Origin of the sequence: Bacillus sp. NMCN1 (assembly GCF_002998085.1) — a bacterium.
Lineage (GTDB): Bacteria > Bacillota > Bacilli > Bacillales > Bacillaceae > Bacillus.
Genome location: NZ_PVQL01000003.1, coordinates 230,685 through 346,027, shown reverse-complemented (window position 1 = coordinate 346,027; position 115,343 = coordinate 230,685). Strand labels below are relative to the sequence as shown.

111 protein-coding genes and 2 riboswitches (2 of these 113 cut by a window edge) are annotated in these 115,343 nt (G+C 42.3%); of the genes, 30 read left to right on the top strand and 81 right to left on the bottom strand.

Annotated features, from left to right (window positions below; translation table 11 throughout):
• The 14 genes from C6W21_RS16255 to acpS all read right to left on the bottom strand — a co-directional run.
• On the bottom strand, positions 1-1,789 hold the 5' portion of the coding sequence (locus C6W21_RS16255; RefSeq protein ID WP_106051358.1) for a Tex family protein. Its footprint begins 371 nt before the window's first position; only the first 1,789 of its 2,160 coding nucleotides appear in the window; its start codon is at positions 1,787-1,789; the stop codon falls past the left edge of the window.
• Between the two features lie 76 nt (positions 1,790-1,865).
• On the bottom strand, positions 1,866-2,465 hold the full coding sequence (locus tag C6W21_RS16250; RefSeq protein WP_106056751.1) for a PP2C family serine/threonine-protein phosphatase: 600 nt from the start codon (positions 2,463-2,465) through the stop codon (positions 1,866-1,868).
• Positions 2,465-3,253, bottom strand: coding sequence for an RNA polymerase sigma factor SigB (gene sigB, locus C6W21_RS16245; RefSeq protein ID WP_099679665.1), 789 nt, complete (start codon positions 3,251-3,253; stop codon positions 2,465-2,467). The genes C6W21_RS16250 and sigB overlap by 1 nt, the downstream gene beginning before the upstream one ends.
• Positions 3,219-3,707 carry an anti-sigma B factor RsbW gene (rsbW, locus tag C6W21_RS16240; RefSeq protein ID WP_106031679.1) on the bottom strand — a complete coding sequence of 163 codons (489 nt, stop codon included), beginning with the start codon at positions 3,705-3,707 and terminating at the stop codon, positions 3,219-3,221. Before rsbW ends, sigB begins: the two co-directional genes overlap by 35 nt.
• The gene (locus C6W21_RS16235; protein WP_106031678.1) at positions 3,704-4,033 is read right to left on the bottom strand and encodes an anti-sigma factor antagonist; all 330 of its coding nucleotides are present in this window, start codon (positions 4,031-4,033) and stop codon (positions 3,704-3,706) included. Before C6W21_RS16235 ends, rsbW begins: the two co-directional genes overlap by 4 nt.
• A gap of 59 nt (positions 4,034-4,092) precedes the next feature.
• Entirely contained in the window at positions 4,093-5,100 is a 1,008-nt protein-coding gene (locus C6W21_RS16230; protein WP_106056749.1) for a PP2C family protein-serine/threonine phosphatase, read from the bottom strand.
• A gap of 10 nt (positions 5,101-5,110) precedes the next feature.
• A complete protein-coding gene (locus C6W21_RS16225) occupies positions 5,111-5,512 on the bottom strand; it encodes an anti-sigma regulatory factor (protein ID WP_034663954.1) in 402 nt (133 codons plus the stop codon).
• A gap of 2 nt (positions 5,513-5,514) precedes the next feature.
• The gene (rsbS, locus tag C6W21_RS16220) at positions 5,515-5,883 is read right to left on the bottom strand and encodes an RsbT antagonist protein RsbS (protein WP_003214235.1); all 369 of its coding nucleotides are present in this window, start codon (positions 5,881-5,883) and stop codon (positions 5,515-5,517) included.
• Positions 5,843-6,718, bottom strand: a complete 876-nt coding sequence (locus C6W21_RS16215; RefSeq protein WP_045210228.1) for an RsbT co-antagonist protein RsbRA — start codon at positions 6,716-6,718, stop codon at positions 5,843-5,845. Before C6W21_RS16215 ends, rsbS begins: the two co-directional genes overlap by 41 nt.
• Positions 6,719-6,835: 117 nt before the next feature.
• The gene (gene ndoA / locus C6W21_RS16210) at positions 6,836-7,186 is read right to left on the bottom strand and encodes a type II toxin-antitoxin system endoribonuclease NdoA (RefSeq protein ID WP_003214169.1); all 351 of its coding nucleotides are present in this window, start codon (positions 7,184-7,186) and stop codon (positions 6,836-6,838) included.
• A 4-nt stretch (positions 7,187-7,190) separates the two neighbouring features.
• Positions 7,191-7,472 carry a hypothetical protein gene (locus tag C6W21_RS16205; protein ID WP_012008995.1) on the bottom strand — a complete coding sequence of 94 codons (282 nt, stop codon included), beginning with the start codon at positions 7,470-7,472 and terminating at the stop codon, positions 7,191-7,193.
• Positions 7,473-7,765: 293 nt separating this feature from the next.
• Complete coding sequence (gene alr / locus C6W21_RS16200; protein ID WP_106056747.1) at positions 7,766-8,947, bottom strand: alanine racemase; 1,182 nt, start codon at positions 8,945-8,947, stop codon at positions 7,766-7,768.
• A 136-nt stretch (positions 8,948-9,083) separates the two neighbouring features.
• Positions 9,084-10,100, bottom strand: coding sequence for a LolA family protein (locus tag C6W21_RS16195; protein ID WP_095286222.1), 1,017 nt, complete (start codon positions 10,098-10,100; stop codon positions 9,084-9,086).
• A 160-nt stretch (positions 10,101-10,260) separates the two neighbouring features.
• Positions 10,261-10,626, bottom strand: a complete 366-nt coding sequence (gene acpS, locus C6W21_RS16190; RefSeq protein ID WP_106056745.1) for a holo-ACP synthase — start codon at positions 10,624-10,626, stop codon at positions 10,261-10,263.
• Positions 10,627-10,720: 94 nt separating this feature from the next.
• Between acpS and C6W21_RS16185 the strand changes: the two genes are divergently transcribed.
• Positions 10,721-11,326 (top strand): rhomboid family intramembrane serine protease, encoded by a 606-nt coding sequence (locus C6W21_RS16185; protein WP_106056743.1) that lies wholly within the window; start codon positions 10,721-10,723, stop codon positions 11,324-11,326.
• A 56-nt stretch (positions 11,327-11,382) separates the two neighbouring features.
• Here C6W21_RS16185 and C6W21_RS16180 read toward each other — a convergent pair whose 3' ends face one another.
• The 7 genes from C6W21_RS16180 to C6W21_RS16150 all read right to left on the bottom strand — a co-directional run bounded on the left by C6W21_RS16180 (position 11,383) and on the right by C6W21_RS16150 (position 18,828).
• On the bottom strand, positions 11,383-12,879 hold the full coding sequence (locus C6W21_RS16180; RefSeq protein WP_106056741.1) for a PH domain-containing protein: 1,497 nt from the start codon (positions 12,877-12,879) through the stop codon (positions 11,383-11,385).
• On the bottom strand, positions 12,869-13,348 hold the full coding sequence (locus C6W21_RS16175) for a PH domain-containing protein (RefSeq protein ID WP_106056739.1): 480 nt from the start codon (positions 13,346-13,348) through the stop codon (positions 12,869-12,871). Before C6W21_RS16175 ends, C6W21_RS16180 begins: the two co-directional genes overlap by 11 nt.
• Positions 13,349-13,460: 112 nt before the next feature.
• Entirely contained in the window at positions 13,461-14,951 is a 1,491-nt protein-coding gene (gene cshA, locus C6W21_RS16170) for a degradosome RNA helicase CshA (RefSeq protein ID WP_142392858.1), read from the bottom strand.
• Positions 14,952-15,113: 162 nt separating this feature from the next.
• Positions 15,114-15,452 (bottom strand): avidin-fold protein, encoded by a 339-nt coding sequence (locus C6W21_RS16165; RefSeq protein WP_106051336.1) that lies wholly within the window; start codon positions 15,450-15,452, stop codon positions 15,114-15,116.
• A gap of 127 nt (positions 15,453-15,579) precedes the next feature.
• Positions 15,580-16,272, bottom strand: a complete 693-nt coding sequence (locus C6W21_RS16160) for an alpha/beta hydrolase (RefSeq protein WP_106056735.1) — start codon at positions 16,270-16,272, stop codon at positions 15,580-15,582.
• Between the two features lie 27 nt (positions 16,273-16,299).
• A complete protein-coding gene (locus C6W21_RS16155) occupies positions 16,300-17,664 on the bottom strand; it encodes a UDP-N-acetylmuramoyl-tripeptide--D-alanyl-D-alanine ligase (protein WP_106056733.1) in 1,365 nt (454 codons plus the stop codon).
• A gap of 81 nt (positions 17,665-17,745) precedes the next feature.
• A complete protein-coding gene (locus C6W21_RS16150; RefSeq protein WP_106056731.1) occupies positions 17,746-18,828 on the bottom strand; it encodes a D-alanine--D-alanine ligase in 1,083 nt (360 codons plus the stop codon).
• Positions 18,829-19,012: 184 nt separating this feature from the next.
• On the opposite strand from C6W21_RS16150, the gene C6W21_RS16145 reads away from it, so the two are divergent.
• A complete protein-coding gene (locus C6W21_RS16145; protein ID WP_034663973.1) occupies positions 19,013-19,333 on the top strand; it encodes a thioredoxin family protein in 321 nt (106 codons plus the stop codon).
• 352 nt (positions 19,334-19,685) lie between these two features.
• Positions 19,686-19,835 carry a Fur-regulated basic protein FbpB gene (gene fbpB, locus C6W21_RS16140; protein ID WP_003214266.1) on the top strand — a complete coding sequence of 50 codons (150 nt, stop codon included), beginning with the start codon at positions 19,686-19,688 and terminating at the stop codon, positions 19,833-19,835.
• 92 nt (positions 19,836-19,927) lie between these two features.
• Here fbpB and C6W21_RS16135 read toward each other — a convergent pair whose 3' ends face one another.
• The 8 genes from C6W21_RS16135 to C6W21_RS16100 all read right to left on the bottom strand — a co-directional run bounded on the left by C6W21_RS16135 (position 19,928) and on the right by C6W21_RS16100 (position 28,620).
• Positions 19,928-20,263: a hypothetical protein gene (locus C6W21_RS16135; protein WP_106051329.1), complete on the bottom strand. Its 336-nt coding sequence runs from the start codon at positions 20,261-20,263 to the stop codon at positions 19,928-19,930.
• Positions 20,264-20,380: 117 nt separating this feature from the next.
• A complete protein-coding gene (locus tag C6W21_RS16130) occupies positions 20,381-21,148 on the bottom strand; it encodes an ABC transporter permease (protein WP_106051327.1) in 768 nt (255 codons plus the stop codon).
• Positions 21,126-22,052: an ABC transporter ATP-binding protein gene (locus C6W21_RS16125; RefSeq protein WP_106051325.1), complete on the bottom strand. Its 927-nt coding sequence runs from the start codon at positions 22,050-22,052 to the stop codon at positions 21,126-21,128. Before C6W21_RS16125 ends, C6W21_RS16130 begins: the two co-directional genes overlap by 23 nt.
• 126 nt (positions 22,053-22,178) lie before the next feature.
• Positions 22,179-23,420: a dicarboxylate/amino acid:cation symporter gene (locus C6W21_RS16120; protein WP_189318213.1), complete on the bottom strand. Its 1,242-nt coding sequence runs from the start codon at positions 23,418-23,420 to the stop codon at positions 22,179-22,181.
• A 77-nt stretch (positions 23,421-23,497) separates the two neighbouring features.
• Positions 23,498-23,631: riboswitch (cyclic di-AMP (ydaO/yuaA leader) on the bottom strand.
• Positions 23,632-23,695: 64 nt separating this feature from the next.
• Positions 23,696-24,718 carry an AI-2E family transporter gene (locus C6W21_RS16115; protein WP_106051321.1) on the bottom strand — a complete coding sequence of 341 codons (1,023 nt, stop codon included), beginning with the start codon at positions 24,716-24,718 and terminating at the stop codon, positions 23,696-23,698.
• A gap of 209 nt (positions 24,719-24,927) precedes the next feature.
• Positions 24,928-26,196, bottom strand: a complete 1,269-nt coding sequence (gene dctP / locus C6W21_RS16110; protein WP_034666695.1) for a C4-dicarboxylate transporter DctP — start codon at positions 26,194-26,196, stop codon at positions 24,928-24,930.
• Between the two features lie 124 nt (positions 26,197-26,320).
• Positions 26,321-27,004 carry a response regulator gene (locus C6W21_RS16105; RefSeq protein WP_106051319.1) on the bottom strand — a complete coding sequence of 228 codons (684 nt, stop codon included), beginning with the start codon at positions 27,002-27,004 and terminating at the stop codon, positions 26,321-26,323.
• Complete coding sequence (locus C6W21_RS16100; protein ID WP_106051317.1) at positions 27,001-28,620, bottom strand: ATP-binding protein; 1,620 nt, start codon at positions 28,618-28,620, stop codon at positions 27,001-27,003. The genes C6W21_RS16105 and C6W21_RS16100 overlap by 4 nt, the downstream gene beginning before the upstream one ends.
• A gap of 68 nt (positions 28,621-28,688) precedes the next feature.
• Between C6W21_RS16100 and C6W21_RS16095 the strand changes: the two genes are divergently transcribed.
• The gene (locus tag C6W21_RS16095) at positions 28,689-29,786 is read left to right on the top strand and encodes a TRAP transporter substrate-binding protein (protein WP_106051315.1); all 1,098 of its coding nucleotides are present in this window, start codon (positions 28,689-28,691) and stop codon (positions 29,784-29,786) included.
• A gap of 25 nt (positions 29,787-29,811) precedes the next feature.
• Here C6W21_RS16095 and C6W21_RS16090 read toward each other — a convergent pair whose 3' ends face one another.
• On the bottom strand, positions 29,812-30,642 hold the full coding sequence (locus tag C6W21_RS16090) for an EcsC family protein (protein WP_106056729.1): 831 nt from the start codon (positions 30,640-30,642) through the stop codon (positions 29,812-29,814).
• A 157-nt stretch (positions 30,643-30,799) separates the two neighbouring features.
• Between C6W21_RS16090 and C6W21_RS16085 the strand changes: the two genes are divergently transcribed.
• From C6W21_RS16085 to C6W21_RS16070, 4 genes are all read left to right on the top strand, one after another.
• Positions 30,800-31,060 (top strand): GlsB/YeaQ/YmgE family stress response membrane protein, encoded by a 261-nt coding sequence (locus C6W21_RS16085; RefSeq protein WP_003214275.1) that lies wholly within the window; start codon positions 30,800-30,802, stop codon positions 31,058-31,060.
• A 220-nt stretch (positions 31,061-31,280) separates the two neighbouring features.
• Entirely contained in the window at positions 31,281-32,558 is a 1,278-nt protein-coding gene (locus C6W21_RS16080) for an Nramp family divalent metal transporter (RefSeq protein ID WP_106051311.1), read from the top strand.
• 70 nt (positions 32,559-32,628) lie between these two features.
• Complete coding sequence (locus C6W21_RS16075) at positions 32,629-33,198, top strand: GNAT family N-acetyltransferase (protein WP_106043486.1); 570 nt, start codon at positions 32,629-32,631, stop codon at positions 33,196-33,198.
• Between the two features lie 98 nt (positions 33,199-33,296).
• Positions 33,297-33,560: a hypothetical protein gene (locus C6W21_RS16070; protein WP_012008971.1), complete on the top strand. Its 264-nt coding sequence runs from the start codon at positions 33,297-33,299 to the stop codon at positions 33,558-33,560.
• Between the two features lie 39 nt (positions 33,561-33,599).
• Here the strand turns inward: C6W21_RS16070 and C6W21_RS16065 are convergent, their stop codons facing one another.
• The 12 genes from C6W21_RS16065 to C6W21_RS16005 all read right to left on the bottom strand — a co-directional run bounded on the left by C6W21_RS16065 (position 33,600) and on the right by C6W21_RS16005 (position 50,304).
• Positions 33,600-33,824, bottom strand: a complete 225-nt coding sequence (locus C6W21_RS16065) for a hypothetical protein (protein ID WP_106051309.1) — start codon at positions 33,822-33,824, stop codon at positions 33,600-33,602.
• Between the two features lie 82 nt (positions 33,825-33,906).
• The gene (locus C6W21_RS16060) at positions 33,907-34,608 is read right to left on the bottom strand and encodes an endonuclease V (RefSeq protein ID WP_106051496.1); all 702 of its coding nucleotides are present in this window, start codon (positions 34,606-34,608) and stop codon (positions 33,907-33,909) included.
• 10 nt (positions 34,609-34,618) lie between these two features.
• Positions 34,619-35,068, bottom strand: a complete 450-nt coding sequence (locus tag C6W21_RS16055) for a toxin-antitoxin system YwqK family antitoxin (protein WP_106037116.1) — start codon at positions 35,066-35,068, stop codon at positions 34,619-34,621.
• The gene (locus tag C6W21_RS16045; protein WP_223249622.1) at positions 35,058-36,803 is read right to left on the bottom strand and encodes a T7SS effector LXG polymorphic toxin; all 1,746 of its coding nucleotides are present in this window, start codon (positions 36,801-36,803) and stop codon (positions 35,058-35,060) included. Before C6W21_RS16045 ends, C6W21_RS16055 begins: the two co-directional genes overlap by 11 nt.
• A 196-nt stretch (positions 36,804-36,999) precedes the next feature.
• Positions 37,000-38,721, bottom strand: coding sequence for a pyruvate oxidase (locus C6W21_RS16040; protein ID WP_106056727.1), 1,722 nt, complete (start codon positions 38,719-38,721; stop codon positions 37,000-37,002).
• A 70-nt stretch (positions 38,722-38,791) separates the two neighbouring features.
• The gene (locus tag C6W21_RS16035; RefSeq protein WP_106056725.1) at positions 38,792-40,618 is read right to left on the bottom strand and encodes an APC family permease; all 1,827 of its coding nucleotides are present in this window, start codon (positions 40,616-40,618) and stop codon (positions 38,792-38,794) included.
• 112 nt (positions 40,619-40,730) lie between these two features.
• A riboswitch (cyclic di-AMP (ydaO/yuaA leader) is annotated at positions 40,731-40,875 on the bottom strand.
• 69 nt (positions 40,876-40,944) lie between these two features.
• A complete protein-coding gene (locus tag C6W21_RS16030) occupies positions 40,945-43,035 on the bottom strand; it encodes a cellulose biosynthesis cyclic di-GMP-binding regulatory protein BcsB (RefSeq protein WP_106056723.1) in 2,091 nt (696 codons plus the stop codon).
• A 4-nt stretch (positions 43,036-43,039) separates the two neighbouring features.
• Positions 43,040-44,263, bottom strand: a complete 1,224-nt coding sequence (locus tag C6W21_RS16025; RefSeq protein ID WP_411266045.1) for a glycosyltransferase family 2 protein — start codon at positions 44,261-44,263, stop codon at positions 43,040-43,042.
• A 37-nt stretch (positions 44,264-44,300) separates the two neighbouring features.
• Entirely contained in the window at positions 44,301-46,016 is a 1,716-nt protein-coding gene (locus C6W21_RS16020; protein WP_106056719.1) for a DUF2334 domain-containing protein, read from the bottom strand.
• Entirely contained in the window at positions 46,006-46,857 is an 852-nt protein-coding gene (locus C6W21_RS16015) for a diguanylate cyclase domain-containing protein (protein ID WP_106051297.1), read from the bottom strand. The genes C6W21_RS16020 and C6W21_RS16015 overlap by 11 nt, the downstream gene beginning before the upstream one ends.
• Entirely contained in the window at positions 46,838-47,920 is a 1,083-nt protein-coding gene (locus C6W21_RS16010) for a glycosyl hydrolase family 8 (protein WP_106056717.1), read from the bottom strand. Before C6W21_RS16010 ends, C6W21_RS16015 begins: the two co-directional genes overlap by 20 nt.
• A gap of 197 nt (positions 47,921-48,117) precedes the next feature.
• The gene (locus C6W21_RS16005) at positions 48,118-50,304 is read right to left on the bottom strand and encodes a DNA topoisomerase III (protein WP_106051294.1); all 2,187 of its coding nucleotides are present in this window, start codon (positions 50,302-50,304) and stop codon (positions 48,118-48,120) included.
• Positions 50,305-51,093: 789 nt separating this feature from the next.
• Here C6W21_RS16005 and C6W21_RS16000 point away from each other — a divergent pair.
• Entirely contained in the window at positions 51,094-51,390 is a 297-nt protein-coding gene (locus C6W21_RS16000; RefSeq protein WP_008347156.1) for a DUF3817 domain-containing protein, read from the top strand.
• 764 nt (positions 51,391-52,154) lie between these two features.
• Here the strand turns inward: C6W21_RS16000 and C6W21_RS19095 are convergent.
• From C6W21_RS19095 to C6W21_RS15975, 3 genes are all read right to left on the bottom strand, one after another.
• On the bottom strand, positions 52,155-52,421 hold the full coding sequence (locus C6W21_RS19095) for a hypothetical protein (protein ID WP_189318212.1): 267 nt from the start codon (positions 52,419-52,421) through the stop codon (positions 52,155-52,157).
• A 399-nt stretch (positions 52,422-52,820) separates the two neighbouring features.
• Positions 52,821-53,243 carry a pyridoxamine 5'-phosphate oxidase family protein gene (locus tag C6W21_RS15980; protein WP_106051287.1) on the bottom strand — a complete coding sequence of 141 codons (423 nt, stop codon included), beginning with the start codon at positions 53,241-53,243 and terminating at the stop codon, positions 52,821-52,823.
• Positions 53,244-53,535: 292 nt separating this feature from the next.
• A complete protein-coding gene (locus C6W21_RS15975; protein ID WP_106051284.1) occupies positions 53,536-54,405 on the bottom strand; it encodes an SDR family oxidoreductase in 870 nt (289 codons plus the stop codon).
• A gap of 156 nt (positions 54,406-54,561) precedes the next feature.
• Here C6W21_RS15975 and C6W21_RS15970 point away from each other — a divergent pair, with 156 nt between their 5' ends.
• Positions 54,562-55,173 (top strand): class I SAM-dependent methyltransferase, encoded by a 612-nt coding sequence (locus C6W21_RS15970; RefSeq protein WP_106051281.1) that lies wholly within the window; start codon positions 54,562-54,564, stop codon positions 55,171-55,173.
• Between the two features lie 219 nt (positions 55,174-55,392).
• Here the strand turns inward: C6W21_RS15970 and C6W21_RS15965 are convergent, their stop codons facing one another.
• The 3 genes from C6W21_RS15965 to C6W21_RS15955 form a co-directional block, all read right to left on the bottom strand.
• Positions 55,393-57,480: a BglG family transcription antiterminator gene (locus tag C6W21_RS15965; protein ID WP_106051278.1), complete on the bottom strand. Its 2,088-nt coding sequence runs from the start codon at positions 57,478-57,480 to the stop codon at positions 55,393-55,395.
• 130 nt (positions 57,481-57,610) lie between these two features.
• Positions 57,611-58,693, bottom strand: coding sequence for a C45 family autoproteolytic acyltransferase/hydrolase (locus C6W21_RS15960; RefSeq protein ID WP_106051275.1), 1,083 nt, complete (start codon positions 58,691-58,693; stop codon positions 57,611-57,613).
• 89 nt (positions 58,694-58,782) lie between these two features.
• Complete coding sequence (locus C6W21_RS15955) at positions 58,783-59,412, bottom strand: GDSL-type esterase/lipase family protein (RefSeq protein WP_106051271.1); 630 nt, start codon at positions 59,410-59,412, stop codon at positions 58,783-58,785.
• 402 nt (positions 59,413-59,814) lie between these two features.
• Between C6W21_RS15955 and C6W21_RS15950 the strand changes: the two genes are divergently transcribed.
• Positions 59,815-60,450, top strand: a complete 636-nt coding sequence (locus tag C6W21_RS15950) for an FMN-dependent NADH-azoreductase (RefSeq protein WP_106051269.1) — start codon at positions 59,815-59,817, stop codon at positions 60,448-60,450.
• Positions 60,451-60,495: 45 nt separating this feature from the next.
• Here C6W21_RS15950 and C6W21_RS15945 read toward each other — a convergent pair whose 3' ends face one another.
• The 8 genes from C6W21_RS15945 to C6W21_RS15910 all read right to left on the bottom strand — a co-directional run bounded on the left by C6W21_RS15945 (position 60,496) and on the right by C6W21_RS15910 (position 67,165).
• Entirely contained in the window at positions 60,496-61,257 is a 762-nt protein-coding gene (locus tag C6W21_RS15945) for an IclR family transcriptional regulator (protein WP_106051266.1), read from the bottom strand.
• Positions 61,258-61,271: 14 nt separating this feature from the next.
• Positions 61,272-62,285, bottom strand: a complete 1,014-nt coding sequence (locus C6W21_RS15940) for a 5-oxoprolinase subunit C family protein (protein ID WP_106051263.1) — start codon at positions 62,283-62,285, stop codon at positions 61,272-61,274.
• Positions 62,282-63,028 carry a 5-oxoprolinase subunit PxpB gene (gene pxpB, locus C6W21_RS15935; protein WP_106051260.1) on the bottom strand — a complete coding sequence of 249 codons (747 nt, stop codon included), beginning with the start codon at positions 63,026-63,028 and terminating at the stop codon, positions 62,282-62,284. Before pxpB ends, C6W21_RS15940 begins: the two co-directional genes overlap by 4 nt.
• Before the next feature lie 18 nt (positions 63,029-63,046).
• Entirely contained in the window at positions 63,047-63,838 is a 792-nt protein-coding gene (locus C6W21_RS15930) for a putative hydro-lyase (RefSeq protein WP_106051256.1), read from the bottom strand.
• A gap of 6 nt (positions 63,839-63,844) precedes the next feature.
• Positions 63,845-65,062, bottom strand: a complete 1,218-nt coding sequence (locus C6W21_RS15925) for an NRAMP family divalent metal transporter (RefSeq protein WP_106051254.1) — start codon at positions 65,060-65,062, stop codon at positions 63,845-63,847.
• 26 nt (positions 65,063-65,088) lie between these two features.
• Complete coding sequence (locus tag C6W21_RS15920) at positions 65,089-65,847, bottom strand: LamB/YcsF family protein (RefSeq protein ID WP_106051252.1); 759 nt, start codon at positions 65,845-65,847, stop codon at positions 65,089-65,091.
• A gap of 165 nt (positions 65,848-66,012) precedes the next feature.
• On the bottom strand, positions 66,013-66,792 hold the full coding sequence (locus C6W21_RS15915) for a Cof-type HAD-IIB family hydrolase (RefSeq protein WP_411266042.1): 780 nt from the start codon (positions 66,790-66,792) through the stop codon (positions 66,013-66,015).
• A gap of 103 nt (positions 66,793-66,895) precedes the next feature.
• Positions 66,896-67,165: an excalibur calcium-binding domain-containing protein gene (locus C6W21_RS15910; RefSeq protein ID WP_106051248.1), complete on the bottom strand. Its 270-nt coding sequence runs from the start codon at positions 67,163-67,165 to the stop codon at positions 66,896-66,898.
• A 184-nt stretch (positions 67,166-67,349) separates the two neighbouring features.
• Here C6W21_RS15910 and C6W21_RS15905 point away from each other — a divergent pair, with 184 nt between their 5' ends.
• From C6W21_RS15905 to C6W21_RS15895, 3 genes are read left to right on the top strand one after another with little or no spacing between them, the layout of a single operon-like run.
• The gene (locus tag C6W21_RS15905; RefSeq protein ID WP_066031314.1) at positions 67,350-67,727 is read left to right on the top strand and encodes a VOC family protein; all 378 of its coding nucleotides are present in this window, start codon (positions 67,350-67,352) and stop codon (positions 67,725-67,727) included.
• A 24-nt stretch (positions 67,728-67,751) separates the two neighbouring features.
• A complete protein-coding gene (locus tag C6W21_RS15900; RefSeq protein WP_106051246.1) occupies positions 67,752-68,045 on the top strand; it encodes a DUF5316 domain-containing protein in 294 nt (97 codons plus the stop codon).
• A 24-nt stretch (positions 68,046-68,069) separates the two neighbouring features.
• Complete coding sequence (locus C6W21_RS15895; protein WP_106051244.1) at positions 68,070-68,309, top strand: DUF2651 family protein; 240 nt, start codon at positions 68,070-68,072, stop codon at positions 68,307-68,309.
• A 31-nt stretch (positions 68,310-68,340) separates the two neighbouring features.
• On the opposite strand, the gene C6W21_RS15890 is transcribed toward C6W21_RS15895, so the two are convergent.
• The 5 genes from C6W21_RS15890 to C6W21_RS15870 all read right to left on the bottom strand — a co-directional run bounded on the left by C6W21_RS15890 (position 68,341) and on the right by C6W21_RS15870 (position 73,902).
• Complete coding sequence (locus C6W21_RS15890) at positions 68,341-68,733, bottom strand: RidA family protein (protein WP_106051242.1); 393 nt, start codon at positions 68,731-68,733, stop codon at positions 68,341-68,343.
• A gap of 225 nt (positions 68,734-68,958) precedes the next feature.
• On the bottom strand, positions 68,959-70,707 hold the full coding sequence (locus C6W21_RS15885; RefSeq protein WP_106051240.1) for a methyl-accepting chemotaxis protein: 1,749 nt from the start codon (positions 70,705-70,707) through the stop codon (positions 68,959-68,961).
• 98 nt (positions 70,708-70,805) lie between these two features.
• Positions 70,806-71,927 carry a mannitol-1-phosphate 5-dehydrogenase gene (locus tag C6W21_RS15880; protein ID WP_106051238.1) on the bottom strand — a complete coding sequence of 374 codons (1,122 nt, stop codon included), beginning with the start codon at positions 71,925-71,927 and terminating at the stop codon, positions 70,806-70,808.
• A 1-nt stretch (position 71,928) separates the two neighbouring features.
• The gene (locus C6W21_RS15875; protein ID WP_034664060.1) at positions 71,929-72,363 is read right to left on the bottom strand and encodes a PTS mannitol transporter subunit IIA; all 435 of its coding nucleotides are present in this window, start codon (positions 72,361-72,363) and stop codon (positions 71,929-71,931) included.
• A 96-nt stretch (positions 72,364-72,459) separates the two neighbouring features.
• The gene (locus C6W21_RS15870) at positions 72,460-73,902 is read right to left on the bottom strand and encodes a PTS mannitol transporter subunit IIBC (RefSeq protein WP_106051236.1); all 1,443 of its coding nucleotides are present in this window, start codon (positions 73,900-73,902) and stop codon (positions 72,460-72,462) included.
• Positions 73,903-74,407: 505 nt separating this feature from the next.
• Between C6W21_RS15870 and C6W21_RS15865 the strand changes: the two genes are divergently transcribed.
• The 3 genes from C6W21_RS15865 (at position 74,408) to C6W21_RS15855 (ending at position 77,465) form a co-directional block, all read left to right on the top strand.
• Entirely contained in the window at positions 74,408-76,042 is a 1,635-nt protein-coding gene (locus C6W21_RS15865; protein WP_106051234.1) for a copper resistance CopC/CopD family protein, read from the top strand.
• A gap of 16 nt (positions 76,043-76,058) precedes the next feature.
• Positions 76,059-76,673, top strand: coding sequence for a YcnI family copper-binding membrane protein (locus tag C6W21_RS15860; RefSeq protein ID WP_034664065.1), 615 nt, complete (start codon positions 76,059-76,061; stop codon positions 76,671-76,673).
• Positions 76,674-76,871: 198 nt separating this feature from the next.
• Positions 76,872-77,465, top strand: a complete 594-nt coding sequence (locus C6W21_RS15855) for an NAD(P)H-dependent oxidoreductase (protein WP_106051232.1) — start codon at positions 76,872-76,874, stop codon at positions 77,463-77,465.
• Between the two features lie 48 nt (positions 77,466-77,513).
• Here the strand turns inward: C6W21_RS15855 and C6W21_RS15850 are convergent, their stop codons facing one another.
• From C6W21_RS15850 to gabT, 3 genes are read right to left on the bottom strand one after another with little or no spacing between them, the layout of a single operon-like run.
• Positions 77,514-78,908 carry an NAD-dependent succinate-semialdehyde dehydrogenase gene (locus tag C6W21_RS15850; RefSeq protein ID WP_106051230.1) on the bottom strand — a complete coding sequence of 465 codons (1,395 nt, stop codon included), beginning with the start codon at positions 78,906-78,908 and terminating at the stop codon, positions 77,514-77,516.
• On the bottom strand, positions 78,883-80,271 hold the full coding sequence (locus tag C6W21_RS15845; RefSeq protein ID WP_106056713.1) for an APC family permease: 1,389 nt from the start codon (positions 80,269-80,271) through the stop codon (positions 78,883-78,885). Before C6W21_RS15845 ends, C6W21_RS15850 begins: the two co-directional genes overlap by 26 nt.
• A 21-nt stretch (positions 80,272-80,292) precedes the next feature.
• Positions 80,293-81,609, bottom strand: a complete 1,317-nt coding sequence (gene gabT / locus C6W21_RS15840; protein WP_106051226.1) for a 4-aminobutyrate--2-oxoglutarate transaminase — start codon at positions 81,607-81,609, stop codon at positions 80,293-80,295.
• A gap of 108 nt (positions 81,610-81,717) precedes the next feature.
• Between gabT and gabR the strand changes: the two genes are divergently transcribed.
• Complete coding sequence (gene gabR, locus C6W21_RS15835) at positions 81,718-83,142, top strand: MocR-like transcriptional regulator GabR (protein WP_106051224.1); 1,425 nt, start codon at positions 81,718-81,720, stop codon at positions 83,140-83,142.
• A 30-nt stretch (positions 83,143-83,172) separates the two neighbouring features.
• On the opposite strand, the gene C6W21_RS15830 is transcribed toward gabR, so the two are convergent.
• The gene (locus tag C6W21_RS15830; RefSeq protein WP_106051222.1) at positions 83,173-83,493 is read right to left on the bottom strand and encodes an ArsR/SmtB family transcription factor; all 321 of its coding nucleotides are present in this window, start codon (positions 83,491-83,493) and stop codon (positions 83,173-83,175) included.
• Between the two features lie 169 nt (positions 83,494-83,662).
• On the opposite strand from C6W21_RS15830, the gene C6W21_RS15825 reads away from it, so the two are divergent.
• From C6W21_RS15825 to C6W21_RS15805, 5 genes are all read left to right on the top strand, one after another.
• Positions 83,663-83,992, top strand: coding sequence for a hypothetical protein (locus tag C6W21_RS15825; protein ID WP_106051220.1), 330 nt, complete (start codon positions 83,663-83,665; stop codon positions 83,990-83,992).
• Positions 83,993-84,130: 138 nt separating this feature from the next.
• The gene (locus C6W21_RS15820; protein WP_223249612.1) at positions 84,131-84,997 is read left to right on the top strand and encodes a TetR/AcrR family transcriptional regulator; all 867 of its coding nucleotides are present in this window, start codon (positions 84,131-84,133) and stop codon (positions 84,995-84,997) included.
• A 16-nt stretch (positions 84,998-85,013) separates the two neighbouring features.
• On the top strand, positions 85,014-86,447 hold the full coding sequence (locus tag C6W21_RS15815) for an MDR family MFS transporter (protein WP_106051216.1): 1,434 nt from the start codon (positions 85,014-85,016) through the stop codon (positions 86,445-86,447).
• 173 nt (positions 86,448-86,620) lie between these two features.
• Positions 86,621-87,997 carry an aspartate kinase gene (locus tag C6W21_RS15810; RefSeq protein ID WP_106051214.1) on the top strand — a complete coding sequence of 459 codons (1,377 nt, stop codon included), beginning with the start codon at positions 86,621-86,623 and terminating at the stop codon, positions 87,995-87,997.
• A 164-nt stretch (positions 87,998-88,161) separates the two neighbouring features.
• Positions 88,162-89,007, top strand: coding sequence for a GAF domain-containing protein (locus C6W21_RS15805; RefSeq protein WP_106051212.1), 846 nt, complete (start codon positions 88,162-88,164; stop codon positions 89,005-89,007).
• Between the two features lie 118 nt (positions 89,008-89,125).
• On the opposite strand, the gene C6W21_RS15800 is transcribed toward C6W21_RS15805, so the two are convergent.
• The 8 genes from C6W21_RS15800 to C6W21_RS15765 form a co-directional block, all read right to left on the bottom strand.
• The gene (locus C6W21_RS15800; RefSeq protein WP_106051210.1) at positions 89,126-90,460 is read right to left on the bottom strand and encodes an MmgE/PrpD family protein; all 1,335 of its coding nucleotides are present in this window, start codon (positions 90,458-90,460) and stop codon (positions 89,126-89,128) included.
• Positions 90,451-91,608: an amidohydrolase gene (locus C6W21_RS15795; RefSeq protein ID WP_106051208.1), complete on the bottom strand. Its 1,158-nt coding sequence runs from the start codon at positions 91,606-91,608 to the stop codon at positions 90,451-90,453. The genes C6W21_RS15800 and C6W21_RS15795 overlap by 10 nt, the downstream gene beginning before the upstream one ends.
• 34 nt (positions 91,609-91,642) lie before the next feature.
• Complete coding sequence (locus C6W21_RS15790) at positions 91,643-92,389, bottom strand: amino acid ABC transporter ATP-binding protein (protein WP_106051206.1); 747 nt, start codon at positions 92,387-92,389, stop codon at positions 91,643-91,645.
• Positions 92,390-92,401: 12 nt separating this feature from the next.
• The gene (locus tag C6W21_RS15785) at positions 92,402-93,076 is read right to left on the bottom strand and encodes an amino acid ABC transporter permease (protein WP_106051204.1); all 675 of its coding nucleotides are present in this window, start codon (positions 93,074-93,076) and stop codon (positions 92,402-92,404) included.
• 24 nt (positions 93,077-93,100) lie between these two features.
• A complete protein-coding gene (locus C6W21_RS15780; RefSeq protein WP_106051202.1) occupies positions 93,101-93,895 on the bottom strand; it encodes an amino acid ABC transporter substrate-binding protein in 795 nt (264 codons plus the stop codon).
• 22 nt (positions 93,896-93,917) lie between these two features.
• Complete coding sequence (locus C6W21_RS15775) at positions 93,918-94,421, bottom strand: GNAT family N-acetyltransferase (RefSeq protein WP_106051200.1); 504 nt, start codon at positions 94,419-94,421, stop codon at positions 93,918-93,920.
• Positions 94,422-94,438: 17 nt separating this feature from the next.
• Positions 94,439-95,764, bottom strand: a complete 1,326-nt coding sequence (locus C6W21_RS15770) for an LLM class flavin-dependent oxidoreductase (protein WP_106051198.1) — start codon at positions 95,762-95,764, stop codon at positions 94,439-94,441.
• A gap of 200 nt (positions 95,765-95,964) precedes the next feature.
• Complete coding sequence (locus C6W21_RS15765) at positions 95,965-97,749, bottom strand: right-handed parallel beta-helix repeat-containing protein (protein ID WP_106051196.1); 1,785 nt, start codon at positions 97,747-97,749, stop codon at positions 95,965-95,967.
• A gap of 262 nt (positions 97,750-98,011) precedes the next feature.
• On the opposite strand from C6W21_RS15765, the gene C6W21_RS15760 reads away from it, so the two are divergent.
• The gene (locus C6W21_RS15760; RefSeq protein ID WP_106051194.1) at positions 98,012-99,505 is read left to right on the top strand and encodes a peptide MFS transporter; all 1,494 of its coding nucleotides are present in this window, start codon (positions 98,012-98,014) and stop codon (positions 99,503-99,505) included.
• Between the two features lie 67 nt (positions 99,506-99,572).
• Here the strand turns inward: C6W21_RS15760 and C6W21_RS19515 are convergent, their stop codons facing one another.
• From C6W21_RS19515 to C6W21_RS15725, 5 genes are all read right to left on the bottom strand, one after another.
• On the bottom strand, positions 99,573-99,890 hold the full coding sequence (locus C6W21_RS19515) for a metalloprotease family protein (protein WP_223249620.1): 318 nt from the start codon (positions 99,888-99,890) through the stop codon (positions 99,573-99,575).
• Between the two features lie 1,628 nt (positions 99,891-101,518).
• Positions 101,519-102,247 (bottom strand): ATP-binding cassette domain-containing protein, encoded by a 729-nt coding sequence (locus C6W21_RS15740; RefSeq protein WP_189318210.1) that lies wholly within the window; start codon positions 102,245-102,247, stop codon positions 101,519-101,521.
• A gap of 56 nt (positions 102,248-102,303) precedes the next feature.
• On the bottom strand, positions 102,304-102,552 hold the full coding sequence (locus tag C6W21_RS15735) for a hypothetical protein (RefSeq protein WP_106051184.1): 249 nt from the start codon (positions 102,550-102,552) through the stop codon (positions 102,304-102,306).
• Positions 102,553-102,830: 278 nt separating this feature from the next.
• Positions 102,831-104,264, bottom strand: coding sequence for an amino acid permease (locus tag C6W21_RS15730; RefSeq protein WP_106051182.1), 1,434 nt, complete (start codon positions 104,262-104,264; stop codon positions 102,831-102,833).
• 350 nt (positions 104,265-104,614) lie between these two features.
• A complete protein-coding gene (locus C6W21_RS15725; protein WP_106051179.1) occupies positions 104,615-105,217 on the bottom strand; it encodes a dienelactone hydrolase family protein in 603 nt (200 codons plus the stop codon).
• A gap of 365 nt (positions 105,218-105,582) precedes the next feature.
• On the opposite strand from C6W21_RS15725, the gene tcyA reads away from it, so the two are divergent.
• From tcyA to C6W21_RS15695, 5 genes are all read left to right on the top strand, one after another.
• Positions 105,583-106,398 carry a cystine ABC transporter substrate-binding lipoprotein TcyA gene (tcyA, locus tag C6W21_RS15720; RefSeq protein ID WP_106051176.1) on the top strand — a complete coding sequence of 272 codons (816 nt, stop codon included), beginning with the start codon at positions 105,583-105,585 and terminating at the stop codon, positions 106,396-106,398.
• Positions 106,385-107,077: an amino acid ABC transporter permease gene (locus tag C6W21_RS15715; protein WP_034325166.1), complete on the top strand. Its 693-nt coding sequence runs from the start codon at positions 106,385-106,387 to the stop codon at positions 107,075-107,077. The genes tcyA and C6W21_RS15715 overlap by 14 nt, the downstream gene beginning before the upstream one ends.
• Positions 107,078-107,089: 12 nt before the next feature.
• A complete protein-coding gene (locus tag C6W21_RS15710; RefSeq protein WP_106051173.1) occupies positions 107,090-107,833 on the top strand; it encodes an amino acid ABC transporter ATP-binding protein in 744 nt (247 codons plus the stop codon).
• A gap of 144 nt (positions 107,834-107,977) precedes the next feature.
• Positions 107,978-108,622 carry a YczE/YyaS/YitT family protein gene (locus C6W21_RS15705; RefSeq protein ID WP_106051171.1) on the top strand — a complete coding sequence of 215 codons (645 nt, stop codon included), beginning with the start codon at positions 107,978-107,980 and terminating at the stop codon, positions 108,620-108,622.
• 393 nt (positions 108,623-109,015) lie between these two features.
• Positions 109,016-109,708: a 4'-phosphopantetheinyl transferase family protein gene (locus C6W21_RS15695; RefSeq protein WP_106051494.1), complete on the top strand. Its 693-nt coding sequence runs from the start codon at positions 109,016-109,018 to the stop codon at positions 109,706-109,708.
• On the opposite strand, the gene C6W21_RS15690 is transcribed toward C6W21_RS15695, so the two are convergent.
• The gene (locus tag C6W21_RS15690) at positions 109,705-111,042 is read right to left on the bottom strand and encodes an aminotransferase-like domain-containing protein (protein WP_106051166.1); all 1,338 of its coding nucleotides are present in this window, start codon (positions 111,040-111,042) and stop codon (positions 109,705-109,707) included. The genes C6W21_RS15695 and C6W21_RS15690 overlap by 4 nt on opposite strands.
• A 103-nt stretch (positions 111,043-111,145) precedes the next feature.
• Here C6W21_RS15690 and C6W21_RS15685 point away from each other — a divergent pair, with 103 nt between their 5' ends.
• Entirely contained in the window at positions 111,146-112,087 is a 942-nt protein-coding gene (locus tag C6W21_RS15685; RefSeq protein WP_223249611.1) for a DMT family transporter, read from the top strand.
• A 35-nt stretch (positions 112,088-112,122) separates the two neighbouring features.
• Here C6W21_RS15685 and C6W21_RS15680 read toward each other — a convergent pair whose 3' ends face one another.
• Entirely contained in the window at positions 112,123-112,863 is a 741-nt protein-coding gene (locus C6W21_RS15680) for a thioesterase II family protein (RefSeq protein ID WP_106051160.1), read from the bottom strand.
• Between the two features lie 6 nt (positions 112,864-112,869).
• Positions 112,870-115,343 carry the end of a non-ribosomal peptide synthetase gene (locus C6W21_RS15675; protein WP_106051157.1) on the bottom strand. Its footprint extends 5,722 nt past the window's final position, so only the last 2,474 of its 8,196 coding nucleotides appear in the window; its start codon lies off the right edge, out of view — the gene reads right to left on this strand; it ends in the stop codon at positions 112,870-112,872.

Below are 115,343 nucleotides of genomic sequence, written 5' to 3'. Positions count from 1 at the left end.
GTTTGACCTCAGCGATTTTCTCTTTTAACTGCTCTGTGCCAAGATCATCTGGCGTCATCTTGATCATGCGTAAGAACTGTTTTGTTTCTTTATAGCTCTCTGGGTGAATGCCTGTACGATCAAGTGGATCTTGCCCGTCTGCGATGCGCAGGAAGCCGATACACTGCTCATACGTCTTAGCACCAAGTCTTGGAATATCCTTTAGCTCTTTTCTACTTGTGAATCTCCCAATCTCTTCGCGGCGCTTGACGATATTCCCTGCAACGGCTTTTGAAAGGCCTGACACATATTGCAGCAGTGCCTGTGAGGCCGTATTGACGTTCACACCGACTTGGTTGACGACTGTCTCCACCCCGAAGGTTAAGGAGCTGTTTAATTGCTTTTGGCTCACGTCATGCTGGTATTGGCCCACCCCGACAGACTTCGGATCAATTTTCACAAGCTCTGCTAAAGGATCTTGTAATCTTCGAGCGATGGAAATGGCGCTTCGTTCTTCGACTTGCAGGTCTGGAAACTCTTCTCGCGCCAGTGCAGACGCGGAGTATACACTTGCTCCTGCTTCATTCACGATCAAATAGGACACCGGCTGATCCAGCTCTTGAATCAGGTCTGCGATGAATTGTTCGGTCTCTCTTGAGGCTGTTCCATTTCCAATCGCAATGACTTCAATGTTTGATGATTGAATGATCTCTTTCACTTTTTGTTTAGCTTCCGCTTTTTTCTGTACAGGCGGATGCGGGTAAATGACACCAATATGATGGACTTTGCCCGTATCATCCACGACGGCTAACTTACAGCCTGTACGAAATGCAGGGTCGACTCCTAGTACACGCTTCCCTTTCATCGGCGGCTGAAGAAGCAGTTTTCTTAAGTTTTCAGCAAAAATATGAATCGCTTGTTCCTCTGCCTTTTCTGTCAGCTCTTTGCGTATTTCTCGTTCGATTGAAGGCTGAATGAGGCGTTTATAGGCATCGTCAATTGCCGCTTCAATAAACGGTCTCGCCGTCGTCTGTTTGCCTTTTATGACTTGCTTGTCGAGATAGAAACGAATATTTTCAGCAGGTGGTTCGATGGCTGCCTTTAAAATGCCTTCCTTCTCCCCACGATTGACTGCTAGTACACGGTGAGGCACTATCTTTTTAATGGGCTCTTGATAATCGTAATACATTTCATAGACATTTTTCTCATCACTCTCGATGTCTTTTCCTGATGTGACCAGACTGCCCTTTTGGTACGTTTCGCTGCGAATCCATTTCCGCATATCAGGATCATCTGCCAGCTGTTCAGCAATGATGTGCTGCGCGCCTTCAAGTGCCTCTTCTACACTTGTTACTTCCTTTTCTTCGTTGATAAAAGAAGCAGCCTTCTTCTCGATCTCATCGCTTGGCAGCGTGAGTACATATTCCGCCAGCGGCTCCAGCCCTTTTGCTTTGGCTACATTCGCCTTTGTTTTACGTTTTTGTTTGAATGGCCGGTATAAATCTTCGACCTCTTGCAGTTTATGAGCTTGTTCAATTTTTTGTTTTAATTCATCCGTCAGTTTGTCTTGTTCAGCGATTAAGCGAATGACTTCTTCTTTTCGGTTCATGACATTTTGGATATATGTATAGCGCTCTGAAATGGTTTGAATTTGTACCTCATCCAGAGAGCCTGTCTGCTCTTTCCGGTAACGGGCAATAAACGGGACGGTGTTACCATCCTCTAAGAGCTTGATGACACTTTCAATTTGTTTTGTTGAAAGCTTTAATTCTGTTGCAATTTGTTTCAATAAAAAGTCAGATGTCTTCATACTTTGCATCCTCTCACTGTGTCTTCTCTTTTAGTGTATCAAAAAAACCGGCAAAACAGAAAAAAGGTCAGCTATTTTACATGAGCTGACCAAGTACATAGGTGAGATCGTCTTTCTTGTCTTGTGTGTATGTTTCAAGCTGTTTGGCAATGTCTGCAACTGAATGACTATGCTTTAAACACATTCTCATGTTTGGCACATTCAGTCCGTCTGAATACATAATGAATGTCGATCCTTTTTCGTAGGAATAGGTGTAAGTTTTATATTTTCTAGGTTTCCCTGATAAGTATCCTGATGTCGGAAGTGGATAAATATAGTCGCCAGAAGGGGCATTCAAGATAAACCGAATATTACCAACCGAACAATAGGTAAATTGCTGCTGGGAAAAATTCACCTTTAAGATCGCAACTGTGGCCCCGCGTTTATTTTTCATAGCCTGATTGCATCTGTCGATGAGGGTCGTCATATCCTCATGTCCATATTCTTTGACAATTTCGCTGACTAAAGAAGATGATTCATTGGCGAACTGACCGCTGCCTAATCCGTCTGCCACAGCACAAATTAGTTCTTCATCATCTGCTTTAATAAAAAAACTGTCCCCGCAGCATGATTTCCCTTCTTTATTCGATTGATAAATAATGGCATTCACATGCTCATGCTGTTCAATCTGCTTCATTACCCTAGCTCCATAGACGCATCTTCTGATAATGCATCTCGTAGCTTTTTAACTGCCTTCCGTTGCAGTCTCGATACATGCATTTGGGATATCCCGAGTAAATCGCCTGTTTCTTTCTGACTCTTATTTTGTAAATAAGTCAGATTGATAATCTCTTTTTCTCGATCTGTCAGAACATGAAGCACACTCTCAAGCATCATTTTTTGGTTCACGCGTTCGTAGCCTTCTTCCTGTGAGCCGACGACGTCTAAAATGGTAACAGTACTTCCTTCAGAATCAGCCTCAACGCCTTGGTCTACAGACAGCGCTTGATAGCTTTTGCCCATCTCCATGGTTTCCAGTACTTCTTCCTCTGTCACATCTAGATATTCTGCAATTTCTTGTACCTTAGGTGACTTTTGCGTCTCCGTTGTCAGATGGTCAACTGCCATCTTGATTCTTGGGCCAAGCTCTTTTATCCGCCTTGGTACATGGACACTCCATGTCTTATCACGTAAAAAGCGTTTGATTTCCCCGATAATGGTTGGAATCGCAAAGGCTTCAAATGATTTACCGACGAGCGGGTCATATCGCTTAATGGCACCGAGTAAACCAATCATTCCAACTTGTCTGAGATCCTCATGAAAACTTTTCCCTTTGGAATATTTTTTCGCCAGCATATCGACCAGATTTGTATAACATTCGACAAGCGTGAGCTGCGCCTGCTCGTCTTGATTGGTTTGATAGCTTTGGATGAGGCGATCCACTTCATCTTTAGTTAGTTTCATAGTTTTGGATGGTTGTGTCATGGTCAACTCGCTCCCTGTTTAAAAACTTTGTCATCGCAACGGTAACTCCGGAGTTTGCTTGCACCTCGACTTCATCCATCAATGTTTGCATCAAATATAAACCAAGACCTCCTTCTGCCAATTGATCCACCGTATGAGCAGATGTGTAAGGCCCTAGTCCTTCCTGCTTTTGCTTAAAGTCAAAGCTACCGCCTTTGTCAGAGACAATGATTTCTAGACGATCCTCATAGACAAGAAAGCGAACAGCTACCTCTCCATCTTCTCCAACAGCACCTTTGTAGGCATGCTGAACCGCATTTGTACAGGCCTCACTGACAGCTATTTTTAGGTCCTCAATCTCTTCGTAGGCATAGCCCATACGGCTTGCTACGCCTGAAAGAGTCAGACGAATGATGCCTACGTATTCTGGTTTCGCCGGGATTTTCATCTCGATTAAATCTACTGATTCGTTCATTGTACCCCACCCTCTGTATTTGCAGAAATGTCAATGATGTCCTTTAGTCCAGTAATTTCAAACAATCTTACAAGCCGATCCGATAAGTTCTCAAGCTTTAATGTTCCGCCTGCTTTTTGAGCTGCTTTAAACAGCCCAACAAATACACCTAATCCTGTACTATCCATATACGTAACATCCTTCAAACAGATTTCAAGATGCTCTCCCGCCTCGGCTTTAGGCATGAGCGTTTCTCTTAGCTCAGGTGCGGAGTACACATCGATTTCTCCGCTGACGCTAATTTTCGTCTTATTATCTATTTGATGCTCTTTCATAGACATATTCATTATGCATTCACCTCGAAATTCTTGTTTCCTAGAATTTTATATACCCGCATATTTACTTTCTAAACCTTTCTTTTCAGAACAAGTAATGTAAAGTCATCATGAAGCTGAAAATCTTGCAGCTTCAGTAAGCTGGCATAGATAGCATCGACCATTTCCTGAGCTGAATAAGATAGGTGCTCTGCTATAAGCGTTTTGATATCCTCCCGCTCTAAAAAACCGTCCTCTGACTTGGATTCTGTCACGCCATCTGAGAATAAGATGACCATATCCCCGACGTCCAAATACTTCTCATACTGCCGATAGTCAAAGTCTGGTGCGATCCCAAGGACAAGTCCCTTAGCGTCTAAATCGTAAAATTGATTCTCTTTTTTGCAATAGAAAAAGCCCGGCTCATGACCAGCCGATGCATATTTAAATTCATGCGTTGCTTTATTATAGCTGCCATAGAACATGGTAATAAACATGCTCGGGTCTACGTTTTGCTCGACAACACGATTAAGGGTTTTTAACACCTTTGTGGGACCGCTTCCTGACTCCGGCAAGGAATCCATCGCATACTTAATCATCGACATACAGAGCGCAGCCGGGATGCCTTTCCCAATGACATCTGCGATCGCGATATTAATCGTATCGTGATCGGTGACAAAATGGTAATAATCTCCACTCATCTGTTTTGCCGGCACACTAATAGCCCCGATATCAAATGTGTCTCCTTCTGGAATTTTCGTTTCCAGAAGGGTTTGCTGAACATTAGCAGCAATTTCGATTTCTGATTTAATTTCTTGCTGGATGCCTCTAAGTGTTAAATGTTCCTGGTAAGCTAGTCCGTACCCAATCATGACTTCAATTAAGAAGTCTAGTGAATGAAAGACATCTTTCGGCAAATCAGGGTATAGCTCCTGAATCACTTTTCGGTGAACACTCACTATTTCTTCAGGAGGTATTTGATGCTCAATGGTTTTTCGGCTAAATTTTTGAGCTTGATAAAGCGATGTTTCAGTTAAATCACTGATATAACGACTGAGCAGCTGATGATACCGCTGCTCCATTACCTCCTTAAAATCCATGGTTTCCCTCCTAGCGAAGCCACTTAACAGCTTTTATCTCCGTTCCTTGTTCTTGTGTAGAATCTAATTCAAAATCATCCATCAGTCTTCTGACTCCCGGAAGACCTGCTCCGAGTCCGCCTGATGTAGAAAAACCGTCTTCCATCACTTTACGTATATCCATGATGCCAGGCCCTTCATCGGCTGCAATGATTTTGAGTCCACGCTTTCCGCGCTCCATCACTTCTTCTATACAAATCTGACCTTTACCAGCGTATAAATAGATGTTTCGAGCTAGTTCAGAAATGGCCGTCGTAATTCTTGCTTGGTCAACTGTTCCAAATCCTAATTCTTTAGCAACATTTCGCCCCAGTTGTCTTGCCGCAACTATGTCCCATTCCGTCAAAATTTTCACACAGGATTGGTCTTTCATATCTATTCCCCCAATTCCCGCTTCAATGTCTCAAGCCCTTGTTCAAGATCTAATGCTGTCTGAATTTCTTCCAGTGATATACCAAGTTCAATCAGTGTTACAGCGACTGCCGGCTGTATTCCTGTTAATACAACTTTTGCCCCCATGAGCTTTGACATCGTGATGACATCGCCTAATACTTTTGCAATAAATGAATCGATCATATCAACAGATGTTAGGTCAATGACAACGCCGTTCGCTCCTGTTTCATGAATTTTATTCAGCAAGTCTTCTTGAAAGTGAAGGGCTGTTTGGTCATCAAGCTCCCACTGTATCGAAATTAGAAGACAATTATATAATTTTAAGATTGGAATCTTCGGGTGATTTCTCACTGGGTTTCCCCTCCAATGAAACAATTTTTCGATTTGTCATTTCTAAAGCAGTTTGAATTCCTTTTTGAAGGGTATTCTTTGTTGTAACTTGAGATAAATCAATTCCAAGGGTGACGATGGTTTGGGCGATTTCTGGGCGAATACCGACCAATAAGCATTTTGCACCTACTAATCTCACAGCCTCTGACGCTTGAATGATATGGTGTGCCACCATTGTATCGACGACAGGTACACCGGTGATGTCGATTAAGACCACCTGTGACCGATGCTTCACAACGCCATTTAACAGATTCTCCATGATCTTCTTCGCACGGTCTGTATCAATTGTTCCGACAAGAGGCATGACAGTGATGTGCTCAAACACCGGAATCAGCGGAGCAGAAAGTTCCTGTAACGCAATTTTTTGAAGGTTGACGGTTTTCTCCCATGAGATGGAGTAGTGATTCAATATTTCGTTATGAACTGGTGAGATGAACCGATCAATTTCCCATATGAGCTCATTACTTCCTTGTTCAGTATTTTTGTCACTGTTCATTTTGTGATATAAGTGTGAACGGATTTCCGTTAGCCCTTTTGCCAGTAACTTAAGTGATATACCCATTTGTACAATTTTTAAAGCAAAAGATTGCACTTTTTCTTCAAAATCCTCAGCATTCGCCTCTGAAAGGGATGCTAGAATAAGCTGGACATATTCGGAACAAATGGTTTCATACATTTTATCGTTTAGCATCATGTCCGTTTCTTCTTCTCCGAGTCGTTTGAAGATGTCAGTCCATTCTTTTTCTAATTCCTTTTGGTGCGCTCTCGCAAAAGCTAACACGATATGATTCGACATAATTTACCCCCTACATACATAAAAAACAATAACTTTCATTCTCTCTCCATTATAGCCTTAATAAAAAATGAACACAAAAAAAAGTTGCTCACAGGAGAGCAACCAAATATCACCATATTAAAAATCAATAAGAGCCAAACTAACTTGTAAGGCTTCATCAACCTTCTCCATCATCTCATCATCAAGATGTGTAATTTTATCTGTCAATCTTTGTTTATCGATCGTACGAATCTGTTCCAAAAGAATGACAGAATCCCGTTCAAAGCCGTAGCGCTTTGCATTGATTTCGACGTGAGTCGGTAATTTCGCTTTTTGTATTTGGGCTGTTATGGCTGCAACGATAGCAGTCGGGCTGAAGCGATTTCCAATGTCATTTTGAATCACCAATACTGGGCGAACCCCGCCCTGCTCGGAGCCAACAACAGGAGATAAATCAGCAAAGTAAACATCACCGCGTTTAACAATCAAATGTTTAACCCCCGCTGACTAATCGCTCAACTGTATTCTCAGCCTCAAACTCTGCGTATTGTGCCTCTGAAGAGATATTCAGATTAATTTTCGCCATCTCCATGTAGCCGCGTCTCATCGATTCACGATTTTGTCGAATATTACGTTCACGAATATACGTTTTTGTCGCTCGGTAGATCAATTCATTTCTTGTTACCTTATCCTGCTCTGCTACTCGTTCGATCTCAGACATTAAAGTCTCCGGCAGTCGAATCTTCATTTCGTTTGTTGCGCTGGATTCAGACAAAAAACATACACCTCCACAAAACTTACGGATACCGTATCGATCCATTCCAAGACTAATCATACCATTATTCAATGCACAAGCAAAGCTGTTTTTTCATGATTTCTTATTAGAACATGAAGCGGCTCGCCACCCGTAAATCAAGATGATAATGGAGTTCCTCTTTCCCATTATACGCTTTTTTCCGAAAATCATACGGTATTTCCAAAATCTCTAAAAAAGGGAGAATGTTTACCCTACTTTTGTCGAATAAAAAAGAACGAAGTCAGTTTGACCATCGTTCTTTTGAACACTGTTTATAAAAAGCTTGGCCCGCTTTGAAGCAGCGGATTCCGTACATGCACTCTTTTGCCGTCCTCCATATATACTCTTGGGATGCGGTGGCCAATCGAGCAAGTGACTTCATAGTTAATGGTTTCAAGCCTTTTTGCGATTTCATCGACTGATACCATGTCTTCCCCTTGCTTACCAATTAAAACGACCGGCTCCCCTACTGGAAGATTGTCTTTCAGTTCAATCATGAATTGATCCATGCAAACCCTTCCTGCGATCTTCCGGCGCTTTCCGCCAACGAGCACTTCCGTTCCTGCCAGCTTCCTGATCCACCCATCTGCATAGCCGACTGGAACCGTGCCGATCCACGTATCTTGATTGGCTGTATACGTCGCCCCGTAGCTGACACTCTCACCCTTTTGAATGTGCTTCACATGGGCAAGCTTTGTATGAAGAGACATGGCTTCTTCCAGCTTGAAAGGCAATTCATCCTTGATTTCTTCTGACGGTGACAGCCCGTACATACTGATGCCGAAGCGAACCATATTAAACAAAACGTCTTTAAACCTTTGACCTGCTGCACTGTTGGCGCAATGAACGAGCAGCTTGTCCGTATGAAGCGGCTCGAGCAATGTTTGAAAGGTATCGACCTGCCGATCAAAGTAGGCCTCATCCTTTTCATCTGCTGTCGCAAAGTGAGTAAATACGCCTTCCAGCTGTAAATAAGAGTGTTCACTGACAAGCTTTTTCACTTCGTTCACTTGCTCTATCGTTTTCACACCTAATCGGTTCATTCCGCTGTCTATTTTCAAATGAAAACGTATAGGTTGTCCCATCTGCCCTTTCATCATTGTGGTGACTTCTCTCAGCCAATCGATGGAGTAAGCGGTCATGATGACATTGTATCGAACGGCGGCTTTGACATATTCCGGCGGTACGGCGCCGAGTACAAGAATCGGTGCTTTGATGCCTTTATTTCTTAAAGAAACGGCCTCATCTAAAAAGGCTACGGCTAATAAGTCTGCTCCTGCTTTGAGGGCAGCTCTTGCCACTTCTATATCTCCATGTCCATATGCATTGGCTTTCACCACAGCCATCAGTTGAACACTTTGACCAATATGATCTTTCATATGTGAAACATTATGCTTAATTGCTGTTAAATTAATTTCTGTCCATGTGTCTCTATAAAAGGCATTTGTGTCCATCCGTCACACTTCCCTATTGAATGATTCAATACCTTTATTATGATACTAAAAATCAAGAATAATGTGAAACAAATCAAAGAAAATCAGCCCTTGCATAGGGCTGATGTTTCATTTCCAAGGCTCTCGCCTGAGATATTTATTTAGCTGACTGGCCTTCTACACTCTTTGCAACCATCAAGAGCTCTTCCTTCGATAGATCACTTGAAGAAATCAAGTAGTCCACTCCGTCAGATGTCCATGAAAGGGATTGATCTGTGAGAACCCCAACTGTCATGCCAAGGTCGACTGGCTCGCCGTTCATCGTCACAGGCGTAGATGCTTCAGCTACTCTCGCTTTTTCCTGAATGAGTGTGAAGGATTTCTTACCGCCATACGTCATCACATAACGTTTCCCAGCATCTGTCATCATTTCTTTCTCTTCCATCTTTTTCACGCCCTCTGGCATATCAACTGGCGTTTTCACCGCAAAGCTGTCAGATGAGTCTGCACTTGTGGCTACATCCATTTGAGAGAGTGTCATGTTTTTCTTCTCATCAAATGCATCTTTGTCAAAGGATTTATTGAATTCAAAGTGAGAGAATTCCACTTTCACCATTGGCTTTTTGTCGCTATCCAGTACTTTCACACTGGCAGGCGCCATTGTTTTTTTATGAAAGGTAATCTCTTGGGTAGGCAGCATTTGGTTGTGCTGATAATTGGTTTTGGTTTCGAACACATACTTTGATTCTTTCGCTTTGAACTGAGCTGCACTGTCATTTTTAATGTCCTTCACGAGTGACTCAAATAAGTAGACCTGACTGCTATTATTTGGCCAATCACTGTGGAAACGGAAGCTCTTGTTCAATGAAGGTGTCAGCACAAACACACCATTGCCATTTCTTAAAATGACTTGACTCTGATCCTTTTTCGGATTTTCTAAATAGACACGGTAAAGTTCCGGCTTCTTGTACCAAATTTCTACTCGATACTCCTGCGGGTCATTTCCTGTCTCAATGGTCATTTTTGCTTTGGCTTTGTATGATGTCATTTCCTCTGCCTTTTTGTTTAAATCTCCAACGATATCCTGCTGAGATTTTTGACCGCATGCGGAGAGAATCAGTACAAAAAGGATTCCCGTTACAAGCAAAACAAAGCTTTTTCTCACCCTTTTCAACCCCTTCGTTAATTGTGTTAAAAGGAAGAAACCGCTTGTTTGACTTTAACAGTACGCCTCAAGAGTTAACTGCGTACCGCGAACCATCAAAGCCTGTTAGCAACTCGCCCTTCCTTATCGCACTACCCAATATATGAAGGGGGGACAAACAATATGCAGACTAGCTTGACAACCTTTCAATTAAAACTTGTGCAGCAGCATATTCTTTCGTGTGAGTGATGGACACATGAACCTGGTCGCCCATCGTTTTCTTGCTTTTGATGAAAGGTTTTCCATGTTCGTCTTTCTGAATTTCCAAGTCATGAAAGCTTAAATGCCGGCCGATTCCCGTTCCGTAAGCTTTAGCGAAAGCTTCCTTTGCTGCAAACCGTCCCGCCAAAAATTCCAGCTGCCTCTTTTCACTGAGTTCGTTAAAGATGTCTTGTTCACTTAACGTTAAAATTCGTTCTGGTAAACGAGGCTGTCTGTTAAGCACTCGCGCGAGCCGGTTGATTTCTACAATATCAATGCCTATTCCTTTGATCATGAGGTACCTCCTATGATACTCGTACTAATTTGGATGTTCTCTTCATAAACGTGTTACTATAAACTTACCATTATCTAGTCAAAAGGGGTTTGTTATGTTTATTCGAACGGAGAGCTTTCAACAATTTATTAGATCGTATCCAATCGTAACAACGATCCTTGCTTTGCAAATTGGTCTGTGGCTTCTATTTGCGATTCCTATCCCTCTTATACAGCTTGGTCACGACCATCTCATCGGTTTCAATTATGGTGTAGCTGCCGGAGAATGGTGGCGGCTCGTCACACCTATTTTCCTTCACGGAAGTCTGACCCATATTTTGTTCAATTCTATGTCTTTGTTCTTATTCGCTCCAGCGCTGGAGTATTTGCTTGGGAAGGTTCGATTTCTGATCATCTATCTTGGTGCAGGGTTCATTGGCAATCTCGGAACCTATTGGGTGGAGCCTTTGGAATATGTACATGTCGGCGCTTCTGGTGCGATCTTCGGTTTGTTTGGCGTTTATTTATACCTTGTTCTATTTAAACCGCACATGATGGACCGCGGCAATTCGCAGGTGATCATAACGATTCTTGCAGTCTCTGTCATCATGACGTTCGTCAACTCAAACATCAATATTATGGCTCACTTATTTGGATTGATCGGCGGCATGCTCCTAGCACCGATTACGCTATTTTTCCATTCAAAAAAAAGACGCTATTAACCTCATAAAAAATGTCGATCACTCCTATGAACGGGAAGCGGATCGACATTTTTTGTTTAAGAAGGTTTATTTTTTTCATACGAATACCAATCCATTACACGTGCAGCATCTTCTTCCTCAAGGTGATGCACACCAAAGGAATCAAGCAGTGCAGAGGATTTCACAAAGGTGTGAATACTCGCCACTCGTCCTTTCTTTTGGAAGAAAGATTGCGTCATCGTATAGTTTTGCATTCGTTTTCTCAAGACAATGCCAGTAGTTTTGCCAATGCCTCTTGATGTCAGCTGAATCAATGGATCTTTGATCGTATAGCCTGATTGTTTATAAGCTAAATAGCCAAAAACCAAAGCAATAGGAAGCGGAATGAGTGCCAAATACCCCCATGGCGGAAAACGTACAGATAGGATCACACCGACAAGTAATGGCACAAAGCCGAAAGAGATCAGGTAGCGCTTGAGTGAACGCTTTGGCACCTTTTTCAGTTCAGCTTCTGGCGCCAAGTGATAATGACCTGTGAATTGAGACAGAAGTTCGTTGATTTTCTTCTTCCGAATCAGTGGAAATAAGACGGAAGAGGTTTCTTTTTCTGTAATAGAACCTCCTGCGCTCACAAGCATCACAGTCGCAAAGCCAAAGGGCTCACGGAGAATATTTTCTTTGATTTTCACTGCTTGAATTCTCGCAAGTGGAATGGTCATTTGATGTCTCTCGATGAGCCCTCTTGTGATGATGATGTCTTTCCCTTTTCGTTTCGCGGTAAAATTCGCATATTGAAGGGCTGTTACCCCAACACTAAGAATCCAAGCAATCAATACGGCAATAAATATGAGAATCGCATAAATCTCAACACTCGCATGACTTAAAAAAGAGAACCGCTTGAAGAATCCGTCCAAAGGGAGAATTTCATCTATTTGTGTGTAAATGGCGAGACACCCAGAAATAATGACTCCGATCCCGCTTGAAGTGGTCGCCGCCAAAAGCAGCTCTTGTACACCCATCCGGTAGGAAACATTCATTTCTTCTACAGGTTGTGGCGCTGTCAGAGGATCATGAGGCACTTCTCCATTTTCATCCACCATTTCTTCTTGCTGCAAGCTTTTCTTCCGGTTGAAAATCGATTGCTTTAATTGTTCCGCTTCTGCTTTTGTAATCGCCGTCAGGCTCACTTCCGGACCGTCTGTTCCGCCTGCTGTTTCGATTTGGACCCGCACCAAACCGAAGATCCGCTGGAAGATACCTTCACTTGTATTCACCGTTTGAATTCGTTCTAATGAAATATATTTTTTCTTTTTTGTGATGACGCCCGATTCCACGCGAAATTCATCATCTTCCATCCGATAGGTGAATCGCCTCCATGCTAAAACGGTTGAAACAGCTTTCCATAAAAGAAGCACACCGAGAATGATAAATGCATAAAAACGAATGCTCGAATTCGAGTTCACAAAAATAAGCACGAAAAAAGGGATAATGAAGTTTTTGATCATGGATACGGCATCTGATATAAAATCAATGAACATCGAGATTGGATGTACACGTTTTGGTTCAGACATCATCTTCCGTCACCCTTGCTAAACGAGATATGTAATCACGAAGCTCATCTGCTTCTTCTAATTCTAGCGCCGGTATATCATGAACTGTGGCAGCAGTCGATATTTGAACAGATGCCAAACGGTAACGCCTTAAAAGCGGCCCTTGCGATGTATCGACATGCTGGACTCGCACCATCGGTACAATCACACGTGTGACACGAATGAGTCCATGCTGAATTTCAATTTCATTTTCGAATACTTCGTAGCGCCAGATGCGATGACGGATTTTCGGTATAAGCCAAATGCCAAAAATGACCTGTAAGACCCATAAACCTGCGAGGATGGCGCCAATCCAATATGGCCATTGAAAATAATAACTAGCAATAAATACCCCAATGATGATGAGTAAGAAAATCAATGAGATAATTCCATTTTGAAGACGCCATACCTTTAAACCATTTAAACTAATTTGACGTTGCGGCTGTTTTCTCACATTCTTCCCCCATTCTCTTACTTTTCTATCAATATATTACGAAACAAAGCCTAAAAAGTTTCAACAAACCTGTTAAAAAAAGCGAACCCTGCAAAGGATTCGCTCTTGTATGTTAGTTGTTATAAGATTTCTTTTGACGACGATCGTTAGAAGAACGATTGCGGTCATTTGATGAACGCTTTTTATCACCGTACGATGAACGGCTTTTCCCGCGATAGCCGCCTCCTCCGCCGCCGTCTCTACGTTTAGAAGAGCTGCGGTTGTTGCGATTGCGTTTTGAAATCATTGGTGCTTCATCTGTCAAACGAACAGGCGTTGCATCTGGCTCTTTTGTCATCATTTTGATGGCAGCCGCAACCACTGTGACAGAATCATTATCTTCTAGCAATTCAGCAGCAGCTGTCATGTAGAAGTTTAAGTTGTTTTCACTGATGATTGTGCGCAGACGATCAATGGTTACTTGCTGTTGACCTTCAATTGCTTCATCTAGAGTTGGTTCTTTCATACGTTCCATTTTACGTTTAGTCGTTTGCTCAATCGCACGAAGCATATCTTTTTCACGCGGTGTGATAAATGTCACCGCCATACCTGTACGTCCAGCACGTCCTGTACGTCCAATACGGTGTACGTAGCTCTCTGGATCTTGTGGCACGTCAAAGTTATACACGTGTGTTACGCCTGAGATATCAAGTCCACGTGCTGCAACGTCTGTTGCTACAAGCACATCGATTGAACCTTCTTTGAATTTACGAAGCGCAACCATACGTTTCGCTTGTGTCAGGTCACCATGAATTCCTTCAGCTGTATAACCTCTAAGGTTAAGTGCTTCTGTCAATTCGTCAACACGGCGCTTCGTACGGCCGAAGACAATTGAAAGCTCAGGTGATTGAATGTCAAGAAGACGAGTCAATGTATCAAACTTCTTACGTTCGTGAATATCCAAGTAGAACTGTTGGATGTTAGATACTGTCATTTCTTTTGCTTTTACTTTTACATGCTCTGGGTTTGTCATGAAACGTTCTGCAATGCGCTTAATTGGTGCAGGCATTGTAGCAGAGAATAAAAGTGTTTGGTGTTCACTTGGTACATTTGAAAGGATCGATTCAATGTCTTCAATGAAACCCATGTTTAGCATTTCATCTGCTTCATCAAGCACAACTGTTTCAACATTTTGAAGACGCATTGTACGACGGTTAATGTGATCGAGTAAACGTCCTGGAGTCCCTACGATGATATGAGGATTCTTCTTGAGCGAACGGATTTGGCGGCTGATATCTTGTCCACCGTAAATCGGAAGAACGCGTGCACGCTTGTCTTGACCGATTTTGTATAGCTCTTCAGATACTTGAATTGCTAATTCTCTTGTTGGCGCAATAATAATCGCTTGGATATTAGGAGACGCTGGGTCGATTTTTTCTACAAGAGGAATACCAAATGCTGCTGTTTTTCCTGTTCCTGTTTGTGCTTGTCCGATGACATCTTTATTCTGAAGACCGAGAGGAATTGTTTCCGATTGAATCGGTGTTGCTTCTTCAAATCCCATGCGGTTAATAGCTTTCATGAGACTTTCGCTTAATTGAAAATCTTGAAACGTTATAGTCAAATTATTCAAACTCCTTCTAATTGCTGTTTCAGTAATCTCGTGAATGATCATTAAAAACTGCCCTTTTCTGAAAGGACAGGTCTATATACAAAGCCCGAATTACCCTACCTTATATCTTACCATTACACTATTTGTTTTTCAACAAGACAGAAATGGATATATCTACTGTTCCACAATGACAGATTCACCATCACTTTGATCTCCATCCATCCATTTCCACTTTTCGAACAGTTGAATTTTTCCGTTATCCAACTGCTTAGGTGTAGAATTGCAAGACCCGCTTCTCATGCTGCCGTCTTTGCTGACATGGTGGTATCTAAAACGAAGTGTTCCATCCTCATTCACAGTTCCTACAAGTACACCAGATACAATACTGCCGCCTTGATATGTGCCCGTTAATATATTCCCGTCCTGACGATATTGAAATATGGTTCCTGCCGATACTTCTCCGTTACTCGAATTAGACTGCGGGATAAAGGTTTTTCCGTCATATTGAAACAACCGAATCAACCACCTTTTCTTTCCTATTGTACCATAGGCTTGTCACTCATTCGACAAAAATGATGCAATTTTTAACAAGTGGGATTCAATTTATATTAGTTTAGCCACATTTTCGCTTTTCTATAGATTAAATTGTTTTTTTTAGAAATTGCTCTACTTTTTCAAACAATTGCTGTGCACATGGTTCATGACAAACATGGTGTTTACAATCAGGTAAATAAAACATTTCTTTCTGACGAGACGGGATTTTATGATCAATAAATTCTGCACTTGAAGCGGGCACAATCCCATCGCTTTCCCCTTGAACAATTAACACAGGGAGGTGAAGCTTCCCAAGGGAGCTCTTCGTTTGCTTCACCAGCTTCATAAATTCTACAGCGGCTGACAGTGGTGTGCTCGTTAGCTTATGACGGTATCTATCATACAAAGGATTCGTATCAATCAGCCCAGACAATGATTCCTTCACCATCTGCCTTGTGTCTTGAATCATTTGTTTTGGATTCACATATTTAGCCGCAGCACTTAAAAGGACAAGACGAGTAACCGGATACTTCGCTGCAAGATAAGAAGCAATCATTCCTCCCATGGAAAAGCCGATCAAAAAAATGGTGTCGCATGTTCGGTAAAGAGATAGAAGTTCTAATTCAGCTGTCGCAATCCATTCTTGATAGAAAATGCCTTTGAGCTGAAGTTCATCTCCATGCCCCGGAAGCGTGACAGACTGCACGTTCCAATCTGTCTTCTGCTTTAAATATTGCGCCAGCGGTTCCACTTCATAGGGGGCGCCAGTGAATCCATGTATACATAGACAGCCAATCATTCTGTCACCTTCTTTGCCGCTCACTCTTTATAGTGCAGTAATGACTTCTTCTAATCTCATGCCGCGTGAGGCTTTGACTAGAACAACATCGTCAGGGCCTGCTGCGTCAGCAAGTTTTTTCTTCAGTTCCTCTTTGTCCATAAATGAGGACACACGCGCATCACCGAATGATTTCTTTGCTCCTTCAGCGATGAATGCACCTAGGCGGCCATACGTCATCACATGATCAATAAATTCAGGCTTGATGTAGCGGCCTAGTTCATAATGATACGTTTCTTCTTCGCTGCCCATCTCGAGCATGTCCCCAAGGACAAGAATGCGATTTGCGAAGCCGTCCATATCTCCGACAAGGTCAATTGCAGCTTTCATGGAAGTAGGACTTGCATTATACGCATCATTGATAACAGTGATTCCTTTTTCTGTTTTAAACAGCTCAAGACGCATCCCTGTCAACTTTGTTTGCATGAGTCCTTGGGCGATTTGTCTTTCATTCAGTCCAAAGTGCTGGCCTATGGCAATTGCAACAAGGGCATTTTTTACATTATGTTTCCCTAATACAGGAATGAGAAACCCCTGGGCATATCCTTCGACTTGAAATTCAGTTCCTTCTGCAAGCTGGTTGATATGCGTTACCTTGATATCACAGTCCTCTGCTTCTCCAAAAGTTTTCACACGCTGCGAAAGTGCAGTCGCTCTCTCTCGCAGCAAGGGCTCATCTCCTAAGTAATAAAAGATTCCATCCTCTTTTAATCCTTTTGTAATTTCACATTTTGCATCAGCAATGGCTTCTCTTGATCCCAAATCTTGCATATGAGATTCTCCAATATTAGTAATAACTGCTACATCAGGCTCAGCGAGTTTTGACAAAAACTCGATCTCTCCTTTTGCACTCATCCCCATCTCTAAGACAGCAACATCTGTTCCTTCCGGCATCGCAAGAATGGTAAGTGGTAGACCGATATGATTATTAAAGTTACCGTCTGTTTTATGAACTTGATAAGCCGTTTGTAAGACGGAATGAATCATGTCTTTCGTTGTGGTTTTCCCATTACTTCCTGTAATACCGACAACACGAGGATTTTCTTCTTTCAAGTATGATTTTGCCAGCTGTTGAAGTGCTGCCAGTGTATCCTCTACAAGAATGACTGGTACGTCTTCCGGTGGATTGGCTTCTTTTTGATTCCAAAGAACAGCTGCCGCTCCAAGCTCCACTGCTTTAGAAGCAAATGTGTGACCATTAAAATGTTCTCCAATTAGGGGGATAAACAATGCACCTTTTGATACTTTTCGTGTATCTGTTGTCACTCCGTGAATTTGCTCTTCGCCAAAAGCTTGATTAGATAGAGTCCCACCAGCCATTTGGGCGATTTGTTTCACTGTACGTTTGATCATGATTTTTTCGCCTCTCTTTCTCATTTCACGTTTGAAGGAAAAGAGACACTACCTAAGGATAGTGTCTGCTTGTTGCTCACATTAAAAAGTCGTTTTAATGGTTTGTTTTTCTTGATGGCGTTCAATTGCAAGTGACACTAGCTTTTCAATCAGCTCTGGATACTCTACACCAGTATGTTTCCAAAGCAGCGGGAACATACTGAATGGTGTGAATCCAGGCATTGTATTCACTTCATTGATCAACACTTCGCCTTTTTCTGTGATGAAGAAGTCTGCACGTGCAAGACCAGATCCATCGAGGGCTTTAAATGCCATAATCGCCATATCGTGAATCGTCTTATATTCATCCTCTGACACATTCGCAGGAATGATCAAATCTGTATCGCCATCTTCATATTTTGCTTTGTAGTCATAAAAATCTGTTTTAGGTGCAATTTCACCAACGACAGAGCATTTCGGCTCGTCATTTCCTAATACACCAATTTCGATTTCTCTTCCAACGATGCCTTCTTCTACAACCACACGACGATCATATTGGAAAGCCAAGTCGAATGCGGTTTGCAGCTCTTCTTTGCTGCGGCATTTGCTTATTCCAACACTTGACCCCATGTTGGCAGGTTTTACAAAGCATGGATAGCCAAGTACTTGTTCCACCTGTTCTAAGCTGTCCGGTGTGGCCTTTTCATAGTCTTTTTTATTGAAGGAAAGGTGCTTTGCTTGTGCAAGTCCTGCTTGAGCAAAAACATCTTTCATCATGACTTTATCCATACCCGCGGCAGAAGCAAGAACGCCGTTGCCGACATACGGGATATTTAACAGTTCAAGTAATCCTTGCATCGTTCCATCTTCACCATTTGGCCCGTGCAGCAATGGGAAGACAACATCAATCTTCTCATCAGCAGATGAAGGCTGTGGAAACATGCTCTCGTTTAAAGAAGTTGGTAAAAACGTCTTTGTGTTCTGTTCAAATTGAAGCATTTTGACGTTTGATACTGGTTCAGTGAGTTTTTCTCCTCTTAGCCATTCGCCCTCTTCTGTAATATAAATTGGATGTATATCGAACTTCTCAGTGTTAAGTGCTTTTGTAACTGCAAGGGCTGTTTGCAGTGATACATTATGTTCGGCTGACTTTCCGCCGTAAATCAATCCTAAACTTATTTTCAATGGATACTCCCCCCACTAAAATTCATCTTTACTATCTTATCACTTTCAAGCAAAAATGCTCTAATTAATTTTTGTTGTTACGGAATTGAAATGATTTGTAAAGGTTGTAAGCGCCTCCCGAGCATTTGTATGTCATTCGCCTTTATTTTATATTAAAATGACATTGAAAAGGAGTTGTGACAAATTGAAAAAAATCACAAGTACTGAACAATTCAATGAAATCATTCAATCTGACAAAGAAGTCATCGTTAAATTCTTTGCAACATGGTGTCCTGACTGTACAAGAATGGACATGTTCATACCTGACATTTTAGAGGCGTATGCTCACCATGAATGGTTTGAAATAAACAAAGATGATTTCCCTGAATTAGCCGAAACGTATCAGGTCATGGGAATTCCAAGCCTGTTAATTTTCAAAAATGGCGAAAAAACAGGTCATTTACACAGCGCAAACGCAAAATCACCTGAAGAAGTGACAGAGTTTCTTCAAGGGCATGTTTCTTAATTAGTGAAACGAAGGACATCAGCAAACGCTTGCTGGTGTCTTTTTTTTCTTCTCACATCTCTTACATCAAATCTCTCCATTAAGACGAGTTGCGCAGCCAAAACGTTTCAATGAACGAAAGAATGTTTTATATAGATGTTTCACTTACGACAAGTAATGACAGGAATTATTTCCTGGGAAAGAATGAGCGTCGATTCGGCTTGGAATATGTCGGTTACGTGAATTTTCTGAATTGAATCTTTACTTCTGACATTTCGCTTTGTATAATAGAGTTACTAATTGATAATGATTATCAATTTCATCTGTGTGGAATCCTATAGACGTCTATTCTTATAAAGGAGCGATCAATCACATGTCTAAAAAGAAAATCAAAACATATCAGCAATTGATTGAAGAAAACAAGAAGGCCATCATGCGCGATCCTAAAATGATGGAAAGTATATACGAAACCATCGACAAAAAGCATCAGAAGCAGCTTGCAGCTGCTGGACGTGAATCATAAACATAAGAAGAGCAGTCACAGCTGGCTGCTCTTTTTTGAACAGAAATAAAAAAGCCGATAAAATCTATGCTGTGATTTTATCGGCTTTTGTTTTAATGTGATTTCGCTACACGGTCCTGCTTCATTCCTAAATAAATGAGCATATATGTGAGATAACCCATTGTCATTGTTAAACCACCGAAGAAGAACTGAGAAAAGACAGGCTCCTCAAATGTTGTGACGGCAGCAAGAATGATCCAGCTCGCATATAAATAAACCATGAACCATTTCATGTTTTTTTTAAGTGTATACAGAAAGAAAAGACCCGCTAACGAAAAGATTCCCAGCGCTAGTCTGAAATAAACAAGATGATCAAACTGGAAGGCAAAAGACACAAACGAAAACGACAGCAGCAACAAAATTGGTAAAGCCGTAATGAAATTTTTCACGATAGTGCCACCTCCAAGACTCCCTCTTATTATAAGACAAAATCAGCCGGTTACCGTGAAATACAGACTCGTTTTCACAAATATGTCACGAATTTTTCTTGTTATTTGACACAATTTTTACACATTTACATCACGCTTCCAAAAAAGAATCCAAGCCGTGCCAACAAAGAAGACAAAATGCGCCCCCACCATAAATAGAGAAAACAAAGGGCTCATGCCATGGAAGGGCGGCGGACCTTGAAAGCTGTACTGAGTAAAGTCCGTATTAGCAAAAAGCAGGATTTTCCCCCATTGATTTTCTAAAAGAGACATAATAGGCACAAGTGATTTCGCTGCATATAAAACAAAAAACGAGGTCACAAGCGCAACGAGGCTGTTCCTAAACAAGCTGGAACACATAAAAGCGAAGCTTGCCATCATGATTACTTCCACCCACTGAGATCCGATAACAGCATACGTATGCTGAAATAATCGTCCCGTACTTTCATCAAATTCAGTACCAAAGAAAATAAGGCCAAATAGGAAAGCTAATACATAATAAAAAATAAACAAGTATATGACCGTCAGCACAAGTGTGATGTATTTTGACAGGAAAATTTGAAGCCTTGTTTTGGGCCGGATCAATAAAAACTTGATCGTCCTTTTTTGAAACTCTGTTGAGATCAAGGTTGCACCAATGACAACAGCGAGCACCTGTAAAATAAACACGACGTTCGTGGAATAAGCAAAATAGTTGGCGACAGTGTCTTGTCCACCAAAGCTGGAAATGACTCGTTTCAACGCTAGTGCCATCGTCAATTGAAAAACAACGATCAATCCAAGTGCAATGAATGTGATCTTTTTCCTCATAATTTTCTTATGCTCATTCTTGATGAGTTGAAGCATCTGCCGTCCCTCCTTCCGTCCATTTCATAAATGCCTCTTCAATTGATGGCTTTTGAGGCGTCATTTCAAGTACATCAAACCCAGCCAGTACAAGCTGTTTGTTCAGCTCAGGCACTTGTTCTTTGTTCAATTGAAGTAATACATGCGCTCCGCTTCGTTCATATGTATAGGCATGTGTATCGAGCCACGAAACCGCCTTTTCCACTGGCTGAATATTCATGAGTATCTGTTCTTTCCCCTCCATGTCCCGGAGCGCGGCACTGGCTTTGATCTGTCCTTTTTGAATGATGATCATGCGGTCACATAGCTCTTCTACCTCATGCAATAAATGTGTGGCAAATAAGACGGACGTTCCTTCTTCTCGTACTAGTGTTTGCAAGTGCTCCCTGAATTCCTTCATACCTGCAGGATCAAGTCCATTTGTCGGTTCGTCTAAAATCAGCAGGTTCGGCTGATGTAATATGGCTTGTGCAATCCCAAGCCTTTGTTTCATCCCCAGTGAATACGTCTTCACCTTCTGATGAATGGCGTGCTCCAGACGAACTCTTTTCACCACTTCCTGCATTCGTTCCTCAGTCACTCCATCGTGCATCGCCGCATACAGTTCAAGGTTTTCAAAGCCTGTTAAATAAGAATAAAATTCGGGATTTTCTATAATTGCACCAACAGATGCCATCGCGTGTAGAAAATCCTCATCTTGTGAATATCCATTGATTATGATTCGGCCATTGTTTTTTTTCATCAAGCCAACGATCAAACGAATCAAGGTTGTTTTTCCAGACCCATTTGGCCCTAGTAAGCCGACGATTTCTCCCTTCCCTATTTCTATAGATATATCTTGTAAGATCATTTTCCGGCCCATTCGTTTATCGACTTTCTCTACTTTTAGAACAGCAGACTCCAACGTGGTTCCTCCTTCTGATGTAAAGCCTATGGCGGCAAATAAGACCGCTCATTCTGTTAAAAGTATATCACGCAAGACAAGGGGCCCATGAAAAAAAGGACTGATCGAGTCAGCCCTTCTTTTACATTACATGGATAGGTTCGGTGATGCTGCGTCTTTCTCGTGTTTTTTCTCAGTTTCTGTCACAATCACCGCACATGCTGCGTCACCTGTAATATTGACAACGGTTCTTGCCATATCTAATAAGCGGTCTATGCCAAGGATGAGCGCAATGCCTTCAACTGGAAGCCCAACCGAATTCAAGACCATTGCGAGCATGATCAATCCTACTCCCGGTACGCCGGCTGTCCCGATACTGGCTAATACGGCGGTTAATATAACTGTGATCATTTGCATCAGCGTTAACTCCACACCAAACACCTGTGCAATAAAAATGGTTGCAACCCCTTGCATAATTGCTGTCCCATCCATATTGATCGTAGCGCCTAACGGCTGCACGAAACTAGAAATCGGCTCAGGTACTTTCAGTTTCTTTTGAGCGGTTTCCATTGATACAGGGAGAACCGCACTACTGCTAGACGTACTAAAGGCTACGACCATCGCAGGCGAAAAGTCTTTAAAGAATGTAAATGGATTTCGTTTTGCAAATAAAGCCAAAGTTGAGCCATATGTGAGAAAGAAATGCACCAATAGTGCTACTAATACCACTGTAAAATAAAGTCCCATGGCTTTAATAGCATCAAGACCTTGACTCCCAATAGCCGTCACAATTAAGCCAAATGTCCCGTAAGGAGCAAATTTCATGACCACTCCTACAAGGTACATCATGAGTTCATTGCCTTGTTCTAATATTTTGAGTAATCCTTCTGTTTTTTTGCCTAGCACTGCAATTCCTAGTCCTAAGAATACACAGAAAACAATGATTTGCAGCATATTTCCTTCAACTAAAGATTGAACTGGATTTGATGGAATGATGTTTAATAAAGTGTCTGTCGTAGATGGTGCTTCTTGAGGTTCGTATTCTGCCCCTTTTGTATCGAATGAACCAAAGGAACCCGGTTTAATTAATAATGCTAAAGACATCGCAATGATAATAGCGAATGTTGTGGTCAGTAGAAAATACAAGATGCTTTTTGCTCCAATACGGCCTAGTTTTTTTGGATCTCCGAGGCCTGCCACACCAAGTGTAATAGAAAAGAAGACGATTGGCACAACCAGCATTTTGATTAGATTTAAGAAGATTTGACCTAGAGGTGTGAATAGATAAGGATCTAACACTTTGAATACATTTGGAGCGAAAATGTTAAGCAAAAGTCCCGTGATTGCACCTACAATAAGGGCAATAATAATTTTTGTAGCCAGCTTCAATAAAATCTCCCCTTCCTCGTCAAAAAGACCCACGAGAGAGTTTTCTCGTGGGTCTGCGTGTCCTTACATATACCACCGTTTACTCTCTTCACGCCGATGAGGTTAGCTGACGGGTTAGGACGAAGAGATGTCCTTTTTTCTCAACAGAGAAAAATTCACCCCAAAATAGTGGGTCCCCCATTCCTTTAGAAGGATTAAGCGTGTGGTTATTATGATATTTTCATACTATTTATACCTTATTTTTAGAAAATTGTAAACAGGTTCAAATGAACTTTTTAACTACTTTCCTCCTTGTTGGTGACCTCCAAAATATCTAGGATAAACACAAAGATTGGTATACCAATAATGAGCCCCCAAATCCCGATGTAGTGTTCAGAGAAGATCAGCACAATAAATGTGAAGAAAATAGGGAGTTCTGTTTTTGCTGACATGAGCTTCGGATTTAAGAAGTAGGCTTCAATGGCATGGATGATGACGATCACAAGCACGATATAAAGGACATACATGCCGCCTCCAAGCGTATACGCAATGATGCTGAGTGGAATAAGTGAGATGACCACACCCGCTACTGGGATTAAACCTAGCAAAAAGACCATCACCGCTAATCCAAATAATTGCGGGAATCCCATAATGCCTAGCGCAATTGTTGTTAAGACACAGTTAACGGTTGCAATAATAAACTGGGCTTCGAGTACCTTTCCAAACGTTCTGGAAAATTTACGTCCAAAGAAGGCTATTTCATGATAGAACACAGAGATTTTACTCGTTTTGAACTTGTTCATGAATTGAATGAGGCGTTCCTTTTCGAACAGGAAGAACATGCTTAATATTAAGGACATAATGACCTGGATACTGAACGTGCTGAAATCTGTTAAGTATGTATAGAGGAAATTAAACCCTTTCTCAAAGTAAGCTGATATTTTAAAATCTCCGAATACGTTGGTGATGACATCAAAGAAGGGTAAATTTTGTGGATGATCTGCAATTTTCTTTCCTAAAAGAAATAGCTGCTCCACCTGTTTGGCGATGATTGGTACAAAAACGAATCCGCCAAACGTCAATCCACCAGCCAAAAGAATATACAAAATGGTAATAACCGATTTCTGTCCTATTTTCAGGAAGTGACTTAAAAAGCCTCTAATGACCTCTTCTAACCGATTCATCAAAAAGGTGAATATGAAGGTTAAGAGAATTAAATTCATCATTCCTCTTAATAGATATAAGGCTGTCGCTAATACTACAAATACAGAAAACCGCTTAACACCGGGTTTTTCGAACAATTTTAAAAATGCCGCCATTACGTTACACACCTGCCAGGACTAAAGTCTATTTTTATCGGATCTGATATACATTATATCGGATCTTTCTGTAAATTATATAATAAAAGGTCAATGAGGTCTTACGATTCGGTTTAATTTTATCAAGCTTTAATGTTTTTTCTTTTTCACACAAGAAAAAACCGAACCCTATGTAGAACATAAGGTTTCGGTTTTTGGTTGTTTTTATACTATACAGCTTGCTTCATATTCCGCATTTCCTGAAGCGCTGTTTTGCTCTTCGCTTCGTCAAATTCACCTTCACTTTTCGCGACAACAATTGTGGCGATTCCATTTCCAATGAGATTTGTGATGGCTCTTCCTTCACTCATGAATCGATCTACCCCAAGCAGCAGTGCAAGCCCCTCTAGCGGAATGACCTGTAGTGCAGCAAGTGTAGAAGCCAGTACGATAAATCCGCTTCCTGTCACCCCTGCCGCTCCCTTTGATGTGAGCATCAGGACAAGGATGATGGTGATCTGCTGACCGATGGACAGGTCTACACCAAACACTTGCGCCAAGAAGACCACGGCCATCGATAAATAGATCGAGGTTCCATCTAAGTTGAAGGAATACCCTGTTGGGATGACAAGACCAACAACAGACTTAGAGCACCCGTAGCGTTCCATTTTATCCATCATTCTTGGCAGCACGGATTCTGATGAGCTTGTGCCAAGAACAATTAAAATTTCATCCTTGATAAATCGCAGGTAACCGAACAGGCTGAAGCCATACATTTTACAAATGATGTTCAGCACAACGAAGATGAACAGGAACATGGTCATATAAACGGAGAGCATCAGACTTGCGAGCGGTTTAATCGATGCCAAACCAAAGTGTCCAATTGTATAGGCCATTGCCCCAAATGCACCGAGCGGCGCAGCACGCATAATATACCCAATGATTTTAAAGAAAACAAGTGACAGCTTATCAAGCCACTCAATGATTCCTTTCCCCTTCTCGCCAAGTGCAGCAAGCGCAACACCGAATAAAATAGAGAAGAATAAGACCTGTAAAATATCACCCTTTGCAAAAGCATCTACCATATTAGATGGTACGATGTGTGTGACAAATTCCATCCAGTCGATACCCTGTCCCCCATTTTGGGTATACTGTGAAACATCCCCTTTTTCAAGCTTGCTATAGTCCAGACCTGCACCTGGCTTCATAATATTTACCACAAAAAGACCGATGACCAAAGCAAGCGTCGTGACGACTTCAAAATAAATAAATGCTTTTCCCCCAACTTTTCCAACCTTTTTCATATCCCCCATCTTGGCAATACCAAGAACAATGGTTAAGAAAATGATTGGTGCGATGACCATTTTAACGGCATTGATAAAGGTGTCACCAAGCGGCTTCATTTCTTTTCCGACGTTTGGCCAAACCATCCCAACAATGATCCCGATAATGACAGCTGCAATCACCTGAAATGTCAGGTTCTTCAAAAGCCTCTTCATAAAAAATCAACTCCCTCACCCTTTGATGTAAACGCTTAACTTTTATCTGTAGCTAAATGATAGCGATTTCATCAAAGGCTGTGAAGCTTATGAACATATCGTACATTTTGGTCTTTTTGGTCTCTTAGTCAGAATGTACGATATATTTATTGACAGGCCGGCCAACCCCTCCATATTGCATATCTAATTTCAGCTCGCCTTCTTTCACTAAGAAGTCTAAATACCGGCGGGCCGTGACACGGGCAATGCCCAGTGCATTGGCAACTTCCTCTGCAGACTGCGAACCTTCCTGCAAGCCCATATAGGCTTTAATTTCATTCATCGTATGCACATTCAGTCCCTTAGGGAGCCAAGTATCCTCCTGCTTAACAGCAGGCTTTCGTATGATATCATCTAGCATCTCCTGAGAAAATTCTGCTGCTGTACGAATTTTAGATTTAAACGCTTTATAGCTTTCAAGTGATTCTTTCATACGTTCGAACTTAAACGGCTTGATGATATAATCTCGTGCGCCATTTTGAAGCATGATGCCAATGGTCTCTTTGTCCTTTGCCGCAGAAATAACGATCACATCCACCTGTATCTTTTGCTTCCTAATGTCTTGAAGCGTCTTCACGCCATCTTTTTTTGGCATATATACATCGAGGACAACAAGGTCTGGACGAATTTCTTTAATGAGCTGGATGCCCTGCTCCCCATTACCTGCGACTGCTGCAACTTGAAAGCCAGGAACACTCTTAATGAACTCTTTATTCACTTCTTGCACCATCGGGTCATCTTCAATTAATAGCACCTTAATCTGAGTCATCTGTCTCTCTCCTCTATTGTCATTGGGAATTCGATTGAGAAGGTGGTACCAATGCCGATGCTTGATGTGACTTCTACATTTCCCATCCCTTTGTCGATAATCGTTTTTACAATATACAGACCATAGCCTGTTCCGCCTTCTTTGCCGTGTGTGAAGCCTTTATCGAAAATATAAGGAATCATTTCCTCTTCAATCCCGGAGCCATTGTCTTCAATTAACATCGCGAGGACATCCTCGGTTTGATCAATACTGATAGAAATGTGTTTTGTGTCTCTTTCTACAGTATCATACGAAGCAAAGGCGTTTTCGATCAGATTGCCAAGCAGCTTCGTCATATCATGCTGATCTAGATGCTCAGGGAAATCACGCAGACAGCTATGTTCGTCTACTTCGACCTTTATGCCTAGCTCCTTGCCCCTTCTGATTTTGCTCATCAATAATCCCGCAACGGCATCATGCTGAATGACGCGGTGAAGAAAGTCCATCACATGTTCCTGCTCTTCCGTCGTTTGAAAGGCTAGATCGAGCGCCTGATCGGGTTTACCAAGCTGAATCAGCCCGGCAATCGTATGAAGTTTGTTCATATGTTCATGATTTTGCACCCGCAGACCGTCAACAAAGTTCTTGACTCCGGTTAGCTCCTCCGCCAATTTTGCCGCTTCTGTCCGGTCCTGAAAAATGGCGACCGCTCCGATAATTTTCTTTTTCATGACAATCGGAATCCGGCTGCTCATAATTCGCTTTCCGCTCATATGAATTTCTTCATTGTAGACGGGTTCTGCGCGATCAATGATCTCAGGGAGTCTTGTGTCAGACAGCACATCCCAAATATTCCTGCCTACGACATCCCCTGTCACACCAAAAATTTGCTTCGCCTTTTCATTAAAAATGGTGATCATGTGCTGATTATCAATGGCGATGACCCCTTCATTAATAGAGTGAAAGGTTGCGGTACGCTCCTCTAGCATTCTGACAATCTCATGCGGTTCCAGCTTAAACATTTGCTGTTTAATATGACGGGCGAGCAAAAATGAGCCTACAAGCCCAAAGCTGAGCGTCAGCAGAAGGATCATGAGGATATCTCGCTTCATTTCTCCTAATATATCGATCATACTTGGCAACGTTCTCCCTACAAGGACAACCCCTGTTTGATGAAATTGATCATCCTTCACTGGATAAAAGGCTCTGATGGCTGTCCCAAGCTCTCCCTCTGCTTCTGAGAAATAAATATGCTCTGCAAAAGCAGGTTCTTCATCTGTCCCCTCCGAGCGCTGGCCAATCCTTGTTTTTACTGGATGCGTTATTCTCACATGATCCATATCCATGACGACAATGTAGTCGGCGTCTTGAATAATCCGAATCTCTTCGATGGCATGCTGTAATCGGTCACGTTCCTTTGTTTGATCAGCTAACGCCTGCTTCACCTCATTCATTTCAGCCACTGTTCTCGCCGTGTTCATGAGCCTTTTTCGAAGCTCTCGTTCCTCTGTTTGCTGGATTCCCCCAACAAGGACAATTCCTCCGATTAAAAGGGCGAAAATGACAACGAAATATGTAAGGATGGTGAGCTTCCATCTAATAGATAATTGTTGTAATTTCAATCGATTTCTCATCATTTTTTTCACCTGTATCTTTACGAATTCTTCCTCGGTCAAGTATGCTTGACATAAGGGGGATCGGACGCATGAAGAATTTACTCGCCTATACACTATTGCTCTTGATCGGTTTTGTAACCGCTTTATACTTTGGTTTTTATCATATGATGCCAAAATCAGCGACGACCTTTGATGATGAACAGACAGGGCTGAAGGATCAGCTTGTGTTCAAATTTAGCCATGTCGTGGCAGATAATACACCAAAAGGACTTGCCGCAAAGAAATTTGCTGAACTCGTGCACGAAAAATCCGATGGGAAGATCAGCATTCAAATTTTCTCCAACGGAAGTCTTTATTCTGATATAGAAGAAATTAATGCACTCAAAGAGAATCAAGTTCAATTTATCGCCCCGTCTACCTCGAAGCTTGGCATGCTGTCCCCTGAATGGCTGGCGCTTGACCTTCCCTTCGCTTTTTCTAATTATGATGCGGTTCAAGAAGGCTTGCACGGTGCAATTGGACAAAGATTGTTTGGCACCCTGCAAAAAGACGGGCTAAAGGGAATGGCCTATTGGACAAATGGATTTAAGCAAATCACCTCTAATAAAGGTCCAATCAAACAGCCTGGTGATTTAAAAAACCAATCTCTCCGCATTATGCAAAGCGACATGATTGAAAAACAATTCAAACTTCTTGGCGCAAAGCCCTATCAGGAATCGTTTAATTCGACATTCCAGCTATTAGAAACAAAAAAAGTAGATGGTGAAGAAAATACCATTTCAAATATTTATTCAAAAAAATTCTATCATATACAAGACTATATGACGATCAGTAATCACGGGTATTTGGGCTATGTGGTCTTAACAGATCAATCCTTCTTTGATCGCCAGACACCTGAAACGAAACGAATTTTACTTGAAGCCATGGAAGAAACAACAGCTTGGAATGAAAAACATGCAGAACAGATGAACAAAGATCAGCTGGAGGACATTAAACGGGAATCGCCGATTGCCATTCACGAATTGACGCCAGCAGAAAGACAAAAATGGGTGAAAGCCCTCGATCCTTTGTATGAGGAAGCCGAAAAAACCATTGGTTCCACCCTAATCAAACAGATTCGTGAGCTGCGTGCGCGTTATGAACAATCTCCGATCCATGCTTTACAAGAAGAGGATAAGACCAAATAAAAAAATCCCTGAGAAAGGGATTTTTTTATGCACCAGATTCACTCTGTTCTTGCTGCGTGAGCTCTTCTAATCTTGTGACAATTCTTCGCTTTCGGTATTGCATCATGCCTGTTTCGGCAATACCTTTTAGTTGTGAGCGGTTGGAAACTGCTCCAAATAAAATCCCTGCTACGGGAACAAGCTGAAACAGTTTCTTCCAGCCAAATGAATCTCGGTAATTATATACTACCTCACGCCATCCTTGGATTTGCGAGAACATGTTTTCGTGTTTCCCTTCGGAAGCATGATAGCTCCTGAGTTCTTTTAATATCGATTTCTTTCCAACCACATCAGCAGAGGTCAGCTGTAAGCATTTTATGATGAAGACTCGCTCTTCCCTGTTTTTAGGATCATAGCCATAGGTGACGGCAATATCCTGTAATGTTTTAAGGGAGAGACCCAGTACCGCAGGAATATCTGCAGCCAGTGTAAACATACCGCCGACACCCGTTGTCGCCCCTTGTACCGTGGCAAGATTCGTCCTATTTTTCCCCATATGTTCACTAATGGCATCCATGATTTCAATAGGAGCTTTTTCTATATCTTCTATACGCTGAATGGAATCATCGGCACATTTCTTTTGAAATTGATGGATGATGCCTTTTTCTGATGTCAAATAGGCACCGCCTGATTGAATATAATGTCCCATTTCATCTAGCAGCACACCGATTTTTTTCTGGATAAAGGCAGGCGTCAGCTTGTCCAGCATTTGAAATGGCAGGCGGCTGAGTTTTTCCCAAAACCATACCTTTTGCTGATCTTTCTCCCACTGTTCAATCTGCTCTAATTGTGTTTTTAGCCACTCTCTTTCCTCCATGCCGTTTGCCTCCTTAGATGCCGCTCAAGTATTTGTTTGTTATTATACACAATCCTTGTCCATCATACGTATAGAACATTGAAGCGGTTTCGAAAGGTTTGAAACTTTTTCAAAACGGTTATTGCTTAATACACAAACAAAAAGAGGAGTGATCAACATGTTAGGATTTCTGATTTCATTAGTGGTGGCGATTGTCATCGGCCTTATTGGCAGTGCACTCGCTGGAGGTAGTGTACCAGGAGGATGGATCGGTTCAATGATTGCCGGACTTGCAGGTGCTTGGATTGGCCATGGATTACTTGGAACGTGGGGTCCTAGTCTGGCAGGCTTTGCGATCATTCCAGCAATCCTAGGAGCAGCGATCTTTGTCATTATCTTAAGCCTGATCTTCCGTAGTGTGGGATCAAGGGTATCTTAAAAAAACAAATACAGAGGAAGCAGTAGGGCACCGTCTAAAAGGCGGTGTTTTTTATGTGTTGGATTGACAAGGTATCTATTTTTTTCACTTACATATGATAAACAAACCTATTAGTTCAGGTAGTTGACTTTTCATGAAGATGGGCATATGATGATTAAAAATTGCGTCAAGGAAACTTTTTGTGCCCAAGCAAAACTTTGTAGAATCTAGGTGATGACATATGACAAACAAATACATCGAGGCACAGGCACACATGTCAGCGGCAGCTGAGCGTGCACTTGAAGGAAAGGTCAAAGGATTTAGAAGGCTCCTTCCTTTTCTCGGCCCTGCTTTTATCGCAGCCATTGCATATATTGATCCAGGAAATTTCGCCACCAACATTGCGGCTGGCTCCAAATATGGATATCTCCTTTTATGGGTCATTCTCATATCAAATCTCATGGCTTTGCTCATCCAGTCCTTATCCGCAAAGCTTGGAATTGCGACAGGTAAAAACTTACCTGAAGTCGCACGTGAAGAGTTTCCAAAGCCCGTTTCGATCGGTTTATGGATTCAGGGAGAGCTCGTCATTATTGCCACGGATTTAGCCGAGTTTATCGGGGCGGCACTTGGTTTATACTTGCTCTTTCGAATTCCGCTGCTTGAAGCATCTATTATCGCCGCTATCGGTTCATTTGCGATATTAGAGCTGCAAAGACGAGGATATCGAGCATTAGAAGCAGGTATTACAGGCATGCTGTTCGTTGTCGTGATCGCTTTCGCTGTGCAAACCTTTGTCGCTAAGCCAGATATCGCAAGTGTCGCTGGCGGACTTTTCATTCCAAAGTTTGATGGCGCAGACAGCGTGCTGCTTGCAGCTGGAATTCTAGGTGCCACTGTGATGCCTCACGCAATCTACTTACATTCAGCTTTAACCCAAAGAAGAGTCGTCGGCAGAACGGAAAAGGAGAAAAAGCAGATTTTCCGCTTTGAGTTTTTAGATATCCTCATTGCAATGATCGTCGCCGGGGCCATCAATGCCAGCATGTTGATTGTGGCAGCCGCTTTATTTTATAAAAATGGTCTCTTTGTTGAAGATTTGGATGTTGCGTTTCAGCATTTTGGTACACTCGCAGGGCCTGTATCAGCCATCTTATTTGGTGTAGGGCTGCTTGTAGCCGGACTATCCAGCTCTTCTGTCGGTACATTGTCAGGCGATATCATTATGCAGGGCTTTATTCAATACCGGATCCCGCTGTATGTCCGCCGGCTGATTACCATCATTCCCCCAATTGCGATTATTGCATCTGGAGTGAACCCGACCTCCGCGCTTGTGATGAGCCAGGTCGTCTTATCCTTTGGTATTGCCTTTGCTTTAATTCCGCTCATTTTATTTACAAGTAAAAAACGAATTATGGGCGAATTAACGAATGCCCGCTGGGTGACAGGAATATCTTGGGTGATAGCAGCTCTTGTTGTAGCACTTAATCTCTTCTTAATTGTAGATACGTTTATGTAAAAGACAGTGTTGAGCTGTCTTTTTCTTTCCATTTGGTTATGGTAGAATTCCCCTGAGAGGATGTGGGTACATGTTTGTTTATCAGGATCAAGAGATATCCATGCGGCTGCTTGAGCCAAGAGACGCAAGAAGTCTGTATTTGCTCATCCAGCGGTCTAGAGAGCATTTACGTGAATGGATGCTTTGGGTGGATTCAACGCAGACAGAGGAAGACAGTATGGCGTTTATCCAAGGCGCCATGCAGCAAGCGATGCAGAACAACGGTTTTCAAGCTGGCATCTGGTCACATGGAGAGCTCGTTGGCATCATTGGCACCCATCAAATTCATTGGATCAATAGAACCGTTTCAATCGGCTATTGGCTCGGAGAAGGCTATCAAGGAAAAGGCATCATGACAAAAGCCTGCCAAGCGGTCATTCGCTATCTATTTGAAGAGTGCGGACTGCACCGTATTGAGATTAGGGCTGCTGTCGACAATCAGAAAAGCAGACGCATTGCAGAGCGATTATCCTTTTCGCTTGAGGGAATATTAAGGCAATGTGAATGGCTGGGCAATCGCTTTACCGATCATTGTGTGTACGCCCTTTTACAGCCTGAATATATGAAACAAAAAACGCATTCGATGAATCAACCTACTTAATTGTGTCGATTGCATGAATTATTTTACAAAGTGAAGCTTTGTAGTATCCGTTGTGATCGGCATCTGATAAAATAGAAGGAAAAATCGAGGTATGATGTATGTCTCTTATTATTTTATTTTACTTATGGATTGTCCCTTTGGTATTTGGTATTTTCTTCTCATTCCTAACAAAGAAAGCCACCTACAAACGCCGCTTTGTCCCATCCTATAGCATGATAGGACTCAGCATCGTTTTTCTCATTCTGGCACTCGTCTTTTCAGCCAGCCATTTTCTATTTATTTGCGGTATGTTCCTATTTGCCACAACCCTTGTCGGCACAGGCATCCCCTTATTCTTAGCCTTTGGAAAAACACCATCCTAAACAAAAACCACCTTTTCGCGATGGAAAGGTGGTTTCTTTTTATTGAAGAGGCATTCGGTATGTAATCGTGGCATTTGGATGTTCTTCAATCGTCTTCATCATGTCTTGAAGAATCTCGGCTGCGCGCTCATTTGAGTCATACTTGCCGAGCATCTTTGCCCAAGAAGTACTTCCCAAGATCATCCCTTCAATTTTTTTGCCGCTTACTGAGACTTCTTGGACATGAATCAGAGTTTGTTGGTTTTGTGTGAGGATCCATAGCATGGTTTATTCTCCTTTTTTGTGGTGGTTGGTGTCTTTGGTACCTTTTCAATAAAGCTATAGAATGTGTATTTTCACAATTTCTCTATTCTTTTGCTAATAATTCTTTTCGAATAGCATGAGTCTCAATATCTGCAAATCTTACAGGGGTTGGCAATCGGCTGTTCTTATCAATAAGTTTCATAACAATTTCTGTAGTTGTATCTAAATCGATCCAGTTACCACATGAAATAAAAATAGGCTTAACATTCACTCTAGTTCTGAGGGCTCTCCCATATATTTCATTATTTATAACAATATCTGTGTATTCATTTTCTTTATTTTGAGGCATGGTAAAATCTATTCCATTAATCTTCAAATAACTTTTTGCCACACCGATGGTAGGCTTATTTAAGAAAAAAGAGGCTTGGGTAGCAATACCCATATGTCTATAATGTAAATAACCATTTCCATCAAACATGTAGACATCCACTTGTTTCGTCAGCTTTTTTACTGCATCTTTGATTAATGGCATTTCACGAAAAGCAAGAAAACCTGCTATATATGGAACCCTTATTTCTCCATGGCTATGCACTTTTTCTATCACTTGTTTTTCTATCAAATCAAAGACGACGATACAACAAACACCATTTGTTTTCCCTTTAATATCAAAATAAGCTACATCTACCCCTGCAATATACCTTATGTTCTCTAGTTGAAAATTATTTTTTAATTGCACTTTAGGCAAGAGAGCGTTTTGTTCATTTTTAAATCTTTCTAATAACTCATTCATTTCCTCACTATTCATACAAACCACATTATAAATTGTTGAATTTTTCGGCATATTTCAAGTCGGATTCATTAGGTTCTGCTTTTTCCTCTAAAACATTTCCATTCTCGTCATACTTTATATAATTCATTTCTCGACCGGCAACACATTCAGATTCATACTTTTTATTTCCATTCTCAAAAAACTCAACTTGATATCCATCTGCGGCATTTTTACTTAGATGTCCTATTTTCTTGACATTTCCGTTCGGATAGAATTCAACATACTTCCCTTGTTTAACTCCTTGTTCTACATAGAAGTAACTCTCAATATTCCCGTTTTCATATATATCATAGGCTAACCCCGTAAACAGTTCTTCTTTACCATCCTCAGTGTATCTCACTATTGCTAGTTCGTAAGGTCCTCCATATTCTAAGCATTCTTCAAACTCAGTGCCATTTTCTAAAATAAAATCTTTTTGCAATATATCATTTAACATTTTTGGGAACCTCCGTGATAATTTTAGACCCATCTGTAAGGTAAGCACAATGAGGGCACCTTGGAAACATCATTCCCGCCGGTTTCACTCTACTTTGACCTGTTCTAACAACATTCAATATAAAATTATCCAAACTAGCGCCTGGGTTAGCCTTTAAGGCATTATTCAATGCGATCACCTCTGCATGTGACCCCGCACCTTTTGTAAATGTATATGAATCTATAACCTCTTTTGGCATTTTATCATATTTGGCATTTATTAAGGGGTGTAACTCTGGTAACTTTCCATCATAATCATTTATTGCATATGAGTATTTCCCAGTCTGTTTATCATAAACTCCAGCAAAGGCGGGTCCCATTTTCTTTTTGCTAATACCACTATCTTTTAATTTATTTAGTTCTTTTATCGTTTCTCCACGTAAATTAATTCTTTCATTTAATTCTTTGGAATCAATCTTCCCATATTTATTTCTCAAATAGTCGATGCGCCTTTTCTCAGTCTCTTTTATCCCCATCTTCCCATGAAACCCTTTCGCCCCAAATGGCAAAAGCATTCCCAGCGCCGCGTTCATACTCGCTTCCTGCTTTTCTTTCGAGATCTTATTCCCAAACATATCACGCCCCGTAATCGCTTCGCTGAAGCCGTTGGTGGCGGTGAGGCCATATAAGCCTTTTTGGGATGTTTTTAAGGCATCAAAGGATTTTTGCGAGGTCTTGTAGATGTCGACTGCTCGTACTGCGGCTGACGTCGCTTGAGTCGTTTTATAAACGGCTTTCCCGCCTTTGAAAATGCGGCCTGCCCAGCCGACGATTGGGATATAACCTGCTGCTGCCATGCCGCCTGCGGCGACGCGCTGTCCTGCGGTAAGTTCTTCGCCTGTGATCGGGTCAACGCCCGTTGCGGCGCGTTTTGCATCGTTCACACCAGTCAGTTCATTCACGATATTTCCACCATAATCAAGTGCTTTTTCATACCAAGGACGGTTGGCGAGTGCTTCTTGTTCCTTTGCGATCTCGCGGGCTTCCTCTTGTTCTTTTTTAATTTTGAGATATTCAGAAGTTTGCTTCTCAATATCGCTTTTTGCCTTGTAGATTTCGCTATTTTGATACGCTTTCTTGTCAAAATTCATCGGCGAAATGGCTTTTCCATCATTTGTCGCATTCATCATTTCTGCGTACAATGCCATTGTAGCTTGCTGCTCCGTCTCTGACAAAGCATATTCATCTTTTAAATTTTGATCAAGCTCTCTTAGGTCTTTTACTGTCTTTTTTCGCTCGTCTTCCGCATCTGCAATCTTTTCATCAAAGCTTTGACTATCAAATACTTCTAGAGAGATGAGGTCATCGATGTCTTGAAAAATCGTTTTGAGTGCCTTTTTTTGATCCTTTACAATACTTTTGGCGTTTTTGATTCCCATATGTACAGCGTTGTCTAAAAAGTGTTCTTCTACAAAGGTATCGCCGCCAAAATTCGTATCATCAAGTGTCCCAGAAACGCCTTCATGAAAAGCTTTCTGCTTATCAATGAAGCTGATAAACATGTCTACATTTCCAGCCAGTTCTTTGTAGAAGCTTTTAATGTTATCGGCGCCTTTTCCCGTGAATTCATCACCGAGGTTTGCCACGCCTTGAAGTGTCTTTTTTAAATCTACCATTTGTTCGCGGAGTTCTTGGTAGTGTTTTGCCCTTGCATCCATAGCATTTGTTAGTGCTTTTGCATCAAGTATCTTGCCCAGAAGAAGTCACTCCCTCCATTATTGATCATAAAGTCTATTTTACCTTTCTCAGCGAATTGGAAAAATAGGCTTTAAGTTACAAAAATAATTTCCAAATATTTTAATAGAGATGAAGGCAAGTGACAATTGAAATGATTTCCCCCTAATCATCACAAAAAAAGTCAGCCTTCTTTTCAGAAGACCGACTACCTTGTGTTTAGAAAAAGCGTTTTAAACTTTTCTTGAGTGGAGGGATATCCAGCTCACCTTTTTCAAAGAATTTTTTCAATAAATATTTACTGAAGCCTGCTGCTTGGGTGTACGTGATTTTCCCAGGTAACGGAGGTTCATTGGCGACAGCGACATCAATAATGACTGGTTTATCGGATTGAAGGGCTGTATCAAAGGCTGGAGCTAGTTCCTCATGTGATGACACGGAGATTCCTTTGCCGCCACATGCTTCTGCAAACTTAGCAAAATCAATATCCTCCAGCTCTATTCCATAATTCATGTTTCCTTTTACCTGTTGTTCATATTCAATCATTCCCAGGTTGCTGTTGTTTAAGATCACGACAACGATCGGCAGCTTATATTTTACAGCTGTCACAAAGTCTTGCATGACCATTGTGAAGCCTCCATCACCACAAACAGCAATGGCTTGTCGGTTCGGTTCATTCAACTTAGCTGAAATCGCACCAGGTAAACCGCAGCCCATTGTGGCAAGCCAGCTGGAGATAATGAAATCCTGCTGTTTCATTTCAAAATGACGTGCCATCCATACCGTCACATTACCAACATCAACTGAAAGAATGGCGTCGTCTTCAACTGCTTCTTCTAGTCTAGCAATGACTTGCTGTGGTTTAATCGGTGAAGTAGCAACGGATTTTTCCTTATCCATCTCTTTTCTCCACTTCATCATATGCTCTGTACAAGCTTCGAGAAAACCACGCTGCTCTTTATATTCAATGTAGGAAGTCAGTTCATGCAAACCACTCTTGCTGTCGCTCACGATGCCCACATCTACCGGATATCTTTTACCGATTTGGTCTGGTTTAATATCCAGTTGAATGGCTGGCGTGTCCTCTGGTAAGTAGTCTCTATATGGAAAGGAGGTGCCAAGCATAATTAAGAGATCACATTCTTCCATCGCTTCATATGCAGGCTTCGTTCCAATTTGACCTAGGTTACCTAAAAAGTATGGATGCCTGTCTGGCACAACCCCTTTTGCAGGGAGTGTGATGACGATAGGAGCAGCTGCCTTTTCTGCAAATGAAAGAAGCTCTTCTTTTGCATTTCTTAATCCTTTACCTGCTAAGATGACTGGCTTCTTCGCATTGTTAATCAGCTGAGCTGCCTTTAGCAGTTGATCTTTCTTTGGCCGTACTTCTCCTTCAACATAAAGAGGAGATGTATAGACGGGTTTACGCTTAATTTTTTGAGAAAATAAGTCATCCGATACGGTGAGAACTGCCACACCTTTATGGGTATAAGCTGCTTTGATGGCTTGATTCAATAAGTCAGGCAACGCTTCTGCTGTCTGTACCTGCTGATTAAAGACAGCGACATCGTCAAACATCCGCTCTAATTTGATTTCTTGGAATGCGTCTCTGCCTACTTCGGCCGAAGCAACCTGCCCTGCAATTGCTAAAACTGGTGCACCATCTGCTTTTGCATCATACAGTCCATTTAATAAGTGGACAGCACCCGGCCCAGCGATAGATAAGCAGACACCGAGTTTACCTGTTAGTTTAGCATCAGCTGCCGCTGAAAGTGCTGCCACTTCTTCATGTCTCGTTTGGATAAATTTTATTTGGCTTGATTCATGCCTAAGTTCTTCAATCAATTCGTTTATGCTGTCGCCGGGCATTCCATAAATATGTTTCACGCCCCACTCTTCCAGTAGCGCTGTTACTTCTTTTCCTGCGGTTCTTTGCGGCATGTGAGAAAACTCCTTTTTTCTTACTCCATACCACCGTATCCTTTTGATCAAACGTTTCAACTTGCTTCTGCTACTTTTTAAAATGATAAGGCAGGGTTGCCACCACAATATCCCGCTTCCATAATAGGCGGAATCTTAATAAAAAGGCAGATTGATTATGCAAAATGGTGTGCCATCTTTTTTTCGGGATAAATTGAGGCACGAGCACCATCACTTTATATTGATGCGCATTTGCTTTTGCCTCAATGGTTTCAAGAAATTTATCAAGCGGGTGAATGAGGCTTCGATAGGAAGAATGCAGCATCACAAGCCGTACACCGCTGTTTAGTTTTTCCCAATCCTCTTCAATTTTCTTATCCTTTTCTTTATCAAAGGATACATGAACCGCTATGACTTGATCTGACAAAGACTTTGCATATTGGACAGATTGTTCGACGACACGTGTTACACCTGCTATCGGTACGATGACCACATTCCCTTTAATCTCAACACGCTCTGTTTCATTCAATAAACGCAGTTGTTCTCCAACAGACAGGTAATGCTTTTTAATGGAATGAAAGATAAATAGAACAATAGGCATGAAAACAAATACTGGCCATACGAGATGGAACTTGGTCAAAATGAGTATCATGAAAACTGTAAAAGAAATCAGTGCTCCGACGATATTGATTGGCATTTTCGTTTTCCAGCCCTGCGGTTTTTCTCGAATCCACTTCACACACATGCCGGTCTGCGACAGGGTAAATGGAATAAACACACCGACAGCATATAGCGGGATAAGATGTTCTGTTTTTCCATCAAACAACCAGATGAGCAGCATGGAAGCTACGCCTAAAAAGATAATGCCGTTAGAGTAACCAAGCCGGTCTCCTCTTACCGTAAACATACGCGGCATATACTTATCCTTTGCTAAATTGACAGCCAATAATGGAAAGGCTGAAAAGCCGGTATTTGCTGCTAATATTAGGATTAGCGCTGTGACTGCCTGAATGACGTAATAGAAAAACGTACGTCCAAAAGTGTCTGATGCAATTTGTGATACAACTGTTTCTTCTGGCTTTGGCGAGATGCCGAAACCAAACGCAAGCAATGTGACTCCCACAAATAAAACAGCTAGTAATCCACCCATCATCAATAATGTTCTTGCTGCATTTTGAGCAGCTGGTTTTTTAAAGGATGGAATGGTATTTGAAATGGCTTCTACTCCAGTCAGAGCAGAACAGCCAGATGAAAAAGCTTTTAATAACAGAAATAATGTAATGCCTTGTACGTGTGTGCCTACCGCTGCATGCTCAGGTGCTGGCGGTACGCCGCCTGTTAACAATTTAAATCCGCCGACTCCAATTAATATCAGGAGTGAAAATACAAACAAGTAGACAGGATAAGCCAAAATAGATGCCGATTCTGTCAATCCACGAAGATTGAGCACCATAATCACGATGACCAATACAATTGAGATCAAGACATGATATGGATATAGTGCTGGAAAAGCCGATGTGATGGCATCAGTACCAGCTGATATGCTCACTGCTACAGTCAAAATATAGTCTACAAGCAATGATCCACCAGCGATCAATCCCGGTTTTTCACCTAGGTTTCTGCTAGAGACGACATATGCCCCGCCGCCTTCTGGATAAGCATAAATGATCTGGCGGTAAGATAGAATTAACGCCATTAAAAGAATTAATACACAACCTGCAATCGGGAGTGAGTACCAAAATGCTGCTGCACTAACGACAGATAGAACAATTAAGATTTGTTCTGTACCATATGCAACTGATGACAATGCGTCTGATGACAATAATGCCAACGCTTTGATTTTTGATAGTTTTTGTTCTCCTGCTGCTTGTGATTTTAATGGTTTACCAATTAAAATACGCTTCATCAAACTGTACATGTGATGCCCGCTCCTTTAGTGTCAAACGATTTAAGTTGCAAAAGATGGATCGCCAAAAAGACACAGAGGCAATAGAATGCCCCTGTGCCTATTCTTTAGATCACAGGTTGGTCTTTGCTCTCTTTAACGCTTACGAGGTTAGCTGACGGATTCGGGCGCATGAGACTTTGCCCTACCTAAAAAGGATTCACCCCACGTGGTGCTTAACACCACAATTGGTTCCCCCGCTCATCGAAATGATTCAGCGATTGGTCTTTTATAAAAGAGATCATACTCCCGTTTGACACCAAAGTAAAGAGATTTTTCCGAGGTCTTTTGACCGTTTATTAATCAGTCTTTTTGCGGTTTTTTCGTACGAAATAAACAATCATCACAACGACAAAAATGATCAAGACAGCGATACATGCAAAGTAAATCCAAGACTCACCGACGCCTTGCTTTTCATCTTTTTTAAGATCATTTGATGTGCTGTTGACTGTTTGGTGATTAGAGAACATGTCTTTGTTTTTGCTTTCTATTGCAACTGTTGCGGTCTCCGTATTTGTTTGAAGGAAACGAATCACTTCATTTGAAACATCAGCGTCAGCTTCAGTCATTCCTGCAAAAACAGTCATTGTTTGTTCTTTATTCCATACGGATGGCTGCGTCCATACAATACGAGCTGTTGTTTCGTTGATCATGCCAAATGAGGATACATCATATTGACCCTTTTTTTTCGCCGGAACGATGAGATCGTCTGCTTTTTCTTTTAAAAGAGAGAATGTCTGGATGCCCCCGATGAAAAGGAGAGAGTTCTTTTTCAATTGTTCATTTGTCACATTCGATGCTTCAATCAAATGATAGTGAGTAGCTTCCGGCTGACTAAATGATTCTGTCAGCATTGCCATTTGATTGATTGATGCTTGATTGATTTGATCTGGCATAATGATCAATGTGTTTCCTTGCTGCGTTTCTGAAGTGTAAGGAAGCGGCCATGCGGCTAAATCCGGTGTATCACTAGTTGTTCCTTCTAGTATTTGAAGAGAGCTGTCCTTGTCAATGTAAATCCAGCCTTCTTCATCCGTATGTCTGCAGGATTCCATGTTTTTAAAACCTGTTGTGACAAACTGTAAGTCCACATATTCGTTCTTTTGAAGTACTTGTGAATCTACTGGAATCGACACATGATAGAAACCATTTTCATCTTTGTTTCCTAGTTTTGTTAACGGTACGTCGTGCGGTTCGTTATTGATCATCACTGTTAGACGTTCCGCTTTGTTCGCTGGATCCGATTTTTTAAATGATAGATTTAGTTTTGCACCTGATTTTTGTTGAGCGATTAATGCTTTCGGATAATAGTAGTGATCAGATGCCGTCTTTTTGGTTCCAACTGTGACATCATCTCCGCCAAAATCTATTAAACGAATATGATGCGATGGCTTAGAAGCATTAGCTGTCACCTTTTGCAACAGCAAGTCGGTACCAGTGAGCTGAACCGTCAGTTCTGGCTGAGTCAGGACATTGATTTTTTCAGCAATTGTCTTTGGCTGCTTAGCAGTGACAAATAAAATGGGCTGTTCTTTTTTCTTTGCTGTCAGGGTTCTCACCGCTAATGTAAGTTGATTGCCTTCTGTTTTAATCCCAGCAGCTTGCTCGATCGATTTCATTCGTCCATTCCAGCTTCCTTTTGCTCCTACAGCAATGGTTGGATGCGCAATTTGCTCGACGTCCTTTTCTTGAACGAGTTTGAGGTCTGCTAGGCGGTCTTTGTTTTTCAACGTACGATATACTTTCATAGCCGCTTCTAATTCAGCCGCTTCCGGTCTATTTGGAATCACAATATCTGTTTGTTCTTTCTGATCACCTGATTGAATAAAAGGTGAAGGGAAGCTGTCTAACGTCACGTCTTTCGTTTGAGATCCTTTGAACGCCAGCTCACTTTCAGGATATACTTTCAGCCAATTGGCAGGTGTCTCTTGGTTGATACACACACCTTCTTTTAACACACCATAAAATGCGAGCTGAATTTGATGAGATCCTTTTTTCAATTGCGCTTTGTTCAATTTGATTTGAATCGATTTTTTTTGGTTTTTCCCTGAGACGGGGATTGTCTTTTCAATCTCTCCATCGATCATCACTGTGAAAGACGATGGTGAAATGAGTAATGGTGAAGCCTCTATATTTAATGTAAGAGTGCTAGACTCTACTTTTTCTTTCTCCATTTGATAGGAAAATTCAGTGCGGTCTTCTTGTCCATACAAGGTCACCACATCTTCTGATAGATGCTGCGTTTCTGTTTGAATTCCTTTTGATGAGCGAACCCAATCGTCTTTCACTTGTACTCGATTGGATTGCGCCATTGCTTGACCTGCCATGAAAAAAGGCTGAATGGCAAGGGATAGCGCTAATATAAAAATCATCCATTTGACCGATTTCAATTTGTCACCCACTTTTCTTTTGTTGTTGATCGTAACGCTCCGTTTTGTACCATTTCACTTCTTGTTTCAATAATCGGCTCTTCACCTCTACACATAAGGAGTACACGACAAGCGCAATCCATACTTGAGAATAGGTGAAGTACATGAGGACCACAATGAGAATGTTTTGTTTGGTAAGCTCTGTTTTCTCAATACTTAATGTAATCATCACTTCTGTTAGAAAGAGGAAGAAGGCTAATCCCCACAGGATCAGTTCGACAGCCCCTACAGATAAGTGAAGGTCAACAAATAGGTTCACAATAAAGATGCCATTTGAAAGCAGAACACCGAAGAAAAATAAGAAATACGTAAAGAAGAAATAAAACAAATCGAAAATCATTCGTTTTCGTTTCAGCTTCATAAACTGCCTTAAAAATTTGAGGACAACATATTGATTCCCTCTAGCCCAGCGCGTTCTTTGCCGCCACCAGACCTTCCATGTCTCAGGCTCTTGTTCCCATGTGATTGCAGCTGGGAAAAATCGAATCACATACCCAAGGTTATAGACACGGATCGTTAATTCGGTGTCCTCAGCCAGAGCATGGACATCCCAGCCGCCAAGCTCTTCTAAAATGTGCCGGCGGATGGCGAAGTTTGTGCCTGGTATTGTCGCAATCCCAAACCACTTCCATCTCCCGCCCTGCGCCATCCATTGAAAGCAGATGGTCTCAATATTTATAAATTTGGTCAGTAAATTTTTGGAAGCATTGATTACCCTGAATTTCCCGACAACAGCGCCGGCTTTTGGGTCATTTAGTAACCCAAGAACCAAATGATAGACAGCCTTTTGTTCAGGCATGTTATCTGCATCGTATACGCAAATCACTTCTCCTGTCGAAGCCTTCAAGCCTTCATTCAGCGCAGTGGATTTCCCTTTCCCTGCAAATGGCGGCTTCGTTTCAATCATATGGACATGATCATATTGCTCACTGAATGATTGCACAATATCTCCTGTGCGATCAGAGGAATTGTCATTAATCACAATGATTTCAAGGAGGTGTTTAGGATAAGATAGCTGAACCATCGCTTTTATCGTCTGCCGAATGACGACTTCTTCATTATGAGCAGGGATCAGGATACTGACGGTCGGCAGCTCTTTCCCTTGTTTTGTCCATTTAGGCAGCACTTTTTCATAGGTGAGGTAATGCTGAAAGCCGCCCTGCATGAGAAACATGTGGTATAGGAGCATGATCCAAATCAGTATTAATGAAAGATAAAATAAGACATCAGCCACCTAATTTTCTCTCCTTAAAAATTCGTTTTTTCATTGTTAGTCTTAAATACAATGTGTATAAAGCAAATGCCGCAATAAATAGCATCACCACGACTGTGAGGATTCGCAGCATATTTTCCATGCCGCTTCTTTTGACTGTTTTTGTTTCGGCTATGTTGGATTGCTCTACTTGAATATGTCCATTCCCTGATGTTTCGATTTTTACATGTGCAGTTTGGACCGTCTGTTTTGTTTTCTTTAAATCCAGCCATTCGCTAGAAGGGATTGCCTCCATCTGTGTCATCAGCTGCTGTAATCCGGCTATTCCTGATTCCACATCATAGGACAGCCCAATTGCGGCTGATTGCAGATGCTGCACGGATTGAATCGTCTGTTCAGTTAAAACATTTGAACCTTCTTGGTCAGACGCTGTCTCAACTTGCCGCTGAGGATATAGGGTCATGCCATGTAACATGGCAGGAGACGTCACCAGCGGCGATGCACCGACTGTTTTCCAAGTACGGTCTGACAGCTGCACCTGTCCAAATAGACTGGAAACATGCCTTGAAATCACTTCATAACCTTGTTGAGATATGGCATCATGCGGCACCTCGAACGCAAGAGAATATAGACCTTGCTGGGCAAGAAGCTCAATGCCCTTTGTCAGTTTTTCTTCTGTATAGGCGATTTCTTGCTGCTGATTCGATTTGGTATACGTATGAAAGTCTTTTTCATTTGGGAATTGGCTTTCACTTCTCTTCTTCTCGGCTTTTTTTGGTTCATTTGACGTAATGGGCTGATCATACTTTGCATCCCAGAACTCAAAGCCCTGACCAGATTCCTCCGTTCGATACGTACGGCTAAAGCCATGAAGAATGATACTCGCTCCATTGCCTTGCAATTGTTTTAACACATTCACGAGCTTCGGGCGGTCACTCAGTGTGACTTCATCACCTGTTTCTCGATCCATCCAAACAGGGGTCACTGCGATCTGAAAAGGAATATGCCGTGCGGATACGTATTGTCCAAGTTCAAGCAGCTTTTTCTCGTCACTTGCTGGACTGATGTTCCCGAGCATTAAGTATTTTGTCGTCATTTGCACAGAAGATGGCATGTATTTTTCTAGCACTTCTGCAAGAAGCTTGTTGTGCTGCACGACATCTAAGATTCCGATATATGCCGCACCTTCTTTTGTTTGAACCACAAATGGCAAATCAGATTGACGTTTTTTTACTAGAAATTCATTTTGCAAGTCTGCCCCTCGAACCGTTAACGCACTGATACTTCTCTCTAGCTGACGGTATGTCTGATCATGTGTATGTTTCATTTGACTGGTATGATCTTGTTTGTGAAAAGTAAGCTTGGAGAATGGGCGAAGCTGTTCCGCATTGTATCCAATAGCGATGACCTGCTGTGATTCGTTCATCGCACGAATGGTTTGTTTTGGCAAGGCTCTCTTTATTTCACCGAGATAAATGACTTGCTGAAATTCATTGATCCTCTTTTCAGCCAAATGTTCATCGGATACAATCGTCGTCTGTTTGGAAAAATGACCGGCGAGTAGATCCAGCATATGAACGGCTGGAGTCACTTCCCCCGATGGTGTGGAATAAACGATCAGGGTTTTTGGCTGCGTGACAAGAGCATCGGCTGAAGCCATGTGTTTAAACGAAAGAATCGAAAAAAGCGCGATCATCAAACAACATTTCATCAAAGAATTAAAGTTCATTCATCATCATCTCGTTTTCTAGTTCTTCTAAAAACTGCTCTGGCGTACGATAATCCGAGCTGCTTGTTAAATGACAGACATGAAATGTCAAGGTCACTTCACGACCGTTTAACAGGACATGCGGTTGCAGTTTATCCTTTAGCTTATCAAGGACAACTGACACGTTTTCTTCTGGTGTGTGAGTTAACAGCAAGCCCATTCGCTCCTCGGATAATCGAAATTTCTTATCGGTTTCTCTTACGCTTTCGCGGATCTTGAGACTTAATTGCTTAAATAGGTGCTGCATTTCTTTTTCTCCATATAATGATTTGAATTCCGCCACGTAATTCATATGAAGAAGGATAAAGACAAATGGCTGTTTGTACCGTTCTGCCCGTTTCATTTCCTCGGACAATTCGAGCTTCATCCGCTCAGCATTGTCAAATCCTGTTGTCGAGTCAATCGCCACAAATTGTTTGATGGCCTGCTTTTGTTGTTCAATGGTGTGACGCAGCATCTTGATCCGTTCATGCAAGCTTCCCGCTGAAATAGCGAAAAAAAGAAGGGCTACGCCCCAAATCACCACATCTTGCAATGTTTGATTTGAAAAAAGGGGATTTTCATGGCGAATCTCTGTAAAGAACATGGTGCTTCCTATAAAAAACAAAATAAGCAAGGTAAAAATTAATGCTGGTAGGATACCAAATAAAATACCGCAGCCTAACACGACAAATGTTAGTGCGATGATCATAAAGCTCTCCGCATCTTGTACGTTGAGGTAGCCCATAAACAAAATAAGGCCTGCAAACGTGAGGAGCAGAGAATAGTACAAGCGATACGTGTTACTGAACAACCGATTCATTTAGAAGCTCCCTTTCTGCAATCAGAGGCAATAAGTTATCAAATGAGTGTGTGTCTTTTTCGTTCATATATCCTCCGTAATAAGGCTTGAGAGGATCTTGGGTTTGTAATTCTTTCATGCGGTGATAGACTACCTTTGCAAATTCAAGCTCGTTTTGTTTAAGGGCATACAATATGACGAGTGCATATACCGAAGGCGATTCATACGTCACAGATGGCTTTAATGTGATCAGCTTATATCTCCCGTACAGTTTTCCTTCTTGTTTAAAAGTCGTTTTAAGCCATTTCATGATCGCGGACGTATTAACCTTTGCATGATGGGCATGTAAAGCTGTATAAAGTTGATCGATCATATTGATTTCTCGATCAAATGAATAGGTTTTTTTCTTTATGTCATAGGATTTAGGAAAGAATCCTTTTTTTCTCGGTGCTTGTTTTAGAATGGTTAATTGGTTACTGGTCATTTGTTTCGTGAATATTTGGAGGGATTCCAATTCTTTGATTGCTTTTGGGTCTATATAAGAGAGTGTGATTGTGTGTGAAGGTCGATTTGTTGATGCATCATAATAATCGGACAATATGCCTTTGAACATGTTTTTTTCTTTTAACGCTTGAGCGATTTCCTTTGCTGTCGTTTGATACGCTGACTTCTTCCACAAACGATTTGCCTTTTGAAGTGCCGCCACTACACGTAAATCATCAACTAAAGCATTGGCCTTACTTTTTTGATCAGATTCAATTTGCCAGCTGAGAAGATGATCGTCTAGTAAAAATTGATCTTGCAGAACACCAAATTGTTGGTCAAATGAATTTTGATCTTTTTTTCGAACAAGATAATCCATCCAAAGTCCAAGTGATTCAGATAAGTAGATGTGCTGCTCTGCAAAAGAGGTGCGAATCAAGCCTTGATCTGTCATTAAGTGGTGAGTGATAAAATATTCTCCAGGCAATACGGGCTGTGGTGATACTGGATCAGCTGATTCTTTCTGCTGTTCCCAGGTACATCCGCCTAGTAGAATGACAATGAGTAAAACAATTGCTGTACGATATATGCGTGTATGCATTCGTGTCCCCTTTCAACTCCGCGTTCTCTAAGCATCTAACGGTTTATTATAGAGCGTTTTTGTTTAAATTTAAATAAATATTTTATACCAATTTACGAGTCTTTTCGCACATTTATTCCCATTTTCAGAAAAACAATATGTCTATATGCATGCGAACACTGAAAAACCCATGCGTTTCCGCATGGGTTTTTATAGAACTATTGATCTAATTTTAATTTCTTTAATTGTTCAGCTAGTGCGTTATTAATTGGTTCTTCCACTTTCTTTTGTTTCTTCATATATTTAGACACATCGTGCTTACTGGCTTTCTTTTGATTGGATTGAGATTTACGTTTTTCGAAGACAGACAGCTTTTCTCTATGGCCGCATACACAAGCAAAGATTTTGCCATCGCCTTCTCCGCGCAGCTCGAGCTTTTTATGACAGTTCGGGCAGCGGGCGTTTGTTTTCTTCGCCACATTTTTACGGTGGCCGCATTCCCGGTCCTGACAGACGAGCATCGTCCCATGTTTTCCATTCACTTTCAGCATCAGCTTTCCGCAGTCAGGACAATGGGTGCCAGTGACATTGTCATGCTTAAAAGTCTGGTTCGTCTGTTTGATTTCAGATACGGCTTGTTTGGCATACGATTTCATTTCACTCATGAATTGAGAAGCTTTCAATTGCCCTTTTGCGATTTTAGAAAGCTTTTGTTCCCATTCCGCTGTTAATGCAGGAGACTTTAAGTCTTCAGGCACTAACGAGAGCAGCTGCTTTCCTTTCGATGTGATGAATATATCTTTGCCCTTTTTCTCGATTAAGAAGCTATTGAACAGCTTTTCAATAATATCAGCTCTTGTAGCTACTGTCCCTAGACCACCTGTTTCACCAAGGGTTTTCAATAAGTCCTTTTCCTCGTTCTGCATAAATGCCGCTGGGTTTTCCATAGCAGATAATAGGGTCGCTTCATTAAAACGTGCAGGAGGTTTCGTTTCTCCTCTTGTTTCTTTCAGCTGTCGTACGTCTAGTGACTGTCCTTCTGAAAGCAGCGGCAAATGTTGATCTGCCTCGGCTGATTCCTCTTCTTCATAGGAATCATCGTACACGGCTTTCCAGCCAGCTGATTGCACGGTTTTCCCTTTTGCTGTGAATGTTTCACTGCCTATCTTGGCAATAACCGTTGTTTCTTCGTACTCAAAAGGATTCATGAGTACCGCAAGGAAGCGTTTGGCAATGAGGTCATATAATTTACGCTCTTTATCACTTAATGCACCTGGATACAGCTCTTCCTCGGTTGGAATGATCGCATGGTGATCTGACACTTTTGCATCATTGACGAAGCCTTTGTGCGCTTTCACACCTGATTGTAAAATCCGGTTCACATGCTGTGCGTACGGTCTGACGTTCATTCCTTTTAAACGATCTTTTAATGTAGGAACGATATCCGCTGAAATAAAGCGTGAATCTGTACGTGGATATGTCACGAGCTTATGCTGCTCATACAATCGCTGAAGCGTAGATAATGTTTCTTTGGCTGAGAAGCCATAGCGTTTATGCGCATCACGCTGCAATTCAGTCAGATCGTACAGCCCCGGTGCAAAAGCTTTTTTCGCTGTTTTTTTCAACGCATCAACCACTGCTGGTTTTCCTTTGCATGCTGCCAAGCGCTCTTTGATCACATTCTCTTGGAATGTGCGGTTTTGCTTTGATTTGGCATCCTGCCAGGTCAAAGTAAGTCCATCTACTTGTGCAGTCAGTCCATAGAACGGCTTCGGCTGAAATTGCTGAATGTCTTCTTCTCGTTTGGCGATCATGGCAATCGTTGGTGTTTGTACCCGTCCGCAGGAAAGCTGTGCATTGAACTTGGTCGTCAGCGCTCTCGTTGCGTTGATGCCGACAATCCAGTCTGCCTCTGCTCGTGCAACCGCTGAGCGATAAAGGTTATCGTATTCTCTGCCGTCTTTTAATCGTTTGAAGCCTTCTTGAATGGCTTTGTCCGTGACAGATGAGATCCATAGTCGTTTCAAGGGCTTTTTCACATGTGCTTTTTCAAGAATCCATCGTGCGACAAGCTCCCCTTCACGTCCAGCATCTGTTGCAATGACAATGTCTTTGACATCTTTTCTCGCAAGCTGCGCTTTCACTGCTTGAAATTGTTTGCCTGTCTTTTTCATCACCACAAGCTTGAGCGGCTCTGGAATGATTGGTAAATCCTCTAAACGCCAGGATTGAAATTCTTTTCCGTAGCCTTCTGGATCAGCCAGTGTGACCAAATGGCCAAGCGCCCACGTCACAATGTATTGATCTCCTTCTAAAAAGCCATTTCCTTTTTTATGACACTTCAGCACACGCGCAAGGTCACGTCCTACTGAAGGTTTCTCTGCTAATACAACTGTTTTTGACACTAGATTTCACATCTCTTTCTTCTATCCATCCTTTTATTATAGCAGACGTGGAGATGCGGTTCTAATGCGGGAACATAAATTAGAAATGGAGCCGAAACAGCTAGGTTTGAGTGCCGCATAAGCAACAATTTGTCAAATTTCCGATCCAGATATATGTTATAGGCATTTAAAAAAACACCTCTGTATTCAAAAAGGTGTTTAGGTGTCCAAATTTTTTCGAGGCTTAAAGCTTAACTCACAGTCTTTGCAGTACAAGTAACTAACGATTCTTTCCCTTAAACCAGACAAGTAAATAAATATGATGACAAACAAAACAATTCCAAGCGTCTCTTTAATAAAAGGGATAAACACTATCCTTGTTATAATATAAGGGATATAGAAAGAAATACCTAACATGAGAAAGACAGAAACACAACCTGCACTTCTTACTCTCTTTCCCACACGGTTACTATTACATCTAGGGCACCTTTGCCATTCCATAAAAACAACCTTCTTTCCAAATTTATGTATAATTTATCATATCATGAAATATATACCTTTTTTGGATAATCTTATTGTTTACGATTAAGAAAGTGAAGGATATTAATAAGAACAAAAAATCTAACTTTTATGGTCTAGCTCGATTCATTTAATCAAATAATCTTTAGAATCTAGAAACGCAGCATCATTCCCATTTTTTAAGCATTACATGAACATATTTTGAATTTTTCGTAGATTTTAGCATGTCCAGACGATCTTTCGTTTATATTAGAAGATGAGAAACTAGCTTTTATACAGGAGGATTTGTATATGCATACAAGTATTAGCCGTCTTCGACAGGCGGGTTTTATTGAGGGTATGTCTCTTTTAACCCTTCTTTTAATTGCCATGCCTCTGAAATATTTTGCGGATATTCCGATGGCAGTCACCATTGTAGGCTCTCTTCATGGCGCATTGTTTGTCATCTATATGCTTATTTTGGCATATGTGACCTTTAAGGTTCGCTGGCATTTGAAATGGTCGATCGCCGGTTTTTTTGCGGCGTTCATTCCTTTCGGCAACTTCGCCTATGATAAGGTGCTCCGCCAGTATGATACTAAAGCTTAATCAAAAATGGCTAAAACGAAATTCGTTTTAGCCATTTTTCTACACGCTGAATCCTTCCATTTCTCCTGTAAACACGAGCCGTCCATTCCATTGATATGTATTCGTTTTTAAAAACGAGGGTATCTGTAGATTTTGCTTGTTACTTTTCCATCCGACAAATCATCTTGGTAATGATCCCACTCCATGAAACCGATAATGATCGCTGGAATAAAGAAGACAATATACCTGAGGAAAATTGGTCTTCTTTTCGCTTGATCGGTTCCTTTATCTTATACGTCAGTGCAGCGAGAATGTTTCATGCTAGAAGAATACCATTCCAGCCTTTGAGTTCCATATTTTACAAACTTTGTTGTTCGCGATAAAATCCAATCAGATTCAAAAAAGGAATTTTTCTCATTGGATAAGCTATCTTCTATCTTTCTAGCGGCTTGGCTGCGTGTTCCTCGTTGGTTCAAGCAATGGGTGCTCGTATCCATTTCCATTTTCTTTTTTTATATGTGTTTTGTAAAGGGGCTGACTAGCTGGCATACCTTGCCGCCCATCACTTTGCTATCATGTGTCATCGGTTCCTTCTTCATTTGGCTGTTATGGCTAAAAGGTCAAAAAAATAAATGAAATGAGGAAAATCATGAAAGAATCCATCAGTTATTTTGCTATCTCTTTTGTTCTGCAATGGGTTTGGTTTGGCATTGTGCACCCTAATAGAGGCGTGACACTCTTGGACATGTTCATTTTTTCTATTTTGTTTGCGGTGATGTTCTTTTTTATCCAAAAAATTTGGCGCTATCAGAAGAAAGGGCGAAGTGAGTGATGATGAAGCTCGCCTTATTCACTGTTGTCACCTGTGCATTCATTGGCCTATTTTTGATGTCGAAGCCTTTTGAGGCGGACGCAATGCGTTTGGTTTTTACTTTCACCTTTCCTGTTCTTGGACTGATTGGTTTCGGGATTTTATTGTTTAACCCAATGAAAAAGGCTGCCAAATAGATGGCAGCCTTTTCCTTGCTCTTTTCATGCAAATAAATAATCAATGTGTGATCTCCGTTACGGAGTGTATGAATTAAGATTCGATCATATCAGTGTGTCATATGTGTTCCGAGTGAACCTACGTTTGAAAGTAAACGCCATGGAAGTTCTGGATAACAAGACAACGAAAGCCCTACCTCTCATTCGTCCTTACGGCTCCGAAGCCGTGCCAGTGTGAATTGTAAATCAAAACGTCTTTTTTCCACTCTTCCGCTTTTATAGGGGGCGGGTGCAGAAGGAAAAGAATAAGTTTGTTCGCTTTGACAGCGTCTCGTTCTTATCAAGTAGAAGCTCTATTGCTTCTCATTATGTCATAGAAAAAAGAAAGTTTACTTTCTTTATTTATTTGCTTATTTCAACACTTAAGATCAAACTATAACACATTCCCCCTGCTTACGCAAGTGTTAAAGTGATAATTCTGCTGGAGTGCGGCTTCCTTCATTCATGTAGCGAATGGAGGTTGGATCAATCTTCAGAATCACTAGGTTCGGATCATCTTTTCCTTTAAACCATTTCTCCATCTCCTCAGACCAAAGGCGGTCGATCAGTTCTGGATCATCGGTTAATGTTGCGGTACCTACGATTTCTGCATATGTGTCACCGAAACCTTCACCTGAATAACCAATGAGAATATGGACATTCGGGTTTTTTTCAATTTCGTCTGCTTTATGTGTTTCTTTGCTTGTTGGTGTATATAATGTCAGCCCTTCATGGAAAAAAGTCATGTAGCGGGTATGCGGCTTATCCTGTTCAACGGTCGCTAGTGTTCCGACCTTTTGTTCATCTAATAGGCTGAGTACCTTTTGTTTTAATTCTTCTTGTGACATATCGTTTCACTCCTTCAAATTTCATCCGTACTCTTAGGTTTCCACGACAATCCATTCATTAAACAAAGAAATGTGTTTTTCATAAAAAGAGATCTTCTGGCTGATGCTATAGAAAACAGGCTCATTGAAGGGAGAAGTTGAACATGCATCATGAAACGATGTTCCATTTGAGTTCACTTGTCATTGCGGCAGTTGTTGTGGGCATTATCGTATGGTCTGTCTCATCTGTGCAGAAGAATCGCAAGAAATACTAAACACACCGCCCAATCAAAGCTGGGCAGTGCGCTATTGATCATGTATTCATAAAGGAACCGCCGTTGACGTGAAGTGTTTGCCCGGTCATATAAGACGATTCGTCAGAAGCAAGCAGCACATAGCAGCCGACATGCTCTACAGGCTGTCCTGGTCTTCCCATTGGGGTTTCTGCCCCGAAGCTTTCCACACTATCCTCATCAAATGTAGATGGAATGAGCGGCGTCCATATTGGACCTGGCGCTACACCGTTCACCCGAATCCCATCTTTCACAAGCGACTGTGCCATAGAACGCGTAAAGCCGTTGATAGCCCCTTTTGTCGCCGTATAATCAATCAGCACTTTGTTGCCTCGATATGGGTTAATGGATGTTGTATTAATAATTGAACTTCCCGGTTTTAAGTAATCCAGTGCTTTCTTCGTAAAATAAAAATAGGAATAGAAGTTGGTTCTAAAGGTTTGGTGAAGCTGTTCACTAGAAATATCTTGAATCCGTTCTTTCGGATGCTGTTCAGCCGCATTATTTACTAAAATATCTAATTGCCCAAAGGCTTCAACTGTTTTTTCTACCGCTTTCTCGCAAAAGGCTTCGTCACCGACATCTCCTGCAATCGTTAAACATTGAACGCCTTCCTGTTCTACGCGCTTTTGCGTATCCTTTGCATCCTCATGTTCATTTAAGTACACAATGGCGACGTGTGCACCTTCTTTTGCATAGGCAACAGATACTGCACGTCCAATTCCACTATCTCCGCCTGTAATCAGTGCGACTTTCCCTTTGAGCTTGCCAGACCCTTGATATGATTCATCCTCAAAGATCGGCGCAGGATTCATCTCTCTTTCACTGCCTGGCTGCTGATCCTGTGTTTGACGCGGAATGCCATTTGTTAAATATTCACGTAAATCCATGTGTAAGCTCCTCCTTGATTTATTGATGTACCCTTTCATTACCACCTCATTTTTTCACTCAAACATCCCTGTGCGGCACAGATGCGTTTTTGAAAATCAGCATGTTTCAAGATGGATAAAATCGGTTACTTGATCATTAAAAAGGAGCGTTCTCAAATGCTGTCAACCATTTCGAAAACCTTTAGCAGACCAAAAGGCTGGCTCGGAAGCATCGCAGGCTTCATTATGGCAAATGAAAATAAAGCATTGAATCAGTGGGCCATTCAGCACTTAGATCTGACAGATGGTGAAAATATTTTGGAAATCGGCTATGGGCCCGGCTACAGCATCAAACATATGCTCAAGCACTATGAAGATCTTCACATTGATGGTCTAGATGCCTCCTCCACCATGCAGGAGCAGGCACAGTCCCGCGTCAGAAAACGGTCAAAAGACAAACAGGTCCGGCTGTACGTCGGGAAAATTGAGAAAACACGTTTGCCGGGAGAGCAGTATGACAAAGTACTGTCTGTTAACAACTTTACGATTTGGGAGGATCCAAAGACTGGCCTACTCAACCTTTATCACACGTTGAAACCGGGCGGAAAACTCGTCATTGTGATGCAGCCAAGAGAAAAAGGTGCTGACGCCAGCCGGACTAAAGAGATGGGTGAAAACATACTGAATGATTTACAGTTTGCGGGGTTTGACCATTTTTCTGTTGAGTATGAGGAAATTCGTCCAACACTTGCTGTCTGTGTCACAGCCAAAAAGCCGAGAAGCGAATAAGCTCTCGGCCTAGCGTGTAGACAAACCCTCGCATTCTTTGTCAGGTCTGCGCTTCGGTGCTCACGAATGTCAAATTCGCTCCGTTCCGGTGCTCGCCCTTCCTAGACTGCAAAGGTTTTCTATCACGCTGAAAAGAAGACAAAGGGCTAAAATAAAAATCATTTTAGCCCTTTGTCAACAATCTGAGCCGAGAAGCGAATATGCTTTCGGCTTTTTTTCTTACCATTTTGCCTCTTTTACAAATTGATAGAACAGCTGATGCAATTTCTGTTCAATCTCTTCTTTTGATCCATGACCATATAGCGCCATGCTTTCCTCACTTTCAATGATGGATGAACTGATCAGACTAAACATTTCTGACCCTTCCTTGCCTAGCTTTTGCGGCGCCAGCATCATGAGCATTCGTGACATCTGCTGCTGCCTGCCGTCCATGCTTTTGACCTCATATGCCTGATCAAGATCATAAATATGAAAGATTGGTTCCTTGATGAATGCATGCTTTAAATGAAAAAGAGCAAACTCGGTACCAGGTATGCCTAAACCGCCTTGCTGTTCACGTTCCAATAAGCCGCTCGCTACATCATCCGCATGTGTGATAAATCCTTCCTCTTCAAGCTGACGAAGCAGCTGCCTGATTGTTGCCTCATGCTGCGGCAGCGTCTCTCTATTTTCGATGGTAAAATGGGACAAGATGCTGCGAATCACAAACATGTAATTCGTCACCTGCTCTGCAACCGCCTTCATATCAACGGATGTTTGCACCGATTCTTTGGCAGCTTCTTTCGTCCTTTTTTTCTCGATTATATAAGGGATCTTTCGTTTAATATGAGCCTTCACACGCATAGCGTCATCTTCGTTTAAGAGCGGACTGACCATGATGTAATCGATATGCTCATATGGGATAGGGACGGTCGAGACAATCATGTCATAGCTTGATGCATCGATTTCTTTTAGTTCCATCAAGGAAGATAGATCGAATTCGACGATCTCTGGCAATTCTTTTTTTAACCGAGATGCGAGCATTTTGGAGGAACCAATCCCGCTTGAGCACACGACCAATGCATGAATGTTTGTTTCTTCTTTTTTGATTTCAAGCACTGAGCCAAAGTGAAGCACAATAAACGCAATTTCATCCTCTGGAAATTCAATCTCAGGAAAAAAACGCTCGACTCCTTCCTCAATCGCCATGAACAGTAAAAAGTAGTCTTTTTTTATTTGTTGTGTGAGCGGATTATAGATTCTCATCTTTTCCTTTAAACGGTTCATAGCAGGTTCGAGATGAGACACGAGTCCCTCATACAATGAATCATTCTCATTTAAATGGTAGCCAGTTTTATTCGAAATAAAATCAATGAGCTTCTTCGTTCTAAGTGCTATATCCAGCTCGATTTCATCAATACGGTATTCTGTCTGAAAGCTGCGATTTGCACTGCGCAGATGGATCGTCATATATCCGACCTCTGCTTCAGGAATCTCCACATTAAACATGCGTTCTAATGCTCTTGCAATTCGCAGTGATGATTCAAATTCTTTCGTCCGCTTTAGTTCAAGCAGTTCTTCCTCTTCCATTCGAATGGTTTCACCAAGCTGAATCCGTTCGATAGCATAGGTTAAGTGAACGACAAGCGCAATATAGGCACTATCAGATAAGGAGAGTGACAGTCGATTTTTCAAATGAAAGAGCAGTCTTTCTACCTTGAGTAGCTGTCCTCTACTAACAACACCAAACACCTTTTCCGTCGCTTTTGTTCGATGTTTGATATTCATTTCAATTGTTTCTAAAAATAATTGAATATCGAGCCGGTCGACAATGAGGTTGCCGACAATCTTTCGTTTGGCTTCCTCTGGCCCTTTTAATTCAATGCCATACCCGCGTTTTCGGATCAGCTGTAATCCGTATGGCGCAATCCACTCCATTAGTTCATCTAAGTCATAGCTGATGGTCGCATTTGTTACCTGCAAATCGGCTGCGAGTGTATATAATTTCACCGGTTCCTTTGCTTCAAGCAGCGCACATAGGATTAAGAGCTTCCGTTCGTCAGAGCTATATTCAATCTGATCCTCATTTGACATATGAGCAAGAAGCCGTTGTTTATCCTCCTGTTCACCGACTGCCTTCAAGCCTTTCCCCGGCTGTTTATCTAGTGAAAGATCATAATTCTTTAATATGGGTTTAATCGATTTTAGTTCTCTATGAATCGTTCTTGTACTCACCTGAACAGAATCGGCTATCTCACGAATGGTGACATAACGATTTTGCTGAATGATGTATTTGATGATCTTCTGTTCTCGTGCCGTTATGTACATGAAATGCCTCCCTCTGCAAAAATAGGTCTATTGTCACACCTTAATATAAAACGCTTTCAACAAACGATGCAATCTTAAGTTGATCTGACTTTGGCACATTGGCTGTGACAAAATTAAAAACAAGGGTTCATCAGACGTTTCTCCAAAATGACGGTCCATACTCCTTTTGATGAAATTGAACCTTTTGTTCATGAAAAGGCAGTGAACCCCCAGCTTTCATAGAATAAGTCGGATTGTATACTGGAGAGCCAAAGCAATAATCCATCGTCCCTTCCTCCGGGCGGAAGATGACGGTTCGCATCGTCCCAAACAGCTCCTCATAATTGTGCACAGTCAGACCCTCTGGATATTCTGTCTGGAACAGCTTAGCAAGAGAATCACTTGATCGTTGTTCTTCTAAAGCCTCCATTAACATGTCGTATCTGACAACAGAATGATGTTTGGTCATTCCTTTTGCTGTTTGATCAGCAACCGGATGATTCGTGGCTGCAATATAACCTGTCTCCGGTCTTCTGACCATTTTTCGACCATCAATGATTTCAATCACAGCCGCCTCTCCTTTTCGATCGGCAAGCATGAGGTGAACATTTGAGGCAACAGGCATTTCCTGTATAGAGCGAATGGCTTCCTCAACCGTTCTACAGTTTTCCAGAACAGAGCGAATTACATGATACACTTGCAAACCAGCAACTGCTGGAGGCTTTAAACCAGGTTCATGACCAATCGGCGGGCCGCAAGCAGAGAATGTGACAGAAAGACCATGCTCATTCATCCCATCAGATCTGCCAAACAAGAGCAGCGACGAGCCCGTATGACATGCCAAGCCTTTCACATGTGTCGTCACAAGACGCATATCATCAAATATTGGGGAGAAATCATAGTTACGCAGCATGACCGTTTTTTGACCAGCCGCCATATTCCCCTGCCTCACGCAGTGGGAACAGCCTGGTTGAAGATGGGATGAATAGAAAAAGGTCAAATAACGCTCATCTAATTGCAGTTCATCACAAAATCCAGCAATCTCTTCTTCTAACTGAGGAAGATAAGGACGCATCAGCTGCTTTGTTTCCTTCACTACCTCTTTTTCTAGCGGTTCTGTTCGAATATATTGTGTCTGTAGCAACGGGTTCTCCTTAAGCCAGACAGCCTGCTGCTTTCCTACTTCATAAGCGGTTCCTGTCATTTCATGAAAATATGCACTGATCTCTTCCATGCCTGCACACCTCTTTCGCCTTCGTTTCTTTTATCATATCGAAACCGTCCTTCATTTAAAAGGATGAAAAAAACTGCAACCCCAATGGATTACAGCTGTTTACAGGATTGTTGAAACAATGCTTTTGCCATTGCTTCATATCCTTTAGGGTTCGGATGAAATTGATCAATCGATAAGTAATCTCTTTCATGTCCTTCAAACGCCCGGTACACATCCACAGCCTCTACATGCGGATTTGCAGCAAGCAAGCGAAGCTGATGATTGTATTGCTGAAGCCACCGCCCCGCTATTGGTATTTGCGGAAAAGGATTATATAAATTCATGAGATATACGCAATAAAGCTGCTGCCCTTTTTTGATCAGAGCGATTTCTTGAATCATCTTGCTAAAATTCGCTTGGCAATGCAAGGTCGCTTGCAGCAGTTTCTTTTCATCTTCACCCTCTTCATACTGCTGAATAGCTTGAACAAGGTCATTCCCGCAGCCTGTGATGGTGATGATGTCAGCTGCTGCAATAGCACGCCTCACATCAGATCGTTTGAACAGCTGTAAAATCTGATCCGTCGTTAACCCTGACTTTGCAAATACGGACAGCTCGACTGGCGTATGTGTCTTTTTTTCAAGCATCCACTGATACCGCTCAGCGAATCCTCCGCCAAATAAACGTGCCCCCACCCCAACTGTTAAGGAATCTCCAATCGCAACATAGGATCGTCCCACTCTTATCCCTCACTCTCTCCTGCCTTCTCTTATGTATACGAAATCGGAGAACAGATGCTTGTAGCAGATGGCTTAGGGGCATTCATCTTTTTTTCATGAGACACATTTACAAACTCTTTACTTGCGAGATCGACTGATTTTTTGTTCAATAAGAATAGGTTTTGATGATGAAATTTGCATCTGCATGCGTTCCAGAAAAATTTACAAACTTTTTATCTTGATTTCGAGACTTTATACCTTGACTTCAAACTACATTGTGATTACAATGAAAATATCAGTTTTTATGTAACTGTGCTTGTTACATCTTTTTCATAGTATTCTAATATGATTAAAGATGCCACATATTCAGTGTATCTTTGGGATACACTAAAAAATCATTGAAACAGAAAGGATTGAATGAACATGGCAAAAGTTTTATACATCACTGCACATCCGCATGATGACACAGTTTCTTACAGTATGGCTACTGCTAAAGCATTTATCGAATCTTATAAGGAAGCAAATCCAAGTGACGAGGTTGTACATATCGATTTGTACAAAGAAAACATCCCTCACATTGATGCAGATGTATTCGCTGGCTGGGGCAAGCTGCAATCAGGTGCTGGATTCGATACACTTTCAGCTGAAGAGCAAGCGAAAGTTGCTCGCCTAAACGAATTAAGCGATCAATTCGTTTCTGCTGACAAATATGTATTTGTTTCACCACTTTGGAACTTCTCATTCCCACCAGTTCTTAAAGCATACATCGACTCTGTTGCTGTAGCTGGTAAATCATTCAAATACACTGAGCAAGGTCCTGTTGGATTATTAACAGACAAAAAAGCGCTGCACATCCAAGCACGTGGCGGATACTACTCTGAAGGTCCTGCTGCTGAACTTGAAGCAGGCCACCGTTACCTTGGTACAATTGCGAGCTTCTTCGGAATCCCTTCTTTCGAAGGTCTTATCGTTGAAGGTCACAATGCTGAACCTGCGAAAGCAGAGCAAATTAAAGCAGATGCGATCGAGCGTGCAAAAGCTTTAGGTAAAACTTTCTAATAAACTGAACGCGAAAAGCCAATGATCTTAACGGTCATTGGCTTTTTATTTGTTTAGATGAAATCCTAATTCTTTGGAGATACCGCTTGCGGCTTTTTTGACCTGTTCAATTAAGTATGGAAGGCGTTCCTTTTGATAACCTGCTTCAAACCCTGCAATGCTAATACCTGCTGCGACTTCCCCAAGGTGATTGAAAATAGGGGCTCCAACCGCAGATGTATAGTTTTCAAGCTCCGAATAGCTTAACGTATAGCCCCGCTCATTTGATTCTTCCAGTATGTTTCGAAGAACCTCTTTATCTGTAATGGTTCCGATTCCGATTTTCCCTAGCTCAATCGAGTCAATATAGGCGAGTCTCTCGTGCTCTGGCAAAAAGGAGAGAATACTCCTCGCACAAGCGCCCGCATATAGAGGAGAGCGCCTGCCGACGGCAGTGTAGAGACGAACAGGCTGCGTCCCTTCGATTTTATCCACATAAATGGCTTCGTCTCCTTCACGAACGATGAGCTGTACAGCTTCTCCCACTTCATCCCGCAAGCCTTCCATAAATGGTCTTGCAATTCTCCGAATATCAAGGCGGTCCGCCACAAGCTGACCATATTCAAGAAACATCAGACCTAACCGGTAAACACCTGAATCTTGCTTTTCTAATAATCCCATATCTGTTAACGAGCTCGCCATGCGGTGCACGGACGTTTTCGGCATGCCGGAAAGCTCGATCATTTCATTTAACGTTAATTGGTCACGAGCGATAAATAACCGCAAAATCTCCATTGATTTCACCACGGTTTTATTTGTATTTTGCATGTCCATCCCCTTTTCTAAACAAATGCTTCCAGCTTGATTCTTGCGGCGAGCTCCCTCAGTTCTGCTTCTTGCTTGAATAGCGCCTGCTCTGCTTCCTGATGATCAATTTGTTTAAAATATAGATTCGCTCCAGGCATCGCTTGTGCTATGAGCGGCAGATCTACTGTGGCTACTTCTCCAATCCGCGGATATCCGCCTGTTGTTTGCCGATCTGCCAGTAGAATAATCGGCTGGCCGTTCGGAGGAATTTGAATAGAACCAAAGGCAACCGCCTCTGAAATCAATTCAAGCTTTTCTTTTAAATGAACCGGCTCCCCCTTCAAGCGGCAGCCCATGCGATCTGATTGAGGCGTGACTTGGTAAGGCTGCTCGAAAAAGGTGTGTTGAGATGTTTCTCGAAAAAAAGAAAGGTGTCTCCCTGGCAGCACCCGAATCACGGGCGATTTCCGCAACGGCAAAAAATGCGTATGACTTACAGTCCAATCGGATGCGCTGCACGCCGCCTGTTTCACTTTGCTTTCGAGCCTATCAGACAATCGATCCGCTACGATTGAAGGCTTTCCAATGGACAGAACGTCTCCTTTTTCAAGCGGACGTCCGTTCAGTCCACCGATTCCTGCTCTCACATAGGTGCTTTTGCTCTCCATGATCGGCTCCACATCGAATCCGCCTGCCACAGCAAGATAGGAACGGCAGCCTCTTTTACAAGGGCCAAAGGTGATCGTGCTTCCTGCTCGAACAAAGAGCGGTTTCCATAAAGGAACTGGCTCTCCATCAATATCGATCTCCACATCAGCGCCAGTGACTGCAATGAGCTCATCCTTCCGACACGTCAACACAGGTCCCGGCCCCATTAATGTCATTTCCAGCACGGCTTCGTTTTCCTCGTTGCCGGTGAGAATATTGGCAATTCTAAGTGAGAGCGTGTCCATGCCGCCGCTCGTTAAGACGCCATACTTTTGATAGCCTTTCCTCCCTTTATCCTGAATGGTTGTGAACAACCCCGGCTTGATGACATGCATACTCAACGTTCCGCCTCCTTTAAGCTGAAAAATTCCTTTTCAGACATTTGGACAAACCTGACCTCGTCCCCTGCTCTCAATAGACTTGGGACTTTCTCGTCTGGGCGAAAGAGTGGCAGAGGAGTTTGTCCAATCAGCTGCCAGCCGCCGGGTGTGGAAATGGGGTAAACGCCGGTCTGCTTTCCCGCAATACCGACAGATCCTTTTGGAATGGACATTCTCGGTGTTTCCCTTCGCGGGGCTGCGATCCTTTCAGACAGCCCGCCTAAAAACGGAAACCCTGGGGCAAATCCAATCATATAGACAAGATACGTCCCTGCGGTGTGAATACGCACGACTTCTTCAGGTGTTAAGCCATTGATTCGGGCGACTTCTTCTAAATCAGGGCCCAGCTCTCCCCCGTAGCAGACTGGAATGTCGATGGTGCGGCGCTTCGCCTGAACCCCCTCCTGCCATTTCTCTTCAAGAAGTGTTTCAATATAGCCTTTCACCCATTCATACGGAGACAAATCCATTTTTTGAAGATGGGCAGATTGATAAACGGTATACGGCTCGTAAAAAACAGTCACGTTTGTAAAGGCTTGAACAGCTTCCACATATCCGTCAAATGGATGCTGTTCAATACACGAAAACAGCTGCACAACACGCTCATGAATTTCTTCACATATGTCTGCTCCTGCTTGGATAACGATTGCTGCATCTCCTAGCGGGTGGAAGGTGATAGAATCTTTTATCGTTGAAAATGCCACTTGAGGATCCCTCTCTTTCTAAAGCACACCGAGCTGTTGATCTCTTTGATCTGTGATGAACATATGACCAGGTGCATGGGTAATCGCAATGTCTGGTTTTGTATGCATGACAATGGCTTGCGGCGTCACACCACATGCCCAAAACACCGGGACTTCTCCTTCTTTCATAACAGATGGTTCTCCAAAGTCCGGCTGATCCACATTGGCAATTCCAATCATCGCTGGGTCGCCTATATGGATGGGGCCGCCATGAACTGACGGGAATCTAGACGTCACTTGTACACTTCTTGTAATCTGATGCGCCGGAATGGGCCTCATGCTGACAACCATCGGGCCATGAAACACCCCTGCCCTTTCACAAGAGATATTCGTTTGATACATCGGAACGTTATGACCGTCTTCGATATGACGAACAGGGATATCATTCAGCATGAGCGCATGCTCAAACGTAAAACTGCACCCGATGAGAAAGGCAACCATATCCTCCTCCCAATAAGCAGAGATATCTGAAACCTCTTCTTGAAGAATCCCTTTTCGGTAAATACGGTATTTAGGAAAGTCCGTACGAATATCCGCTTGGGGTGCCGACCGTCTCGGCACTGGATCACCCGGCTCCAGTACATCAAGCAAGGGGCATGCAGCCGGATTGCGCTGACAAAACAAAAGAAAGTCAAAGGCAAGTTCCTTTTTAACGATCATTAAATTGGCTTGAGCATATCCCTCTGCGAAACCCGCCGTTGGTCCTGTGATTTCTTTTTTACGAATCAACTCTCTGATCTGCGAAGACTCATAAGTTTGATAAATACTCATTCAAAATCAACTCCATAGTTTCGGGATTTCATTCATAATGGTATATCCGCCCATCAAAGCCATGATGACGACAACCAATGCACCTGACGCTGTCAAAAAGAATGGATGACGATAATCGCCGACAATTTCTTTTTTATAGGCCGCAACCAGCAAAGTGCCAAGCGCGAGAGGTAAAATCAATGCATTGATCGCCCCAACTAAAACTAATATGTTCACAGGTCGTCCAATCGTAATAAAACAAATAGTCGAGAGAGAAATGAAGCCGATGATAATGCCACGTTGATTTTGCTCTATTTTTGGCGAGAAGGTTTTAAAGAAGGAAACAGACGTGTAAGCCGCCCCAATAACCGATGTAATGGCCGCAGCCCACATAATGATGCCGAACATTTTATATCCAACATTTCCAGACGCTAACTGGAATACAGAAGCAGGCGGATTGGCTGGATCAATCTGTAAGTCCTTTGAGACCACTCCTAGAACAGCTAAAAATAAAGCGACACGCATCACAGATGTAATCAGGATGCCGAAAACCGAGCTTTTTGTCACTTGAGGAAGTGCATCCTTCCCTTTAATTCCGGCATCTAATAGACGATGTCCGCCAGCAAAAACGATATAGCCGCCAACTGTCCCCCCGACAAGTGTCACAATCGATAGAATATCAATTTCTTCTGGGACAAATGTTCTGAGTGCCGCTTCCCCAACTGGCGGTGCTGTTGAAATCGCCACATACAGCATCAGGCCAATCATGACAAAGCCTGCTATCTGTGTGAAACGGTCCATCGCTTTTCCAGCCTCTTTGATCACAAAGATCAGAATGGCAATGACAGCACTGATGGCTGCTCCGATTCGCGGATCAATTCCTGTGATCACCTGAAAACCGAGACCAGCACCAGCGATATTTCCGATGTTAAAGGCAAGTCCTCCCATGACAATCAAAAAGGCCAGTACATATCCAAGACCCGGCAGAACCATATTCGCAATATCCTGACCTCGTTTTTCTGACACGGCGATGATTCGCCATACATTTGTTTGTGCAAAAATATCTAACAAAATCGAGATGAGAATGACAAACCCAAAGCTAGCCGCAAGCTGTTGTGTGAAGACAGTCGTTTGTGTTAAAAATCCCGGTCCGATGGCGGACGTCGCCATTAAAAAGGCTGCGCCCATCAGCATAGACCGGTTCCCCTTTAGTGCCTTCGTGTGCTTGACTTCCTCTTTTTTCATGCTGTTTCCCCCTTTGATGACGATTTTTATTGAAAGGCTTTGAGATGAATACTCGCTTCTTTTAGCTTCGATGTAATGGTTTTGGCAAATTGAAGCGCATGGCTGCCGTCTCCGTGAATACAGACCGTATCTGCTTTAAGTGAAATGTCTTCCCCTTGAACGGAATGAACCTTCCCTTCTCTCACCATACGAACGACCTGATGAACGGCCCGTTCATCATCTTCAATGAGTGCATGTGGTTCGCGGCGGGATGTCAGCGTCCCATCTGCTTGATACGTCCGATCAGAAAATACTTCATGAGCCACTTGAAGGCCCATTTTCTCACCTGCTAACGCAAGTTCACTGCCTGAGAGACCGAATAACACAAGACTTGGATCAACATGATACACAGCCTTCGCTATCGATTCAGATAATTCAGTATTTTTAGCCGCCATGTTGTACAGGGCGCCGTGTGGCTTGACATGCTGCATCGTGCCGCCTTCTGCCTTGAGAAAGGCTGATAGAGCGCCAATTTGATAGACGACGAGATCATAGGCTTCCTCTGCCGAGATCGCCATTGGACGTCTGCCAAAGCCGACCAAATCTTGCAGACCCGGATGCGCACCAATTTGTACCCCTTTATCTAGCGCCATTCTGACCGTTTTTCTCATGACTGTTGGATCTCCTGCATGAAAACCGCAAGCAATATTGGCTGACGTGACATATTCAAGAATTTGTTCGTCTGCACCGATTGTGTATTGACCAAAGCTTTCTCCCAAATCACAGTTGATATCTACTTGATACATAGGATCCCTCCTTTTTGTTCCGAATAACGGAACTTAAAGTCCGAATATTCGAATTTATATTGATTATATCAATTTTGGATAGATTGCACATGACATTGTCAGAAAACATAACAATAGAACTAGGAGAAAAATAAAAAAGCGAGAGGCAATGTCCTCTCACTTTTTTTATTTAGATAGCACCCAATGTTGGATGGCTTTTGCTACACCGTGTTCTGTGTTAGGAGCCGTAATCCAATCAGCGGCTTCTTTCACCACTTCTTGCGCATTTCCCATCGCAATTCCTAATCCGGCTTCTTGAATCATGGCCATATCATTTAGGCTGTCGCCAAGTGACATGACATTGTCCATCGTACAGCCAATGCGTTCTGCTACCTTTGCAAGAGCAGCAGCTTTGTTAATGCCAGCTGCATTGACTTCAATATTGGTCGGACTTGAATTTGTGATCTCTAGATACTCATTTGTTTTCAATGTATTGAGTACTTCCTCACGAACGTCATCATCATGAATATCAAAGCCAAATTTCAACCATTCATGGTCATGAATTCGTTCTGGGAATTCACCTCTCCACACTTTATCCACAGTGGAAGCCCAGTAATCGGTTTCGTACCTATTTTTTAGATCCCACATCATTTGGACATGATCTGGATGTAGCAGATCTCGTTCGATCAGCTGGAAGTTTGAGTCCCAGATTTCACTTCCGTTTGCTGTCACAAGGTAAGAAGAGAGCTTAAGCGGCTCAACCAGCTCTCGGCATGTCATCAGCGTCCGCCCTGTGCTAATGACCACATGGACCCCTTTTGCTTCAGCGTCTTTAATGGCTTGTTTATTTTCCTCTGGAATGACGTGTTCACTGTTTAACAGAGTGCCATCCATATCAATGGCAATCAATCGGATGTCTTTCTTATCAGCTTGTATGGACAAATTGAGTACCCCACTTTGTATCATTTTTTGTAACTATCTTTATTTTAATATAAAGAGGAAGATGGCACAAAGGGACGAGTTTGATCCCATAGAAAAAAGACCTTGTTACAGGTCTTTTCACATGAGCTTAGCGTTCACACGCAATGCCGTCTTTATCACGGTCAAGTCGCATATTTTTTTGGTAAAGTGCTTTTGACACATACGGCTTGTACTTTGTTTTACCGCCTTTGTTTTTCGTGTTTTTGCTTTTCGCTACGCCGCCTTTATAGACTTTGTTCAGCGCTTTGCAGTTTTTGTAGGACTTCACTGTTTTTGCATCTGCTGTGTGGTTATCGACTTGTGTAAAGCTTAGTAAAAGACCTAAAGACAAGACAGCCACCATGATTTTTTTCAACATGTATGATCCCCCTATTTTTTCTATTTTTACATTTTTATCATATGTCACCACTTTTTGTTTTTCAAGACTATTGAGCTAAAAAAATTGATTTTTTTGGAATAAAACGTGCTTTATCTCCTATGTGGTACAATGAGTGGGAAACCTTTCCGTTTTTGACACGTATATGAAGAGAGGAGTTTTTCACATGAAAATGAAATATACCATTCTATATGTAAACGATGTTGAGGCAAGTATTCATTTCTATCAACATGTACTTGGCTTTCCTATGAAACTCAGGGTTGAATCCTATGTTGAGTTTGATACTGGAGATGTGACATTATCAATTAACTCACGCCAGGATGTCAAAGATGCACTTGGTTTGCCTGTCCCTGAAGCAAATCAATCCTCGCAAACGTTTGAGATTGGGTTTGTTGTGGATGACGTGGATCAAACCATTGCATCAATGAAGGAAAAAGGGGTTCCAATCATCAAAGAACCTGCAAAGAAACCATGGGGTCAAACCGTCGCTTATGTCGCTGATCCTGATGGTCATTTCATTGAAATATGTGATGCCATCTCCTAATCTTCTTTAAAGGAGTGAACCAGTATGAGAAAAAAACATGCCTTTATCGCCGGTGTTTGCTCAATGATTGTGATATGCAGCGCTGCGATCATTTTGTCGCACCATGAGTGGATAGGGTGGGTCAGTGGTGGAATCTCTATTATTGGGTGCATGATGTCTGGGCTTCTAATGGGTGCATGGACAAGCGGGGAAGAAACGCGGGCAGCCTATCATTCTGAATCAAAAGAACACCGCATATGGCGTCTTGATACGGCTTTTCTTTTGATGATCTTTGCAGTTCCGCACATGGTTGCATCGGTCTTATATGTTTTGATGTAATCACTTGTTAAAGGAGTTAGCAATATGGCTGTTTTTGTCTTATTCATTGTATTCGGCTTTCCCATTATTTCCGTGCTGATTGGCATTTTTGGCACAATGATTTTGAAGAATGTTTGGATGCCAACTTTGATTGTACTGTTAGCAAGCGTCATTCTCATGTACACATACATTGGCGGGAATGAATCCTTTCTCATTTGGGTTATCATCTACACTGTCTTTACGTTTATCGCTGCATGGATGACAAAGCGGTTTCGGTTCAAGTAAAAAAGAACAGTTTGCACTGTTCTTTTTTCGATCAAATATCGGCGCACCATAGTTCAATTTCAATTTTCAACTCTGGCCATCCTAATGCAGACACATAGGCAACCGTCATTGATGGGTAAGTTGTTTTGAAGATTGCATCCCACTGAGGATATAGATGATCCCAGTCGATTTCTTCTGTTGCCCATATATTGACCTTAATCACATGTTCTTCATTCAGTCCTTCTGATTCAAGGACTTTTTTAATATTTTCAAATGTATTTGTTACTTGGTCGTTTAAGCTTGATGGTACCTGCCCATCCATATCTGTTCCTACTTGACCCGATGTAACAAATAACCCCGCACCCTTTGGTACTCTTGTGATATGACTATAGTTGCCCACTGGTTTCGGCATAAATTCCGGGTTTTTCCTCGTGATTTTTTCCATGTATATCCCTCACTCACTTTGATTTTTCTGCTAGATTCTTCATCATGTAGACAGACTTCACCAATTACTATCTATCCTAAAAGAAAACAGCAGTAGAGTATCCATAGCCACAAGACAAGAACATCAATATTTTCTTTTTCATGACTGGAACACTCCTTTTTTATCCTGTGAGCAGGGTTTCATTAACTTCATACTATCTTACTCGAGGCACGTAGTCAAAATGATTTATAGACGATAACGAGCAATATCCTGATTCAATCGCATACTTAGCTCATTGAGTCTTTCTGCTGCTTTTGCCACATTGGAGATGGCTGTCACTTGTTCGTCTGTGGATGCAGTGATCTCTTCGATCGCAGCGGCATTTTCCTGAGAAATATGGGCGGCGCCTTGCATGGCTTTTGTGATGAGATCGTTTTGCTTCAGCAATGCATTCAGCTCTTTTGCCATTGCGTCTGTTTCAACGATGGTTTGTGAAATCGACGTAGAGATGGCATTGAATTCATGTTCTGTTGCATGTACCGCTTCATCTAACTCAGCAAAACGATCCATTGTGCTCGACATCATGCCGGCTGTTGCGCTCGTTTCTTCTTTAATGCCTTGTACCATTTGCTGAATTTGAACCGCTGATTGTTTTGTCTGCTCAGCTAAATTCCGCACTTCACTCGCCACAACCGAGAAGCCCTTGCCATGCTCTCCTGCGCGTGCTGCTTCAATGCTTGCATTCAGCGCAAGTAAATTCGTCTCATTTGAAATGCTTTCAATCGTATCTGTAATTTTAGAGATATCCTGTACTTTTCTACTTAACTGCTCGATGCCTGCTCTAATGCCTTGAGACGCTTGTATGGATTGTTCATTTGATTGTTTTAATTGCTGAACAATTTGCTGGCCCTGCTGCGATGATTGACTCGATTGGTCAGAGATTCGTTTAATTTGGTCACTTTGTTCTTTGACGTTCTCAATGGATTGATTGAACTGGGTCATTTGTTGATTGGCTGCATCAAGGTCAGATGCCTGATGAAGCGTTCCAGTCGAAATGTCGCCAATGGCCCGGCCAATCTCTTCACTGCTGGCTGAGGTTTCTTCAGATATCGCCGATAAATCTGTCGCTGATTCAACAAGCTGGTTGCTTGTTTCCTGTAGACCGTTCACAAGTGTTCTGAGTTCTCCTGACATATGATTAAAGCCTTTTGCCAGCTGTCCAATTTCATCTGTTGTTTCTTTTAAACTCGTGCGCTCAAGATTCCCCGCCGCAATTTCTTTTGAAGCAGCAGTGACTTGCTTAAGCAGTCTGACTTTTCCTCGAGCAGCTAAATAAAAAACGCCAAGACCGAGAAGAGCGACACCTGCTGTAATGAGCATAATATAGAGCTTCATCTGCTCTAATTCTTTATAAAATTCATCCTGGAAGACGGCGATGCCGATACTCCAATTCCAGGGCGTGAACTGGCTCATATAAGCAAGCTTTTGCTTTTCTTCCCCGGTGGCATCGTCCTTATCTAAATAGGTCACATAGTGTGCATCCTCGCCTTCTGCTTTGGCTCCACCGACCATTTTTTCACGATTGGTTGTGTTATCTGGAATGACGCCAATGTCGTTGACAGGATGGACTTGAGAGGAATAATCTGCTCCATATGCGACGAGATACCCTTTATTTTTATAGATAAAATCTGATTTTTGAAATTGATACCCTTTTCCGTTGTCATTTTTGGGCCCGCTCAAGTAAATACGGGCTTGTTCCTGTGCCTGATCAAGCGTCAGTTCTTTTTTCTCTACACGGTCATTCAACTGTTCGAGTGTAGCCATTGCTCCGCTGACGATGTGCTTTAAATCTGCTTTCCCCGCATCAATTAAGACATGTTTCGCTAACAAATATCCCGTTGTGCCAACAAGTCCGCCGGTTAAAATCGTGATCACGATAATGGCAGACATTAATTGAAAAAAGACACTTCTTGACGCAAACATTTTCCTTTTCATATACAAATTCCCCCTTACTTCATATATCGTCAAGCGGGGAAAACTATTAAAAAAGTCATCAAAAAATCCCTTTCACTCGTTGGAAAGGGATTTTCTAATTATCGAGCTGTTTCTTGAAGAATGGCTTGATAGAGATCGTCTGTTGGCGTGAGGCCACATACTTCTTCGAGCACACCTTCAATGCCTTTTTCTTTTCTTAATGCCTGCAAACGCACCGCTTCTTCGTCTTCTGCAAAGTCATAAGCGAGAGCTGCAGCGATGCCTTTGATTAAGTACACTGGCTGTTTGATCTTTTTCGCTGGACCGATTAAACGGTCATCTGCTCCCAGCTTTCTAAGAGGAGATCGTGCGACACGAGTGACTTCGTCGGAGATAAAAGCATTTTCGAATCGCTTGATGATTTTTTGAATATACGCATCATGTTCTTCTTTTTGAAAGCCATATGTGTCGATTAAATAACTGCCCGTTTCGTGAAGTGCACCTTCAACCACTTGGCGAATCTCTGGTGTATCGACGGCTTCTTTAATCGTTTGAACGCCTTGCTGATACCCGACATAAGCAGCTAGTGCATGTCCTGTATTGACAGTAAAGAGCTTGCGCTCAATATACGGCGTCAATTCTTGTACAAAGGTCGCTCCGTCAATCTGAGGAACGTCCCCAATAAAGCCAGTCTCATCAATGACCCACTCGAAAAAAGGCTCGACTGATACTTTTAGAATGTCCTCATGGTGCTGAATCGGAACAATGCGGTCTACCGCAGCGTTTGGAAAACCAACTGTTTTTGATAACGCTTCTTGTTCCTCTTCTGTTAGATGAGAGAAAACGGCTTCTTTTAAATGAGAGCTGCCTCCAATCATATTTTCACATGCCACGATGTTGATGATATGGTCAGGCTTTTTCTGTTTCAATCCTTCAGCAATGGATGAAGCAATGATCTTCAAAACGGCTGGTCCAACAGCGGTTGTAATCAAATCGGCTGATGCCACAGCCTCTGTTAATGCCGCTGGGTTTTGGGCAGAATTGATCGCTGTCACTGGGCCGACTACTTCTTGCTTCTGACCTGGCGCTGCGAGTTCAACTGTGTATTCTCCTCTTGCATTCAGCTCGTTGATGACAGCATCATTTACATCGGTAAAGACAAGCTCAAAGCCTGATGTTTTTAACAAAGATCCGATAAACCCTCTGCCAATATTTCCTGCTCCAAAATGAAGTGCCTTCATGTTAGTTCACCTCGTTAAAGATGGCGATCAGTTCATCCTGATCCTTTGCATGGATGATGCGTTCTACATTTTCCTCTTCTGAACAGACAATCGCAATTTGAGAAAGAATATCGAGGTGTTCGTTGTTTTTACCAGCGATGCCAAAGACAACTTTGGCGATATTTCCTTCTCCGTATTCAACGCCCTCTGGAATTTGAATGATGGAAATCCCAGAATGAAGGACAGCCGCTTTCGCATCCTCTGTTCCATGAGGAATCGCAATCCCGTTGCCCATAAATGTAGACGAGATATTTTCTCTTTCAAACATTTTGTCGACATAATCACTTGTGACATATCCGTTTGCCACTAGGACCTCGCCTGCTTTTTTAATGGCTTCTTCTTTCGAGCCTGCTTGTTCGTTTAGAAAAATATTGTCTTTTGAAAGTACTTGTTTCATGAATGATCACACACCTTTTTTAGAATGGAAAATCAGAAAAACAACCAAAACGGGGAGTTCAATGAAGGAAAATTGGACTCAACCCGTTTCGTCATGTTATTTTTTCAATTTCTCAATCAGCTCATCGTATTTCGGGCTGTTTAAGAAATTATCAACTGAGATATGCACAGCGCCCGGCAGTTTCGCCTTGGCTCTGTCTGTTAAATCTTTATGAGTGAAGACCACGTCGGCGTCATTTGGGATGTTGCTGATGGATGTGTTTGTCACATCAATATCAAGCTCTGCCTTTTTGACTTTATTCTTTAAAATGGATGCGCCCATCGCACTTGAGCCCATTCCTGCATCGCAGGCAAAGATGATTTTGTTCACGTCATCTGGATTGACATCACTTGGAGATGCTGCTTGCTCATTTGCTTCAGCATCTTCTTTTTGAGCTGTAAGAGCTGCTGTTGCTGCGCTTTTCTTCCCTTTCATGTCCTGCATCTTTTCTGTTGCTGCCGTTAAATCCTCGTCAACTGCTTTTGATGCTTTTAAAATCACAGAAGCGACAAGGAATGATACGACGGCTGCGACGATAACACCAGCTAGAACGGCAAGATGACCGCCTTTTGGTGACATCAGCATGAGGGCGATAATACTTCCTGGTGACGGCACAGCCTTTAAGCCTGCATTTAACAGGGTAAAGGTCAGGACGCCGCTCGCTCCCCCTGCAATAACCGCCAAAATGAGCTTTGGTTTCATTAAGATGTACGGGAAGTAAATCTCATGAATTCCTCCTAAAAATTGAATGACAATCGCACCCGGTGCAGACTGTTTCGCATTTCCTCTTCCAAAGAACATGTATGCAAGTAGAACACCTAAACCTGGTCCTGGGTTTGTCTCAAGCAAGAACAGAACGGACTGCCCTGTCTTCGCCGCTTGCTCCACCCCTAAAGGACCTAAAATCCCTTGGTTAATCGCATTGTTTAAGAACAAGACTTTCGCTGGTTCAATGAAAATACTTGCCAGCGGAAGCAAATGTGCATTCACAATGATATCTACACCTGCCGCAAGGGCTTTATTTAGACCAAGTACCACTGGTCCGATGGCGTAGAAGGCAATCGCGACAAGAATGGCACCTAAAATCCCTGCCGTAAAGTTATTCACAAGCATCTCAAAGCCCGATTTGATTCGATCTTTGAACAGCTGGTCAATTTTCTTAATCAAGTAACCACCAAGTGGTCCCATGATCATGGCACCTAAAAACATTGGAATGTCCGAACCGACAATGACCCCAATCGTCGCGGTTGCACCGAGTACCCCGCCTCGGTGGTCATATACGAGCTTACCGCCTGTGTAACCGATTAAGAGCGGCAGTAAGTAGTTGATCATTGGGCCAACAAGTGAAGCTAATTGTTCATTTGGTAAATAGCCACTCGGAATGAATAATGCCGTAATTAGTCCCCAAGCGATAAATGCTCCAATATTCGGCATAATCATACCGCTTAAATAGCTTCCAAAGCGCTGTACTTTTACGCGGAATCCGCTTTTTTCCTGCATCTATGAAAACTCCTTTCTTCTCTCCCTTTATTCAGGGCTTTATAGGTCAAAAGATATAATAACAAGTGGCAGTGAAGCCCTTATACCTATCGTAAAACGCTTTCACTTTCCCTTCAATTGAAACTAAATGTCTCTTTGTCACTTAGTGTGTGACAAAATTGAAAAATGATGTGAATCCTCTGTGAAAGCACAGGGCATAGAGGGTAAAAAGGTTGATCTGCCGTTGTTTGAAGCAAAATTCATTGGAATTTCACAACTTTCAAATAGTCTCTTCTTGTTTCCTCTTCTTAAATCGAATAGGCTTATAAATGATCAAACCTATTCAATCAAGAAATGTCTGCGCAGACATGACACAGAAAAAGTGAACCATCTTGCTGTTTGTTTCGTTTACCTTTTAGAGTGAGCGGCACAATAGGAGGAGCGGTTTTTTCTGTGACTCACAGTTTACTGCCGCTTTCTTTCTGATACATGAGACATTTTCATAGGTAGAAAGGCGGTTATTCACTTGTTGAAACATAGTAAGTGGCTTCTGCTCCTTATCGTCACGTTCGCTTTTTTCATTCCAAAGGAAGCATTTGCTCACGCATACGTCGTCAGCTCGAATCCAGCGGCAAATGAAGAGCTGGAGAAGCAGCCTCCTTCGGTCTCTATCACATTTAGTGAAGGAATCGAAAGTGGATTTCATGCCATTAAGGTGCTAAATGCAAAAGGTGATCGTGTGGATCAAGGAGATACGGTCATTAAAGATCAAAAAATCATGGAAGCTGATTTAAAAAAGGATTTACCAAAAGGAATTTATACCATTCAGTGGAATGCGGTATCAGCAGACGGACACTCTGTCTCTGGCATGATCCCGTTTAGTATTGGCAAAGCGAATGGCGGTTTTGACCAATTAGATCAAGGTCAAACGAATGAATCCATCGATGTTGCCTCGACCATTGATAAAGCCTTTCTTTATACGTCGTTTAGTTTATTTCTCGGAACCATTTTGTTTGGACTGTTTTGGTTTAAAACAGCCATTTCACCTATATTAGCGAAACGAATGAAACGGCTTTTGTCATTGTCACTGATCATGATGGGCGGAGCACTCGTCTTCCAGCTGCCGATTCAAACAAAATCAGCGGCAGACGTGTCCTTTTTGGGGGCATTTCAGCCATCGCTTTTACAAGAAACCATTGCGTCGACTTCTGGCGGTAGTTTGTGGATGATGCTCATGGTGTCATTTGTTCTTCTGACCATTTGGAGCATAGTTGCGATGAAAAAAGGGGTCTTTACTTCTTTTCGGGTATGGTTGTTTCCACTACTCCTATTCGCAGTGCTTCTCTGGCTGAAAGCACAAATCGGACATCCTGCAGCAACAGATAATAAAATACTGACAACGTCACTTGATTTCATCCATCTCGTTTCTGCATCGATCTGGGTCGGTGGTTTAACAGCCATTGTGCTTTTATTGTTGAAGAAGCTGCCAAATGAAGATCAGCCGCTCATACGGAATACGTTAACAGCGTTTCACCCTTGGGCACTGCTTTCTGTTGGACTCATTGTGTTTTCAGGATTTGTGAATGCGATCTTTATTTTGCAATCGTTTGATGCTCTTTTCCAATCAGCATACGGACGAACCTTTTTAATCAAGCTTGGTTTATTTATCTTGATGGGTCTTCTTGGGCTTGTCCATTACTTGATGCTGAGAAGGGAAAAGAAACAGAAACAAAACGTTTCGTTACGAGCTGAGTGGATCATCGGGATCGCCATTTTGTTATTAACGGCTGTGTTCACCAATATTCCGAGCCCTCCTCCGCCTGCACCTGAGCCGTTTTTTGGTGCAAACCAGGTCGAGCATCGTGACATTGTGTCCATGAGCATTACCCCGAATGCCCCGGGGAAAAACACATTCGAGGTCGCATTCACGAAGAAGGATGGACAAACGATTACTGATATTCAATCTGTGTCAGCCAAGATCCATAAAGTCGCCTTATTCGGTGAAGAGAAACCGAGTGAATTTCAGCTGAAACGATTAAAAAATGGTCATTTCTCTGCTGAAAATCTCTTGTTAAATGAAAAAGGCACTTGGAAAATTGAAATCCATGCGTTAACTGGTTCTTTTGAAAATATCGATACCACATTTATTAGAAGAAACTAAAAGGAGTTCATACCATATGAAAAAATATGTTAAAGCTTTATTACCAATGCTTCTCGCTTCATTTTTATTGGCGATTCCTGTGAGTGCTCACGTCACAGTCAAACCTGATACGTCTGCGACAAATGCTTGGGAAACCTATACGTTAAAAGTTCCTTCTGAGAGTGACAGTCCAACGACTAAGGTTGTCGTGACAATACCTAAAGGCGTAGAATTCCAACAATATGAGCCAGTCCCTGGATGGAAAACGTCAACTGAAGAAAAAGATGGCAAGGTGACAAGAGTGACTTGGGAAGCAACCGGTAAAGGCGTGCTTGCCGGACAGTTCCAGCAATTCGTTTTTGTAGCGAAAAACCCTGAAAAAGCAGGGGAAGCTGCATGGGATGCGTATCAATATTATAAGGATGGAACGGTCGTTGAATGGACTGGCGATAAAGATGCTGATAAGCCGCATTCCATCACAAACATTGTGGCATCTAATACGGTAACGGATTCACATGGTCAAGAAAAACCAAAAGAAGAAAAGGCATCTGAAACAGCCTCCAATTCTTCCTCACCACTTGTGCTTGGTCTGTCGATTGCGGCTCTAGTCGTGGCACTGATTGCACTGGGTCTTGCTTTTAGAAAAAAATAATTGATTCGTAAGCGATCGTTTTCACGGAAACGATCGCTTTCATTTCTTTCCACCTTGTTTGAACACGAGATGCGAGACTTTGTCTGCAAACTAGGACGATCAACTTCTATTTTCCCAACCTATTATTGCCAAGATAGGATTGAATAGGATAAAGCCGCATGCCATAATGAGACACATGACCACCTAGGAGGCTATGAGATGAACCATCTAATCATATTTGCTCATCCCCAGCAAAGCTTAAATCAAACCTTATTAGATCTTGTTGTGAGCACTCTTTTGAACAATGGTCATAAAGTGACTGTTCGTGATGTCTATGCTCTTGGCTTTTCGCCAGAGCTAAGCTTATTGGAAAAGGCTGCGATCAAGCGGGGTAATGTCCCAATGGCTATTCAAACAGAGCAGAAGCTGATCCAGCAAGCAGATGTCCTAACGTTTATTTTTCCCATTTGGTGGACGGGCTTACCCACTATGCTAAAGGGCTATGTAGAGCGCGTTTTTTCTGAGGGCTTCGCTTATCAGATCAATGAGCATGGGGCTATTGAAAACCTGCTTCGGCATAAAAAAGGTGTCATTATCAACACGCACGATGCGCCAAGGACATTTCTTGATGCTAACCGAAACGTCTCCTCCCATCGTATGACAACGGATACAGAAGTCTTCAATTTTATTGGGGTTGAGCCTGTTGAACGGCTTTTGTTCAGCAGCATGGAGCAGGCACCTGCAGATTACATCCACGAAATTCTGAAAGAAACGAAAGAAACGGTGGAGCAGCTTTTCCCGCCGGCTGTTTAACATAAAAAAGACTGCCGAGATTCCTTCTTCGGACAGTCTTTTTCACGTTTATTCGTCTAAACCAATGGATACATATTTGGTTTCTAAATAGGGTTCGATCCCTTCGATGCCGCCTTCACGGCCAATTCCGCTCTCTTTCATTCCTCCGAATGGTGCTTGAACAGCCGATGGGCCGCCATCATTCCAGCCAATAATCCCGTAATCAAGATTCTCTGAGATGTAGAGGCCGTTTCGATAATTCTCTGTAAAGAAATAAGCTGCAAGACCAAAAGGTGTATCGTTGGCTAACTCAATCGCTTCATCTAACGTTTTAAATGTCGTAATCGGTGCCACTGGTCCAAAGGTTTCTTCATGCATGATGTTCATGGAAGGGTCCACATGTGAGAGAACCGTTGGCTGGACAAAATAATACGACTTTTCATCATCGAAATGCGTATCGCCGCCGACAAGAATTTTCGCCCCTTTATCTACTGCATCTTGAATTTGGTCGACAATTTTATCAAAGCCGCGCTTATTGATAATTGGGCCGATGGATGTCCCTTCTTCAAAGCCATTTCCCACTTTCAGCTTTTCTACTTCTTTGCTGAAGCCTTGAGCAAATGCTTCATGAATGTCTTCATGCACAATTAAGCGGTTGGCACAGACACAGGTTTGTCCTGCATTACGGAACTTAGATGCCACTGCTTGTTTTACAGCTAGTTCAAGATTTGCATCTTTGTCTACGATGAGCGGAGCATGTCCGCCAAGCTCCATTGATACATGCTTGACTGTGCTGGCACTGTTTTTGATCAGATGCTTTCCGACTGGCGTTGAGCCTGTAAACGTGATTTTGCGAATCAATGGACTATCAGTGAATATTTCACCGACTTCTTTTCCATCTCCAACCACCCATTGCAGAGCATCCTCTGGAATTCCGGCTTCATGACCTAATTTCACAAGTTCAATGGCTGTGAGCGGCGTGTCTTCAGCAGGTTTCACAATAAACGTACAGCCCGCTGCAAGTGCTGGTGCAGCCTTTCTCGTGATCATGGCTGCAGGAAAATTCCACGGAGTAATGGCCGCAACAGGACCAACTGGCTGCTTTGTGACGAAAAGGCGTTTGTTCGTCGTATGTGACGGAATGGTTCTGCCGTAGATCCGTTTGGCTTCCTCTGCGTACCATTCAATGTATCCAGCCGCATAGACGATTTCCCCTAATGCTTCTTGATACGGCTTCCCATTTTCTTCCGTGATGATTTTTGCCAATCTTTCTTTATGTTCAATCATGAGATCAAACCACTTGCGGATGATATTGGCACGTTCGTGCGCTGACGTTTTTGCCCATGCTTTGAATGCTTTGTGTGAGCGAGTAATGGCGTCTTCGATCTGATCTTTTGTATGCTGTGCAACTGAAGCAATTTCTTCTCCTGTCGCAGGATTATATACTTTGAGTTCGTTTGTCATGCTCTACCGTCTCCTTCGTTCTTGGATTCATTACATATAGTATATACCCAATGAGTGCCCAGCCTAAAAGCAATATCCATTCAGCTGGCCACGATAAGGAGGCCGGCATTCCCGGAAAATAAAATGAAAGAAAAAGGAGACTCAGTCCGATAGCTAAAACGCCTGTCATCCGCCAATACTTAATGCGGTATGGACGCTCAAGCTCAGGTTCTGTCTTGCGAAGTCTCATAAAGGCAATGGACACAATTAAGTAGCCAACGATGATCCCGACACCGCCCGCGTTGACAATCCATACGAGGGCAGGACGCCCTAATAATGGAGCAAAAAAGGCCAGTGCTCCAAGGAATAAAATCGCATGTGTCGGTGTTTTATACTTTGGGTGAATATACGCAAACCATTTGGAAATCATTCCTCTTTCCGCCATAGCGTATAGGATGCGGCTTGCCCCAATGATAAAAGCATTCCAGCTCGTCACAATGCCTGCTACACCGCCAATGACAAGCACTGTTCCAAATGCCTGATGACCGAGCAGCTGCACCATCGCATCTGCTGTCGCTAATGAGGAAGCTTCAAGCTGACCTTTTGACAGCCCCGCAGCTACACCAAAAACAATGAGCAGATAAAACACAACGGCACTCACGATGGAGATAATCAAAATTCTCCCGATAATTCTCTTCGGTGCATTGATTTCCGCCGCCACTTGCGGGATGACATCAAAGCCAACGAATAAAAAGGGAATCATCACCAAAACCGCCATGAGACCGCCGACCCCGCCTTGAAACATTGGCTCAAGGTTTGCTAGATCTCCATTAAATGTTGCGCCGCCTAAAAGGAGAAAACCTGTCAGAATAATTGCCACTGTGAAGACAGACTGAAAAATGGCAGCAGGCTTTGCACCAATGTAATTCAGTGCTGTTAAAAACAATGCACCACCAGATCCAATCAATACCCATGTGAAATAAACGTCCCATCCCCCTATATTCCATAGGAAGCCAACATGCTGTGTTGGAATCACATAATCAATAACTGTCGGCAAGGCAACAGCCTCAAACGTAATGATGGACACATAGCCAAACAACACGCCCCATGCCGAGACAAAAGCGGATTTTATCCCAAATGCCCGTTGGACAAAGACGAGCCCTCCTCCTGTCTCTGGAATTGCAGACGAAAGCTCAGCATACGTAAGTCCAATAAAGATGACGAGAATACCGCCTATAACGAAGGCTATCACACTGCCTAAAAATCCAGCTGTTAAAATCCAATCTCCCGAAAGTACAACCCAGCCCCATCCAAGCATTGCACCAATGGATAAAAACAGTACATCAGACTGCGACATGGTTTTTGCCATTTGTTGTTTTTGCATACAACCATCCCCCTTTGTTGTTTAGCGTGCTTTGAAGGCGTCCTCGATGATCCCTAGTCCTTCGTGAAGCAGCTCATCTGTGATGACAAGTGGTGTTAAGAAGCGAATAATATTCCCATTAATCCCTGCCGTTAATAAGAGCAGCCCGTGCTCATTTGCATATGCTGCAATTGCTGCGGCTGTTTTCTTATCTGGTGTACGCGTTTTTTGATCTTCCACAATTTCAATCGCCGCCATTGCCCCTAATCGGCGGACTTCCCCAATGAATGGATACGTTGTTCTCCAATCATTTGCTTTGTCCTCAATGACTTGTCCAATGTGTTCAGATCGTTGATTCAATTGTTCTGTTTCAATAATATCAAGAACTGCTAGTGCTGCCACACAGCCTAATGGACTTCCTGCATATGTCCCCCCAAGCTCACCTGGATCTGCCGCATCAAGCAGTTCTTTTCTGCCAACTACACCGCTCAGCGGTAACCCAGCAGCAAGAGATTTTGACACCGTGATTAAGTCAGGCATCACATCAAAGTGCTCAATCGCAAAGTATTTCCCTGTTCTCGCAAAGCCTGTTTGGATCTCATCTGCAACAAAGACAATCCCGTGCTGCTGACAGAATGAAGCAACGTGCTGTACAAAACGCTTCGATGGTACAATGAATCCGCCCTCCCCTTGGACTGGCTCCATGACCACACAAGCAACGGTTTCTGGTGCAACGGTAGCGACGAAGAATTGGTTGAATTGATCAATGATGTACTCATCGTAGGCTGCATCGCTTAATCCCTCTGGCTTCTGATAGTAATAAGGATACGGTGCTTGATACACCTCTGATGCAAATGGTCCGAACCCAAATTTATATGGCTTGACCTTGCTCGTCATGCTCATCGTCATATTCGTTCTACCGTGGAAACCTCTTGTAAACGACACAACGGCCTGTCTTTTCGTATATTTACGTGCAATTTTCACCGCATTTTCAACAGCTTCTGCGCCTGAATTTAAGAAAATGGCTTTCTTGTCATGATCGCCTGGTGTAAGGCGGCATAGCTTTTCAGCTAATTCAATATACGATTCGTACATCATGACGTTGAATCCTGGGTGAATCAGACTGTCTGCCTGTGCTTTGACGGCTTCCACAACCTTTGGATGTGAATGGCCTACATTTAATGTACCGATAGCACCGGCAAAATCGATAAAACGTTTCCCATCGATATCGAACAGCTCGGCTCCCTTCCCCTTTGCTGCAAGATGACGGTTGCCATTACTCACGCCTCTTGCGACATATTGATCTCTTTTCCCCTGCCATTCTTCTGTTGAAAAACGGTTTGTTGTCGTTTGACTCATTGTCATCCATCCCCTTTATGTCTTTTTTATTATTCTGAATATTTTTTGGTATGATAGAAAGTACCAATATCATTTTTTTCATGGTACCAGAGAGGAAGGAATGACGAGATGCTGACAATTCAACTAGACCAAACAGGGGCAAACGGATTTATTTATCATCAAATTTATACAAAAATTAAAGGTGAAATTTTAAACCGAAACCTTCAGCCGCATGATCAATTACCCTCAAAACGAGAGTTAGCCGATACATTAAATGTCAGCGTCAATTCAGTGAATGGCGCCTATCAGCAGCTGCTTGCCGAGGGATATTTATATTCGGTTGAACGCAAAGGCTTTTTTGTGGAATCACTAGAAACGTTTCATGAGTCAGGTCAGCTGAAGCCCTCCTCCCTTCCAGCAGATTTAAAGGAGAAGCCGATTGCACGAGACGACTGGTATTCCTTTTCACATATCTCTGTCGATACCACTAATTTTCCATTTAAAAGCTGGCTGAAAAGTGAACAAAAGGCGATCAGTCTCCACCAAGAAGCCTTTGGTGAGCTTCCGCATCCACAAGGTGTGTACGAGCTTCGGGAAACGATTGCCCGGTTGATTGGGCTTGCGCGAGGTGTCAAATGCTACCCAGAACAGCTCATTTTAAGTGCAGGCACGCAATCACTTATCCATTCTTTATCAAGCATTCTTCCAGCCGATCAAGTATACGGATTAGAAAACCCTGGCTATCGCCGGCTCTATCAAATGCTGAAAAACAATCATCACCGAATTGAGACGATTGGCATTGATCAAAAAGGGGTGCGGATGAGTGACATTCAGGAGAAAGAGCCGAATGTGTTGATCATTACCCCTTCACATCAGTTCCCGACTGGCGTCATCATGCCGATTTCCCGGCGGATTCAGCTCTTAAACTGGGCAGCCGATCAGCCCGGACGTTATATTATTGAGGATGATTATGACAGTGAATTTAAGTATGGTACAGACAGCATTCCAGCGCTGCAAAGTTTGGATCGATATGACAAAGTCATTTATATGGGGACTTTTTCAAAATCATTGTTGCCAGGCTTAAGGCTAAGCTACATGGTGCTCCCGCAGCATTTATTGAGACGCTATAAGGAAGAACAGCACTTCTTCATTCAAACAGCCAATCTTTTTACACAATACACCCTTCTTCATTTTATAAAAGATGGAGCGTATCAGCGGCATATTAAAAGAATGAATGGTTTATATGAGGAAAAGCGGAAGCAGCTCATTGAAGAGCTCGACACGGTTTTTGCTGACAATGTGCGGATTATTGGGGAAAATGCTGGACTTCATTTTATCGCAGAGTTTCGCTCAAACCGCACGCAGCATGAGATTTTACAGCGAGCCAAAGAAAGAAAGCTGAAAATGTATGGGATGGACCGCTTTACCCTTGATGAGCATGTACCCGGTCACAAAGAAGGCTTCGTCCCGCTTATCCTTGGATTCTCTCATATACGACCAGAGGATATTCGGCCAGCGGTGAAAAGACTGCATGAGTCGATTTATGGGAAATAAAACAGCCAGCTGCTTTACTAGACAGCTGGCTTACCACCGCTCTTTATTTACGGCTAAAATGGATGACACGAGTCCAGGAAAAGCAGTCTCGATGTCTTCTTTTCTTAAAGAATAGTAACGGTGCTTTCCGTCAATTCTCACTTTCACGACGCCTGCCTCCCTCAGCACTTTGAAGTGATGGGAAAGCGTAGATTTGGCAATATTCATCTCATACGTGCCGCATGTTCTCTCCCCTGCTTCTGCTAAGCAGCGGACAATTTCTAACCGGATTGGATCAGCCAATGCGTGCAGCACAGAAATCAGTCTCATGTCTTCTTGGATTGGATGGGTTGGATGGATTGGATTATTCATACGATAAATGTATCGTATTTTGTGCCAACATACAATCTCATGACTCGCCTCATACAAAAGTAACGATACGAGCTTTTGAAACGACAATGACTCATAGAAGCTATTTTGAAGGGAGGAACTTCATTTAACACGCAAAATATGGACTTGCTTATTCATACTATTACTGGTAATGAGCGTATGCGCATGCCAATCCTTTCACCAATTCCAGTCAAAACCACCTAGTGCAGAAGAGTTATTAGCTCTCGATCAACAGGCAGATTTATTTCAATGGAAAGGGACAATCTATGAAACAAATCTAGATTGGACAAAATCATTAAACGTCACAAAACATCAGCAAGTAGGTGTCATTCAGAAAACAGCTACCAAACATTTTGAACATGGCACAGCTTCCCGGTTGAAAAAAGGGACAGCAATTTACTCTGTAAAGCAGCGAAAAGACCTTTTGATCGTCGAACTTAACGGCAAACCAAGAATATATGCCGCACATGCGGAAGGATAAAATACCTGTCACATCGATAGGTATTTTTTAAGTTTCTTTTCTTGTCATGGGTCATTGGGTTTGTTATTATAGCAAAAGTGACCACTCGGTTTCCATTGTGACCATATGGTTTTGCCGATTCGGAAAGGACTTATGAAGATGAACGAAAAGCAAGAAGAGATTTTGCGGGTTTCGAAGAAATTGTTTTCTCAAAAAGGCTATATGAGTGTCTCCATGCAGTCAATTGCCGATGCCTGTAAAATATCAAAAGCGTCTATTTATAAACTGTTTGATTCAAAGGAAGCTCTTCTATTAGAACTGATTAAATACAACCAGTGCAAAATGAGAGAGATTTCTCAGATCATTCATTCAGAAACGACGCTGTCCAAGAAGGAAAAATTCACAAAGAAGATCAAGCTTGAGCTTGAAGAGTTTAAAGAGAATCATAAATTTTTGAATATGCTGTCCTTTGAAGCTTTTTCACAGCATTCGCCCATTGTCATTAAGCATTTACGCGAGACACGCTCCATTATCATGCAGCGGCACAGAGACATTATTTTAAGCACATATGGTGAATCTGTCGCTCCTTATGTCTGGGATCTTGTGATCGTCCTCAACGGATTAATGAGAGAATTCATCTTAATGCTGGCGATTGAGCAAAAGAACATCCAATTAGAAAATGCCGCCGAGATGATTATCGGTGTGATGGACCGTGTATCGAAAAAGCCTTGTTCCATTGAGCCTGTGTTAACAGATCAGCTGATGGACTCTTATTTGCTTTCTTCACAGGATGAATATGATGAAGAAAAGCTTGTCATCTCGTCCTTAACGAAGATCAAACAAGAGCTTCACGCACTGCCAAACGGAGAAGAAAAGGACGATCTCCTCTCTGCGTTTGACCTGCTGAGCCAAGAATTATCAAAGGACCAACCGAGAACCTTTTTAATCAGCTCACTGCTCGATTATTTAGGCAAAAACAGCGTTTTATCACAAAACGTGTCACAGCTGAAAAGCATCATCTTATAGATAAAGAAGGGATAACATGAACCAATCAACAACATCGTATAATCGATCTGTGATTGTGGGGATTTTCCTCGTTGGGGCATTCGTCGCGATTTTAAACCAAACGCTGCTCATTCCAGCGATCCCACATATCATGGAGGAATTCAATATTGATGTCAGCAAAGGACAGTGGCTCACAACTGCCTTTATGCTGACAAACGGGATCCTCATCCCGATTACGGCTTTCTTCATTGAGAAATTTTCAAGCCGTTCTTTAGTTTTAACGGCGCTTAGCATCTTTACAGCCGGTACAATTCTTGCTTCATTTGCAACGAATTTCCCTGTATTACTTGCAGCGCGTATCGTGCAGGCAGCCGGCGCAGGGATTTTAATGCCGCTGATGCAAACGATCTTTTTAACCATTTTCCCGAAAGAAAAGCGCGGGCAGGCGATGGGCATGGTCGGACTTGTCATTTCGTTCGCACCAGCGCTTGGGCCGACACTTGGCGGCTGGATTGTTGATTCCTTCAGCTGGAAGTTCTTGTTCTATATTGTTCTGCCAATCGGTATCATTGATCTCATTCTTGCTTTCTTCTTAATGAAAAATGTAACGCAGCAAAGAGAGACACGTATTGATGTTTTATCTGTCATCTTGTCGTCCTTCGGTTTCGGCGGGCTGCTTTACGGATTTTCTAGTGTTGGAACATATGGCTGGACGAGTGCGACTGTCCTCATTTCGCTGATTGTCGGCGCTGTGAGCTTGTTCTTCTTTATTCTGCGCCAGTCGAATTTGACAAGACCGATGCTTGAGTTTGGTGTCTTTAAGTTTGCGATCTTTAGCTTAACGACCTTCCTTGGAATGCTTGTCTTTGCTTTATTGATTGGTACAGAGACGATTCTGCCGCTCTATACGCAAAATGTCAGAGGGTTGTCTGCACTGGATACAGGACTTATCTTATTACCAGGTGCTCTCTTTATGGGACTCCTGTCACCGATTATTGGACGGATTTTTGATAAAATCGGCGGAAAAGGGCTGGCATTAGGCGGGTTTACGATACTTACCATTACGACCTTGCCATTTATGCTGCTCACCCTTGATTCATCCATTGCTCTCATTACGGTCGCCTACACGCTTCGCTTAATCGGGGTTGGGATGATCATGATGCCGCTGACAACAGCAGGTATTAACTCTTTACCGCCTCATTTGATTCCGCATGGGACAGCGATGAATAACACGATGAGACAAATGGGCGGTTCCATTGGGACGGCTTTGCTTGTCTCCATCATGAGCAGCTCTGCTGCAAATGCAGAATTAGCCAGCCCCTTAAAATCAGCCGTTCACGGCATGAACACATCATTTATCGTGTCTGGTTTGATTGCGGTCCTTGGACTCGTCCTCTCTTTTTTCTTAAAGGAAAAACGCGAGAATAAAGTGATGAAGCAGGAGCTATCTTCCTCATCATCTTCTTCATAAGAAAAGAGCTCGGCATATTGCCGGCTCTTTTTTCATATACTCACGCTATATCGTCCTCCCCAAAAAGACATTTGTATTTACAGTGAAGAAAAACCTTGATAATTTAAAGAAAAGAGTTGATAATAGGAACTATTCAATTTGTGAGAAAATTTTTACTATAGGAGATGTATGCATTGAAGGTCGTTAAATTTGGTGGCAGTTCACTTGCATCTAGCAAGCAGCTGCAAAAGGTATTTGACATTGTCACAGCAGATCCAGCTCGAAAAGCAGTCGTTGTTTCCGCACCAGGAAAACGGCATTCAACGGATACGAAGGTCACTGATCTATTAATTAGCTGTGGTGAGCAATATTTACGTTTAGGCGAAGCACACGATTTACAGGAAGCCGTCATCGAACGATATGCCTCCATTGCGGATGAACTCGGATTAAGTCATGACGTGATTGACACCATCAGGCAAGATCTAGACGCCCTATTACAGGCTGATTCGTCTCGTCCTGAGCGATATCTTGATGCCATCAAGGCAAGCGGTGAAGACAATAACGCAAAGCTCATTGCCGCCTATTTCCGCCATCAAGGTGTCGAAGCTCACTATGTGAATCCAAAGGAGGCTGGTTTATTTGTGAGCGATGAGCCTGGCCAAGCGCAAGTCCTTCCGGAGTCATATGATCATTTGTACAAATTAAGAGAGCGCTCTGGCATCATCATATTTCCTGGCTTTTTTGGCTTTAGTCTATCGGGAGATATTGTCACCTTTTCTCGCAGCGGCTCCGATATTACCGGTTCCATTTTGGCAAACGGTTTGAAGGCAGAAGTGTATGAAAACTTTACAGATGTGGATGCTGTTTACGCTGTTAATCCAACGATCGTTCATAAGCCGAAGGAGATTACAGAGCTGACGTACCGGGAAATGCGCGAGCTGTCCTATGCTGGTTTTTCTGTGTTCCATGATGAAGCACTCATTCCAGCCTTCCGTGCAGGCATTCCTGTGCAGATTAAGAACACCAATAATCCCTCGGCAAAAGGCACAAAAATCGTGAACCAGCGAGATCATACAAATGGCCCAGTTGTCGGAATCGCCTCAGACAGCGGATTTTGCAGCATTTATATTAGCAAATATTTGATGAACCGAGAAGTCGGTTTTGGACGTAAGGTGCTGCAAACACTAGAGGAATATGGGCTTACGTATGAGCACGTCCCTTCTGGCATTGATGATATGAACATTATTTTAAGGCAGGATCAGCTGGAGGAGCAGCATATTGAACAAGAGCTGCTCGACCGCTTGCAGCTTGTGCTTGATGCAGATGAGGTCGTTTTAGAGCCGAATCTCTCACTCATTATGGTTGTTGGAGAAGCGATGCGTCACAATGTTGGCACCACAGCAAGAGCCGCTAAGGCACTGTCAAAAGCGAAGGTCAATATTGAAATGATCAATCAAGGCTCATCAGAGGTCAGCATGATGTTTGGCGTCAAAGCAGATCAAGAAAAAGAAGCCGTGCAAGCGTTGTACGAGGAATTTTTCTCTATGTCTACCGTCCCTGTCTCTCTTTAACCAGCAGGCTGCCAGATCTCTGGATCGGCAGTCTTTTTTGTTCTCGCCCGATTCACCTGGATTTGCGCATTAAAGTATATCTATTTCTCATTTGATTTTGTATGATAGAGACAAACCAACTATTGTTCCGGCCTATGATCGGAGCTACAAGGAGTCCTAAAACAATGCCTCGTCAACAACTATTAAAACAGTTTCGCAATTTTCATGATGCTTCTACGAGTATTTTAAACATGATGAGTCAAATCACTGATGTGAATACACTGTTTATTGCTAAAAACGATCAAACCACCAATCAGATTGTCAAGGTGCTAAATCATGACGAGCAGCTTCTTGAAGAAGGAGAAGAAATTCCTTACGAAAAGACATTTTGCAAACTGGCGGTCGATCATCAGGATACCCTTGTAATCCCTGATATATCATTGGATGATCGTTCTAAATACTTAGAGGTCACGAAACGTCTTCAAGGCGGATCATTCATCGGCGTGCCGATTGATTTCACAGATGGTACGAACTACGGAACGATTTGCGGGCTTGATCTAAGGCCGCATCAATTCACAGAAGAGCATGTGCATATGTTTGAAACGATGGCTTCTCTATTAAGCTACGTCCTTGAACTAGACCGTGCCAACCGGCAGATTCAGCAATTATCTGTACCGATCGTCCCAGTTGTTGACGGTGTCGCCGTGCTTCCTCTACTTGGTGATATCGAAGAGACACGTGCTCAGCATATTTTAGAAACCATTTTACAGGAAAGCTACAGGCTATCGCTCTCTCATTTAGTCATTGATGTATCGGGAACAAAACGCCTAAATGAACAAAGCATTCAATATTTGGTCAGCTATGCACAAACGCTTAGACTTTTAGGGATTTCGGCTGTTTTAACAGGTATTAAGCAAGACCTTGCTTTAAGTGCAATTCAGTCAAATATTTCATTTAAAGACATCACCATCCGGAAAGACTTACCGCAAGCACTTGCTCATATTGGCTTAACGTTCACCAAAAATGAATAAGTGATTTTAATAGATAGAATTGCGTAGAAGTATTTTTTTTGCAGGAATGGACTCTTCATTAGAATCCTAAATGAATTTATAAAAAAGGCTCACCTCGATGGATGAGCCTTTTTCGTTATCATGCCAAAAGCTGCAAATAGGAAGAATTGTTCCCCTCTTCAACTGCCTGCAAAATAAGCTGAGCATACGAATCGTCTGTCACACTGTTTAATTTTTGCATGATGTCTTCTTTCGATAATGCACGACCTGGTGCTCCCTGCGGAATATCGACCCGCTTGATGGTGGTGGTGCCATCAGATAAGGTAAGCTTCACAATCGTAAATCGTCCTTTTGGAACAGCATCGGGATGGGGTTCTATCGTTTGATCATAACCCCTGCTTACCCGCTTCATCCATGTCCGCATGTCTGATGGAATGGTTTTTTTCGTAAAGGCATCCAGCGTCAGCGTCTGTCCAAATACGGCAAGTGCGATGACGTATTCGACACTGAATCGTCCTTCTTCGCCCGTCAAAGGTGCCTGCTCAATAAGCGCTGCATCTCCGCCAGGCGGGAATATGACCTCTACTTGTTTCACCTGCTCCGGTAAATAAGCACGCTCTTTCATTAAGGATCGGATCGCATCTGCTGCATGGTGCGCCGCTGAACAGAATGGATATACTTTGAACCAAAGGCCCGGCGAGACAATACGCCACGCTATACCATACTCCTCTAGTAAACGACTTTCCGCCAGTTCACGATCTCCATAGAGAGAAAAGAAACCAAGCGCCCCATCAAGAACCGATTCACTTCCACCAAAACCTGAAGAAGCTAGATCCATGGACCACACGGCTGTTTTAGCCGCTAAGCCGGCTTGTAATGGTTTCATATCAGAGCCAAACTGCTTTCGCATTCCGGCCGATTGCGCTCCGGCAAAGCCGATCGCCTTCGTCAGCTCCTCCTGAGAAACTTGTTTTAAATACCCAATGGCACATACTGCCGCAATGGCTCCGAGGGTTCCGGTATTATGCCAGCCCCGTTCATAATGCGCCTTGCCGATGGATTCGCCAAGCCTTGCCATCACTTCAACACCTGTAATGTAGGCTGCTAAAAATCGATCGCCATACCCTTTGCCGTCTGATAGCTGTGATAGCAATGCTGGAATGATGACCGCACTTGGGTGTCCTCTCACATCTGAATGCACATCATCATAATCAAGGGCATGGATCAGGTAGCCGTTTAGCATGGCTGCGGATTGACGGCTGACCTTCTTCCCTTGTCCAATGACAGGAATTTGAGCGGCTCCGCCTTCTTGTTCCACAAGCACCAACAGCTTCTGAATTCCTTCATCCTCTTTTGCAGCAAGCGCTGCTGCCGCAGCGTCTAACAGACCATTTCGAGCCATTTCAACGGCGCGCTGATCTTGAAGCGGATCAGCTGCAAGCACAGCCTCTGCCAGTTTCTTTGTTAGTTCCATGATCGTAACTCCAATGCCCGAACGGCAAGCTCGGAAAAGAAGGCAGCGGCAACTGGAAGTGCTTCTTCATTTAACGTAAAGGCAGGATGATGCCATTCCTCCGTACCGCTTGTCCCCATCCATACAAAAAAGCCTGGAATGCGTTCTTGATAAAGGGCAAAATCTTCTCCGCCCGGTGACTGCTCTGCCTGCACTACTGTGAGGTCCAGCACACCTGCCGTTTCTTCAACCACCGTTGTCAGACGCTCGTCATTCAACACAGAAGGCAAATAAGGATGCCATTTCACTTCGCCCTTTGCCCCAAACCCTTCTGCAATCCCGCTCACGATTTGTTTCATGAGATCTGGAATCATCGCTCTCACTTCAGGCTCAAACGTCCGAACGGTTCCTTCCATCTCAACACGATCAGGAATCACATTCCATGATGTACCGCCTTGAATGCGTGTGATGCTGACTACTGCATGATGCAAGGAGCTGATGCGGCGGCTGACGATTTGCTGAAGAGCGCTTGTGATCTGCCCGCTGATGGCAATCGGATCCACCGTGTGATTCGGAATTCCTGCATGACCACCCGTTCCGGTAATATCGATTTCAAATCGATCTACACTCGCCATCAATGCTTTTTCTCTAATGCCTATGGTGCCAACTGGCAGGTCAGGTTTGTTGTGCATACCAAAAATCGCATCCACTCCATCTAATACGCCTGCCTCTATGACGTGTTTTGCTCCTTGGGCGACTTCCTCAGCCGGCTGGAACAAAATACGCACCGTTCCTTTGATCTCGTGTTTCCGCTCTTTTAATAAAAGAGCCGCACCGAAGATAGAAGCCGTATGGAAATCATGACCGCATGCATGCATTTTTCCCGCTACCTTTGAGGAAAATGGTTCGCCAGATGCTTCTTCAATCGGAAGTGCATCGATATCGGCTCTCAGGACAATCGTTGGTCCTTGTTGTTCTCCTTTGATTTCACAGACGACCCCTGTTTGAAGAGCTGGGAAATCGAGTACAGTGATCCCTTCCTCTTCTAACCAGCCGCGCAGTTTCTTTGTCGTTTCATATTCTTCAAACGCCAGCTCTGGATGCTCATGAAGCGCTCGGCGAATGTTAATTAAACGTTTGTTTAAAGCTTCATTTCCTAATGTTTTCACTAGATACTCACCCCTCTAAAGAGTAAAAAGCAGCTTATGCTTCTTCAGCCGCTGCTTCTTTTTGGATAAATCGTTTTGTCCGTTCATTCTTCGTTTCATCAAATAGCTCAGTTGGTGTGCCCTGTTCAATAATATGACCATCCGCCATGAAAATCACATGGTCTGCCACTTCTCTTGCAAACGCCATTTCATGTGTGACGATGATCATCGTTGTTTCTTGAATCGCAATGGATTTAATAACTTGAAGTACACCTGAGACAAGCTCTGGATCAAGCGCTGACGTTGGTTCATCGAGTAAAATTGCATGTGGATCAACCGCTAACGCGCGGGCAATCCCAATTCGCTGCTGCTGTCCGCCAGATAACGTGACTGGATAGCTGTCAGCCTTTTGCTCTAATCCTACCTGCTTCAGCAGCTTCATCCCAATTTCATTTGCCTGCTGCTTCGTCATTTTTTTCGTCACAAGCAGTGATTCTGTGATGTTTTGCAGCGCTGTCTTGTTTTTAAATAGATTATAGTTTTGAAACACCATGGCCGTTTGTTGACGCAGATGATAGGCTTCTTTACGTGTGTACTTGGACGCATCGAGCTTCGCATCGCCAATTTCAATCGTGCCTTCATCTGGTATTTCTAATAAATTTAAGCAGCGCAGCAAGGTGGATTTACCGGAGCCAGAAGGTCCGATAATGGCCACAACCTGCCCTTTTTGCACGTCGAGATTGATTCCGTCTAAGACGACAAGGTCGCCGAATGATTTCTTCAAATTGGTGAGCTTGATCATGTCCACACCTCCTTAATTCCGGTAAGGTTTGCTGATTTTTCGTTCAAATAGGTCTTGAAGGAAGCTATAAATGATGGTCAGCACCCAATACACAATCCCTACGGCTAAATAGGTTTCAAAGTATTTATAGTTCGCCGATGCAATCATCTTCCCTTGTGCAAACATTTCTGCCACCCCAATGGTAAAGGCAAGAGATGTTTCTTTTAAAAGACCGATAAAGGTATTCCCCGTCGCTGGAATCGCATTTCTGACTGCCTGCGGGAAAATAATTCTGACGTAAGACTGCCATCTCGTCATGCCGACAGATAGACATGCCTCTAGCTGCCCTTCATCTACAGAATTGAGGGCCGCTCTGAAAATTTCTGCTAAGTATGCTGAGTTTTTAATACTTAATCCGATAATGACCGCTGTTAGGGCATCCATTGAGGTCATCGCAGGGAATAGCTGCGGAAGACCAAAATAAATGAGAAAGAGCTGAACCAAAGTTGGAACCGCTCTGAAAAAAGAAATATACAGCTTGGCAAATTGGTATAAAACAGGTAGCCGGTTTTTCGTAATGAGAGCGAATACCACACCAATGATAATGGCAAATACCATGGAGACAATCGCCATGAAGATCGTTATCGGCAAGTATTGAATCAATGTCGGAAATACCGTCACCATATACTGCCAATCAATTTTGTTCATGTCTGCTCTTCACCGCCGCTGTCGTTATTTTTTAATTGGCACTGTGACATCGTCTTTGAAATACTTCTCAGACAATTTCTTCAGTGTCCCGTCTTCTCTTAACTCTTTGATCGCTTTGTTAAATTCTTCTCTTAGCTTGTCATGCTTTTTATCTTTGGCAAATGGGTAGCCTACTTCTTCATACACAATTGGGTTGCCAACGATTTTGAGCGGCAGACCTGTTTTTTCAATTTGAGCAAGTAATACACTGCGCCCGTTGACATAAGCATCTACGCGGCCATTTGCCACTTCATTTAATACACCGTCTTGCGTTTCATATGTTTTAATATTGATTTTTTTGTCCGGGTCTTTGCTCTCTAAGTTTTTGGCGTGGTTAGAGCCAAGAACAGCCGCCACTGTTTTTCCTTTTAAATCATCAAGACCTTTGATGTCGTTGTTGTCCTTTTTCACGATGATTTGTGTTCCTGCGTAAGCGTACGTATCTGTAAAGTTAAACGTTTGTTTACGTTCATCTGTGACTGCGACTTGGTTTGACACTGTATCCAGCTTACCAGATGTCAGCTGTCCCATTAGTCCGCTGAATTCACTCAGCTGCCAGTCTAGTTTGTAGCCGAGTTTTTTTGCAATGGCTTCAGTTACTTCGACATCGAATCCAACAAGCTTGCCATTGTCTTTATAAGCAAACGGATAGCTTTGTCCTGTGGCGCCTACTTTTAACACTTTTTCGTCTTTGCCTTCACTCTGATTGTTGCCGCCGCAAGCTGATAAAACTGCCAGCATTGCTGCAAATAGAACGACTAGCCACTTTTTGTTTTTCATGTTCGTATACCCTTCTTTCTTCTTATGGTTGTGTCATATCTGATCTTAATTGTTTTTTAAAATAAACCGTGATGTGCCCCTTGCCTAAATCCTTTGCTCCTGCTCTGACGTAGCCTTTGCGCTCATACATGTCTATGAGCCACGGATGCTTATCAGCAGTACCTAGAGATACGTATGGCACCTTCAAGGTATCCCTTAGCACTTCGGTTTCCACCCATTCCAGCAAGACAGAGCCTGTCCCTTTTTTGACAGCTGGTTCTGAGGCAAACCACCAAATGTGAGGGACACCGAATGGTCCTGGCTGTTCTCCCCAAGGCATACGGAGCGACAAGGTGGATAAAAGCTCTCCGTTTTCTTCCATCACATAGCAAAGATTTTTTTGTACATTTTTCTGAACGAGAGCGAAATCAGCATGTGCTGCTTGGAACTGGATGCCGAGCTCACGAATTGGCTCATAGGCTCTTGTTGTCAGTTCAAGCAGCGCCTCTATATCTGCCTCTGTTGCCAGACGAAACGTGTATCCCAACGTTAGTCACCTCACCCTTATGTCGTGTAGCGATTTTTTGGATGTGTTAATCCTAGATTTTCTCGTAAGGTTTGTCCTGTGTATTCTGTTTTGAATAAGCCTCTTTCCTGAAGGATTGGGACGACGCGGTCCACGAACATATCCAGCCCTTCTGGCAATAGCGGAGGCATGACGTTAAAGCCGTCTGCTGCTTCTTCATTGATCCATGTTTCCATCACATCTGCGAGCTGCTGCGGTGTGCCAATGAAAATATTATGACCACGAGAGCCGGCAACCGATTGATAGAGCTGGCGAATGGTCAGGTTATCCTTTCTCGCCATATTCATCACGAGATCAAAACGGCTTTTCACCGCATTTGACGTGCTTGGATCAATCTCTGGAAGCGGTCCGTCTAAAGGATACTGAGACAGATCAATCCCACCTAAGTAATTTTGCAGAATGCTCAGCCCAATCTCAGGAACAATCAGCTCCTGTAATTCTTCATATTTCGCTTTGGCTTCTTCCTCTGTATCAGCAATAATCGGGAAGATACCCGGCATGATGCTGACGTACTCTCTAGCACGGCCAGCAGATTCTACTTTCTCCTTCAAGCTTTGATAAAATTCCTTCGCTTTTTCGAGATCGTTTTGTGCAGTGAAAATGAGTTCAGCTGTTTTCGCTGCAAGCTTTTGACCATCTTCAGATGATCCTGCTTGAATGATCACTGGCTGCCCTTGAGGCGTGCGTGATACGTTGAGAGGACCCCTTACTGAGAAGAACTCCCCTTTATGCTGGAGCTCATGAAGCTTACTAGATTCAAAGAATTCTCCCGTTTCCTTGTTTCTGACAAGGGCGTCTTCCTCCCAAGAATCCCAAAGACCTTTCACGACCTCGACAAATTCTTCTGCTCGTTCATACCGTTTATGGTGTGCTAAATGCTCTTCTCCGCTAAAGTTTTTCGCTGTTTCTTCAATAGAAGATGTGACCACATTCCATGCCGCTCTTCCGCCTGATAAATGATCAAGGGAGGCAAACTGTCTTGCAATATGGAAAGGCTCACTGTATGTAGTGGATGCTGTTGCTGCTAAACCAATTGATGAAGTAGACTCAGCAATGGCCGAAAGCAGGGTGAGCGGTTCAAATCTCGTCAATACATTCGGATGAGAGGTTTGGTTAATGGATAAGCTGTCAGCTAAAAAGAGCAAATCCAGCTTTCCTTCCTCTGCTTTTTTCGCTAATTGTTTAAAATAATCAAGGTTCATGGCTGCATCAGATACGGCGTTCGGATGTCTCCAAGAGGCAACATGATGTCCTGTTCCTGCGATGAATACGCCTAGCTTGAGCTTCCTTTTCGGCTGTGACACTTGTTCTTCATCCTTTCTATATCCTGCTGTATCAAACTGAAGTCCTCGTAAGATACATTTTTCTGATTGAATTAATCGGTTTTATCAATAAAAAAAGGGCAAATGTTGCGAAAAATGAAAAATAATTATTACTATATGCCCTTTTTACAGGATTGTCAACCGCCTTCTGAACCTCCAAAATTAGGGATTTCACCCGTTTATCACGGTGTCTCGATTTCAATATTTCCAATAAGCCGATCTGTGGTATGTGTCACCAATTGGCTGCGTTCCAGCATGTTATGGGCGATCACGGAATGAGTGGAAGATATGGTGCGGACGGCAATCGCTTTTTGAGGAGATAAATTAATGATGTTATTACGCAGCACACGGGCTGAGGCGGATTGATCGATAAAGATCGCCGTCGGCTGTCCGATCGAACGATTTAAATAAAAGCGGTTATCTCCAATTTGCGGTGAACCGTTTTTAATATACATTACTACATATAAAGTTGTTTCTTCAAAGGAATTGTCTTTGATTTCTAATGGACCCGTCGTGCTGCTGTATACGGCGTAGTTTTGATAGTGCTTAAAACGATTCTGCCATATGAAAGCCTTTGCATTTCCAGTGACACTGATCGTATACGAAGACGCAAGTTCTGGGTGTCCTTCTTGAATAAAGTGGTTGCCGTTAATCCCCACTTCCCCTTCCTGCACCCAGATCCCTCTGCTGAATTCTTTGAATTGATTGTGCTGGATCAGGATATTCGTTCCTCTCACCATCGCCGCATCGATCACCGAGTAGATTGTATTGTTTGAAAAGACGACGCTATCCGATTGATAAATACGCAGCGCTGCGCTTCTTTGCCCTGTATTCGTCCCCGATTCAATATGATTTCCTTCTATTAGAATGCGATTCGCCATATAAACGGACACAGCCGCATCTTTAAATAGACTGATCTTATTACCTGTAATGTGAACACTGTCGCCCCTCACATCAATCCCTTTTTCAAATCCCTCAATCATATTGCCAATAATGATCACATTGTTTTCCGTTTGACCAAGAGAGACTCCTAAGCTCGTAATTCCTGCTTTTGTAACGCCTCCTCCCACTGCACGGATCAAATTGTTGGCAATGATTGTTTCGGTGGCAAAGCCATAGGAGATACTGCTGTCTGTATGATTGCCTTCAATGATAACACCATAGCCGTTGAAGTTATAAATGGAGCTGGCGGCACCACCTCTTACAATGTTGTTTCGAATTTGAATATTCAGCGGTTCCTCCATATTAACCGCTTTTTCTCCGTAGCCTTCAATATCAATGCCCATTCTCGGCTCGACTCCGTTTACTCCTGCTCTCTCCAGCAGACAGTCCTCCACAATGACTCCATCACAGCCTGTAATCGAGATATTGTTTCGTCTTGAATCTGTGATGTGGCAGCCAGAAATATGAATAGATGAAGCAGGCGAGTACGATTCAGCTTGTGATAATAAACCGTGGGGACTGACAATGATGCCGTCTCCCGTACAATTCTTGATTTGCACACGATTCACTTCCACATCAGAGGCCCCTTCAATACATACCCCAAAACCCCACTCATGGGTTTTTCGTTCAGGGGGAAGCGACTTGTACACATGCTCATGGCGATCCCCTTCGATTCGCCCGCCCCGGATGGTCACATGCTGAACCTTTCCTATATAAAAGGCCGCATACCCCCATGAATCATTTGGTTTTACCTTAATCACGGCATCCGGCGCCATTTCAATGTACATATGACTTGGTACACGTATACCCGCACCTCGGAAAGGGAAAAATTGATCACCTCTGTACACTGCATCGATTACATACGTGCCGCTCGGCAGCCAGACGTGGGAATACCCCTGTGCTTTCGTCCATTCTAAGCATTCATTGAGCCTCGCTGTACAGTCCGTTTTCCCATCCGCAATCACACCAAAATCTTGTACATTGACAACAGGTTTTTTTAGATCAGATTCATTCAATTCCCCCAACCTAAATCCCTCCTTTTCACACATGTCCTCTTGTCATCCTATGCATGTGTAAAAGGTTTGCTTGTACAATTCTTCAAATTTTAAATAAATTCTCCCAACATAACTTTCTGACCATTCTCACTTGAAAGAATTTTTCGTTTTTTGAGTCTTTACACCTATTGAACTAACATTTTCCTGTTTTAGAATAGTTTTATATTGACACAAGAACTATACAAGAATATCATTTTTCTCATATCTCTTTTTTTAAGAAAGGATCTATGCCATGTCTTCAATTGACCACGATAAAATTGTTAAAAGTGTTCCTCAAAAAGGTTTTTTTGGACATCCTAAAGGACTTTACACACTGTTTTTCACTGAATTTTGGGAGCGTTTCTCTTATTACGGCATGCGTGCACTGCTTATTTACTATATGTACACAGAGGTGACAAAGGGCGGTCTTGGTTTTGATCAGACGACAGCCAATTCGATCATGTCTGTCTACGGTGCGCTTGTCTATATGTCAGGCATTATTGGCGGATGGCTCGCCGACCGGGTATTCGGTTCGTCCAGTACGGTCTTTTATGGCGGGGTTTTCATTATGCTTGGACATGTCATTTTGGCTTTGCCAAGCGGAGCAACAGCGCTCTTTATTAGTATGGGACTGATTATTATTGGAACAGGTCTTCTGAAGCCGAACGTTTCAAACATTGTTGGCGACCTGTATACCAAAACGGACCCTCGCAGGGATTCTGGCTTTAGTATTTTCTACATGGGTATCAACATGGGTGGTTTTATTGCCCCATTAATTGTCGGAACACTCGGTCAAAAAGTGAATTTCCACCTCGGATTCTCACTTGCTGCCGTTGGGATGCTTGTTGGACTGATTACATTTGTGATCACGAAAAAACCGAATCTTGGTCTTGCCGGCACTTATGTGACAAATCCGTTATCAGCTGCTGAACGCAAGAACTTCAAAATTTTCGGAACTTTGTTCGCCATTGTGCTCGCTGTTTTTGTCGTCATTGGCATTCAAACAGGCGCACTCACGATTAATCTATTCACTTGGTTTGTCAGTGTCCTTGGTGTGCTCATTCCGATTGTGTATTTCATCGTCATGTATTTCAGTAAAAAGACGAGCCCAGTGGAGCAATCCAGGGTTCTCGCTTATATTCCATTGTTCCTTGCTGCGGTGATGTTCTGGGCGATTCAAGAACAAGGCTCAAACATTTTAGCTACATATGCAGATCAACGAACAAACTTGAATTTCCTTGGGATGACACTTGCCTCTTCGTGGTTCCAATCATTGAACCCAATCTTTATTGTGCTGCTGTCTCCTGTGTTTGCTTGGTTGTGGATTAGACTTGGAAAGAAACAGCCTTCTACCCCGATTAAGTTCTCACTTGGCCTTCTGTTTGCAGGATTATCCTTCATCATCATGATCATTCCTGCCTACATGTCTGGTCCGAATACACTTGTGAGCCCATTATGGCTCGTTCTGAGCTTCTTTCTTGTCGTGATCGGAGAGCTCTGCTTATCACCGGTTGGGCTGTCAGCGACAACAAAGCTTGCACCTGCTGCCTTCTCAGCGCAAACGATGAGCCTTTGGTTCCTTTCAAATGCGATGGCACAGGCGATCAATGCGCAAGTGGTCAAACTGTTTGATAAAGTGCCAGAAACCGTCTATTTCGGTATCATCGGATTGCTTGCCATCGTTTTATGTGGTGTCATGCTTATCTTAACACCAGTGATTAAGAAAGCGATGAAAGGCATTCATTAATAAAAAACTGGACATGAGTACCTCATGTCCAGTTTTTCTATATACCCTTATTTATAATCATTCTTCATTATTTCAGCATCTTCATTATGGAATATAATATGATTGATCCATCAGCAGTAAAAGGGAACAAATTCACAAGGTTTAATATACAAATAAATGCAAATGCATTCCAGTATATGCTGATATCATAGTATAATAAGATCCCTCCAATTATCGGTAAAATAATATTAGGTGCTACTGAAATGATAAAGATATGAAGATATTTATTATCATTTAGATATGTAACACTAGCTCCAAATAAATTAAGCTTCATGCTTAAAATCTTCTTTCGAAATTTCTTTATAAACAGCAAATGAATAGCTTCATGGATTAAAAGCACACTCATAAATATAAGATAAAAAAGCATAAACCCTTTTGTAAACAAAATCAAGTTTTCCATATTTTATTTAGTTGTTTTTTTAAACTTTACAATAGCAAATAGTGCAATAATAAAGAGAATATATATAATATATATAATCAAAATTTGAGATGTAAATGAAAAATTCGTGTACAATTCTTCTTCATTCATTATCATATCAATTTTCAGTCCTAATTTTGACATATATACGCCGGACTGATCAATAGAAAAAAGAGTCGTTATATAATCAATTAAAAACGCAACTAAATACAAAATTGTACCTAAAAAAATCCACCTAGGCAGCCTCATCTAAATAACTCCTTTCCAATAAATAGTATTTAACTGAGAATAACAACAAGTATACAGAGACAAAAATAATCACACTATTTGAAATTAAGTAAAGCCCTACAGCCATAACAATACATAATACAGAAGCAGAAAACTCATTTAAAGAACTTTTATTCTTAGGAAATATAATACTCATTATCAGCCCTGCTTCAAATAAAATGACACCGTAATAGAGACTTTTTACGAAATCATCTGATAATATCAACGATGTGATTACAAGCGGGAAATTGATTATGAAATTCATAAATGTTGTAATAAAAGATTCTTTTAAAGAAGTTACCCCAAAAAAAGAATTCATTTTACGATATGATACAGTTGTATTAAAATACCTAATAGATGTAAATGAAATAAGGGGATATATGTATGCAAGTGTAGTCAATGAAATGATAATATTTTTAGTATCGAATAGGGATAATAAAAAAACTAGAAATACTACACCTAAAAGTCTTATTGTTAATCTACTCCTAATAGTTCCGAGTATAATTAAAGTTAATTTGTTCATTTGCATATTAAACGGCAATTTAAAAATATAAAAATCATTAGAAGTATATATATCATTATCAATCTTCGTGTGTAGATAATTGATACATAGCACAAATGAAGCTATCAAAATACATAAAATAAGCATTAACTTAACCACTAAGGTATGGTCAACAATAATATTAAATGTCTGAAATTTCACGTCAATACTAAAACGAAAAGAGAAATAATAAAGGAAAAGAAACAACACTAATAACCCATTATTTATATTAAAAAAATTTAATCTAACAAGGCTACTTAAAGAATAAAAAATTAAATAATAAAAACAGATACTTGCAACGAATAAAAGTTGGCAATATATCAAGATTAAAAAATTTAATCCTATATTATAGTGGAATAACCTCAACATAGGGATCATTATTGCAAAAACAATTAAAAAAGACCAATAACTTAATAACAGTTTGAAAATAACGCTACCAAACCATATACTTCCTTTTTCAAAAGGGAGTATCTTTAACAGATATTGCATTTTTTTTGTAAGAGAAAAGGACAGGGTTACAATTAAATAAATAACACCAGTGATAATAATGATCATATTAGTTAGACTAGAGAACAGTGAGTTTCTCAATTCATTAGAAACTTCATTCCTGTTTATAAAAATTTTATTTAATTCAGACATATTTAAATAGAAATACATAATATAAACAGCTACAATAATACCTAATAAAAGATATCGATTATGCCTTTTTTTGAAAATATTATTTGATAATAAATTATGACAAATCTCATTAAGTAAGACTTTTGTTACGAGAAATGAATCCATCAATTTTTTCATAGTATTTTTGTAGTTCTCCATTATTTATTACGATCCCTTCAATATCTCCAACATTCTTAATAGTGCTTAGAGTGCCTTTGCTAAGTAAATAGATATTGGCCTGTTCGTTACGCATAATAAAATCCATGTTATGTGAAATTAAGATGAATTTTCTGAGTGCAGAGTATTTTTTTATTAAATACTCTGTCAATAAATAGCTTTCATAATCGAGTCCATTAAATACTTCATCCGCCAATACATACTCAATTTTTAAAGCCAAAGCAATACCTATTTGTAATTTCTTTTTCATTCCATAAGAATAATTGCTAATTTTTTCGTCTAAAAATGATGTCAAATGATACATTTCGGTAATAAACTCAAATAATTCTTTATTTACATCCTTATATCTCCTAAAAATAAAATCAGCATATTCATTGCCTGACAAATATTCAGGCAAATAAAAGTCAGATGGTATATAGAACATTTTAAGTTTTGCTTCTTTTTCCTTTCTGCTAACAGAATTAATTTTTATATCTCCTTTTTGAAAGGAAGTTATATCGCATATACAATTTAGAAGTGTAGTTTTCCCTGACCCATTTACTCCAACAATGATGTCGATCCCTTTAGAATCAAACGTTATACTTAAGTTATTCAGAACAGGGCTACCATTATAGTTTTTTTCTAAGTCATTTATAGTGATCATTTTTATCATTCCTATATTTAAATAATAGAGATTTTGAAGAACAGCCTAAGACTAATTTATTTTGCTTTACAACCTATCCCGATATCCCAAACTTTTGGCCAATTCCACTTAACCTTACCTGAGAAACTGTAGCCTTTACTTGTACAATAAAATGCATAAGCAATACCAGAAAGTAATGCTATTAAAATAATAACCCACACTATCCATTTATTTTGAATAACGTTCTTATGTTTTTCATTTAAATAAGATCCCATATTATATAAACCAGACATTAATTTATTCTCAATTTTACTAATAACAAACACTTTATTCTCTCCTAACTGCTGTTCTCCAAAACACAAGATAATATTAATTTGTTTTAATGGAAAAAACAAGATTATTTTACAATTTTAAGGTTATTTTAATCCTTTATCTTAAAAAATACCGTTTTCCCGATCTTAATTATTAAGTCCAATAGATTTGATTGTGCTAAGTTCAATTGATATGAGAAGTTCCCGAATCACTTTAAGAAAAAAACACCTTCAGATTTATATCAGAGGTGTTTTAAAATATCTTATACTCTTAAATTTAGTGTTTTTTGATCTTAAAACCGGATCTCATCATCTCCGTGAATTTGCAGCTTGAGCGGTTCGCTTTTCACCTGATGTTTCTTCACATAGCTGTGATAGACGACATATCCAATGATCATGAGCGGTACGCCGACATATAACCCGATACGCTGCTCCGGATCAAAGACAAGACTGACCAATACGATCGTATTCATCGTGATCGCAATGATCGGCAGAACTGGATAAAGGGGTGTTTTAAATTTCAAATTTTCCAGCTTTCCGCCTGCTTTCAAATATCTCCTGCGGAAAAGCAGCTGTGATAATGTAATCGTGATCCACCCAGCCTGCGCACTCATTCCGGCAATCGAAACAATCCAGACAAAGACGGTTTTCTCTGCAAAGAACCCAGATAATAGCGAAATACCTGTAAACAGGAAAGTAAGCAGTAAGGCATTCATCGGAATACCGCGCTGATTCACGCGTCTGAACGCCTTTCCTGCCATTCCTTCCTTCGATAAGGAGTACAGCATTCTCGTTGAAGCATACAAGCCAGAGTTTGCAACAGATAATAAAGCAATGATAATGACAAAGTTCATGATATCTGCCGCATAAGGAATTCCTGTTCTCTCAAACACGGTGACAAATGGACTTTCCAGCACACCAGCTTCCTTCCAAGGCACCATACCCGCTAATACGAAAACAGATAAAACGAAAAAGACGAGTGTACGCCAAACCGTCTGATGAATAGAACGAGGAACGGTTTTCTCAGGGTTTTCACTTTCCCCTGCCGCAATCCCGATCAGCTCTGTTCCTTGGAATGAAAAGTTCACGGTGATCATCGTGACCACAACGGCGAGCAATCCATTTGGAAACAAACCATCACTCACAAAATGACTGAAGTAAGGGGCAGGTTCACCGCTCGTTGTTTCAATAAAACCAAACATCGCCGCTCCGCCTACACCTATAAAGAGTAAAATCGCAATAATCTTAATGGTTGAAAAGAAAAACTCTGACTCCCCGAACGCTTTCGCCGACCGGGCATTTAATAAGAAAAGACATAATCCAAATATGAGACACCAAATCCACACATCCACTTGCGGAAGCCAGCGCCTCATCAGCTGTCCTGCTGATAAGAATTCTAGGGCGACCGTTGCCGCCCAGCCAAGCCAATAAATCCAGCCGACAGCAAAACCCGCTGCAGGGCTGACAAATTTCGTCGCATACGTATGAAACGACCCGGACACAGGAAGTGCGACCGACAGCTCTCCAAGACACAGCATGGTTAAATACATAATCAATCCGCCCACAATATAAGAAAGAACGGCTCCAACTGGCCCTGCTTGTCCAATCGTATAGCCCGTTCCTAAGAAAAAGCCTGTCCCAATGACACCGCCCAGTGAAATCATAAATAAATGGCGGGAGGTCATCGCCCTTTTCAGTTGTTCGGGCTGATTTTGTCCAACATCCACAATGATGCCCTCCTTCTTCTAAGATGTTCTGTTATCAAAACATGTCTCCATGTGATTCATTCCATTTTCAAAACAACCTACTAATTATACATCTTTTATAATAAATATTCTTCCTTCTATAGTCACTGTCACAAAGTCTTTATTTTTGTAATGTTCGCACAAATATACGGTGGATCTGATCATTTGATAGGATGCCATATATCTAAAATATTTGCACGAAAAAACCAGCATGCAATTTTATCTTTACACACTGGTTTCATTTCACTCTTTTCGAGTCTCTTTCAGACAGTTTTTATGATCACTTGTAAGACACCATTCGCTGTTTAAACATTCACAAGTCATTTTTCTTTTCACAAACACATTTTGATAAAATCATCTATATCCTGAAAACAGCGATTTTTAGATTCAGCGTGAAAAGCCGCAGAATATGGATTGGCGAATCCATGCTTTCCCTCTACTATTGTCACGCAAAGCTTTTCCTTTTTCTCCAAAACACTCGCAATCTCCCGAGGATTAAAGGATGCTTCAACGTCCGGGAAAAATAACAGCGTTTTGCAGGAAGGCGTAATATCAACAAAATCTCTTATTCTTGAACCATAAAATCCAATGACTCCGGTAAATAACTGATCATATTGGCTACATCGCCAAGCAATTGTTGCCCCCACACTAAAACCTATCAGAAATATGTCTATCTCTGCATTTTTCGTTTTTAACTCTTTTGCCACATTCAATACGATCTTTACCGACTCATCAAAACCAACTTTATTCATAAAGTAGCCGTAAGCCTCATTCTCACTGACATAAGGGAAGTATTTAGCCTTTCCCAATAAATGAGGACAATAAACCTCAAAACCAGCTTTTTCAAAATGATAGATCATACTCTTCATATGATCATTTATTCCGTATATTTCGTGTATTAAGATCATGACGGGTTTTTGTTTTGATGTATGCAAATATCACACTTCCCTTTTATTACTTTTGTTCACTGGAGGATCGTTTACTTTATTTTCTTAAAAAGTCATATGAGTCGACTGATAAACATCAACACAACCTTCTTTCGATATGATGATCAAAGCATACTTTACCATTAAATAGTCTATCTAACATTCTCAAATCAATCGAACAATCTTAATCATCTTTTGACATCTGGTTTTATCCACCTTTTGTTTTGGGTATAGTTCTATCGTTTGTCCGTTCAACCATTTGCGGGCATAAAGTTGGTGAGATTCGCTCAAGCTAGTTTCAAATGCTTTACTTTTAGGTTGCTTCTCTGTAAGATCATATGTTGTAAATACCAACAAGAAAAGTGGGGAATAAAATGAAAAAAATGTTCTTTGCCATTATGTTAGGCGTTTGTGTTGCATTGATCACGGCATGTGGATCTGGTGCAAGCGACAACGCGAATAAACAATCTGGGTCTAAGGAATCAGGTGACCTTTGGAAATCTATTCAGGATAAAGGTGTTCTGACGATCGGAACAGAGGGTACTTATGCTCCTTTCACATTCCATGACAAAAAGACAGATAAATTAACTGGCTACGATGTAGAGGTCATTACAGAAGTAGCAAAACGTCTAGACTTAAAACCTGAATTCAAAGAAACACAATGGGACAGCATGTTTGCTGGACTGAATTCAAAACGTTTTGACGTGGTAGCGAACCAAGTTGGTAAAACTGGACGTGAAAATCAATACGAGTTCTCTGATAAATACACAACGTCTCAAGCCATTGTTGTGACAAAATCAGATAACAATGACATCAAGAAACTATCTGATGTAAAAGGCAAAAAAGCAGCACAATCATTAACAAGTAACTACAATAAGCTAGCAACAGATGCTGGTGCTAAAATCGAAGGCGTTGAAGGTCTTGCGCAATCGATTCAATTGATTCAGCAAGGACGTGCTGATTTGACGTTCAATGACAAATTGGCTGTATTGAATTACTTGAAAACAAGCGGTAATAAAAACCTAAAAGTTGCATTTGAAACAGGAGATCCTCAAGAAACTTACTTTGCCTTCAGAAAAGGCAGCGGCGAAGTCGTTGACAAAGTGAATGGCGCATTAAAAGAAATGAAAAAAGACGGTACACTCGCAAAGATTTCTAAGAAATGGTTTGGTGAAGATGTTACAAAGTAATACCCTAGGAGTCGTCATTCCTTGGGATCTTCTTCAGCAATCTTTTTGGCCAATGGTGATGCAGGGGATTTATTATACAATTCCCCTCGCCATCATTGCCTTTATTATTGGTATTTTTATCGCGCTTGTGACAGCTCTTGCTAGAATGTCTAAAATCAAAGCTCTCAGATGGATTTTCTCCATCTATGTGTCGGCCGTTCGCGGAACGCCGCTTTTTGTGCAATTGTTTATTATTTTCTATTTCTTTCCGACATTTAATATTACACTGGATCCATATCCAAGTGCCATTATTGCTTTTTCATTAAACGTAGGTGCGTATGCGTCGGAAATTATCCGTGCATCCGTCCTGTCTGTTCCTAAAGGACAATGGGAAGCTGGTTATTCCATCGGGATGACGCATCGTAAAACACTCGTCCGCGTGATTTTACCGCAGGCTGTGCGTGTATCGATTCCGCCGCTGTCTAACTCATTCATTAGTTTGGTGAAGGATACATCCCTTGCCTCCCAAATCCTCGTGGCAGAGCTTTTCCGTAAGTCTCAGGAAATTGCTGCGGCGAACTTGGATCAGATATTGTTCATTTATATGGAAGCAGCCCTGATCTATTGGGTATTCTGCTTCATTCTATCGCTCGTTCAGCATCAAATTGAAAAACGACTAGATCGATATGTCGCAAGGTAAGGAGGGAACGACATGCTAACAGTTAAAGGTCTCAAGAAATCCTTTGGTGAAAATGAGATTTTAAAGTCGATTGATTTTTCGATCAACAAAGGGCAGGTTGTAGCCATTCTTGGCCCATCAGGTTCAGGAAAAACAACGATGCTTCGCTGTTTAAATGCACTTGAAACACCAAATGGCGGCTCCTTTACCTTCGATGATTTCTCGATTGATTTTTCGAAAAAAAATAAATCAGCTGATCTGCTGAAGCTTCGCCGGAAATCGGGAATGGTGTTTCAAGATTATCACCTGTTTCCACACCGCACAGTGCTTGAAAATGTGATGGAAGGTCCTGTTCAAGTACAGCGCCGTCCAAAGGACATGGTTCGAAAAGAAGCCATCCAGCTCTTGCAAAAGGTCGGTCTTGAAGATAAAAAGGATCTGTATCCCTTCCAGCTGTCAGGCGGTCAAAAGCAGCGTGTCGGGATTGCCCGCGCGCTTGCCATTCAGCCAGAACTCATGCTTTTTGATGAACCAACCTCTGCACTTGACCCTGAGCTTGTCGGAGAAGTCTTAAAGGTCATGAAGGATCTAGCGAAAGAAGGCTGGACCATGGCGGTGGTCACACATGAAATCAAGTTTGCCCAAGAAGTGGCAGACGAAGTGATTTTTATTGATGGCGGCGTCATCGTCGAACAAGGTCCTCCGGAAGAAATCTTCAAACGACCGAAGGAAGAACGAACAAAACAATTCTTAAACCGGATTTTGAATCCAGTATGATGAAAAAAGGCTGTTCTCACGTGATGAGACCAGCCTTTTTTCATCTTTTTAAAAGTAAGCGATTACAATTAAGCAAAGCCATTTAAAGGGGCGTGGGAGTATGTTACGATTGAATTCGAGTGTTTAAGAAAGAAGGGAATGCTTTTGAAGCGGGAACATCTTTTACGTTGGTTTTTTTATTTTGTTGGATTGATCGTACTAGCTTTTGGACTATCGCTGACAGTGAAAGGAAAGATTCTTGGGATTGGTCCTTGGGACGCTTTCCACTACGGACTGTTTCAGCACTTTGGACTCACGATTGGACAGTGGTCCATCATTATTGGTGCACTGATTGTGACACTGACTTCTGTTTTTACGAAATCATTTCCAAAGATCGGCGCATTACTGAACATGGTGCTGATTGGCATGTTTATAGATTTCTTTAATGCGGTATTGCCTGCACCACATGGGTATTTACCCGCTCTATATGTGTTTATTACGGGCGTTGTGGTATCAGGGTATGGTGTTGGCATTTATGTCTCAGCCAATCTTGGCGCTGGGCCAAGGGATTCATTAATGCTGCTCATCTCAGCGAAAACAGGGCTGAACGTACAGTGGGTTCGAAATGGCATTGAGTTAACAGTGCTTTTATTTGCATGGATGCTCGGCGGACCGATTGGCATTGGCACGATTCTGACGGCTATTTTCACAGGTCTCGTCCTTCGTTTCTCCTTGCCGCAATCGACACGGCTCCTGCAGCTGCTTATTACAAAAACAGCAGAGAAACCTGTTCAAACGCTTATCCGATAAGAACAAGCCATTCTACGAAAAGAATGGCTTCAGCATGTAGACAAACCCTCGCATTCGGTGTCAGTCCTGCGCGCCAGTACTCACGAATGTCAAATTCGCTCCGTTCCGGTGCTCGTCCTTCCTAGACTGCAAAGGTTTTCTATCACGCTGAAAAGAAGACAAAGGGCTAAAATAAAAATCATTTTAGCCCTTTGTCAACAATCTGAAGCCATTCTACGAAAAGAATGGCTTTTCTTGTGTTAAAATAAATAAACAGATTTTTCTTATATTCATAAGAGGAATTAGTCCGCGCCTTCCACTTCTCATTTTGGGCTTTCACTGAAAAGGAGGCCTGTTTCCCTTTTGTACGGCGCTCTCAAATGGTACAATCAATGTAAAAAATTGAGGTTCATTATGAAGATTTTCGCTATTCAATTACAACAATTAGATGAAATCAATGCACGAAAACAAATCGATCAACTGAAACCCTTTGTTTCACCTGAAAAGCGTGCTGCGGCTGAGCGCTTTCGTTTTTTGGTCGATGCAAGAAGGACCCTGTTAGGTGAGGTGCTGGTTCGTCAAATGATCCATGATATGTACGATCTGCCTATTGATCAGATCATTTTTGAAACAGAGGGCAATGGCAAGCCTGTCGTCCGGCACATTCCTTCTTTTCATTTTAATCTTTCTCACTCTGGTGATTGGGTCGTATGCGCAATAGATGATGCACCCGTAGGTATTGATATAGAGGAGATCAAACCGATTGATCTAGCGATTGCTAAACGATTTTTTTCAGCAGATGAGTATGAGGATTTACTTTCACAGCCCGCAGAACGACAGGAAGCCTACTTCTTTCATCTCTGGTCTATGAAGGAGGCCTTTATCAAGCTGACTGGAAAGGGATTATCTTATGGTCTTTCGTCCTTTACAGCCCGTCTGTCTGAGGATGGACAGGCCACTTTGACATTACCTGATCATGAAGCGACCTGCTTTGTTCAAACATACTCACTCGATCCTGCCTACCAAATGGCGGTGTGCACACGAAAGCCTGTTGCGGCTGAGAGCGTTGAAACACTCTCTTGCAGAGATGTGCTGTCCCGTCTTTAATATCGCCCAATTTGATGAAGTGCTGTCTTTAGCAATTCGACTCCACGTGTGATTTGGTCTTCTTTCACATGCCAGATGTTCAGCTGAAGAATGGGGTCTTTTTGATGGGTCGACAGGTAGTGGCGGTCGATTGACTGAACGGAAACAGATGCCTTTTTCAGCTGCTGAATGAGCTGGTTCATCGGAATTGATCGATCGACACGAAGATGTGTATGGGTAGCTGGCTCCTCTTCTCCCAGTTGATAAGCGATTTGACCATTTTTCAGGCAAGTCACCAGCTGTTTGGATCGGTTGCGATAGGTTGTCTGCATTCTTTCTCGATGCCGTTCAAACATCCCGCTTTTTAAATATATTTCTAAGGCTGCCTGTGACAGCATGGAGCTGTCGATATCAATGAGCCGTTTGTGTTCGCTAAAAGGTCCAATCAGCTCCTCAGGTAAGACGACTGCTCCTGTTCGAAGTCCTGGAAAGATGATTTTGGAGAAGCTTTTTAAATAAATGACCTTACCCGCTTGATCATACGAATAGATCGGGTCTCTTTTTGCGTCGAATTCTAAATCGGCTATATAATCATCTTCAACGATATAGACATCATATGTCTCAGCAAGGGCTGCAACCGCTCTTTTCTCCTGTTTTGACAAGCTCGTTCCAAGCGGGTTTTGAAACCTTGGCATCGTATAGAAAAAACGAATCTCCTCTTCTCGAAAGATACGCTCCAATTCCTGAAGATCAATTCCCTTTTCCGTCCGCTGAATCCCCCGCACAGGCAATTGATTTTTCTCTAAATATCGGAGGTATAGGTGATAGCCAGGCTGTTCGACTAGTATGGTCTGTTTTCCATTCGGAAAAGGGATGGTGCTTAAAATGGATAACGCCAGTTGAATACCAGAGGTCATGACGATCTGTTCTGGATTTGCAAATACTTGATAATCCATTAATCGTTTTGAAATGACTGGCAGCAGCGATGGTAATCCGTTGGCTGTGCCGTAAATAAACAAGTCATTTTGATACAAATCGATCGCTTGGTTGATGCAATGCTGGAAATCGACATATGGAAACACAACGGGATCAGGTGCAGATGAAGCAAAATCAATCCATGTGCTATCCTGTTTACCCGCTGACTGCTTCGTTTTCACGACATAATAGCCGCTTCTTTCCACAGAATAAAGCAGATGTTCATGTTCCAATGTGTCCAGTGCTTTGATGACAGTGCTTTTACTCACTGCATATTGAGCCGCTAAATGGCGAATGGAAGGGATCTTCATGCCAGCATTGTATTCACCAGACGCCATTTTCTCTTTTAAGCTGAGAACAAGCTGATCATATTTCCTCACACCGCTTCCTCCTTGTACCGGTACAGATATCATGTTCTCTTATTGTACACCTTAGATGATCCGATTACGATAGAAGAACAGAACCGGTCAATTCAACTGAAGCATGCATGCTCGTGTAAGGAGTCAAGTTGTGAACATTTCAAAACAGAAAGCGTATGCTGCCGCGATAGGCTACGCCACGATTATTGGTTTTTCATTTTTGTTTGTCAAAATTGCATTAGAATCAGCAAACCCGATCGATTTATTGGCACACCGCTTTACGATTTCTTTTGCAGCCGCACTATTGCTGTATCCATTTTTACGAAAGAAGAACCGTCTCTCTATTCAATGGCGTGATCTTCTCTACATCGTACCGTTTTCCTTGCTTTACCCTGTGTTGTTTTTTGCTTTTCAAGTATGGGGGCTGATGTATACCTCTTCGTCAGAGGCTGGTATTATCCAGGCAACGATTCCCATTCTGACGATGGTGCTAGCAGCGTGGTTTTTAAAGGAACGCGCGACATGGATACAAGTGCTGTTTACCATTCTTTCTGTGTGCGGGGTAATGCTTCTCTTTGTCATGAAGGGAATTGATGTAAAGCATTCACACATGATCGGCTATGTACTGATATTGCTTTCAGCCTTATCATCCAGCGCATATAGTGTATTTGCCCGGGTGATTACACGGCGCTTCCATGTGATTGAACTCACCTTCGTGATGACATTCTTTGGATTTGTCTTCTTCAATGCCGCTGCGCTCATTCGGCATTCGGTAAACGGGACAATGCCGCACTTTTTCAGCCCATTTACACAACCATCCTTTCTATGGTCGATGCTCTTTTTAGGCATTCTTTCTTCACTTCTCACGGCATATTTATCAAACTTCGCCCTCTCTCAGCTTGAAGCGGCAAAGGTCAGCATCTTTAACAATTTATCTGCGTTTATTACGGTCGCCGCTGGGGTTCTCATTTTACATGAAACAATCGATTGGTATCATCTCATCGGAGGTGTGCTGGTCATTGGCGGGGTGATTGGCGGGAATGTGGTGAAGAAGCGAAATTCATAAGAAAAAGCGGTCCCTTTAACGAGGACCGCTTTCTTTTAATGTTTCATTAATTGTTGTTTGGCTGCAAGGTCCATCACATGTCTCATCTGTTCTGCGAAGTGCTCGAGGTGTGTGTTGATGTACATGTGTCCTCCATCGAAATTGGTGCGTTCGATGGTTTTTGCCCATGGCAGCCAGCCGTTTGCATCTTGCATGCATTTTTCATCTTTTATTCCATTGAATAAATAAACGGGTGTTTCGATGACGGATTGATCTTTGTGCTCGAAGGTTTCCAGCGCCTGATAGTCTGCACGTAAGGATGGCGTAAAGTAATCCATCATTGGTTTATTCTCTAATAATTCCTTTGGAATCCCGCCCATTTCGGCAATATGCTGAACAAATGCTTCATTCGATAAATGGGTCAGAATCTGTCGTTTTGTTTGCGGCGGCTGAATGGCTGAGATCACGACTGCTGCAGGATCAATTCCTTCCTTTTCTAGCAGCTGCGTCAGTCTATACACGACAAGTCCTCCCATGGAATGTCCGAACAGGATAAATGGGCGGTTCAGGTTGCCCGTGAGCCCTGCTTTGTACAGCTCAGCCAATCGGTCAATGCTCGTTTCGAGCGGCATGAAATTGGTTCCATGACCTGGGGGCTCTGCTGCTGTTACTTCGGCAGTGCCTTTTAGCTGTTCAAAAAGCGGGCGGTACGAGGCGGAATAACCACCTGCAAAAGGAAAACAAATAAGCTGAATAAGGTCTGATCTTTTTTCAAAGGTTTTAAATAACTGATTCATACGTCCTTACCCCTTTATAATCGTTTGAAGAATCCGTGCCAGATCATCTGCCTGCGGCCTTTTCATCATGGTGACATGATCTCCTTTGATGTGATAATAGGAGCACGATCCTTTCGTATAAGCCTCCCAGTCTGAGAACTTCTTCTGGAAATCGATGGCGTGATCACTGCTTTGTACAATATAAAACGGCACAGGGAATGGTTCTTTTTCTAATTCAATGGCTTGTGACATGATCGTATTATGCGTTTGCATTTGCAAATATTTATCTAAATACTGATCATTCATAAATTGATGAACCACTTCATCCTTTTCTGCCTCTTTGAGTATTGTCTGTTTCACTTCTTGGAAGCTCAGCCCTTGTAATGCTTCTGGTTGGATGCCGACGAGATTCCCCATTCCAAGGACAAGCGCAAGCATTTTCACTTCTTCTTCGTTCATATCGGCATGGAGCGCCTGATCGGCCTCATCTCTTAGCACTGGCACCGTATCTAAAATGATCAATCCTTTCGGCGCTTTTCCTGCATGGCAGAGCCGCTGATTCATTCCGTAGGCAAGGTGCCCGCCCATTGAATGCCCTGCTAGATAGTCAATGCCAGGTCGATAGAAGGTCTCAATGGCTTCAATAAAAATGGTGACAAGCTCTGTGTAATGAAGGAATTGCGGTTCTTCATCCTCATATAAGCCAGGAGACTGCATGGCATAAACAGCACCTTGATGTGTCATCAGCTTAGCAACATCGATATAGCCCATGACCGTTCCACCGGCAGGCGGTGCAAAGAAAATCCTCGGTTCGGCTGGATCACCTTTTTTCAGCTCGATCACATAGTCCTTCGGAGACCTTTCGACATGCTCCCCTGCCTCTGGCATTGCGTCCACATGTGCGGCTAGCTGAGCCGGTTCTGGATGCATGAAAATCCATTTTGGATCAACACGAATCCCCTTTTCTTTTAATTTGGCAACAGCCTGGATACTCATAATCGAATCGCCGCCTAGATCAAAGAATGAGTCATGCATGCCTACTTGTTTGACACCAAGCACTTCCTTGAAAGCTGTGACAATTTGTTCCTGCGTTTCGGTGACTGGTTTGTCATCCCCCTTGGAAAGAGAGAGCGTTTCTGTCGGCTCTGGCAGTGCTTTTTGATCAACCTTTCCGTTCGTTGTGACTGGCATTTCTTCCATTACAATAAAGTAACTTGGAATCATGTAGCCTGGCAGGCTTTCCTGCAAAAAAGCTTTCCAGCCTGGAACAGGATTCTCTCCATCTGTGACAAGGTAGGCAGCGAGCCGTTTAGAGCTGCCATACGTTTTGGCGATGACTGTACATTCCTTTACTTGCGGATGCTTCAGGAGCGCTGTCTCAACTTCTCCACATTCAATCCGGTAGCCTCTAATTTTTACGAGGTTGTCTTTTCGGCCGAGATATTCAATGGTGCCATCTGAACGCCATGTACCAAGATCACCTGAACGATACAGCCTGTCTCCTCCTAGTTCAGGAAATGGATTGTTAATAAACCGCTCCTGCGTTCGCTCTGGATCATGAAGGTATCCTTTTGCCAGCCCTGTGCCGCCGATATAGATTTCTCCTTTGACGCCTGCTGGCACCGGGTTGAGCGCATCATCTAGTATGACGACAGTTGAGTTCGATACCGGGACACCAATTGGGACTGACCTTGCGTCCTCTGGCATGTCGGTGATTTGATGTGTTGTTGCTAAGGTTGTGTTTTCTGTTGGACCGTAAGCATTGATGAGCACACCTTCCATATGCGGCAGTGCCTTTCGGGCATGCTCACTAGACATCGCTTCTCCGCCAACGAGTAATGTGCGGTAGCTAGCTACACTTTTTGGATCGTGCTCCACCAGCCGATTGAATAAGGCGGTTGGCAGACAGTTGGCTGTCACTTGATGCGTTTTGATCAGCCGTGATAATTCATCCATATTCAGTGCGGCATATTTGGGAATCAGGATCAGCTGACCGCCATTCAGTAGCATTCCCCACAACTCAAATGTAAAGGCATCAAAAGCATAGTTTGAGAGCTGAAGCATCTTATCATCTGGACCTAGTTTAATATAATTTGTTTCTCTAACCAGACGGATAACTCCTGCATGGGGAAGCATCACGCCTTTTGGTGTACCTGTTGAGCCTGATGTGTAATTGACATAGGCCAGCTGGTCTTCCCCTATGATCGATTGTTCTCTTTGATACACTGCATCTGTTTCTGGTAACGGCTTGTCCATATTAATCTTTGTACCTGTAAAGTCTACTAGACGATTCGCAAAATGAGACTGAGTGATGAGCACATCACTTTGCGTATCGCGAATGATAAGGCGGATGCGTGCATCTGGATATTCAGGTGACATCGGAACATACGCTGCACCAGACTTGACGATACCAAGCACCGAGACAATCATGTCAAAGGAACGATCAAAAAGCATCGGTACAAGTGAACCTGGTCCAATTCCTTTTGACTGCAAGTAAGCAG

What these genes read in the sequence shown, in the direction of transcription:
- C6W21_RS15915 (WP_411266042.1), bottom strand. Translation starts at nt 66,792, where the DNA reads ATGATACAAAGTGGGGTACTCAATTTGTCCATACAAGCTGATAAGAAA.
- C6W21_RS15890 (WP_106051242.1), bottom strand. Translation starts at nt 68,733, where the DNA reads ATGGAAAAAATCACGAGGAAAAACCCGGAATTTATGCCGAAACCAGTG.
- C6W21_RS15800 (WP_106051210.1), bottom strand. Translation starts at nt 90,460, where the DNA reads ATGGAACTAACAAAGAAACTGGCAGAGGCTGTGCTTGCAGCTGATCCG.
- C6W21_RS15815 (WP_106051216.1), top strand. Translation starts at nt 85,014, where the DNA reads ATGAACCAATCAACAACATCGTATAATCGATCTGTGATTGTGGGGATT.
- C6W21_RS15945 (WP_106051266.1), bottom strand. Translation starts at nt 61,257, where the DNA reads ATGCAAAATACAAATAAAACCGTGGTGAAATCAATGGAGATTTTGCGG.
- C6W21_RS16055 (WP_106037116.1), bottom strand. Translation starts at nt 35,068, where the DNA reads ATGTTAAATGATATATTGCAAAAAGATTTTATTTTAGAAAATGGCACT.
- C6W21_RS15920 (WP_106051252.1), bottom strand. Translation starts at nt 65,847, where the DNA reads ATGTATCAAGTAGATATCAACTGTGATTTGGGAGAAAGCTTTGGTCAA.
- C6W21_RS16115 (WP_106051321.1), bottom strand. Translation starts at nt 24,718, where the DNA reads ATGGCGGCATTTTTAAAATTGTTCGAAAAACCCGGTGTTAAGCGGTTT.
- C6W21_RS16075 (WP_106043486.1), top strand. Translation starts at nt 32,629, where the DNA reads ATGTTTGTTTATCAGGATCAAGAGATATCCATGCGGCTGCTTGAGCCA.
- C6W21_RS16230 (WP_106056749.1), bottom strand. Translation starts at nt 5,100, where the DNA reads ATGGATTTTAAGGAGGTAATGGAGCAGCGGTATCATCAGCTGCTCAGT.
- C6W21_RS15860 (WP_034664065.1), top strand. Translation starts at nt 76,059, where the DNA reads ATGAAAAAATATGTTAAAGCTTTATTACCAATGCTTCTCGCTTCATTT.
- C6W21_RS15760 (WP_106051194.1), top strand. Translation starts at nt 98,012, where the DNA reads ATGTCTTCAATTGACCACGATAAAATTGTTAAAAGTGTTCCTCAAAAA.
- gabT (WP_106051226.1), bottom strand. Translation starts at nt 81,609, where the DNA reads ATGAGTCAAACGACAACAAACCGTTTTTCAACAGAAGAATGGCAGGGG.
- dctP (WP_034666695.1), bottom strand. Translation starts at nt 26,196, where the DNA reads ATGAAGAGGCTTTTGAAGAACCTGACATTTCAGGTGATTGCAGCTGTC.
- C6W21_RS16065 (WP_106051309.1), bottom strand. Translation starts at nt 33,824, where the DNA reads ATGCTATGGATCCTCACACAAAACCAACAAACTCTGATTCATGTCCAA.
- acpS (WP_106056745.1), bottom strand. Translation starts at nt 10,626, where the DNA reads ATGATCAAAGGAATAGGCATTGATATTGTAGAAATCAACCGGCTCGCG.
- C6W21_RS16020 (WP_106056719.1), bottom strand. Translation starts at nt 46,016, where the DNA reads ATGAACTTTAATTCTTTGATGAAATGTTGTTTGATGATCGCGCTTTTT.
- C6W21_RS16160 (WP_106056735.1), bottom strand. Translation starts at nt 16,272, where the DNA reads ATGATTGGCTGTCTATGTATACATGGATTCACTGGCGCCCCCTATGAA.
- rsbW (WP_106031679.1), bottom strand. Translation starts at nt 3,707, where the DNA reads ATGAACGAATCAGTAGATTTAATCGAGATGAAAATCCCGGCGAAACCA.
- C6W21_RS16010 (WP_106056717.1), bottom strand. Translation starts at nt 47,920, where the DNA reads ATGCATACACGCATATATCGTACAGCAATTGTTTTACTCATTGTCATT.
- C6W21_RS15685 (WP_223249611.1), top strand. Translation starts at nt 111,146, where the DNA reads ATGCATGCTCGTGTAAGGAGTCAAGTTGTGAACATTTCAAAACAGAAA.
- C6W21_RS16090 (WP_106056729.1), bottom strand. Translation starts at nt 30,642, where the DNA reads ATGGAGGAAAGAGAGTGGCTAAAAACACAATTAGAGCAGATTGAACAG.
- C6W21_RS15900 (WP_106051246.1), top strand. Translation starts at nt 67,752, where the DNA reads ATGAGAAAAAAACATGCCTTTATCGCCGGTGTTTGCTCAATGATTGTG.
- C6W21_RS15825 (WP_106051220.1), top strand. Translation starts at nt 83,663, where the DNA reads ATGAGCGTATGCGCATGCCAATCCTTTCACCAATTCCAGTCAAAACCA.
- C6W21_RS16080 (WP_106051311.1), top strand. Translation starts at nt 31,281, where the DNA reads ATGACAAACAAATACATCGAGGCACAGGCACACATGTCAGCGGCAGCT.
- C6W21_RS16070 (WP_012008971.1), top strand. Translation starts at nt 33,297, where the DNA reads ATGTCTCTTATTATTTTATTTTACTTATGGATTGTCCCTTTGGTATTT.
- C6W21_RS15715 (WP_034325166.1), top strand. Translation starts at nt 106,385, where the DNA reads ATGTTACAAAGTAATACCCTAGGAGTCGTCATTCCTTGGGATCTTCTT.
- C6W21_RS15910 (WP_106051248.1), bottom strand. Translation starts at nt 67,165, where the DNA reads ATGTTGAAAAAAATCATGGTGGCTGTCTTGTCTTTAGGTCTTTTACTA.
- C6W21_RS16085 (WP_003214275.1), top strand. Translation starts at nt 30,800, where the DNA reads ATGTTAGGATTTCTGATTTCATTAGTGGTGGCGATTGTCATCGGCCTT.
- C6W21_RS16250 (WP_106056751.1), bottom strand. Translation starts at nt 2,465, where the DNA reads ATGAAGCAGATTGAACAGCATGAGCATGTGAATGCCATTATTTATCAA.
- C6W21_RS16185 (WP_106056743.1), top strand. Translation starts at nt 10,721, where the DNA reads ATGTTTATTCGAACGGAGAGCTTTCAACAATTTATTAGATCGTATCCA.
- C6W21_RS15905 (WP_066031314.1), top strand. Translation starts at nt 67,350, where the DNA reads ATGAAAATGAAATATACCATTCTATATGTAAACGATGTTGAGGCAAGT.
- C6W21_RS15740 (WP_189318210.1), bottom strand. Translation starts at nt 102,247, where the DNA reads ATGATCACTATAAATGACTTAGAAAAAAACTATAATGGTAGCCCTGTT.
- sigB (WP_099679665.1), bottom strand. Translation starts at nt 3,253, where the DNA reads ATGACACAACCATCCAAAACTATGAAACTAACTAAAGATGAAGTGGAT.
- fbpB (WP_003214266.1), top strand. Translation starts at nt 19,686, where the DNA reads ATGTCTAAAAAGAAAATCAAAACATATCAGCAATTGATTGAAGAAAAC.
- C6W21_RS15850 (WP_106051230.1), bottom strand. Translation starts at nt 78,908, where the DNA reads ATGACAAACGAACTCAAAGTATATAATCCTGCGACAGGAGAAGAAATT.
- C6W21_RS16040 (WP_106056727.1), bottom strand. Translation starts at nt 38,721, where the DNA reads ATGCCGCAAAGAACCGCAGGAAAAGAAGTAACAGCGCTACTGGAAGAG.
- C6W21_RS16015 (WP_106051297.1), bottom strand. Translation starts at nt 46,857, where the DNA reads ATGAATCGGTTGTTCAGTAACACGTATCGCTTGTACTATTCTCTGCTC.
- C6W21_RS15925 (WP_106051254.1), bottom strand. Translation starts at nt 65,062, where the DNA reads ATGAAAAAAGAGGAAGTCAAGCACACGAAGGCACTAAAGGGGAACCGG.
- C6W21_RS15980 (WP_106051287.1), bottom strand. Translation starts at nt 53,243, where the DNA reads ATGTCACAAGAAGAATTAAAACAAAAGGTACTCAGCCTATTAGATGAA.
- C6W21_RS16180 (WP_106056741.1), bottom strand. Translation starts at nt 12,879, where the DNA reads ATGATGTCTGAACCAAAACGTGTACATCCAATCTCGATGTTCATTGAT.
- C6W21_RS15845 (WP_106056713.1), bottom strand. Translation starts at nt 80,271, where the DNA reads ATGCAAAAACAACAAATGGCAAAAACCATGTCGCAGTCTGATGTACTG.
- tcyA (WP_106051176.1), top strand. Translation starts at nt 105,583, where the DNA reads ATGAAAAAAATGTTCTTTGCCATTATGTTAGGCGTTTGTGTTGCATTG.
- C6W21_RS16155 (WP_106056733.1), bottom strand. Translation starts at nt 17,664, where the DNA reads ATGATCAAACGTACAGTGAAACAAATCGCCCAAATGGCTGGTGGGACT.
- C6W21_RS15885 (WP_106051240.1), bottom strand. Translation starts at nt 70,707, where the DNA reads ATGAAAAGGAAAATGTTTGCGTCAAGAAGTGTCTTTTTTCAATTAATG.
- C6W21_RS16100 (WP_106051317.1), bottom strand. Translation starts at nt 28,620, where the DNA reads ATGATGAGAAATCGATTGAAATTACAACAATTATCTATTAGATGGAAG.
- C6W21_RS15895 (WP_106051244.1), top strand. Translation starts at nt 68,070, where the DNA reads ATGGCTGTTTTTGTCTTATTCATTGTATTCGGCTTTCCCATTATTTCC.
- C6W21_RS15930 (WP_106051256.1), bottom strand. Translation starts at nt 63,838, where the DNA reads ATGAGTATTTATCAAACTTATGAGTCTTCGCAGATCAGAGAGTTGATT.
- C6W21_RS15855 (WP_106051232.1), top strand. Translation starts at nt 76,872, where the DNA reads ATGAACCATCTAATCATATTTGCTCATCCCCAGCAAAGCTTAAATCAA.
- C6W21_RS16000 (WP_008347156.1), top strand. Translation starts at nt 51,094, where the DNA reads ATGCATACAAGTATTAGCCGTCTTCGACAGGCGGGTTTTATTGAGGGT.
- C6W21_RS16035 (WP_106056725.1), bottom strand. Translation starts at nt 40,618, where the DNA reads ATGTACAGTTTGATGAAGCGTATTTTAATTGGTAAACCATTAAAATCA.
- C6W21_RS15870 (WP_106051236.1), bottom strand. Translation starts at nt 73,902, where the DNA reads ATGCAGGAAAAAAGCGGATTCCGCGTAAAAGTACAGCGCTTTGGAAGC.
- C6W21_RS16060 (WP_106051496.1), bottom strand. Translation starts at nt 34,608, where the DNA reads ATGAATAGTGAGGAAATGAATGAGTTATTAGAAAGATTTAAAAATGAA.
- C6W21_RS19515 (WP_223249620.1), bottom strand. Translation starts at nt 99,890, where the DNA reads ATGAGTGTGCTTTTAATCCATGAAGCTATTCATTTGCTGTTTATAAAG.
- C6W21_RS15880 (WP_106051238.1), bottom strand. Translation starts at nt 71,927, where the DNA reads ATGAAGGCACTTCATTTTGGAGCAGGAAATATTGGCAGAGGGTTTATC.
- C6W21_RS15960 (WP_106051275.1), bottom strand. Translation starts at nt 58,693, where the DNA reads ATGGAAGAGATCAGTGCATATTTTCATGAAATGACAGGAACCGCTTAT.
- C6W21_RS15820 (WP_223249612.1), top strand. Translation starts at nt 84,131, where the DNA reads ATGAACGAAAAGCAAGAAGAGATTTTGCGGGTTTCGAAGAAATTGTTT.
- C6W21_RS15975 (WP_106051284.1), bottom strand. Translation starts at nt 54,405, where the DNA reads ATGGATTTACGTGAATATTTAACAAATGGCATTCCGCGTCAAACACAG.
- C6W21_RS15695 (WP_106051494.1), top strand. Translation starts at nt 109,016, where the DNA reads ATGAAGATTTTCGCTATTCAATTACAACAATTAGATGAAATCAATGCA.
- C6W21_RS15830 (WP_106051222.1), bottom strand. Translation starts at nt 83,493, where the DNA reads ATGAATAATCCAATCCATCCAACCCATCCAATCCAAGAAGACATGAGA.
- C6W21_RS16105 (WP_106051319.1), bottom strand. Translation starts at nt 27,004, where the DNA reads ATGACTCAGATTAAGGTGCTATTAATTGAAGATGACCCGATGGTGCAA.
- C6W21_RS15970 (WP_106051281.1), top strand. Translation starts at nt 54,562, where the DNA reads ATGCTGTCAACCATTTCGAAAACCTTTAGCAGACCAAAAGGCTGGCTC.
- C6W21_RS15680 (WP_106051160.1), bottom strand. Translation starts at nt 112,863, where the DNA reads ATGAATCAGTTATTTAAAACCTTTGAAAAAAGATCAGACCTTATTCAG.
- gabR (WP_106051224.1), top strand. Translation starts at nt 81,718, where the DNA reads ATGCTGACAATTCAACTAGACCAAACAGGGGCAAACGGATTTATTTAT.
- C6W21_RS15780 (WP_106051202.1), bottom strand. Translation starts at nt 93,895, where the DNA reads ATGAAAAACAAAAAGTGGCTAGTCGTTCTATTTGCAGCAATGCTGGCA.
- C6W21_RS15785 (WP_106051204.1), bottom strand. Translation starts at nt 93,076, where the DNA reads ATGAACAAAATTGATTGGCAGTATATGGTGACGGTATTTCCGACATTG.
- alr (WP_106056747.1), bottom strand. Translation starts at nt 8,947, where the DNA reads ATGGACACAAATGCCTTTTATAGAGACACATGGACAGAAATTAATTTA.
- C6W21_RS16235 (WP_106031678.1), bottom strand. Translation starts at nt 4,033, where the DNA reads ATGAATATGTCTATGAAAGAGCATCAAATAGATAATAAGACGAAAATT.
- C6W21_RS16025 (WP_411266045.1), bottom strand. Translation starts at nt 44,263, where the DNA reads ATGCTCCTATACCACATGTTTCTCATGCAGGGCGGCTTTCAGCATTAC.
- C6W21_RS15805 (WP_106051212.1), top strand. Translation starts at nt 88,162, where the DNA reads ATGCCTCGTCAACAACTATTAAAACAGTTTCGCAATTTTCATGATGCT.
- C6W21_RS16095 (WP_106051315.1), top strand. Translation starts at nt 28,689, where the DNA reads ATGAAGAATTTACTCGCCTATACACTATTGCTCTTGATCGGTTTTGTA.
- C6W21_RS15965 (WP_106051278.1), bottom strand. Translation starts at nt 57,480, where the DNA reads ATGTACATAACGGCACGAGAACAGAAGATCATCAAATACATCATTCAG.
- C6W21_RS15875 (WP_034664060.1), bottom strand. Translation starts at nt 72,363, where the DNA reads ATGAAACAAGTACTTTCAAAAGACAATATTTTTCTAAACGAACAAGCA.
- C6W21_RS15790 (WP_106051206.1), bottom strand. Translation starts at nt 92,389, where the DNA reads ATGATCAAGCTCACCAATTTGAAGAAATCATTCGGCGACCTTGTCGTC.
- C6W21_RS16130 (WP_106051327.1), bottom strand. Translation starts at nt 21,148, where the DNA reads ATGCTTCAACTCATCAAGAATGAGCATAAGAAAATTATGAGGAAAAAG.
- C6W21_RS15710 (WP_106051173.1), top strand. Translation starts at nt 107,090, where the DNA reads ATGCTAACAGTTAAAGGTCTCAAGAAATCCTTTGGTGAAAATGAGATT.
- C6W21_RS16215 (WP_045210228.1), bottom strand. Translation starts at nt 6,718, where the DNA reads ATGTCGAATCATATCGTGTTAGCTTTTGCGAGAGCGCACCAAAAGGAA.
- C6W21_RS16225 (WP_034663954.1), bottom strand. Translation starts at nt 5,512, where the DNA reads ATGAAAGACCAATCCTGTGTGAAAATTTTGACGGAATGGGACATAGTT.
- C6W21_RS15950 (WP_106051269.1), top strand. Translation starts at nt 59,815, where the DNA reads ATGGCAAAAGTTTTATACATCACTGCACATCCGCATGATGACACAGTT.